This window comes from Parabacteroides acidifaciens, assembly GCF_003363715.1.
GTDB classification, from domain to species: domain Bacteria; phylum Bacteroidota; class Bacteroidia; order Bacteroidales; family Tannerellaceae; genus Parabacteroides; species Parabacteroides acidifaciens.
The window spans coordinates 57,672-173,014 of the sequence record NZ_QREV01000002.1; the positions used below are offsets into that span (position 1 = coordinate 57,672).

91 protein-coding genes and 1 tRNA gene (2 of these 92 cut by a window edge) are annotated in these 115,343 nt (G+C 46.3%); 48 read left to right on the top strand and 44 right to left on the bottom strand.

Translation table 11 applies throughout. The features are described from left to right. The 4 genes from rpoC to DWU89_RS01120 form a co-directional block, all read left to right on the top strand. Window positions 1-1,294, top strand: the 3' end of a protein-coding gene (rpoC, locus tag DWU89_RS01105) for a DNA-directed RNA polymerase subunit beta' (protein ID WP_115497856.1). The gene continues 2,993 nt to the left of window position 1, outside the view; 1,294 of the gene's 4,287 nt are visible here — the last part of the coding sequence; the start codon falls outside the window, past its left edge; its stop codon occupies window positions 1,292-1,294. Window positions 1,295-1,427: 133 nt separating this feature from the next. Continuing rightward, window positions 1,428-2,291 (top strand): endonuclease/exonuclease/phosphatase family protein, encoded by an 864-nt coding sequence (locus DWU89_RS01110; RefSeq protein WP_115497857.1) that lies wholly within the window; start codon window positions 1,428-1,430, stop codon window positions 2,289-2,291. A 7-nt stretch (window positions 2,292-2,298) separates the two neighbouring features. Beyond that, window positions 2,299-3,180, top strand: a complete 882-nt coding sequence (locus DWU89_RS01115; RefSeq protein ID WP_115497858.1) for an AraC family transcriptional regulator — start codon at window positions 2,299-2,301, stop codon at window positions 3,178-3,180. 338 nt (window positions 3,181-3,518) lie between these two features. Then, entirely contained in the window at window positions 3,519-3,827 is a 309-nt protein-coding gene (locus DWU89_RS01120) for a DUF3467 domain-containing protein (protein WP_115497954.1), read from the top strand. 69 nt (window positions 3,828-3,896) lie between these two features. Here DWU89_RS01120 and DWU89_RS20710 read toward each other — a convergent pair whose 3' ends face one another. Continuing rightward, window positions 3,897-4,067 carry a hypothetical protein gene (locus tag DWU89_RS20710; RefSeq protein WP_167451602.1) on the bottom strand — a complete coding sequence of 57 codons (171 nt, stop codon included), beginning with the start codon at window positions 4,065-4,067 and terminating at the stop codon, window positions 3,897-3,899. Between the two features lie 136 nt (window positions 4,068-4,203). On the opposite strand from DWU89_RS20710, the gene DWU89_RS01125 reads away from it, so the two are divergent. Further along, window positions 4,204-4,941, top strand: coding sequence for a lysophospholipid acyltransferase family protein (locus DWU89_RS01125; protein WP_115497859.1), 738 nt, complete (start codon window positions 4,204-4,206; stop codon window positions 4,939-4,941). A 1-nt stretch (window position 4,942) separates the two neighbouring features. Here DWU89_RS01125 and DWU89_RS01130 read toward each other — a convergent pair whose 3' ends face one another. Beyond that, the gene (locus DWU89_RS01130; RefSeq protein WP_115497860.1) at window positions 4,943-6,424 is read right to left on the bottom strand and encodes a capsule assembly Wzi family protein; all 1,482 of its coding nucleotides are present in this window, start codon (window positions 6,422-6,424) and stop codon (window positions 4,943-4,945) included. 6 nt (window positions 6,425-6,430) lie between these two features. Next, window positions 6,431-7,456, bottom strand: coding sequence for an alpha/beta hydrolase (locus DWU89_RS01135; protein ID WP_115497861.1), 1,026 nt, complete (start codon window positions 7,454-7,456; stop codon window positions 6,431-6,433). Between the two features lie 170 nt (window positions 7,457-7,626). Between DWU89_RS01135 and DWU89_RS01140 the strand changes: the two genes are divergently transcribed. The 17 genes from DWU89_RS01140 to DWU89_RS01220 all read left to right on the top strand — a co-directional run bounded on the left by DWU89_RS01140 (window position 7,627) and on the right by DWU89_RS01220 (window position 33,228). Next, window positions 7,627-9,591: a sensor histidine kinase gene (locus tag DWU89_RS01140; RefSeq protein WP_115497862.1), complete on the top strand. Its 1,965-nt coding sequence runs from the start codon at window positions 7,627-7,629 to the stop codon at window positions 9,589-9,591. A 255-nt stretch (window positions 9,592-9,846) separates the two neighbouring features. Next, the gene (locus DWU89_RS01145) at window positions 9,847-10,497 is read left to right on the top strand and encodes an HD domain-containing protein (protein WP_115497863.1); all 651 of its coding nucleotides are present in this window, start codon (window positions 9,847-9,849) and stop codon (window positions 10,495-10,497) included. A gap of 155 nt (window positions 10,498-10,652) precedes the next feature. Further along, complete coding sequence (locus DWU89_RS01150) at window positions 10,653-11,192, top strand: RNA polymerase sigma-70 factor (RefSeq protein WP_115497864.1); 540 nt, start codon at window positions 10,653-10,655, stop codon at window positions 11,190-11,192. 82 nt (window positions 11,193-11,274) lie between these two features. Next, window positions 11,275-12,207, top strand: coding sequence for a FecR family protein (locus tag DWU89_RS01155; protein WP_115497865.1), 933 nt, complete (start codon window positions 11,275-11,277; stop codon window positions 12,205-12,207). A 201-nt stretch (window positions 12,208-12,408) separates the two neighbouring features. After that, window positions 12,409-15,684: a TonB-dependent receptor gene (locus DWU89_RS01160; RefSeq protein ID WP_115497866.1), complete on the top strand. Its 3,276-nt coding sequence runs from the start codon at window positions 12,409-12,411 to the stop codon at window positions 15,682-15,684. Window positions 15,685-15,695: 11 nt separating this feature from the next. Continuing rightward, a complete protein-coding gene (locus tag DWU89_RS01165; protein ID WP_115497867.1) occupies window positions 15,696-17,381 on the top strand; it encodes a RagB/SusD family nutrient uptake outer membrane protein in 1,686 nt (561 codons plus the stop codon). 11 nt (window positions 17,382-17,392) lie between these two features. Continuing rightward, entirely contained in the window at window positions 17,393-19,489 is a 2,097-nt protein-coding gene (locus DWU89_RS01170) for a hypothetical protein (RefSeq protein ID WP_115497868.1), read from the top strand. Between the two features lie 539 nt (window positions 19,490-20,028). After that, on the top strand, window positions 20,029-21,171 hold the full coding sequence (locus DWU89_RS01175; RefSeq protein WP_115497869.1) for a serine hydrolase domain-containing protein: 1,143 nt from the start codon (window positions 20,029-20,031) through the stop codon (window positions 21,169-21,171). Beyond that, a complete protein-coding gene (locus DWU89_RS01180) occupies window positions 21,168-22,433 on the top strand; it encodes a GntP family permease (RefSeq protein ID WP_115497870.1) in 1,266 nt (421 codons plus the stop codon). Before DWU89_RS01175 ends, DWU89_RS01180 begins: the two co-directional genes overlap by 4 nt. A 93-nt stretch (window positions 22,434-22,526) precedes the next feature. Next, complete coding sequence (gene rpsF, locus DWU89_RS01185) at window positions 22,527-22,880, top strand: 30S ribosomal protein S6 (protein WP_115497871.1); 354 nt, start codon at window positions 22,527-22,529, stop codon at window positions 22,878-22,880. Between the two features lie 2 nt (window positions 22,881-22,882). Next, window positions 22,883-23,152: a 30S ribosomal protein S18 gene (gene rpsR / locus DWU89_RS01190; protein ID WP_007654155.1), complete on the top strand. Its 270-nt coding sequence runs from the start codon at window positions 22,883-22,885 to the stop codon at window positions 23,150-23,152. 21 nt (window positions 23,153-23,173) lie between these two features. Then, window positions 23,174-23,617 (top strand): 50S ribosomal protein L9, encoded by a 444-nt coding sequence (gene rplI / locus DWU89_RS01195; RefSeq protein ID WP_115497872.1) that lies wholly within the window; start codon window positions 23,174-23,176, stop codon window positions 23,615-23,617. Window positions 23,618-23,745: 128 nt separating this feature from the next. After that, entirely contained in the window at window positions 23,746-24,948 is a 1,203-nt protein-coding gene (locus DWU89_RS01200) for an N-acetylmuramoyl-L-alanine amidase family protein (protein ID WP_115497873.1), read from the top strand. Window positions 24,949-24,981: 33 nt separating this feature from the next. Then, window positions 24,982-25,866, top strand: a complete 885-nt coding sequence (locus DWU89_RS01205; RefSeq protein ID WP_115497874.1) for an MlaD family protein — start codon at window positions 24,982-24,984, stop codon at window positions 25,864-25,866. Between the two features lie 380 nt (window positions 25,867-26,246). Continuing rightward, window positions 26,247-27,635 carry a chromosomal replication initiator protein DnaA gene (gene dnaA, locus DWU89_RS01210; RefSeq protein WP_115497875.1) on the top strand — a complete coding sequence of 463 codons (1,389 nt, stop codon included), beginning with the start codon at window positions 26,247-26,249 and terminating at the stop codon, window positions 27,633-27,635. 252 nt (window positions 27,636-27,887) lie between these two features. Continuing rightward, window positions 27,888-30,431: an adenosylcobalamin-dependent ribonucleoside-diphosphate reductase gene (locus DWU89_RS01215; protein WP_115497955.1), complete on the top strand. Its 2,544-nt coding sequence runs from the start codon at window positions 27,888-27,890 to the stop codon at window positions 30,429-30,431. A 112-nt stretch (window positions 30,432-30,543) separates the two neighbouring features. Continuing rightward, on the top strand, window positions 30,544-33,228 hold the full coding sequence (locus DWU89_RS01220; protein WP_115497876.1) for a 4-alpha-glucanotransferase: 2,685 nt from the start codon (window positions 30,544-30,546) through the stop codon (window positions 33,226-33,228). A gap of 13 nt (window positions 33,229-33,241) precedes the next feature. On the opposite strand, the gene DWU89_RS01225 is transcribed toward DWU89_RS01220, so the two are convergent. Further along, a complete protein-coding gene (locus DWU89_RS01225) occupies window positions 33,242-33,628 on the bottom strand; it encodes a bactofilin family protein (protein WP_115497956.1) in 387 nt (128 codons plus the stop codon). Window positions 33,629-33,720: 92 nt separating this feature from the next. Between DWU89_RS01225 and folB the strand changes: the two genes are divergently transcribed. From folB to DWU89_RS01245, 4 genes are read left to right on the top strand one after another with little or no spacing between them, the layout of a single operon-like run. Next, window positions 33,721-34,083, top strand: coding sequence for a dihydroneopterin aldolase (gene folB / locus DWU89_RS01230; RefSeq protein WP_115497877.1), 363 nt, complete (start codon window positions 33,721-33,723; stop codon window positions 34,081-34,083). Between the two features lie 59 nt (window positions 34,084-34,142). Then, a complete protein-coding gene (locus DWU89_RS01235) occupies window positions 34,143-35,588 on the top strand; it encodes a monomeric [FeFe] hydrogenase (RefSeq protein ID WP_115497878.1) in 1,446 nt (481 codons plus the stop codon). A gap of 6 nt (window positions 35,589-35,594) precedes the next feature. After that, window positions 35,595-36,839, top strand: a complete 1,245-nt coding sequence (locus DWU89_RS01240; protein WP_115497879.1) for a PNGase F N-terminal domain-containing protein — start codon at window positions 35,595-35,597, stop codon at window positions 36,837-36,839. A 28-nt stretch (window positions 36,840-36,867) separates the two neighbouring features. Next, on the top strand, window positions 36,868-37,512 hold the full coding sequence (locus tag DWU89_RS01245; protein ID WP_115497880.1) for a MarC family protein: 645 nt from the start codon (window positions 36,868-36,870) through the stop codon (window positions 37,510-37,512). 240 nt (window positions 37,513-37,752) lie between these two features. Here the strand turns inward: DWU89_RS01245 and DWU89_RS01250 are convergent, their stop codons facing one another. From DWU89_RS01250 to DWU89_RS20570, 8 genes are all read right to left on the bottom strand, one after another. Beyond that, window positions 37,753-38,817, bottom strand: coding sequence for a glycosyltransferase family 2 protein (locus DWU89_RS01250; RefSeq protein ID WP_115497957.1), 1,065 nt, complete (start codon window positions 38,815-38,817; stop codon window positions 37,753-37,755). A gap of 48 nt (window positions 38,818-38,865) precedes the next feature. Then, window positions 38,866-39,753, bottom strand: a complete 888-nt coding sequence (locus tag DWU89_RS01255) for a lysophospholipid acyltransferase family protein (protein WP_115497881.1) — start codon at window positions 39,751-39,753, stop codon at window positions 38,866-38,868. 6 nt (window positions 39,754-39,759) lie between these two features. Beyond that, window positions 39,760-41,082: a tRNA (N(6)-L-threonylcarbamoyladenosine(37)-C(2))-methylthiotransferase MtaB gene (mtaB, locus tag DWU89_RS01260; protein WP_115497882.1), complete on the bottom strand. Its 1,323-nt coding sequence runs from the start codon at window positions 41,080-41,082 to the stop codon at window positions 39,760-39,762. Window positions 41,083-41,135: 53 nt separating this feature from the next. Continuing rightward, a complete protein-coding gene (locus tag DWU89_RS01265; protein ID WP_115497883.1) occupies window positions 41,136-42,341 on the bottom strand; it encodes an acyloxyacyl hydrolase in 1,206 nt (401 codons plus the stop codon). A 1-nt stretch (window position 42,342) separates the two neighbouring features. Beyond that, on the bottom strand, window positions 42,343-43,668 hold the full coding sequence (locus DWU89_RS01270; RefSeq protein ID WP_115497884.1) for a type II toxin-antitoxin system HipA family toxin: 1,326 nt from the start codon (window positions 43,666-43,668) through the stop codon (window positions 42,343-42,345). Continuing rightward, a complete protein-coding gene (locus DWU89_RS01275; RefSeq protein ID WP_115497958.1) occupies window positions 43,661-43,975 on the bottom strand; it encodes a helix-turn-helix transcriptional regulator in 315 nt (104 codons plus the stop codon). Before DWU89_RS01275 ends, DWU89_RS01270 begins: the two co-directional genes overlap by 8 nt. Before the next feature lie 103 nt (window positions 43,976-44,078). Beyond that, a complete protein-coding gene (locus tag DWU89_RS01280) occupies window positions 44,079-45,158 on the bottom strand; it encodes a 6-bladed beta-propeller (RefSeq protein ID WP_115497885.1) in 1,080 nt (359 codons plus the stop codon). Window positions 45,159-45,209: 51 nt separating this feature from the next. Beyond that, on the bottom strand, window positions 45,210-45,362 hold the full coding sequence (locus DWU89_RS20570; protein ID WP_158543299.1) for a hypothetical protein: 153 nt from the start codon (window positions 45,360-45,362) through the stop codon (window positions 45,210-45,212). A gap of 86 nt (window positions 45,363-45,448) precedes the next feature. Between DWU89_RS20570 and DWU89_RS01285 the strand changes: the two genes are divergently transcribed. From DWU89_RS01285 to DWU89_RS01295, 3 genes are all read left to right on the top strand, one after another. Further along, window positions 45,449-47,113, top strand: a complete 1,665-nt coding sequence (locus tag DWU89_RS01285) for an AMP-binding protein (RefSeq protein ID WP_115497886.1) — start codon at window positions 45,449-45,451, stop codon at window positions 47,111-47,113. A gap of 156 nt (window positions 47,114-47,269) precedes the next feature. Then, complete coding sequence (locus DWU89_RS01290; RefSeq protein ID WP_115497887.1) at window positions 47,270-47,500, top strand: hypothetical protein; 231 nt, start codon at window positions 47,270-47,272, stop codon at window positions 47,498-47,500. Window positions 47,501-47,588: 88 nt separating this feature from the next. Next, the gene (locus tag DWU89_RS01295) at window positions 47,589-49,637 is read left to right on the top strand and encodes an outer membrane beta-barrel family protein (protein ID WP_115497888.1); all 2,049 of its coding nucleotides are present in this window, start codon (window positions 47,589-47,591) and stop codon (window positions 49,635-49,637) included. A 10-nt stretch (window positions 49,638-49,647) separates the two neighbouring features. Here DWU89_RS01295 and DWU89_RS01300 read toward each other — a convergent pair whose 3' ends face one another. The 12 genes from DWU89_RS01300 to DWU89_RS01350 form a co-directional block, all read right to left on the bottom strand. Then, entirely contained in the window at window positions 49,648-50,637 is a 990-nt protein-coding gene (locus tag DWU89_RS01300) for an FAD:protein FMN transferase (protein ID WP_115497889.1), read from the bottom strand. Window positions 50,638-50,801: 164 nt separating this feature from the next. Continuing rightward, window positions 50,802-51,755 (bottom strand): Rossmann-fold NAD(P)-binding domain-containing protein, encoded by a 954-nt coding sequence (locus DWU89_RS01305; protein WP_115497890.1) that lies wholly within the window; start codon window positions 51,753-51,755, stop codon window positions 50,802-50,804. A gap of 87 nt (window positions 51,756-51,842) precedes the next feature. Continuing rightward, the gene (locus DWU89_RS01310) at window positions 51,843-53,414 is read right to left on the bottom strand and encodes an ATP-binding protein (protein WP_115497891.1); all 1,572 of its coding nucleotides are present in this window, start codon (window positions 53,412-53,414) and stop codon (window positions 51,843-51,845) included. Window positions 53,415-53,496: 82 nt separating this feature from the next. Continuing rightward, entirely contained in the window at window positions 53,497-55,065 is a 1,569-nt protein-coding gene (locus DWU89_RS01315; RefSeq protein WP_115497892.1) for an ATP-binding protein, read from the bottom strand. Between the two features lie 73 nt (window positions 55,066-55,138). After that, the gene (locus DWU89_RS01320; protein ID WP_115497893.1) at window positions 55,139-56,704 is read right to left on the bottom strand and encodes an ATP-binding protein; all 1,566 of its coding nucleotides are present in this window, start codon (window positions 56,702-56,704) and stop codon (window positions 55,139-55,141) included. Window positions 56,705-56,735: 31 nt separating this feature from the next. After that, complete coding sequence (locus tag DWU89_RS01325) at window positions 56,736-57,983, bottom strand: glutamate-5-semialdehyde dehydrogenase (protein WP_115497894.1); 1,248 nt, start codon at window positions 57,981-57,983, stop codon at window positions 56,736-56,738. 2 nt (window positions 57,984-57,985) lie between these two features. Next, entirely contained in the window at window positions 57,986-58,402 is a 417-nt protein-coding gene (locus DWU89_RS01330; RefSeq protein WP_115497895.1) for a hypothetical protein, read from the bottom strand. Window positions 58,403-58,420: 18 nt separating this feature from the next. Further along, on the bottom strand, window positions 58,421-59,506 hold the full coding sequence (gene proB, locus DWU89_RS01335; RefSeq protein WP_115497896.1) for a glutamate 5-kinase: 1,086 nt from the start codon (window positions 59,504-59,506) through the stop codon (window positions 58,421-58,423). 39 nt (window positions 59,507-59,545) lie between these two features. Then, a complete protein-coding gene (locus DWU89_RS21170; protein WP_262405880.1) occupies window positions 59,546-59,677 on the bottom strand; it encodes a hypothetical protein in 132 nt (43 codons plus the stop codon). 206 nt (window positions 59,678-59,883) lie between these two features. Then, entirely contained in the window at window positions 59,884-61,539 is a 1,656-nt protein-coding gene (locus DWU89_RS01340; RefSeq protein WP_115497897.1) for an AMP-binding protein, read from the bottom strand. 97 nt (window positions 61,540-61,636) lie between these two features. After that, the gene (locus DWU89_RS01345; protein ID WP_115497898.1) at window positions 61,637-62,191 is read right to left on the bottom strand and encodes a helix-turn-helix domain-containing protein; all 555 of its coding nucleotides are present in this window, start codon (window positions 62,189-62,191) and stop codon (window positions 61,637-61,639) included. A gap of 258 nt (window positions 62,192-62,449) precedes the next feature. Then, window positions 62,450-62,638: a ferredoxin gene (locus tag DWU89_RS01350; RefSeq protein WP_115497899.1), complete on the bottom strand. Its 189-nt coding sequence runs from the start codon at window positions 62,636-62,638 to the stop codon at window positions 62,450-62,452. 194 nt (window positions 62,639-62,832) lie between these two features. On the opposite strand from DWU89_RS01350, the gene pruA reads away from it, so the two are divergent. Further along, window positions 62,833-64,464, top strand: coding sequence for an L-glutamate gamma-semialdehyde dehydrogenase (gene pruA, locus DWU89_RS01355; protein ID WP_115497900.1), 1,632 nt, complete (start codon window positions 62,833-62,835; stop codon window positions 64,462-64,464). A gap of 18 nt (window positions 64,465-64,482) precedes the next feature. Next, entirely contained in the window at window positions 64,483-65,658 is a 1,176-nt protein-coding gene (locus tag DWU89_RS01360) for a proline dehydrogenase family protein (protein ID WP_115497901.1), read from the top strand. 62 nt (window positions 65,659-65,720) lie between these two features. Here DWU89_RS01360 and proC read toward each other — a convergent pair whose 3' ends face one another. Continuing rightward, window positions 65,721-66,527 (bottom strand): pyrroline-5-carboxylate reductase, encoded by an 807-nt coding sequence (proC, locus tag DWU89_RS01365; RefSeq protein WP_115497902.1) that lies wholly within the window; start codon window positions 66,525-66,527, stop codon window positions 65,721-65,723. A 110-nt stretch (window positions 66,528-66,637) separates the two neighbouring features. On the opposite strand from proC, the gene DWU89_RS01370 reads away from it, so the two are divergent. Then, entirely contained in the window at window positions 66,638-67,879 is a 1,242-nt protein-coding gene (locus DWU89_RS01370) for a C1 family peptidase (protein WP_262511134.1), read from the top strand. Between the two features lie 98 nt (window positions 67,880-67,977). Here DWU89_RS01370 and DWU89_RS01375 read toward each other — a convergent pair whose 3' ends face one another. The 3 genes from DWU89_RS01375 to DWU89_RS01385 form a co-directional block, all read right to left on the bottom strand. Beyond that, entirely contained in the window at window positions 67,978-68,547 is a 570-nt protein-coding gene (locus DWU89_RS01375) for a copper resistance protein NlpE (RefSeq protein ID WP_115497904.1), read from the bottom strand. A 109-nt stretch (window positions 68,548-68,656) separates the two neighbouring features. Continuing rightward, on the bottom strand, window positions 68,657-70,501 hold the full coding sequence (locus tag DWU89_RS01380; protein ID WP_115497905.1) for a mechanosensitive ion channel family protein: 1,845 nt from the start codon (window positions 70,499-70,501) through the stop codon (window positions 68,657-68,659). Between the two features lie 31 nt (window positions 70,502-70,532). Then, complete coding sequence (locus DWU89_RS01385; RefSeq protein WP_115497906.1) at window positions 70,533-72,839, bottom strand: S9 family peptidase; 2,307 nt, start codon at window positions 72,837-72,839, stop codon at window positions 70,533-70,535. 239 nt (window positions 72,840-73,078) lie between these two features. Between DWU89_RS01385 and DWU89_RS01390 the strand changes: the two genes are divergently transcribed. The 4 genes from DWU89_RS01390 (at window position 73,079) to DWU89_RS01405 (ending at window position 78,805) form a co-directional block, all read left to right on the top strand. Beyond that, entirely contained in the window at window positions 73,079-75,367 is a 2,289-nt protein-coding gene (locus tag DWU89_RS01390; protein WP_115497907.1) for an alpha-L-rhamnosidase-related protein, read from the top strand. Between the two features lie 129 nt (window positions 75,368-75,496). Continuing rightward, window positions 75,497-76,927: a C10 family peptidase gene (locus DWU89_RS01395; RefSeq protein WP_115497908.1), complete on the top strand. Its 1,431-nt coding sequence runs from the start codon at window positions 75,497-75,499 to the stop codon at window positions 76,925-76,927. Further along, window positions 76,924-78,177 (top strand): serpin family protein, encoded by a 1,254-nt coding sequence (locus DWU89_RS01400; protein ID WP_115497909.1) that lies wholly within the window; start codon window positions 76,924-76,926, stop codon window positions 78,175-78,177. The genes DWU89_RS01395 and DWU89_RS01400 overlap by 4 nt, the downstream gene beginning before the upstream one ends. Window positions 78,178-78,298: 121 nt before the next feature. Beyond that, window positions 78,299-78,805, top strand: coding sequence for an FKBP-type peptidyl-prolyl cis-trans isomerase (locus tag DWU89_RS01405; RefSeq protein ID WP_115497910.1), 507 nt, complete (start codon window positions 78,299-78,301; stop codon window positions 78,803-78,805). Between the two features lie 126 nt (window positions 78,806-78,931). On the opposite strand, the gene DWU89_RS01410 is transcribed toward DWU89_RS01405, so the two are convergent. From DWU89_RS01410 to argR, 5 genes are all read right to left on the bottom strand, one after another. Then, entirely contained in the window at window positions 78,932-80,059 is a 1,128-nt protein-coding gene (locus tag DWU89_RS01410) for an aspartate aminotransferase family protein (protein WP_115497911.1), read from the bottom strand. A 102-nt stretch (window positions 80,060-80,161) separates the two neighbouring features. Then, window positions 80,162-81,130: an N-acetyl-gamma-glutamyl-phosphate reductase gene (gene argC, locus DWU89_RS01415; RefSeq protein ID WP_115497912.1), complete on the bottom strand. Its 969-nt coding sequence runs from the start codon at window positions 81,128-81,130 to the stop codon at window positions 80,162-80,164. Window positions 81,131-81,226: 96 nt separating this feature from the next. Continuing rightward, window positions 81,227-82,417, bottom strand: a complete 1,191-nt coding sequence (locus DWU89_RS01420; RefSeq protein ID WP_115497913.1) for an argininosuccinate synthase — start codon at window positions 82,415-82,417, stop codon at window positions 81,227-81,229. 84 nt (window positions 82,418-82,501) lie between these two features. Beyond that, window positions 82,502-83,083, bottom strand: a complete 582-nt coding sequence (locus DWU89_RS01425) for a GNAT family N-acetyltransferase (RefSeq protein ID WP_115497914.1) — start codon at window positions 83,081-83,083, stop codon at window positions 82,502-82,504. A gap of 76 nt (window positions 83,084-83,159) precedes the next feature. Then, complete coding sequence (gene argR / locus DWU89_RS01430; RefSeq protein WP_115497959.1) at window positions 83,160-83,603, bottom strand: arginine repressor; 444 nt, start codon at window positions 83,601-83,603, stop codon at window positions 83,160-83,162. Window positions 83,604-83,788: 185 nt separating this feature from the next. Between argR and DWU89_RS01435 the strand changes: the two genes are divergently transcribed. Further along, on the top strand, window positions 83,789-84,586 hold the full coding sequence (locus DWU89_RS01435) for a M48 family metallopeptidase (protein WP_115497915.1): 798 nt from the start codon (window positions 83,789-83,791) through the stop codon (window positions 84,584-84,586). 95 nt (window positions 84,587-84,681) lie between these two features. Beyond that, a complete protein-coding gene (locus DWU89_RS01440) occupies window positions 84,682-85,281 on the top strand; it encodes a porin family protein (protein ID WP_158543301.1) in 600 nt (199 codons plus the stop codon). 866 nt (window positions 85,282-86,147) lie between these two features. Here the strand turns inward: DWU89_RS01440 and DWU89_RS01445 are convergent. The 3 genes from DWU89_RS01445 to DWU89_RS01455 all read right to left on the bottom strand — a co-directional run bounded on the left by DWU89_RS01445 (window position 86,148) and on the right by DWU89_RS01455 (window position 95,958). Further along, window positions 86,148-92,150 (bottom strand): InlB B-repeat-containing protein, encoded by a 6,003-nt coding sequence (locus DWU89_RS01445; protein ID WP_115497917.1) that lies wholly within the window; start codon window positions 92,148-92,150, stop codon window positions 86,148-86,150. 189 nt (window positions 92,151-92,339) lie between these two features. Then, complete coding sequence (locus tag DWU89_RS01450) at window positions 92,340-94,049, bottom strand: AraC family transcriptional regulator (RefSeq protein ID WP_158543303.1); 1,710 nt, start codon at window positions 94,047-94,049, stop codon at window positions 92,340-92,342. Window positions 94,050-94,164: 115 nt separating this feature from the next. Further along, a complete protein-coding gene (locus DWU89_RS01455) occupies window positions 94,165-95,958 on the bottom strand; it encodes a MutS-related protein (protein ID WP_115497919.1) in 1,794 nt (597 codons plus the stop codon). Window positions 95,959-96,057: 99 nt separating this feature from the next. On the opposite strand from DWU89_RS01455, the gene DWU89_RS01460 reads away from it, so the two are divergent. From DWU89_RS01460 to map, 3 genes are all read left to right on the top strand, one after another. Then, complete coding sequence (locus DWU89_RS01460) at window positions 96,058-96,918, top strand: phospholipase A (protein ID WP_115497920.1); 861 nt, start codon at window positions 96,058-96,060, stop codon at window positions 96,916-96,918. A gap of 73 nt (window positions 96,919-96,991) precedes the next feature. Next, window positions 96,992-98,002: an AI-2E family transporter gene (locus DWU89_RS01465; protein ID WP_115497921.1), complete on the top strand. Its 1,011-nt coding sequence runs from the start codon at window positions 96,992-96,994 to the stop codon at window positions 98,000-98,002. A 33-nt stretch (window positions 98,003-98,035) separates the two neighbouring features. Next, window positions 98,036-98,896, top strand: a complete 861-nt coding sequence (gene map, locus DWU89_RS01470; protein ID WP_115497922.1) for a type I methionyl aminopeptidase — start codon at window positions 98,036-98,038, stop codon at window positions 98,894-98,896. On the opposite strand, the gene DWU89_RS01475 is transcribed toward map, so the two are convergent. The 3 genes from DWU89_RS01475 to DWU89_RS01485 form a co-directional block, all read right to left on the bottom strand. Continuing rightward, entirely contained in the window at window positions 98,897-99,130 is a 234-nt protein-coding gene (locus DWU89_RS01475) for a hypothetical protein (RefSeq protein WP_158543305.1), read from the bottom strand. 199 nt (window positions 99,131-99,329) lie between these two features. Next, entirely contained in the window at window positions 99,330-99,752 is a 423-nt protein-coding gene (gene mscL / locus DWU89_RS01480) for a large-conductance mechanosensitive channel protein MscL (protein ID WP_115497924.1), read from the bottom strand. 105 nt (window positions 99,753-99,857) lie between these two features. After that, on the bottom strand, window positions 99,858-101,171 hold the full coding sequence (locus tag DWU89_RS01485; RefSeq protein ID WP_115497925.1) for a Gfo/Idh/MocA family protein: 1,314 nt from the start codon (window positions 101,169-101,171) through the stop codon (window positions 99,858-99,860). A 176-nt stretch (window positions 101,172-101,347) separates the two neighbouring features. On the opposite strand from DWU89_RS01485, the gene DWU89_RS01490 reads away from it, so the two are divergent. The 4 genes from DWU89_RS01490 to DWU89_RS01505 all read left to right on the top strand — a co-directional run bounded on the left by DWU89_RS01490 (window position 101,348) and on the right by DWU89_RS01505 (window position 106,543). Next, window positions 101,348-102,469, top strand: a complete 1,122-nt coding sequence (locus DWU89_RS01490) for a PCMD domain-containing protein (protein ID WP_115497926.1) — start codon at window positions 101,348-101,350, stop codon at window positions 102,467-102,469. A 13-nt stretch (window positions 102,470-102,482) separates the two neighbouring features. Then, the gene (locus DWU89_RS01495; protein ID WP_115497960.1) at window positions 102,483-103,274 is read left to right on the top strand and encodes a porin family protein; all 792 of its coding nucleotides are present in this window, start codon (window positions 102,483-102,485) and stop codon (window positions 103,272-103,274) included. Window positions 103,275-103,445: 171 nt separating this feature from the next. Further along, window positions 103,446-104,798, top strand: coding sequence for a Gfo/Idh/MocA family protein (locus tag DWU89_RS01500; RefSeq protein ID WP_115497927.1), 1,353 nt, complete (start codon window positions 103,446-103,448; stop codon window positions 104,796-104,798). A gap of 170 nt (window positions 104,799-104,968) precedes the next feature. Continuing rightward, window positions 104,969-106,543: a sulfatase family protein gene (locus DWU89_RS01505; RefSeq protein ID WP_115497928.1), complete on the top strand. Its 1,575-nt coding sequence runs from the start codon at window positions 104,969-104,971 to the stop codon at window positions 106,541-106,543. A gap of 65 nt (window positions 106,544-106,608) precedes the next feature. Here DWU89_RS01505 and DWU89_RS01510 read toward each other — a convergent pair. Next, window positions 106,609-106,682 (bottom strand) — tRNA-Ala (locus DWU89_RS01510). A gap of 83 nt (window positions 106,683-106,765) precedes the next feature. Between DWU89_RS01510 and DWU89_RS01515 the strand changes: the two genes are divergently transcribed. Both DWU89_RS01515 and ruvC read left to right on the top strand, forming a co-directional pair. Beyond that, window positions 106,766-107,080 carry a DUF4286 family protein gene (locus tag DWU89_RS01515; RefSeq protein WP_115497929.1) on the top strand — a complete coding sequence of 105 codons (315 nt, stop codon included), beginning with the start codon at window positions 106,766-106,768 and terminating at the stop codon, window positions 107,078-107,080. Continuing rightward, on the top strand, window positions 107,077-107,634 hold the full coding sequence (gene ruvC / locus DWU89_RS01520; protein WP_115497930.1) for a crossover junction endodeoxyribonuclease RuvC: 558 nt from the start codon (window positions 107,077-107,079) through the stop codon (window positions 107,632-107,634). The genes DWU89_RS01515 and ruvC overlap by 4 nt, the downstream gene beginning before the upstream one ends. A gap of 6 nt (window positions 107,635-107,640) precedes the next feature. Here the strand turns inward: ruvC and DWU89_RS01525 are convergent, their stop codons facing one another. The 3 genes from DWU89_RS01525 to gdhA all read right to left on the bottom strand — a co-directional run bounded on the left by DWU89_RS01525 (window position 107,641) and on the right by gdhA (window position 111,052). Then, window positions 107,641-108,405 (bottom strand): DUF6599 family protein, encoded by a 765-nt coding sequence (locus tag DWU89_RS01525; protein WP_115497931.1) that lies wholly within the window; start codon window positions 108,403-108,405, stop codon window positions 107,641-107,643. Further along, complete coding sequence (locus tag DWU89_RS01530; RefSeq protein ID WP_115497932.1) at window positions 108,402-109,556, bottom strand: DUF362 domain-containing protein; 1,155 nt, start codon at window positions 109,554-109,556, stop codon at window positions 108,402-108,404. Before DWU89_RS01530 ends, DWU89_RS01525 begins: the two co-directional genes overlap by 4 nt. Window positions 109,557-109,717: 161 nt before the next feature. Beyond that, a complete protein-coding gene (gdhA, locus tag DWU89_RS01535) occupies window positions 109,718-111,052 on the bottom strand; it encodes an NADP-specific glutamate dehydrogenase (protein WP_115497933.1) in 1,335 nt (444 codons plus the stop codon). A gap of 363 nt (window positions 111,053-111,415) precedes the next feature. Between gdhA and DWU89_RS01540 the strand changes: the two genes are divergently transcribed. Then, window positions 111,416-114,382, top strand: coding sequence for a PEP/pyruvate-binding domain-containing protein (locus DWU89_RS01540; RefSeq protein ID WP_115497934.1), 2,967 nt, complete (start codon window positions 111,416-111,418; stop codon window positions 114,380-114,382). Here the strand turns inward: DWU89_RS01540 and DWU89_RS01545 are convergent. Further along, a protein-coding gene (locus DWU89_RS01545; protein WP_115497935.1) for a metallophosphoesterase family protein crosses the window boundary here: on the bottom strand, window positions 114,366-115,343 show its 3' portion. 18 nt of this gene lie beyond the right edge of the window; only the last 978 of its 996 coding nucleotides appear in the window; its start codon lies beyond the right edge, outside the window — the gene reads right to left on this strand; the stop codon is at window positions 114,366-114,368. The two genes, DWU89_RS01540 and DWU89_RS01545, sit on opposite strands and share 17 nt — an antisense overlap.

Below are 115,343 nucleotides of genomic sequence, written 5' to 3' on the forward strand. Positions count from 1 at the left end.
TAATATACCTTATGGTTCCAAATTGTTCTTCAAGAATGGAGATACAATCAAGAAAGGTGATGTTATCATCGAATGGGACCCGTTCAATGCCGTTATCGTATCTGAGGTTTCCGGTAAAATCGAATTTGAAAGTTTGGTCGAAAACGTAACTTACAATGTTGAAAGTGATGAAACAACCGGTTTGAAGGAAAAGATCATTATCGAATCCAAAGATAAGACGAAAGCTCCGGCTGCCCACATTGTGGATGAAAACGGAAATTATCTGAAGAATTACTCATTGCCGTTAGGTGCTCACGTTGTGAAAGACGAGGGCGATATGGTCCGGGCCGGTGAGGTTTTGGTTAAGATCCCGCGTGCTGTAAGTAAAGCAGGTGATATTACCGGTGGTTTGCCTCGTGTAACAGAATTGTTCGAGGCTCGTAACCCGTCTAACCCGGCTGTCGTTTCAGAAATCGATGGTGAGGTTGGCTTTGGTAAGATCAAACGTGGTAACCGTGAAATTACCGTCACTTCTAAACTGGGTGAAGTTAAGAAATACATGGTGCCTCTGTCCAAGCAGCTGCTTGTTCAGGAAAATGACTATATCCGTGCCGGTATGCCGTTGTCTGATGGTGCAACAACTCCGTCTGATATTCTGGCTATCATGGGGCCGACGGCTGTTCAGGAGTATATCGTAAATGAAATCCAGGACGTATATCGTCTGCAGGGTGTGAAGATTAACGATAAACACTTCGAAGTAATCGTCCGCCAGATGATGCGTAAGGTGGAAATCATCGATCCGGGAGATACTCGCTTCTTGGAACAGCAGGTTGTAGACAAGCTGGAAGTAATGGATGAAAACGATCGTATCTGGGGCAAGAAAGTTGTTACGGATCCGGGAGATTCCCAGACATTGCAGGCTGGTCAGATCGTGACGGTTCGTAAGTTGAGAGACGAGAACAGTATGCTGAAACGCCGCGACTTGAAGTTGGTTGAAGTGCGTGATGCGGTTCCGGCTACAGCCAATCAGATTCTCCAGGGTATTACCCGCGCAGCTCTGCAGACAAATAGCTTTATGTCTGCCGCATCTTTCCAGGAAACGACGAAAGTGTTGAACGAAGCTGCTATCAATGGAAAGGTAGACCGCTTGGAAGGTTTGAAAGAAAATGTTATCTGTGGTCATCTTATTCCTGCCGGTACAGGTCAGCGTGATTTCGACAAGCTGGTTGTTGGTGCTAAAGATGAATTCGAACGTATTTTTGCAAATCGTAAGAATGTCGTAGATTTTAATGCTATGGACAGAGACGACGAGTAATATACGAAAGTAAAATAGTAAATAGGGCTATCGGATTTTTATTCGGTAGCCCTATTTTGTTTTCTGGAATTTGTTTAATAAGGTCAGAGTCCTTATATTTGTGTATTGACTTGATAATTAAAATATGCGATATATGAAAAAAGTTCTGCTCTATTTATTTGCTATTCTTTTATCTATGAATGTTGCTTTTGCCAAGCATCCTGATAACGAAATGAATGTAATGTCTTTTAATATTCGTTTGAGCACGAAAGCGGATGGAGATAATTGGTGGGAACACAGGAAAGATCTGGCCGCAAATGTGGTTAAGTTTTACGATGTGGATATGTTTGGTGCTCAGGAAGTGCTGCATAATCAATTAACTGATTTATTGGAGCGTCTGCCTGACTATGGATATGTAGGAGTTGGACGTGAGGATGGCAAAACTAAGGGAGAATATGCTCCTATCTTGTACCGGAAGGATCGTTTTACCGTTGTGAAAAGTGGCAATTTCTGGTTGGCAGAAGATATAAATGCTGTTGGAAAGAAAGGTTGGGATGCTGCTTGTGAGCGCGTGGCAACTTGGGCTGTCTTTAAAGATAAAGAATCCGGGAAAGAGTTTTTCTTTCTGAATACTCATCTGGATCATATGGGAAAGGTGGCTCGTCACGAAGGTGCTTCTCTGGTTCTTGCGCAGGTAAAAAGCTTATCCGGAAATTTACCGGTGGTTGTTACCGGTGATTTTAATGCAGTTCCGGAAGATGATCCGATCAAAGTTCTGACGGACGCTAATGATCCGCGTTGCTTAACGCATACCCGTACAGTGGCTCCGTTACGTTACGGTCCGGAATGGACTTTTCATAATTTCGGACGTATTCCCTTGGAGAAACGTGAGTGGATCGATTATATATTTGTGAAAGGCAATATAAAGGTCCTTCGTCACGGTGTGTTGGCTGAAAGTCTGGGAAATTTGTATCCATCAGACCATTGTCCGGTTATATCAAGAATACTTATTCAGTAAACAGATTATGGATTCCGTAGATGTATTAAGAGAGATTACGCCGCTTTCACCTGAAGATTGTTTTATGGTGATGCAGCGACCTAAGCGTGGTTTTTCTTATCCGCTTCATATACATCCGGAATTTGAACTGAACTATTTGGAGAATGCCGGAGGAGCGATCCGTATAGTAGGAGATTCGGTGGAGGAGATGGAAGATCTTGATTTGCTTTTAGTTGCCGGAGGAACTAAGCATGCTTATTCTAATCACAAATGTTCTTGCACGGATATGCTGGAGATTACGATCCAGTTCCATGCCTCTTTATTCGACAGTTTAATTAATAAGCGTCATTTTAAGACGATAAAAGATATGTTTGATAAGGCATCGTGCGGATTAGTTTTTAGCCGGGAAATGATTTTGCATATTCAGCCGGAATTGAAAAAGCTGTCGAGTGAGGAATCGGATTCTTTTCACAATTTGTTACGTTTGATAGATATACTCAAGACATTATCGCTGGATGAAGAAGCCCGCAAGTTAAATGCTGTCAATACAGTGGAAAATTTCCGGAATATAGATAATGATCGTTTGGATACGATCATGCTATTTTTGCACGAAAATTATCAGCGTCCGGTTTCTTTACCTGAACTTGCTTCGTTAATAAATATGAGTGAAGCATCGCTTACCCGCTTCTTAAAAAAATGGACTGGAAAAACTTTTATTGATAATTTGAATGACATTCGTATATCGGAAGCCGTTTGTCGTCTGATCGATACAAGCGATACAATAGCAGAAATATGTTATAAGTCCGGTTTTAATAACTTATCGAATTTTAATCGGGCTTTTAAGCGACGAAAAGGTAGTACTCCTACCGAATATCGTGAAAAATATGCACGAACTCGTTTTAGGGTTTAAAACATGATTTTAAACTAATTCACAGAATGGAAGTTTTCTATCTGACGAAATAGTATCATATAATGATAAAATAGTATTTGGTGGTTAATTCTGTTGGTCATATCTTTGTAATGTTGAATAAACAACGAATTCACTAAGACGAATGGCCTTAGTTTAAGCGTCTTGATTAGAAAATATTAAACACAATAAGGTATTTTTTTTACATTGGTCTAAAGAATTGAGAATTAAAAACACAACTGAAAAAGGGCTGCCTGTGAAGGTGGCCCTTTTTATTTGCTGGCATTCCGATTTTAATATGTATATTTGTCTTAGAATATTTATAAATGAAAATAGGAGATATGGAAAATAACAAACCGACAAATGAAATTCAGGTAGAGTTGTCAGAAGAGATGGCTCAGGGAACGTATGCAAATCTGGCAATTATATCGCATTCATCGTCAGAGTTTATTTTAGACTTTATCCGGGTCGTACCGGGCGCACCGAAAGCACAGGTGAAAAGTCGTGTGATACTTACTCCGGATAATGCTAAACGCCTGCTGTTTGCCTTGCAGGATAATTTGGCAAAGTTCGAAGAGCAGGTTAGCGGCAAGACTGCAAAGTTTGAAAATTTTGTTCCTCCCATCGGAGGCGTGAAAGGTGAAGCCTGATCTCTTTGGTAGAAAATAAAAAAGACCGCTCAAAAGAGCGGTCTTTTTTATTTGTAAGTGTGTGTGAGATTATCCGAGTCTTTTGTTAATAACGATATGACCGATATAACCCAGGATAATGATTCCTAAACCGGTAAGAAGAATCGTATTTGACATACCTCCACTGATAGCCGGTACTGCTAAAATGATAACACCGATAAGGAGTACGATTACCCCCAGATTTTTCAATAATTCGTTCATGGTGATAGATATTTTATATATTATTTTTTTCTACCGCAAATAAAGCAATAATAACCCGATTGTAAAAATATTTTGAGAGAAAAATAATGAAACCATTGAATTTAGCCTTTATATTTGCATAATAAAGCATTTATATATGGTTAGAATTCTTTACATACTTTATTTGTGGCTGTTTATGGTACCGGTATTTGTCGTGCTCACCATACTTACGGCTGTGACGGTGATTGTGGGTTGTCTGTTGGGAGGGGAACGGATATTTGCCTATTACCCCGGAATGATTTGGTCGTGGCTGACATGCCATCTGGCGCTTTGTCCGGTGAAAGTTAAAGGGCGGGAGAATATAGACCGGAAGAAGTCTTATGTATTTGTATCCAATCACCAGGGGGCGTTCGACATCTTTCTTATATATGGTTTCTTAGGTGTTCCTATCAAATGGGTGATGAAAGCGGGGATTTCCAAAATCCCGTTTGTCGGAGCAGCCTGCCGGGCTGCCGGCTTTATTTTTGTGGACAATTCAACGCGCAAAGCTGCTACGCGTAGTGTACAGGAAGCGGAACGTTGTCTGAGGAACGGAGCATCTGTGATTGTTTTCCCGGAAGGTTCGCGTACCTACGATGGGAAAATGATCCGTTTTAAGAAAGGTGCATACCAAATGGCTGTCGACCAACATTTACCCATTGTTCCGATCACCTTGAACGGGCCTTTTGACGTATTGCCAATCGGCTCTTTGAATATTCACCGGCATAAAATGGAAATGGTTATCCATCCGCCTATTTCAACGGAAGGAATGGAGGCTTCCCATAAAGAGTTGCAACAAATAGCCGATCAAACGCAGGAGATCATCGCTTCTGCTTTATGGGAACAATATAAATAAGTTATTTCCATGATTTAAGTATGCCGCGTTTGCAGACACTCAGGCTGAAACCGGCATTGTCTCCATATAGGGAGCCCGTATCCCCGGCTATCGCTCCGGTGAATTCCCAGCCTTGCAAGCGAGGATGGCGGTACTTGATTTCGACCAGTCCCGAATTGCTACGCTTATTATTCCGGAACGGACCGTAAGGTGTCCCCCAACTATTCATAAGCGTGTATTTGAGGCGGTAGGATACCATCGGTGATAAATCTCCTTCAAAAGCCAGGTGCCAGGAACGGATACGGTTGTTCTTGAAGTCGATATCCCCGTTCGTGTTGTATTCGGGAGCAGTCAGAAGAGGGGAACCCAATCCGCGCCCGAAGTAGGACACTCCTGTTTTATACTCCCCGTTGTTATAGTAATTGTCTCCTCCGCCTCCCGGACCTTTATATTTGTCGTGGTCGAACAGGATGAAATGGAACGGCCCGCTTTGGTTACGGGTGACCAGGTATTCCGTTACAACCTTTTTCAGCCAGGGAAAGTGCGGAAGATCCAGTTGTGTGCCCCACAATCCGTCTGTACCATTCACAAATATCATTCCTGATTTATCTTCGAAATAATGCTGGTAATAAGCAGCCAGTTTCCAGTTAGGCATCGTATATTCCAGTTTGAAATCATATGAACCGTAATGGTTGCCCAAGACATTGATCTGATCAGACAACGTGGCATCGCCGCCACCCTCGCTACCGCAAACGACCCGGATAAAGTCTTTCAGGGAATGAGGCTGCACGCCTATCTTCGGATCACTGGAGGTTCCTCCCCATTGTGCCCAGTGCTGCACACCTACGATACCGGAAAGAGGAAAATCGTTTTTCGTATCCTGAATGCGGACGTAAAGGGATTTATGATGCCAGAGCACATTCTTTATATAAGTTTGCTTCCCATTGGAAAAATCTTCCAGATATCCGGTATCAAAAGACCGGCCTACGGCAAAATCCCCTTTTATCTGCATCCAACCTTTCGTCAGTGGGACAACTGTAAATTCAGGCATGCTCAGGTTTATTTCCGGAATCGGGCGGGCGTTGTTGGAAAGCACCATGTCGCCGGAGCTAAGGGAGTGATCCCAAAGCGAATGGCGGTTCTCCTTACTGCCGATGCTCAAGAGCAGGCTCTTGTATCCTAACTCTGCATAAATCTGTTGAATGAACACATTGTGATAGCGGGGAACCGCAGCAACAAGATCCAGTCCTGCGCTCCAGTGGAAACCTTTTCCCAAATGTTGTTGATGGAACACGCCTGCATTCAGATAACCGTTGTTGGCATCCAAAGGAACAATTCCGTACCGGTTGCTCACCATCCAGAATGGAGTAGTCGAACCACTGCTAACCGAGCCGAACGCTTCGGCTTTATATGAGGTCGCATCTTTCGTTTCCTCCGTTTGTGCAAAAATGTTTGCTGAATATAGAAGGGTGATAGCTATAGTGATTGTTTGTAAGGCTTTCATTCCAAATTAATTTTTTACCGGACAAAGGTAAGGATAAAAACTCAGCCAATCAAACACCGTGCGATATACATGGTCCCGTGATGCCTTTTCGGACAGTATCAAGTCGTGGATGCCGTTTGGGATCGTATCGCGTGTGACATAATTGCCCAGTTTTTGCCCATATTTCTGGATATCGTGTACGTCCAGTACGATATCGGACGAGAGATATTCATTGTTCCATTCCTTTGTTTCCGGAAATGATTTATTTGACGACATCACCAGGACCGGACAATCCAGGTCAATCCCTTTTTGAACAGTTTTTTGTGCTTCCTGTATGGCATTTATCCATCCCGCTTTTTTCGGATGGCCGTTTATCATCTTCCAGTCCGTATTGTATTCCCATTCCCCTTTGAACTGTTTTAGCAGGCTGTGCGCGTATGAAGCGTCGCCATATCCCTGTACAGTCAGGTTCGGAAAGAGCTTGCCGATAAAGGAAACGACCGGGATTACGACTTTTTCCATCATCCAGCCGAAGTTCCAGTCCAGAAAAGGACTGTTCAGTATCAGTCCGTCTACAGGCAGTTCCCCTTTCTTGCTGTTCAGGTAATAAGGAGTTATCAATCCTCCCGTAGAGTGCGCCATCAACAATATTTTGTCGTTGCCCTCTTCCCTGATAATGGCCAGGGCCGTATCGATATCTGCAAAATACTCTTTCAAGCTTTTGCAGAAGAAAGGATCTTGGCCCGGCAAGATCGAGCGGCCGTATTTGCGGAGGTCCATGGCGTAGAAATTGTAGCCATGTGCGTTCACGCTGTCGCCCAGTTGCTTCTGAAAGAAATAATCATTGTAGCCATGTATATAAAGTATAGCCTGTTTGGTGTCCGGCAGTTGCGGCTTCTTGACAAGCGTGCAGACCACTTTCCCCTCATAATCGTCCGGCATTTGGATCGTCCGGCGGAGATAACTGTCGCCCAGTACGTCTGGAACGTATTGGGCATAAAGGGTTGAGAAGAAGAGCAGTGATAAGATAATAAAATATAGTTTCCGTGTCATATCTGTTTGATTTCTTTACTATAACGTCTTTATCCGGGTGTTTGTTGCGCGTAAATGCAACAAAAATACAATCATCCTGACAGATATCTTCGAATATTTGTTGTAACATTTATTTCTAATGATTAAATTGCGTCGCAAAATATAAAGGAGTTGAAACTCCGGACTTCTAAATGAGAAAAACACGAATTCTTATATGTCTTATCCTTACACAACTATTTGTTGTAAGTATATTTGTAGCAAATACGGCAGACAGTTTGCGGCAGCAGTTAATGGGCTTGCCGGATAGCAGCAAATTGATAAAACTAAACGAGTTGCTTTATCAGAATAATCGTAACAACGTGTATAAAATATATGCGGACCTGCTATTGGAAGAGGCCCAGAAACAGAATAACGACTTTTACAAAGGCAATGCTCTGTTATTGCTGATGCGCTATTATTATGCCAGGAACCCGGATAGTATGCGCTTTTACTTAAAACAAGCTGAACCTATATATATCGCAACCAACCGGATAGAAGATTTGTGCCGGGTGAAAGGCTGGAATATTTACACCTTGACAAATGAAGGAACCCATGAACAAGTTCTCGGAGAAGTCGAAAGTATGAAGAAATTGGCTGCCCGTTTTAATTATCCGGAAGGAGTGGATATGGCTAACCAGGCTTTGGCAAACTTTTATTTCAGTATCGGTTTGAAAGCAGAAGGCATCAACTTGTGTAATGAGATTCTGCAGGGCATGGAAGAGCGGGGAGTTTCCCGTATCCGTCGATTCTATCTGTTGCGCTTGTTATTGAACAAAGAGACGAAAGAGGAATACTTGTTTAAACTCGATACTTGTATAAAGAACTGTGAAAAGGAAGGAATTTTCCGGCTGGACGAGGAGCACACGTTAGCTTTTCTGAAACAGAGTTTTCACCTTTACTCCGCACAGTATTATATTAATCAAAAGAATGCTTTGCTTACTTATTCCCATTTGCAAAAATTAGATGAGCTGGAGAATCAGTATAATATGAATACGGAAAAGATCATGGCGCAATTCCTTTGGATGAAATATTATAATCTGATCGGAGATTATGATAAGGCGCTTGCCGTGATCGACCGTTTGGAACAGATCCTTTTGAATAATAAACGTTATAATGACTGGGTTACAGTGGAAGACTTCAGGGCCGATATCTATTATAAGATGGGAAAAGGAATGGAATCGGCTAAAGCTTACAGAGATTCGAAAGTTGTACGCGATTCGATTGTCCATGCCCAATATTATGAAGATTTGGCAAAGTTAAGGACGCAAAGGGAAGTGGATAAACTGGAACTGCAAAGCAAGAAGTTAGAGTTGGAGGCGGAGAAATCGCATGCCAAGGCTTTGGCTTACGGTGGTGGAGTGATCGTCTTGCTCCTGATTTGTGCAGCATTAGGCTTGCTGGCCCATTCCCGTCAACGTTATGGAGCCCGCCTGAAAATTGCAAAAGAAAAAGCAGAGGAAGCTGATAACCTGAAGTCGACCTTTCTGGCTAATATGAACCATGAGATTCGTACGCCGTTAAATGCAATAGTCGGCTTTTCGCAAATAATTGCAGAGGAAGAAGATATAGAGACTCGCCGGGAGTTTGCCCGGATTATCCAGAAAAACAATGATCTGTTGCAGAGGTTGATAGAAGATGTGTTGGACATATCGAAAATAGAGTCGAACACGCTTGCATTTGTCTTGAGTGATCAGGATTTGCCGGTGCTGATGCAGGATATTTACAGTACAATATTGTTGCGAATGCCTGAAAACGTGATGTTGCAGTTGGACGATTGCCCTAACTTTACACTTCATACCGATCGTAGCCGTTTGACGCAAGTGCTCACGAACCTGTTGACAAACGCCATCAAACATACCAAGGAAGGCTCCATCCGTTTTGGCTACCGGGTAACAGCTTCGGAACTCGTCTTTTATGTGACGGATACCGGCGAAGGCATACCGGAAGAGCAGTTGGGCCGTGTCTTCGACCGCTTTGTCAAGTTAACGGAATGGACGACCGGCGTCGGCTTGGGATTGGCCATATCCAAAGCTTTGGTGACAAAACTCGGAGGACGCATGGAAGTCTCATCCAAGCAAGGGCAAGGCTCCACTTTCAGCGTCATATTCCCCGTGTGATAAGTATAGATTAGGCCGTACTATCCGATCCGTTATCTCTTCCATCGTCTATTATTAGTTGTCCGCTTGGCGGTGAACGATCGTCCGCTTGCTGGTGAACGATCGTCCGGCGCCAAGCGAACGATCGTTCGCCGCCAAGCGGACAAGTTACGAATGCTTCGGAAAGGGCTAATAGTATTGCATAAAAAAGATAAGGAAATAGGATGAAACCGCTTATCTTTGCAGACAATTTTGTCGGAACTAAATAGATAGACAATGGAACAACTTGATTTTGTTAAGACAGTGCAGGCTAACCAGCAGTGGCTACGTGCAATGGAAAAGGAGGCTTTTGCCATCCATGATCGTGTTAATCAGCGCTATGGGAAATTCCTTCCCTACGGTTTTCACCTGAAACTGACAGCCTCGTATGTCTCCCGCTACGGGCATCTGGTGGCGGAAACGGAAGCGGATGTGCTTGTCCTCTATGCTTCGGCCTATCTGCACGACACGATAGAAGATGCCCGCATGACCTATAACGATGTCGTGAAGTTTGTCCGCAGTTTCAAGCCGGAAGGAATAACCTTGCCGGACGCAAGCAAGGAGCAACTCGACCGCCAGGTTCCGGAAATTGTCTACGCCCTGACCAATGAGAAAGGCCGCAACCGCGACGAGCGTGCGAATGCAGCCTATTATAAAGGTATATGCGAGACAAAATTCGCTTCGTTCGTCAAGATGTGCGACCGCTTGGCGAACCTCCGCTTCACCGTGATGTTTGTTTTTGCCAATTATATGTTTGATGTTTATAAAAAAGAATATCCTGATTTTATCCGCAAGATAGACGAAGGCGCTGTGACTCCCATCCCGGAAGTAATGAAGCAGGAGGCGGAAGATATGTTGTGGGGCGAGGTTTATGTGTTGGAAGGCTGATGTACAGGAATACATAAGATTTTACAGGGGCAGGTGAAAAATAGTGTCGTGGGATTTGGATAATTCCACAGGTAAAAGCTATTTTTGTGGAGTTAGAACATACTTACTTGGAGAATCGGAGAAACATAATAAATCCCTTTGATATAAATTCGGAGATGAATTTTGGCGTTTTTTACAATACGTACTATCAGCGTTTTGTAAGATACGCTTTTTATTATGTCAATGATTTGCCGACAGCGGAGGATATGACCCACGATGCACTGTTGTATTATTGGGAAAATAAGCACCGGCTGCCGGTCGATACCGATGTGTTGGGATATATTTTGCAGTCCGTAAAGAATAAATGCCTGAACTATCTGAAACATCTTCAGGTTGAGATCGAGTATAGTAAGAACCACACAAAGTTGTATGACTGGGAAATCGTAACCCGTATCCAGACCTTGGAAGATGAGACTTATGGTACGATCTTTTCCAAAGATATCATGAAAATAGTGATGGGCGCTTTAGACGAATTGTCTGATCAGACCCGGAATATATTTGTGCTCAACCGTCTGGAAAATAAGTCCCGAAAAGAGATTGCCGGCATATTGGGCGTCTCCTTGCAAAAAATAGATTATCACATAAATAAGGCGAACAACCATCTTTTGCAAAGGTTGAAAGACTACATTCCGCTTATCTTTTTATTTCTGAACTAAATTTTTGCAAAAAAAGTACTATTACGGTTAGGATTTTCTCCCTTTGAGTTGCTCTACTTTTAGAAACACTAAAAAGAGAGCAATGAATATAGATCAGCATATATTTATCCGTTATTTTCTTGGACAGGCTTCCGAGGAAGAGAAAGAGACTATTCACCAGTGGATCGAGCATGATGAGGCTAACCGGAAACGGTTTATCCGGGAGCGGATTCGCTTCGATGCTTCTATTCTTGTGGATAAGCCTAATACTAATGTCGGAAGATATTTACGCATACAGCCTTGGTTAAGCTGGAGTCTGAAAATAGCGGCATCCGTTCTGTTTCTGCTGGGAAGTTTTTATTTGTATGATAATTATAGAATAGGCCGGTTGTCTGAATCTTATCAATGTGTCAGCGTCCCGGCCGGAAACCGAACCAATATTTTATTGCCGGACGGGACGAACGTCTGGTTGAACGCCAATACCTCGATCCGCTATCCGATGGCTTTTGCCAAAAAGAACCGGGAAATCACATTGGATGGAGAAGCCTATTTTGAGGTGGCGAAAGATAAGAAACCGTTTATTGTAAAAACGGATAAGTATGATGTGGAAGTGCTGGGAACTATATTTAATGTAGAGGCATATAGAGGCAAGTCGCAATTTAGAACGAGTCTTTATGAAGGTAAAGTCAAATTATATAATTCTCGATGTCCGAAAGCCGTCTTTTTATCTCCGGGACAAACAGCCAAGCTTCTCGGGGATTCTTTACTGGTGTCGGCAACAACCGATGTGAATAGTTACCGCTGGAAAGACGGTTTGATCTATATAGAAGATAAATCTTTTAATGCAATTATGGAACTGTTTGAAAAGTTCTATGATGTGCAGATCGTAGTTAACAATAAAGCTGTGAAAGATTTGGGATATCGAGGGAAGCTTCGGATATCTGATGGAGTTGATCATGCCTTGCGCGTTTTGCAAAAAGACTTCCCTTTCAAATATAAGCGGGATGAAGAGAGAAACATCATATATATTAACTGATAAAAACGGGAATGCCTATGGGAAAGGACACATGAGAAACACGTAAAAAAGAGCCGGCAGTTGCGCCAACAACCACCGGCTCTCCAGTACATTATTTAATATACTTATTAATTTAAAATCAATTACAAAGGTATGAAAAATTATTTTTTACCTGAGACTTTTCGAAAAAAAGATTCAGGGAGGAATCAAATACGCAGAGTTATGAAATTGACTACTTGGTCTTTACTATTATGTTCATGTTTCGCTTTTGCTGGTCAGGCAAATTCTCAGAATGCGAAAGTTAGTTTGAATAAAAATCAAGTTCAATTAGAAGATATCCTTAATGAGATAGAAAATCAGACAGATTATTTGTTTGTCTCGAATCGGGATGTCAATTTGAAACAAAAAGTATCTGTATCTGCATCAGATAAGTTAGTCCAGGATGTCTTAAATGAAGTATTAAAAAATACGGGCCTGGCTTTTACAATAGAGGGAGTGAATATTATTCTTACTCGGAAAGAAGAAAACATGTTGGTTACTCAACAGCAAGATAAGAATATATCAGGAAAAGTTGTGGATCAAAAAGGTGAACCTATTATAGGAGTGAATGTTATAGAAAAGGGGACGACTAATGGAGTTATATCTGATTTAGAAGGGAGTTTCTCCCTTAATGTTGCGTCTAACGCAACATTGGTATTTTCTTATATAGGTTATAAATCACAAGAAGTAAAAGTAGATAATCGCCTTTTATATAATGTTGTGCTAAAAGAAGATATCGAGGCTTTGGATGAAGTTGTCGTTGTCGGATATGGCACGGCGTTAAAAAAGGATATTTCGGGTTCTGTTGTTCGTGCAGATTTGGATGCATTGAAAGAATCTCCGAACGTGAGTTTTGCATCTGCTTTGCAAGGAACAGTCCCTGGAATGAACGTAGGAGCTGTGACGCAAGCAGGTACAGATCCTGAAATGACGATTCGTGGACGTACATCTATTTCAGGTGCGAACTCTCCTTTGATAGTATTAGATGGAATTATTTATAGAGGAAATTTAGTGGATTTAAATATGAATGATATCGAATCTATAGATATTCTAAAAGATGCAAGTTCTGCGGCAATTTATGGTTCTCAAGCTAGTAATGGAGTGATGCTTATTACTTCAAAAACTGTAAAGGCAATGAGTAAACCGGTTATTGAGTATAGTGGTTCATTTTCTATTCAACAGTCAGCAAATAAAATAAATTTAAATGATCGGGAAGGTTATTTGCAACAAATTGCAGATGTTAAAATTTCAGAGAGTAGAGTAGGAGAAGATTTGCTTACTCCGAATCCGGATTGGGATGTGACTAAATATTTTCAAGATAATCAGGAAACAGAAGGTTTTCTGAATGGAAGGAATACGGATTGGTGGGACTTGGGTACAAACAATCTCCCGTATATCAACACTCAGAACTTAAGTATAAGAGGGAAGAACGAATTAAGTAGCTATTTTTTTTCAATCGGATATACAGACCAGAAAAATCTGATGAAAGGAGATGAGTATCAGCGATATAATATTCGTATGAATTTAGATACGAAAGTGACGGATTGGTTGAAGATTGGAGCTCAGACGTTCTTCACATTTAGTGATTATTCAGGGACAAATTTGTCTTACGACAAAATAAGACAGTTGCCTCCTTTGAGCCCTGTTACGGATGAGAATGGGGAAAACATAGTTTATGTATATAAGACACAACTAAATCCTTTATTAGACCTTCAGCAAGATAACATTGATAAGAGGTATAATTTGTGGGGGAATTTTTATGTAGATGTTGATATTCCGTTTGTGAAAGGATTGAACTATCGATTGAATTTTTCGCAAAATTTGATAAACAATAAGGATTTTCAATTTAATCCCTGGGGGAGTGATTTAACAGGAAGCGGATCGAAGGTAAACGATAGTCAATATAGCTGGACGATCGATAATATTGTTACGTATAAACGTAGTTTTGATGAGCATGATGTAAACGCGACATTTGTATATGGTGCTGAAAAACGTGTGTATGAATCAACGTCTGCCTCTGGAAGTAATTTTAGTAATGATGTTTTAGGTTTCAATAACTTGGGTGCAGCTGATGCTGCATTGCAAAAAATAGCATCTTCAGCATGGCAAGAGACGAGTTTATATACGATGTTTCGTCTAGGATATACATATAAAGACCGTTATACTTTTACAGGGACAGTCAGAAGAGATGGATTTTCTGGATTTAGTTCTTCAAATAAATTTGCGGTTTTTCCCTCTGCTGCAGTAGCTTGGCGTCTTAGCGAAGAAGAGTTTCTTAAAGATAAGAATGATTGGATTGATGATTTAAAATTGCGTTTTTCTTATGGAGTAAATGGGAACCGGACGCTTTCACGTTACCAAACGATGGCAACAATGAAATTTGTTGACTCTTATTTGTATGGAGATGGAGCCCCTGCTGAGAAAGGTTCTTTTTTAAATACAATGGCAAATAGTGATTTAAAATGGGAAACGACAAAGACCTTTAACATAGGAAGCGATTTCTCATTTTTTGATAATAGAATATTCGGATTTCTGGAATTCTATAAGTCAAAGACGAAAGATTTACTATATGATGTAAATATTCCCTATATGAACAATAACATTAATTCTATTGCAACTAATATAGGAGAATTATCCAATTGGGGTACAGAGTTAAAAATAACAGGAGTTCCGGTTAGTAATGAATATTTTAGCTGGGATGTTACGTTTAACTTTTCATTAAATCGAAACAAAGTGAAAAGTATTTTAGGAATCGATGCAGATGGAGATGGAAAAGAAGATGATCTGATCTCAAGCAAAATCTTTATAGATAAGCCTTATGGGGTTTGTTATGACTTCAACGCTATTGGAATGTGGCAAATTGAAGATTATAATGCTGGTATTATACCTAACGGATTTATGTATGGTACATATAAAATAGAAGATATAGATAAAGATGGTAATATTACCGCTGCTAATGACCGTAAAATATTAGGTTATTCGGATCCTTCTTATCGTTTCAGTATTCAGAATACGTTTAGATATAAAGATTTTGAATTGAAATTTTTACTTAATTCTATTCAAGGAGGTAAAAACTATTATTGGGCAAATTCAGGTTCCGCGATACTCGAACCAGACGGTGCATATCAAAATAACATGTTTAAATTTGATTATTGGACACCTGAGAATCCTGATGCAAAATATAGGCAATTGGGATATTTTTCGCCCTCTGTGGGTTATGCTTTCCATCCTTATACACAGCGGAGTTTTGTTCGATTACAAGACTTAACTTTCTCTTATAGAATACCAAAGAAAGTCTTGAATAAAGTAGGTATAAATAATTTTAAGATTTATCTTAGTGGAAAGAATCTGTTTACCATTACTAAATGGGATGGAATGGATCCAGAAACAGGTGTAGGTGTTCAAGGTGGATACCCGTTGTTAAGAACTTACTCAATTGGCGTTAATTTTGATTTTTAAATGATTTTGATATGAAATATTTATTTGGTTTTATACTGTTTATGATGATTGCTTCATCATGTAATGAAAGTCATTTTCTTAAAGAAAAACCTCTTTCTATTTATACACCTGAAAATTCATTAGTGACATTACAAGATTTTCAAGGTGCAGTTAATACTCTATATAATAAAACTCGTTGGTTATTTCATGAGCAAACAGCTCATGAAAGATATATGTTTTGGTATGGGACAGATTTATGTTTTGGAGCAGCTGATTATTATGCAAACTCCAGATTAAATAATTATGAAGCAACAATGATTCCAACGGAACCGGGAGTCTTAAATTTTTGGAGGTATACTTATGCGATAGTTAACCAATCGAATTTGATTTTGTCTCGTTTAAAGAGTTCCGGATTATCGGATAACGAAACAACGGCTATAAGGGGGGAAGCTTTATTTTTTAGAGCTTTTGGATATCGAATTTTAGCAAATTTGTATGGTGGAGTACCTCTTCTATTGGAAGAGATCACAAGTCCTCGAAGAGATTTTGTTAGGGCTACTCGGATTGAAGTGTATCAACAAGCAAAAACAGATTTAATTGAATCTGTCTCTTTATTAGCTGATATAGACAACGTAAAAGATGGTAAAATTTCAAAGCAAGCAGCCCAACACTTATTGGGAGAAATTCTTATTTCTTTGGAAGAATATGAAGAAGCGATATCTGTCCTTTCTTCTGTGATTAATTACCCAGCTATGGCGCTGATGACAGAACGTTTTGGTACTAAAATTGGTGAACCTGGGGATGTTTGCTCTGATCTGCACAAGACTGGTAATCAAAATAGAAGTACTTCTGGAAATAAGGAAACTTTATGGGCACTTCAATGGGATTATTTGAATTTTGCATCTACAGCAGGCGACGAAAGACCTCGAATGATTTTGCCTTACTATAATGCTATAAATATCACAGTGGAAGATGAAACAGGCAAGAAGGTAACAACACCTGCTTTTCATTTAACTGCAGAAAAAGGAGGTAGAGGGATTGGTTGGGCTCAGCCGACTTATCATATGACTCATGGGGTGTGGACGGATGATACTGATTTAAGAAATTCTTCATATAATATTGTTCGGGACATGAGGATTGATAATGAGAATTCTCCTGCATTTGGAAAATGGTTTGTTGCGGATGGTTTTGTTTCTCAGACTGATACGATTCGAATGTGGTATCCTTTCTTTATGAAAGTGACAGGAGATGTTCCGGAAGAATTGTGGGAAAAGGATAGCAATGGAAATCCTAAACTTACCAAATATGGAGAACATATTGTTATGAGTAATACGACTTCTTCTTATAGAGAAACTTATGTGTTTCGCTTAGCTGAAACTTATTTGTTGAGAGCTGAAGCTTATCTTGCAAAGTCTGATGTAGAGAATGCGACTTCTGATATAAATGTAGTACGTGCTCGGGCACATGCTAAATTAGTAAAATCGTCTGAAATCGATATTGATTATTTATTGGATGAGCGGTTGAGAGAATTGTCATTTGAAGAATTGCGTATGTGTACATTATGTAGAATGGGAAAATTGGCAGATCGCAATAAAAAATATAATCCATTATCTGGTAAAACAATAAAAGATTATCACAATTTATGGCCAATACCATTTTCAGAGATAGAATCGAACGTTTATGCGGTATTAGAACAAAATCCAGGTTATACCAATTAAAAGGGCTGATAATGAAAAAAATAGCAATAATATTCACTTTTGTTATTTCTTGTATTTGTAGTCTGTTAGGAAATAATAAAATAGATAGGATGAGTCTTGTTTTGCGACATAATGTTGTATTGACAAAACCTGAGGCTTTATCTCCTTTATCTGTGGGGAATGGTCATTTTTGTAGTACGGTTGATCTTACTGGAATGCAGACTTTTCCGGAGTTTTATCAACAAGGAATTCCTTTGTCGATTATGTCGGAATGGGGATGGCATAGTTTCCCTAATGTAAATAATTATAAGTTGTTTGATACATTTGATTTTTTGCAAGCATCTGGTAAACGTGTTCCTTATCCGACAAAAAATACTTCTGGATATGAATTCCTGCGTGCTAACCCCCATCAAACGGGGTTAGCTTTGATCGGATTGGAAAAGATAGGAGGGAGTATATCTCTTGATGACTTAGAAGAAACTGTTCAGACGTTGAATTTGTGGGAGGGCTCATTGGATAGCCGATTCAAAATCTCTGGTGAATCAGTTGAAGTAACGACACTTTGCCATCCTTATATAGACAGATTGGCTTATAAACTGAAATCCAATTTATTTTCTTCGAATAAATTAGGGATACGGGTTCGTTTCCCTTTTCCAAGTGCGGTACATAGTAAAGATCCGGCTATCTTAGAAAAAGATGATCTTCATCTGTCGGAGATGGTGAGAGGCGGCGAACAATCTTGGGTGATTAAGCACCAAGTTGATGATCTTGTTTATTATTGCCACATACAAACTTCCGTAAAGGCTACATTAAAGGAGGTTTCCAAGCATGATTTTTTTATAGAAACTTTGGATGAAGATGAGTTTACTTTATTAGTTGATTTCCAGCAAGAGGATCCGGGTGTTGATTCTATGGATGATTTTGCTGCGACATTGAATGTGAATAGAACTGCTTGGTTTAATTTTTGGATGGACGGCGGAGCCGTCGATTTGTCGGGAAGTAAAGACCCTCGATGGAAAGAGCTGGAACGTCGAATTGTTTTATCTCAATATTTGACAGCCATTCAATCTCGTCAAAAATATCCACCTCAGGAGACTGGATTGACATGTAATAGTTGGTATGGAAAATTTCATTTGGAGATGCATTGGTGGCATTCTGTGCATTTTACATTGTGGAATAGATCGACTTACTTAGCGAATACATTGGATTGGTATGAAGATATATTTAATGTAGCAAAATCATATACGACTCAGCAAGGCTATAAGGGAGTTCGTTGGCCTAAAATGATAGGACCGAATGGTGTAGAGTCTCCATCAAAGGTTGGTCCCTTATTGGTTTGGCAACAACCTCATTTGATTTTTTATTGTGAACTGTTATACCGAGAAAATCAGAGTTTGGAGTTTGTGAATAAATATCGTAATCTGATAGAAGCAACAGCTGATTTTATGTTTGATTATGCCAATTGGGATACGGTGAAAAAATGTTATGTGTTAGGTCCTCCAATTATTTCGGCTCGTGAAGGGAATCATTTTACTTATAAAAGCAATATGAATCCAGCTTTTGAACTGGCTTATTGGAGTTGGGGATTAAAGAAAGCAAATGATTGGAGGGAACGGTTGGGTTTAAAACGGAATGCCAATTGGGATCGAATGGCCGAACAAATGTCTCCTTGGCCTATTGTGAATAATATTTATGTAGAAGCAGAGTCTGTGCTAGAGAGGGATGGAGGGCATCCTACACAATTGGCAGCTTATGGTTTCTTGCCTGAAAGCCCGTTTTTGAATAAAGAGGTAATGCGTAATACATTGATTCATGTAATGAACAATTGGGATTGGAAAGACACATGGGGATGGGATTATCCCTTGATTGCGATGACGGCTGTGCGTTTAAATGAACCAGAATTGGCTATAGATGCACTACTTATGGATGTACCCAAAAATACATATTTACCAAATGGGCATAATTATCAGACGTCAGAGCTTCCCCTGTATTTACCTGGTAATGGAGGATTATTATCAGTCGTAGCTATGATGTGCGCAGGATGGGATGGATGTGAAATTGTGAATCCTGGATTTCCTAATAATGGCAAGTGGAGTGTTAAATGGGAAGGTTTAAAGCCTGTATTTTAATTGAAGAATGTACTATGTCTATGGAGTATTTCATAGATATAGTACTATTAGTTGTTTTTCTCTTCATCGCAAATCATTATACATTATTATAGTGACAATAGTAGTGAGTTAGTTTACTTTGAGTTTATTTAGCCAATCCCAATGCTCTATGGTAGAAAGAATCTATTAAATACAATCAAATTGATAAAGTAATATATTTCTAAAAGAGCATATATTCAGTTTCTTTCAAACTTATTCGTGATAGAGATACGATTTGAGAGAAATAGAATTTATATGGAGGAATTGATTCTCGGAACATAAATAGAATATCTTTTACAGCAGAAGTCTTTTTATACTTGTTATTTAAATTAAAATTGTTCATTGTTGGATGAATAATTCTATTTGTTTGAATAATATTTATATCTTTAACCGATTGAATACAAAGTCTGTATAGCGATCTTTTGTAAAACAAAGTGTAGATTTATATAGTGGGTGATTTGTAACTGAAATCGAATGTGTGAATTTAATAATAAGCTTTAAACTGATTAAAATGGCTAAAAATGAAAAGTGTTAATTCTTTATTTCTTTTACTATCAATGATGGTTCTGACTCCTGTGTCGGTTGTTTCCCAGAGTGTCAGTAAAGTATTGCAACCTTATGTTGATTCGGGCGAGTTGCCTGGTTTTGTTACTGTTGTGGCTAAGGCGGACAAAGTTCTTAGCATGGAATGTCTCGGTTATCAGGATATTGCGAAAAACAAGAAGATGGAGCCTAATTCTCTGTTTTGGATTGCCTCTCAGAGCAAACCAATTGCCGGAGCGGCGGTCATGATGCTTGTAGATGAGGGGAAATTAAATCTGGATGAACCAATTACGACTTATCTTCCTGAGTTGAAAGATATGAAGGTCAGTCGTGTGAGCCGGGAGAATTGGCAAGTAACCGAACGAGTTACACAGCCTATAACTTTAAGACAGCTTCTTACGCATACCAGCGGTATGTCCTGGGTTGCCGGAGTACAGGAGCGGACGGGGAAAATAGACGTGCTGCCTTTTAGTCTCAGCCTCTATGTAACGGCGATGACGCCTCTTATAGCTGAACCGGGAGAGAAGTTTTCATATTCCAATCAGAGTATAAATATTGCCGCCACTATTGTTGAACGGATTTCCGGAATGCCGTATGCCGATTTCTTGCAAAAGAGGATATTTGAGCCTTTAGGCATGACTAATACAACCTTTTGGCCGACAGGAAAACAGTTGGAAAAGTTAGTTATTCCTTATAAACAAGGTAAAGACGGGAAATTGGAAGAGACGATTATCGACCAATTGCAATATCCGTTGGACGATAAAAGCAAACGTTTTGCAGAAGCTGCCGGAGGATTATTCTCGACGCCGGTCGATTTAGTGAAATTTTACCAGATGATTGCAAATAAGGGCCTTTTTAACGGGAAAAGATTGCTGACGGAAAATACTGTTGCAGAACTGGGAAAAGACCAGACGGGTAAGAATGTGAAAGAACAACGTGGGTTGGGGTGGGCCGTTTCGGATAATTGGATCGGGCACGCTGGTGCTTATGGTACGGATTCCAGATTTTATTTTAAGGACGGAGTCATTGTCATGCTTTACGTTTTGCAGCAGGATCTTCCCAAATATGGAGAAGCATGCCAGCTTTTTTGGAAAGAAGTGGAGACAAAATATCATTTATGAGTACGTGTGGAGCTCTTATAGGGCTATTACTTTGTATCGTATTGATCATACGAAAGGCGTCGCCCGTTTACAGTATGATAATAGGCGCCCTGGTCGGAGGTTTAATTGGTGGTCTGGGATTGACCACAACCGTTACATCCATGGTTTCCGGTATTCAGGCTCTTGTCCCGGCAATCATACGTATATTGACCGCGGGAGTTTTGTCGGGAATACTGATCCGGACTGGGGCTGCGGCATCAATTTCTCAAACAATTGTCAGGCGTTTGGGAGTGAAACATGTTTTCTTCTCTCTGGCTTTCTCGACAATGTTGTTAACGGCTATCGGGGTGTTTGTGGATGTGGCTGTCATTACGGTTGCTCCTGTGGCCCTGACGATTGCAAACCGTCATTCAATCTCACGTCTGAAATTGCTGTTGGCAATGATTGGCGGTGCTAAATGTGGAAATATTATTTCTCCAAATCCTAATACGCTTATTGCAGCTGAGAATTTTAACGTACCGCTGTCTTCTGTCATGGCTGCCAATGTTGTGCCGGCATTGATAGGTTTTGTTATAACAGTTTGGGTGATTGTACGGCTGTTCCCCGACAAATATTCATCCAAAATAGAAGTGGAAGACTCAGGCTCGAACGAATCGAATGAAGACCTCCCGCCGTTTTGGGCAAGTATGACAGCTCCTGTTGTGACAGTTCTTTTGTTGGCTTTGCGTCCGTTGGTTGATATAACAATAGATCCGTTAATCGCTTTGCCGTTGGGCGGTTTTGCGGGGATGGTCGCGATGAAGCGCTGGAGCGTATTAGGGGACAGTTTGGAATATGGTCTTGGAAAAATGTCCTCGGTTGCGATTTTATTGGTAGGCACCGGGACGATAGCCGGAATTATCAAAGCTTCAGATCTGAACTCGGACTTGCTCGCGTTGCTGGGTAGTTGGCATATCAGCGATTTTATGATTGCCCCAGTCGCTGGCGTTTTGATGTCTGCCGCTACTGCTTCTACAACAGCGGGAGCAACAATCGCTTCTTCCTCTTTTTCAACTGCGATACTGAACTCCGGCTTGTCCGGCGTTTGGGGAGCTGCGATGGTTAATGCAAGTGCGACGGTTTTGGATCATCTGCCACACGGATCGTTTTTCCATGCAACAGGCGGGTGTGTCGAAGTTCCGATCGCTCAACGGTTACGGTTGATTCTTTATGAGACATGGGTTGGTTTGACGCTGACTGTCTCTTCTATTGGTTGTTGTAAGCTGTGGATTTGGCTGATGTGATTAAAAAGACCGGCATTTGTTTGCAGAATAAAAAAAAGTATCTACCTTTGCACCGCAAAAATTATTAGTAATAACAATACAAAACAGCGTTTTATGAACAATTACGAAACCGTTTTCATTTTGACTCCCGTTTTGTCTGACGCACAGATGAAGGAAGCGGTAGAAAAATTCACGAACCTCCTGAAAGAACAGGGTGCAGAAATCGTGAACGAAGAAAATTGGGGTTTGCGCAAATTAGCTTATCCTATCGACAAGAAAACAACAGGCTTCTACCAGTTGGTTGAATTCAAAGCAAATCCTGAAACGATTGCGACTCTGGAAGTTCAGTTCCGTCGTGACGAACGTGTGATTCGCTTCCTGACTTTCCGCCAGGACAAATATGCAGCAGAATATGCCGCTAAGAGAAGAAGTTTGAAATCATCTAAAGAAACAGTAAAGGAGAATTAATTATGGCAGCAACTCAATCAGAAATCAGATATTTGACTCCGCCTTCAGTAGACGTTAAAAAGAAAAAATATTGCCGTTTCAAAAAGAACGGTATCAAGTATATCGATTACAAAGATCCTGAATTCTTGAAGAAATTCCTGAACGAACAGGGTAAGATTCTTCCGCGTCGTATTACTGGTACTTCTTTGAAGTTCCAGCGTCGTATCGCTCAGGCTGTTAAAAGAGCTCGTCACTTGGCGTTGCTTCCTTACGTAACCGATTTAATGAAATAATAAAAAGAGAGGAGACAGAATATGCAAGTTATTTTGAAAGAAGACGTAATCAATTTAGGTTACAAAGACGATATCGTAACAGTTAAAGACGGTTACGGACGTAACTTTCTAATCCCCACGGGTAAGGCAGTTATCGCATCTGAATCTGCAAAGAAAGTATTGGCTGAAAACTTGAGACAGCGTGCTCACAAGTTGGCTAAGATCAAAGAAGATGCTCAGGCTTTGGCTGCAAAGTTGGAAGGCGTAGCGCTGACGATCGGTGCAAAGACAAGTTCAACTGGTACAATTTTCGGTTCTGTAACGAACATCCAGGTTGCTGAAGCTTTGGCAAAAGCTGGTTTCGAAGTAGATCGTAAAATTATCTATATCAAAGAATCTGTTAAGGAAGTAGGTAGTTATAAAGCTATCTTGAAACTTCACAAAGAAGTATCAGTGGAAATTCCTTTTGAAGTAGTTTCAGAGTAATATAGTCACTGAATATAGTAACAAAAAGGGCGATTCATATTGAATTGCCCTTTTTTTATTTCAGATCAGCCAAGTTTTACTCATCAAAAAGCATTACATTTGTCCCAAATTTGCAAGAAATTTAGAAAGTGGCAAAAAGTACTTTTCTATATATCAATTTGGTAATAGCTTTGTTTTTTGTTTTGCCTGTATTGCAGGCTAAGGAAAAAACGTTTACAGTAGTGATCGACGCCGGACATGGGGGAAAAGACCCTGGAGCACGGGGAACGGTCATTAATGAAAAAGCTATTAACTTGGCTGTCGCTTTAAAGCTGGGGAGTTTGATATCAGAAAAGCATAGTGATGTGAAAGTTATCTATACGCGCAAGACAGATGTTTTTATAGAGCTGGACGAACGTGCAAATATTGCTAACCGGAATAAGGCCGATTTGTTTATTTCCATTCATACGAATGCCGTGAAGCGGGGCAGTTCTGTGTCTGGGACGGAAACATATACGTTAGGTTTGGCACGGAGTGATGAAAACTTAGAGGTCGCTATGAGGGAAAACTCTGCTATTCTGTTGGAGGATAATTATTTGCAAAAATATGAAGGCTTCGATCCTAAATCTTCCGAATCGTATATTATTTTCGAATTTATGCAGAATAAACACATGGAGCAAAGTATTAGTCTGGCTTCGGAAGTTCAGAAATGCTTTACTTCAGCAAAGCGTAATAATCGTGGTGTGCGACAGGCAGGTTTTCTTGTGTTGCGTAAAACGAGTATGCCGAGTATTCTTGTAGAATTGGGATATATTTCGAATCCGGCGGAAGAGCGTTTTATGAAGACGAAAGATGGGCAGGATAAGTTGGCTACAGCTATATATAATGCTTTTACGAAATATAAATGGGAATATGATCGTAAGCGTGGGGCATTATCGGGAAATACGAGTGCTGCGCCTGTTCTGCAAGTCGTAGATGATCAAGAAAGTGTTGTTACAGCTCCTCCTGGAAGTGAAGAATATATTCGCCAGAAAAATAAGGCGGAAGAGGTAAAAACTGTTCGTCAATCGAAGTCTGCCACTCCGGAAGCGCAGATGGCTACTCAAGTGAAAAAAGGACAAACTGTCTACAAAATACAAATATTGACCTCTGATAAAAAACTTTCTCCCAATTCTAAATTGTTTAAGGGATATAAGAATGTTGATTACTTTGTCGAGAAAGGTATTTATAAATATACGTATGGCGAGACAACTAATTTTGACTCAATTCGTAAGATGCGCCGTCAGGTGGCAAAAGACTTTAAAGATGCTTTTATTGTCGCCTTTAAGGATGGGAAAAAAGTAAAATATTAGTAGTAATAGGAATTTATATTATATAGAGAAGAAATGAAAAATGTATTCACCAAAGAGGCAAAGATCGGGCTCGTGTCCATAATAAGCCTGGCATTGCTGTATTTAGGAATTAATTATTTGAAAGGGATAAATTTGTTTAAACCAACCAATCATTATGTGGTGGCTTGTACGAATGTGAAAGGAGTGACAATTTCGAGTCCGGTATTTGTAGAAGGTTTCAAGGTGGGATTGGTTCGTGATATTGTCTATGATTATGATGCGACTGATAAGATTTCGATTGATATCAGCCTGGAAGATCATATGAAGATTAATAAAGGTAGTTATATCACAATTGTGAATAGTTTTTTGGGTGGAGGTGAATTGCATATCCATTTGAATAAGTATGTAGATGATTATCTGAAGCCCGGTGCAACCATTGAAGGTCGGATGGAATCGGATATGATGCAGTCTGTGCAGGAAAAGATTTTGCCGCAAGTCGAACTGCTTCTTCCTAAGATCGATTCTATCTTAGGTGGATTGCAGACGTTGGTTAATCATCCCGCGCTTGCCCAATCTTTGGATAATATTGAAAAAACGACAAATAGCTTAGCTGTTTCCTCCCGTCAGCTTAATCAGATGTTGAGTAAAGATGTGCCGGGTATTATGGGGGATTTGAAAGTGATTACCAGCAATTTTGCGGATGTCAGTACAGATTTGAAGAAGTTAGATTTGGCAACGACGGTGAATGCTGTAAATGCGACATTGGATAATGTGGAGCAGATGACACGGAAATTGAACTCAAAGGATAATAGTATGGGGCTTTTGTTGAATGATCGTGCGCTTTATGATAATCTGAATAGTACGGCGGACAATGCTTCCAAGCTCTTGCTCGATTTGAAGCAGAATCCTAAAAGATATGTGCATTTCTCTGTATTTTAATATTGCATAAGAATTCTTGTGTAAACTGTTTATTTAGAATTATTCCAATTAAACAGAAAAATATAAAATACGCTTGACTGACTTGTCTAAGGCTCTTAGATAGAGGTGTGTAACTGAATCGAAAGGCCTTTTTTGATAGCCTTGCCCTCATGTAACAGGATTGTAAAGAATGCCCATTAATAAAGGATTTTTTATAATGGATGCCTGATAAGTTGTAGATAATCAGATTGTTGTGATTAACTGCTTGACTGTAAACAGTATATTAAACAATCAAGAGTTCCAAATAAAAAAGCACTTTTTTTTTCGGAATTAATTTCTAAACTTTGTAGTCGTAAAGTAAAAATTGAAGTTGTAAGTATAGTTGGGAGAATAAAAAAATCATGCAAACGGAATATCAAACTTTGTGGAATAAATGCCTCGCTGTCATTAAGGATATCGTTCCTGAGGCCGCTTTTAACACATGGTTCAAACCTATCATACCATTATCATACGAGGATAATAAATTCACGATTCAGGTACCGAGCCAGTTCTTTTATGAGTATCTGGAAGAAAAGTATGTGAATGTATTGAAAGTAACATTGTATCGTGTGATTGGGCAAGGTACGATCTTGAATTATCGTATCAAGGTGGTTGATAAGGTGAAGGATGATGGCATGATTACTTTACCAACAAGTAATGACGCTCCCCGTACTGCTAAAAAAGGTGCAGAGATCCCTTCTCTGTTTGAATCGAAAGCCCGTCAGGACTGGGATTCGCATTTGAACCCCAAATACAACTTCGATAACTATTTTGAGGGAACAAGTAACCGTCTGGTGCGTTCTTCCAGTGAAGCGATCGCACAGGAGCCGGGAAAGACCTTTAATCCGATGTTTGTGTTCGGAGCATCTGGTGTAGGAAAGACGCATTTATGTCATGCGATCGGTAATCGCATTCAGGAAATCCATCCGGAGAAAAAAGTACTGTATATTTCAGCTCATCTGTTTACTGTTCAGTATACGGAGGCAATCCGGAAGAATACGACGAATGATTTCATGTATTTCTATCAGGGCGTGGATGTGTTGATTCTGGATGATATTCAGGAACTGATCGGAAAGGATAAGACGCAGAATACTTTCTTCCATATTTTTAATCACTTGCATTTGTTGGGCAAGCAGTTAATTCTGACTTCCGATAAGGCTCCTGTGGATTTGCAGGGGATGGAAGAGCGTTTGATTACCCGTTTGAAATGGGGGTTGACTGCTGAACTGGATCGTCCGGACCTGGATTTACGTAAGAAGATTCTGAAAAATAAGATCAGCCACGACGGTGTGGTGATACCGGATGACGTATTCAACTTTATTGCAAGCAATGTTACGGAAAATGTACGTGATGTAGAAGGTATCGTTGCTTCTTTACTGGCTTATTCTACAGCATTTAACCGGATGATAGACCTGCCTCTGACTAAACAAGTCGTGAGTCGCGTCGTAAAGTTGGAAAAGAAGCAAGTGTCTGTTGAATCCATTCAGAATGTAGTATGTAAGTATTATAACCTGGAGTTGGCTGCTATTCAGACAAATTCACGTAAGCGGGAAATTGTACAGGCTCGTCAGGTTACGATGTATCTGGCAAAGAAATATACCGACAGTTCTTTTTCTCATATTGGGAAGATTGTAGGTAAGCGTGATCATGCAACCGTTTTGCATGCCTGTAAAACGGTGAAAGACCAGATTGAAACTAATAAATCTTTCCGCTCTTCCGTAGAGGAGATTGAAGCATTACTCAAGGCTTGATTTTAATAAGATATTTAGGAGAAAGGACGCACCGGGTGGCGTCCTTTTTTTTGTTTTTTAGAAACCTTGTAGTGGAGAGGCTTTTCTTTTTGGAAAACTTTTTGTTTGGAGGTGAGATGTAAGATGTTGATAAATAATGGTGTTTATGTGTGAAGTTGGAAACTTATCAACAAAATGTATTTTATTTATTGAATAATTTGGTCAATCCGTAAACTATGCTTAAACTTGCACATCTTTAAACTTAAAACAATCGTGAATCGTAAAACTTACACCTTCGATGAAGCGTTTAAAGCTTCGCTTGGCTACTTCACGGGCGACGAATTGGCCGCCAAAGTATGGGTAAATAAGTATGCCTTGAAAGACGCGTTCGGGAATATCTACGAAGAATCTCCCGCTGACATGCACCATCGTCTGGCAAGTGAAATTGCTCGCGTGGAAAAAAAGTATCCTAATCCGTTGTCGGAAGAGGAACTTTTTAGTCTGTTTGATCATTTCCGTTACATCGTGCCGCAAGGAAGCCCGATGACGGGAATTGGCAATGACTTCCAAATTGCCTCACTCTCTAACTGCTTTGTAATTGGATTGGACGGAGAAGCCGATTCCTATGGAGCTATTATCCGGATTGATGAAGAGCAGGTGCAGCTAATGAAGCGTCGCGGCGGTGTAGGTCATGATCTATCGCATGTCCGTCCAAAGGGATCTCCTGTGAAAAATTCGGCATTAACCTCGACAGGCCTTGTGCCTTTTATGGAACGCTATTCCAACTCGACTCGCGAAGTGGCCCAGGATGGCCGTCGTGGTGCTTTAATGCTTAGTGTTTCTATCAAGCATCCGGATTCGGAATCGTTTATCGATGCCAAGATGACGGAAGGCAAGGTTACGGGAGCCAATGTGTCTGTAAAGATTGATGATGAATTTATGCAGGCAGTTGTCAATGGGACACCCTACAAACAGCAGTATCCGATTAATTCGTCTGAACCGACAACCGTAAAAGAGATCGATGCGGCTGCACTTTGGAAAAAGATTATCCATAATGCCTGGAAATCGGCAGAACCGGGTGTGCTTTTCTGGGATACGATTCTGAGAGAGTCCGTTCCCGATTCGTATGCAGACCTCGGTTTCCGCACTGTGTCGACAAACCCTTGCGGGGAAATTCCTTTGTGCCCGTACGATAGTTGCCGTCTATTGGCAATCAACTTATACTCGTATGTGGTGAATCCCTTCACAAAAGATGCTTATTTTGATTTCGATCTGTTCCGCAAGCATGTTGCACTGGCACAGCGTATCATGGACGATATTATCGATCTGGAGTCGGAAAAGATTGAAAAGATTCTGGAGAAGATCGATGCCGACCCGGAATCACTGGAAGTGAAGCAGAGCGAACGTCATCTATGGGAAAAAATTCAGAGAAAAACATTGCAAGGACGTCGTACGGGTGTTGGCATCACAGCTGAAGGCGATATGATTGCCGCTCTGGGATTGCGTTATGGTACGGAAGAGGCTACAGATTTTGCAGAAGAGGTTCAGAAAACTTTGGCGCTGGCAGCTTATCGTTCTTCTGTGGAAATGGCGAAAGAGCGTGGTGCATTTGAAATCTACGATGCCAAACGGGAAGAAAATAATCCGTTTATTAACCGTCTGCGCGAAGCTGATCAGGAACTCTATGATGAAATGGTCAAGTATGGCCGCCGCAATATCGCCTGTCTGACGATTGCCCCAACCGGAACAACCAGTCTGATGACACAGACAACCTCCGGTATCGAACCTGTATTCCTGCCGGTTTACCGCCGTCGCCGTAAGGTCAATCCGAATGATGCGGAAGCCCGTGTCGACTTTGTAGATGAAACGGGTGATGCATTTGAGGAATATATCGTGTTCCATCATAAATTCGTAACTTGGATGTTGGCTAACGGTTATTCCGCTTCCAAGAAATATTCACAGGAAGAGGTGGAAGATCTGGTTGCCAAGTCGCCTTACTATAAAGCAACTTCAAACGATGTAGACTGGCTGCAAAAAGTACGTATGCAAGGCCGTATCCAGAAATGGGTAGACCATTCCATCAGTGTCACGATCAACCTGCCGTCTGATGTGACGGAAGAACTGGTTGACACATTGTATGTGGAAGCCTGGAAATGTGGCTGTAAAGGTTGTACGGTTTATCGTGACGGCTCCCGTTCCGGCGTACTGTTGTCTACTGATAACAGCAAGAAAAAGAAAGACGACTGTAATTGTATGGAACCGCCTATCATCGTGTCGACCCGTCCACGTGAATTGGAAGCTGATGTGGTGAAATTCCAGAATAACCGTGAAAAGTGGATCGCATTTGTCGGTTTGCTGAATGGTCGTCCCTACGAAATTTTTACAGGTCTTGCCGATGATGACGAAGGTATCATGTTGCCGAAGAATGTCTCCAAAGGCAGCATCATTAAGAGCTATGACGAAGATGGCAAGAAGCATTATGACTTCCAGTTCAAAAACAAACGTGGTTATAAGATGACAATCGAAGGTTTGGACGGTAAGTTCGACCCTGAATTCTGGAACTACGCAAAACTGATTTCCGGTGTATTGCGTTATGGCATGCCTATCGACCAGGTAATTAAACTGGTTCAGGGTATGGAGTTGAATAACGAATCCATCAATACCTGGAAGAACGGTGTAGAAAGGGCCTTGAAGAAATACCTGCCTAACGGTATGGAAGCAAAAGGACAGAAATGCCCGAACTGTGGACAAGAAACACTTGTCTATCAGGAAGGTTGCCTGATCTGTACCAATTGCGGTGCTTCGAGGTGCGGGTAATAAATTAAGTTGTGAATTATGAATTATGAGTTGTGGGATACAATTTACAATCCACAATTCATAATTCATAATTCTTTTTGTATCTTCGCGTCTGGAACTAAATTTAGTACACATGAAAGTCACCTTTAATATCAACTTCCATACCGTTTGGGGACAGAAGTTATGTGTTGTGGGGTCGATCCCGGAGTTAGGTTCATGGGAACCGGCTTTGGCAAAAGAAATGAGTTATAAGGGGGAAGGAAACTGGCAGCTGGAGCTGGAGGTTACGACTCCGGTCAAAGATATAGAATACCGGTATTTCCTGAGTTTGAGCGATAAGCAGATATTCGAGGAATGGGAAAAGAACCATCAGGTATTCTTTATCGGTTCGGCCGACCAATATACGCTATACGACTACTGGCAGGTCCGTCCCGCTAATCTCGCCTTTTATTCATCGGCTTTTACGAAAAGTTTATTTGCCCATCCGTGTAATACGCACGAACGGGTTGTGAAGAGTGGAAAGCGGCTGACCATTAAGATATCTGTGCCACGTGTCGAAAAAGACCAGCGTGTGGCTATCACAGGGAATCAGGAATGCCTGGGCAACTGGCATCCGGACAAGGCTTTAATATTGAGTTGCGATACTTTCCCTGTTTGGCATATAGACCTGGATGCGAATGAGATTACCTATCCGTTGGAATATAAATTCCTGATCTGCGACGATCATCAGCAACCCCTGTATTGGGAAGAAGATGAGAACCGTATTCTGAACCTGCCTCCACAGCAGGTTGGGGAGACTGCTATTATCTCCGGTCTTTATTTCCGTGATAACTTGCCTTTGTGGCGATGTGCCGGTTCAGTCATACCGGTGTTCTCTTTGCGCTCGGAACAGAGTTTCGGGGTAGGGGATCTGGGAGACCTGCATTTGCTGGTAGACTGGGTGAAAAAAACGCATCAGCGTATTATCCAGGTGCTTCCGATGAACGATACGACAATGTCGCATACCTGTATGGATTCGTATCCTTATAGTGCAATATCCATTTATGCCCTTCATCCGATGTATATTAGCCTGCCCCATTTGGGAAAACTGGCAGACCAGGAGAAAGCCGCTTTCTTTGCCCGGAAACAGGCGGAACTGAATGCGTTGGAGACTGTCGATTATGAACAGGCTGTTAAGTATAAGATAGAATATTGCCGGGAATTCTTTAAACAAGAGGGACAGGCTGTTATGTCCACTCCGGAATATAAGGAGTTCTTTGCACAAAGTTCATCCTGGCTGATGCCTTATGCTGCATACAGTTATCTGCGTGACAAGTATTGCACTTCCGACTTCACGCAATGGAAAGAAAATTCCGTATATGATAAGAGCAGTATCCGCGAGCTTTGTTCTGAAACAAACAAGGCCTATCCGGAAATCTCTTTCCTTTATTTTCTGCAATATATCTTGCATACCCAGTTTAAAGCTGTTTCCGATTATGCCCGTAAGAACGGGATTGTGCTGAAAGGCGATTTGCCTATCGGTGTGAGCCGTACAAGCGTTGAGGCATGGATGGAGCCGAAGTATTTCAATATGAACGGACAGGCCGGTGCTCCTCCCGATGACTTTTCCGTGAACGGTCAGAACTGGATGTTTCCGACCTATAATTGGGATACGATGGAGAAAGATAATTTCTCCTGGTGGAAGAAACGTTTCCATAAACTGGAAGACTATTTCGATTGTTTCCGTATCGATCATATCCTTGGCTTTTTCCGTATCTGGGAAGTGCCGTTGGATTATGTACAGGGGCTTTGCGGACATTTCAATCCGGCTTTGCCTCTTACTCCGAGCGAGATAGAGCAGTATGGCCTGAACTTTAATGAAGCTCGTCTGACGACACCTCATATCAACCGGGAATTCTTGCCCGAGCTGTTTGGTGACTTGGCAGAAGAAGTCATCGGCTCTTTTCTGGCGCAGTCGTCATCGCATCATTTTGTCCTAAAACCTTTCTGCGATACGCAACGTAAAGTCGATGCGTTGTTTGCCGGAAAGACAGATGAAGCATCCCAGCGTATCAAGAATGGCTTGTTTGCTATTGCCAATGAAGTGCTGTTCCTGCGTGACCCGCGTGAACCGGATAAGTTCCATCCGCGTATTTCTGCCAGCCAGTCTTTTCTGTATCGCGAGTTAAGTGCTGCCGATCAATATGCGTTTGATCAGTTATATTGGAATTTCTTTTATCATCGTCATAACGACTTTTGGAAGGCTCAGGCCTTTAACCGGTTGACACCGTTGGTCGGATGTACGGATATGCTGGTCTGCGGGGAGGATCTGGGGATGATTCCCGAATCCGTACCTGATGTAATGAACAAGTTGCAGATATTCAGTCTTGAAATAGAACGAATGCCAAAGACGCCACAAAGGGAGTTCTCGGATATGTTCAACCTACCTTATCATTCGGTCTGTACAACCTCCACGCACGATATGTCACCGCTTCGCAGTTGGTGGAAGGAAGATCGCGCGAAGATACAGCGTTATTATAATAATGTATTGGGACGTGCCGGAGACGCTCCGGAAGAATGTACAGCGGATATCGCGACACAGATTGTAGCTTCTCATTTGGAATCCCGTTCGATGTTAACCATTATCCCCTTGCAGGATTGGTTTGCAATGGATGACTCCGTTAAGCGGAAAGATTATGAAGCGGAGCGTATCAATGTGCCTTCCGTGCCTAACCATTATTGGCGTTACAGGATGCATATCCCGTTAGAAAGACTGATACAGGCGGATAGTCTGAATAATAAGATAATAGAACTAATTCAAAAGTCGGGCCGCAAATAAGCCCGACTTTTCTTTATTGTTTGAGTTTGGCAGCCTCTTTCGTAGTTCCTTCCCCCGACATCTTACAAACGCCGTTGAAGCGGGCATTGGGTTCGATTTCCAGGGTTTGGGTGAATATATCTCCTTTAATGACGGCGGTTGCTTTCAAGACAAGTTTGGCACTAACATGGACGGAACCATCCACTTCCCCTAATATTTCAGCATTTGCGGAAACAATATTTCCGGTAACACTCCCTTTCGGACCGATTACGATTTTACCACTACAATTGATATCTCCTTCGACTTTTCCATCCAGGCGGAAGTCTGTTTCCGTTATGATATTGCCTTTTACGGTAGTGCCGGCAGCAAGGGTATTATGTAAGCCGCCGTTTGTGTTTTCTTCTTTTTGCTTTATTCCCATCATATATGTAGTTAGTTGCTTTTCGCAAATATAAGATTATTTTTTTGCAGAAAGGTTTACTTTATTTACATTTACAGATAAAATAACGAATTATGACAACAAGGATAGAGCTTGAAGCAATGAAATTCTACGCTTATCATGGTGTGATGCCCCAGGAAAGGAAGGTTGGTAATAACTTTGTCGTGAACCTGATTCTTACGGCTCCGCTGGATAAAGCCGTTATGAGTGACGAGCTGGAAGACACGATTAATTATGCCGCTGTCTATGCGGTGGTCAAGGAGCAGATGGAAAAGCCGTCCAAGTTGATCGAACATGCGGCAGGTCGCATTTTGCAAGCTCTGAAAGGACATTTTCCACAGTTGACAGCTATCGAATTGAAGCTTGCCAAACTGAATCCGCCTTTCGGTGGCGATGTTTATAGTGCATCGATTATTCTTAGTGAGACATACTGTTAGGCTATTTTAATAAATATATCTATCTTTGTGTCCTAAAGCACAAATAATACATTCATCTTATGGCATTTACCAACAACGTAATGATAGTCCGCCACGGATTGTTGGCGAAGTTAGTTAAACTTTGGAAGGAAAACCGTCTGCTTGAAGAGATAGACCGCCTACCGATAGAGTTAAGTCCCCGTAAATCGAAAGTCATCGGCCGTTGCTGTGTACACAAGGAGCGGGCAGTCTGGAAATATAAGACACTGCCACTGCTCGGATTTGATATGCAGGATGAAATAGACGAGCTGACCCCCTTATCTGAGTATGCAAAACAAGCATTGTTCCGTTCGGAAAATAAGAAAGAAAACCTGATGTGTGTGGTTGACGAAGCCTGCTCATCCTGTGTACAGGTGAACTATGAGATAACAAACCTTTGCCGTGGTTGTGTCGCGCGCAGTTGTTATATGAACTGTCCGAAAGATGCAATCCGTTTCAGGAAGAACGGACAGGCGCAGATTGACCACGACACTTGTATCAGTTGCGGCAAATGCCATCAGAACTGTCCCTATCATGCGATTGTTTATATCCCGATTCCTTGCGAAGAGGTTTGTCCGGTCAAAGCGATCAGCAAGGATGAGTACGGGGTGGAACATATAGATGAATCCAAATGTATCTATTGCGGTAAATGTGTAAACGCTTGTCCTTTCGGAGCCATCTTCGAAATATCCCAGGTATTCGATATCCTGCAACGTCTGCGCAATAAAGAGCCGATGGTGGCTATCGTAGCCCCTTCTATCTTGGCACAGTTTTCTGCCCCGGTAGAGAAAGTGTACGGTGCGATCAAGTCACTGGGCTTCCTCGAAGTGGTGGAAGTGGCTCAGGGAGCGATGGAAACGACTCGCCGCGAAGCCGAGGAACTGAAAGAAAAACTGGAAGAAGGCCAACCTTTTATGACAACCAGTTGTTGTCCATCCTATATTCAACTGGCCGAGAAGCATATCCCGGACCTGAAAAAGTATATTTCGTCAACCGGTTCACCGATGTATTACACAGCCCGGATCGTGAAGGAGAAATATCCTGATGCCAAGATCGTCTTTGTCGGCCCGTGCGTGGCGAAGCGCAAAGAGGTGAAGATGGACCCATGTGTGGACTTTACTCTTACCTTCGAGGAAATCGGTTCTGTGTTGACAGGCCTGGACATCAAGATAGAAGAGGCACAGCCCTTTTCCGTCTTGTTCAATGCCGTACGTGAAGCACATGGATTTGCACAGACCGGCGGTGTAATCAACGCCGTAAAGGTATATCTGAAGGAAGACCAGGTGGCTAATCTGAATACAATACAAGTAGCCAACCTGACCAAGAAGAACGTCGCTCTGCTGCGTGCTTACGCCAAGACAGGCAAGGCTCCGGGACAGTTCATCGAAGTGATGGCCTGCGAAGGAGGATGTGTGACAGGCCCGTGCGTTCATGGTGACAGGGCTTCCGGACAGAAGCAGTTGCTCAAGGAGCTTACTAAATACTAAACGCAAATGATAAGAAAGATTGTTTTGTTCTTTTCGCTGGCCGGGATGTTATCGCTGACGGCATGTGGCCCTCGGGAAATACCGGCGAAAGGAGATTTTACCGTACATGTATTTAACGATACACCTGTACGCTTTGCCCCGGATGTCTATCCGGGAGCCTATAATGCACCGGGACCGGACAGTGTCTATCGTCTGGTGAACGGACGTATTATTCTGAAGAAAATAACATTGCCCGACTTCCGGCGCAATGTGTCAGTCAAATTGCGGGTGACGATCGCATCCAACGGTGACCGTTGGGATAAGTCCGGTTCCTGTTTTGTGTTACCGAAAGCATCGGGAATCAATTTGTTGAATATTGCCAAAGGCGAAAAGCAATTCCCGGAAGTGGACAGTACGAAGTTGGAACACATGATAGGAATCGTGCCGGGTGAAGATTATAAACCGACTGTCGAACTGATGCGCTTCATGACGCCATTCGGAGTGGGGCATTTCAGCGCACCCGATGACAGCCTCACGCATAACCGCAAGCCGGTCTATATTGACCATTGGGCCGACAATGTGAGCTGGGAACAGGATATAACCGATCTTTATCCCTTACTTGAAGGAGGTGCATATGTCGGTATCTTTATCGATACCTGGACGGCGGAAGGATATGTCGCCAGCATGACGATCGACGTGGATGAATCCCACCTGGCATATGACCCGCTTGTCCGCCGTCATGTAGAGCCGTTGATGAATACGGTTTATTATGAAGGGCAGACCTATCCTGATATCTTTGCCCGCCGGGATGTATCGATGGATTTTGATATACCCGAAGGTGCCCGTAATGTCCGGTTGAAATATATTGTAACGGGGCATGGCGGCCATTCCGGAGGAGATGAGTTTGTGGAGAAACGGAATATCGTCTCTATCGACGGAAAAGAAGTGCTGAACTTCGTCCCCTGGCGTTCGGACTGTGCCTCTTTTCGCCGCTTTAATCCGGCAACGGGAGTCTGGCTGAAAGAGCGTCTGGCATCGTATATCGATAAAGACGGTTATTCGGAGAAGAAGGTGGAAGAGCCGTTGGCTTCATCCGACCTGTCCCGTTCGAATTGGTGTCCGGGGTCGGATGTGGTGCCTGAAGAAGTGGCTCTGATGGATATCCGGCCGGGTAAACATACCTTTACGGTAAGCATTCCCGAAGCAGCCGGGATAGACGGAAACAAGCTGAATCATTGGCTGGTATCTGCTTATCTGGTTTGGGATGAATAAATAATTGACACATTAAATCATTTATACTATGGATTCACTATTGCCTTTCTTTCTATTATGTTTCACCTCGTTCTTTACCCTGACGAATCCGTTAGGGACGATGCCTGTCTTCCTGACGATGACAAACGGCATGAGTGAAGAACAGCGCCGTGCCATTGTCCGCCGTGCGACTATCGTGTCGTTTCTGACTTTGATGGTTTTCACCTTCTCCGGACAGTTTCTCTTCAAGTTCTTCGGTATCTCGACAAACGGGTTCCGCATAGCAGGAGGAATTATCATCTTTACGATTGGTTTCGATATGCTTCAGGCACGTTATGCAAAGGCGAAGCTGAAGGAAGAAGAGGTGAAGACGTATGTGAATGACATCTCTATTACGCCTCTTGCGATCCCGATGTTGTGCGGTCCCGGTGCGATTGCCAACGCCTTGATGTTGATGGATGATGCCGTGACGCTGGCAAAGAAATGTATTTTGATCGGAACGATCGGGCTGATCTATTTTATCACTTATCTGATCCTCCGTGCTTCCACCCGCCTGAACCGCTATATGGGCGAGACGGGCAATAATGTGATGATGCGCCTGATGGGTTTGATCCTGATGGTGATCGCCGTAGAATGCTTTGTCAGTGGTTTCAAACCGATCATGATCGATATTTTACAGCAAGCAAACCTGTAAAATGGTATTGCAGTGCTTCATGGGGTTATAGTGCCGTAAAGGAAGGAACCATCCGGCAGATAGAATGAACGATGCGGGATGTGCGCTCCTTCCATACCTACCCGCTATTCATGTCACGGCCGTGAAACAAAAGAAATCCAACTGTAACATAGAAGGAAGACAGTTGTGACATAAAAGGAATACAGCCGTAACATGCAATAGCAGACCGGTGTTTATCCGTTATTGATTCTTCTATCCCTTTTATAAGTCCGTAAACTTCTTTTTCCCCTGTAAATAGAACGCCGCAATCAGGCTTCCTTTTCGCAGTTCCGGGATGTCGGCGAGCTTCGTCTTTGCCAGATTTTCCCGGCGGACCGGTTCGTAAGACGGTTTTAATTCATAAAAGGCTTTCCGGGCTTCATACACGGCACGGGCGTTCGGAAGATGTCCGGAGAGCAGGAACTTGGTTGCCGCGATGTAGTCCAGCCAGAAGCGGGTGCGCATCACGTGTTTCAAGTCTTTTTCCGGTAGGTTCTTGTATAACATCAGTAGGTTGTTGCGGAAGTTGAGGAAGGTCTTGCGCGGGCTTTCCACATTCAGCGTAGCCCCTCCCACATGATAGACGACCGATGCGGGCGTGCAGACCAGGCGGTAGCCCCGCGAACGCAGTCGCCAGCACATATCGATCTCCTCCTGATGCGCAAAGAAACCGGCATCCAAGCCGCCCGCCTCTTTATAAACGGCAGTACGGACAAACAGGCAGGCTCCCGTAGCCCAAAGCAGATCGGCGGGAGTATCGTATTGTCCCAAATCTTTTTCAACGACGTGCAACACGCGGCCTCGGCAATATGGATAACCATACCGGTCCATGAAACCTCCGGCAGCTCCGGCATATTCAAAATAATCTTTGTTGCGTTCGGCGCGTATTTTAGGTTGCGCACAAGCGATATCGGGGTCGGCATCCATCGCTGCCACAGGTGCGTCCAGCCAGCCCGGAGTGACTTCCACATCGCTGTTCAGCAATACCGTATATTCATGTCCGATCTGTTTCAACGCCTGGTTGTAGCCCTCGGCAAAGCCGTAGTTCTTATCCAGCAGGATGACGCCTACCGTCGGGAACTTCGCCTTTAACATCTCGATAGAATCATCCGTAGAGCCATTGTCAGCCACGATCACATCCGCCCATTCCCCTGGCGTATAAGCTACGACAGAAGGCAAAAACTTCTCCATCAGCTCCCGCCCGTTCCAGTTCAGGATGACAACGGCAACACGCTTTTTTAATTGACAATTGACAATTGACAATTGATAATTATTGTTTGTCTCTATAGTGTGTGTCATATGAATATTACTTCTTTAATTGTCAATTGTCAATTATCAATTGTCCATTCTCTTGTATTTCCATCTCTTATGCGTCCAAAGCCAGCCTGCCGGATTACGCAGGATGCATTGTTCCATCAGGCGGGCATATTGTTCGGTGATCCAGTTTTCGGGAGTCTCTTTGGGAGTCTCGGTCACCAGTTTCATGTCTACGGTGTAATAGCCGCGTTTGACTTGCTTGGTGTCAAGGAAGATGACGGGCAGGTCGAGTTTGCGTGCCAAGCGTTCGGGACCTGTCAGGATGGAGGATTCCTGGTTGAGGAAGGTTGTCCAGTAATGCAGGTTGTTCCGGCTCGGTGTCTGGTCGGCAATGAAGATCACGACACTGCGTATCTTATCTCTCTTCAGCTGAATCACGTCGCGTACGGAGTCTTGTTTTTTGATCCCGTATGAACCGAACTGGGTACGCAGCTTGATGAACAACCGGTCGAATGCCTTGTTGTTGAGCGGACGGTATATCTGGTAGATACGCGAGTCCTTGAAGCGGGAGGTGGAACCGGAGAACCATTCCCAATTGCCGTAATGTCCCATCAGCAGGATAAAACAGGTGTGCCCTTTCTCCATCAGTCGGTCTACCAATTCGGGATTCTTCAGGAAAGCCCGGCGTTGCAGCTCTTCGAGGGAGATATGCGCCAGTTTGAGCGTCTCGACGACATAATCGGCGAAATGGTGGTAGAAAGCCTTTTCCAACCGGCGAAGCTCTGCATCCGATTTCTCGGGGAAAGAGGCTTTCATGTTCCGGCGGACGACTCTTACCCGGTATCGCCCGATCTTGTAGATCACGACATAGAGAATGTCCGATAATATATACAACGCCCACATCGGCAGGATAGCGTGAACCTTTACCCAACTATAGATAAGCGCATATTGTATTTTACTCCACATAATATATTATTCTATTATCTTTACAACTAAAGCCGTTCCGTCCTCATTCCAGCCTTCCAATATCACCCGGCGCGTTTCGTTGACCAGGGAATTGTCGTAAGGGATCTCCGCCTTGATATAGTTCTCGGTGAAACCGTGCATCATGCCGCCTTTACGGGTCTGTTCGAACAGGACGTTTGCCTCCCGGCCGATATGAGCCTCATAGAAAGCATGGAGTTTGCGGTCGGATATGTCTAACAGTTGTTGGCTGCGGGCATGCTTGGTCTTCGGATCGACAACGTGGTCGATCTTGAGCGCCTGCGTCCCCGGACGTTCCGAATAGCTGAACACATGCAGCTGGCTGATGTCGAGGCTGTCGATAAAGGCGCGGGCTTCCTCGAAACAGGCATCCGTCTCGCCGCGTGTCCCGACAATCACATCCACACCGATAAAGGCATGCGGCATCACTTCCTTGATCTTTTCTATCTTATGCCGGAACAGCTCCGTATCGTAACGGCGGCGCATCAACTTCAACACCTCGTCGCTCCCGCTTTGCAGGGGAATATGGAAATGAGGCGCGAAACGCTTGCTGCCAGCCACGAAGTCGATCGCTTCGTCGGTGATCAGGTTCGGTTCGATGGAGGAGATGCGGTAGCGCACGATGCCTTCCACCTCGTCGAGCGCACGGATCAGGTCGATAAACGTCTCGCCCGTGCTCTTCCCGAAATCACCGATGTTGACACCCGTCAGCACAATCTCTTTTCCTCCTTTGGCTGCCACCTCTTCCGCCTGTTTCACCATGCTGTCGATCGTCCCGTTGCGGCTTCGTCCGCGTGCGAACGGGATGGTACAGTAGGAGCAGAAATAGTCGCATCCGTCCTGCACCTTCAGGAAATGGCGCGTACGGTCGTCCGCCGAGCAGGAAGGCGAGAAGGTGCGTATATCTTTTGTCTGGGAAGCAATGACGGCGCCTCCCTCTTCTTTCTTTTTCAGGTCGTCCAGATACATCAGTATGTCTAACTTCTGTTCGGCTCCCAACACGAGGTCGACCCCTTCGATGTGCGAAACCTCTTCCGGCTTCAGCTGGGCGTAACAGCCGGTCACCACGACGAAGGCTCCCGGATGCTGTTTGCCGATACGCCGGATCGCCTGGCGGCATTTCTTGTCTGCCAGCTCCGTCACAGAGCAGGTGTTGACAACGCAGATATCCGCTTTCTCACCCGCGCGTGCTTTGCGTACCCCTTGTTCGGCAAGTACTTTTCCTATGGTCGATGTTTCGGCGAAGTTGAGCTTGCATCCTAACGTATAGTATGCGGCAATCTTATTCTCAAAAACAGTCTTGTCAATCATTGTCTTTTAATTATCGCGCAAATTTAGCGAAAATGTTTGGACATAGTATATTCTTATCGTTTATTGTGGAACCGGTAGCCGATCCCTAACATCAGGTTGTTGGGATCTTTGAACTTGCTCAACTGGTATCCCACATGCAGGAACAGGTCGCGGGTGATGGATGTCTTCAGCGCCATGATCTGGTACATGCCTTGTGTATCGGAGCATTTGTGGTACACGTTGTAGCCTATGCCTAAATTGATTGTGAAGATCGGCATGACCAGTTCCCCACGTGCGGATAACCCGATTGCCAGTTGTTCCTTAAACGGCGGGCGGTAAAACTGATGTTCTGACTGGCCGCTATAGCCGGCCTCGTATTCCTTGATGTTGGCGCTTTCGTCATATTGCACGTCGAGCGATGCCCCGGCGCGGAAGTATTTGTGGAAGTTGTACATGGGATTGAAATTGAACCCGAATACGCCGAACGAACCGGGTGCCAGGTAAGAATCATCGGGTTTGATGACCCCTTTCCGCTTCGATGCGCCGTATAAGACGATGTCATAGCTGATGTGCGGCGTGGTACGCAGTGCGGCCGGTCTGTCGGGCATTGCCGTTCCGTCATTTTCTCCGAACGTGTGCACCAATCCGATCCTGCCCCCGACGGTATTGACGCCTGCATTGGGATACTGGGTGTTACCGTTGGAGAAATGGGTCAGGTCGACGCCCGCTGTCAGCCGCCATCCTGCCGCTAATCGCCAATTCAGCAAGAGGCCTAAATTGATATAGGCATTGATCTTCGATCCTACTACATAATTGTAGGAATTGGTTATTGGATCGTACTTCTCCCACCCGAAGGAGGCGCCGAAGTTCCATTCGTAATCCAGCGACAGCCGGGGAGCGAGCCGGGCTATGCGTGAGCCCTGGAAAGCATATACCGACACCGGAGTCCCGATTTCAGCCTTGTCAAAGAATGAGTGATACGAAACGCCGATCCCCTGATACGTGTACGGATATAATTTCCCTGTCTTCGATTCCGGATGAAACCGGAACGAGTATTTCAGGTGTGCCGACACGGATTTGCGCAAGGGTTCCCACGTCGCGTTCTTGCCTGAAAAAAACTCATTGGTGGGAATAAGATAGACGGGACGGAAATCAACGCCGATCTCATGAATGAGCGGATGGCGGGACAGGGAATCGGTTGTCCCTGCTCCCTGTGCACATATGCGGGTGCATCCTAATACACATAGTCCTGTTATGATGAATAATACTTTCAGATTCATGCTACAATTTGTTTATCGTTCCGCCAAGATGATAACATAGAAGGTTGTCGTTGATAATTTGACTGTGCCTTTCTTTTACGCCTCCTTCTTTTGCGTAATCTTTCCAATGGGAGACTGTTTCCCTGATTTGTTCGATGATATATTTACCGTTTCTTATCCCCATATTCCCGGCAACGGCAACAAGGTCTTCGTAAGTGAAGTTGTCTTGTTTACCATTGAGTGAGAGCTGATGTCGGTTGGTCCATTTGCCGCCTGGCGTGTATGAGTAGCATAAATCGTAAGCCGGCGCCAAGCTCCAGCTACCGTCTTTATCCATCAGGAAGGAATAGTTTTTCGTATGATCGTCGTGGTTGCGCGACATGACGTTGAATACCATTCTCCGGTACAACTGTTCCTGTTGCGGATAACTCAGTCTCATCGCACGCATGACTCTGAACGCTTCTTCGTATGAGTGCCGTTGGTCGCGGTCATAATGAGCAATACCGGCTAATGTCTGTACGTGTATCTTCTCGCCAGTTTCGGTACGGTCGAACCGTTTGGTCATAAAGTGATGTGAATCTCCTTCCGGTAGAAGCCTGCATTCCATCATCTCGATGCCGCAATCCTTGGCCATCAGATAATAGGCATATTCTATATTTCCTATGCCTTGCGGGTTATCTGTTATTTCCGAATGTTCGGAGTATGTGCCGCCATCAAACTTCAGCAGCCAATAGCCGAAACCTTCCGGTGCCTGTACCTGGCCGGAACGAACTTCTCCGGTAGCGTCATTGTAAGCGATGATGGCTTTAGGTTTTGCACCGCCGGCAGAGGTTCCGACCTTGAGCATATCCAAAATCTTTTTATCAGACTGGTTGAGCCGGGTACGGAAGTTCTCGCGATCTGTAAAAACAGCCTTGGCAAGATTGGTCAGTTCCTGCACGTGGATGATCGATGACTCGCCGAAACCTTCGATCTCCTGACTCGGTTCGAACTCGAGTGCTCCCATTGCTCTTTTACCTACATAACATAAACGGTCTAACGGAGTGATTTCTTCGCCTGACAATCCCCGGCTTGCAAACCATTCGTCGATGATTTGATTACCGAAGGCATCCGGCAGGGAATCGGCGAACAGGCCAGGCAGGCCTTTGAAACAATTATTCCGGTTGCTTAAGAACTGGTAAGGCTCGCCGCTATACCTGTCTAAAGGCATTACTATCGGAGAAATATCCAATCCGGAACGGAGGAACTTTCTTTCATAATCGAAGACGGCTGCTCCGGCCTCTTTCTCCCAGTAAAGGGAACCGACGCTTTTTCCCCACAGTGTTACGTCTACTATCAATTCATTCATTGTCGTTTGATTTTAGCCGGCGTACACGCGAGCGTTTCTTGCCTTGTATTTTCTTTAATTGCAGTGGGCTTATTTTGGCCTCGGGAACAAGGTTCTCCAGATTCTCCAACAGACCTAATTCCCTTAGTACGCTTATCAGTATAAGCGTACTGACAGACTTCCCTTTCTCTATATTAGCAACCGTAAGCGGTGTTACGCCGGAAGCCAAGGCAAGTTCTGCTTGTGTTTTATCCTGCCTGATCCTTGTCTCTCTGATACGGCTTCCAATCTTAAGCAGTATCGCGGGATTGCTCATCTCTGTCCACATATTCATTCTTTTCTGCGAAGGTAATGAATAATATATATAAAAACAAGGATTAAACGCTTCTGTTCCCTGTAAACTATATAAATGTATAGCTTATGACATCCTCTTATCGTTCCGCCAAGATGATAACCGGATTCTCATCATTCTCCTGCGCCTCATAGCCGATCAGGTAGCGGCTGTCTTCCGAAACGAAGCGGGGAACGAACGTATTTTCTTCCTTGAACTCGAACGAATGTTCGGGATATGGCAGTTTGACGCTTTCCGTTATCCTGTCTTTCTCGTCGTAGCAGACCAGATAAGACTTGCCGTTCAGGTTGGCTGTCAGATATAAAAGCCCGTTGCTGTTGCCGACAACGCTGATGTGGGCCGCCTTCTTTTCCTGGAACAGGCTGTTGCGCGGGTCTTGCAGCTGGTAACGGCCGCCTTCCGGCATTTTGTATTGTCCGGCGTCCACCACCCAGCGGGGCACAAGCGTATTCTCTTTAGTGATGCGGTAAATCGTATCGTTGAACATCTCTTTCACGTAATCGCCGGACGGAGTGGAAAAGGCTTTGCATTCACTATAGAACACCATCTTGATCTCTCCCGGCTCGAAGCTCCGGGCGTAAGGTATCGAATCCAGCACGGTCGAGTCGCGGAACAGGTACATGCGCGTCGGCTCCTTTCCGGATATGTTCTGGACATATCCGATGTTCCGTCCGTCGGGTAGCGGAAGGACTTCCTGGATGTGGATATTGGCGGGAACACTTGTTGTCCGTTTCCATTTGCCGTCCCAGCCGTACGTCTTGATCCATTTGCAATAGTCTTCGATGTGGATACCCTCTTCGTCGACACTCAGATTGCCGGCGGCAAGAAACTCTTCCGGCCCTTCGCCTTTGTTCCCGATCATCCGGATGAATTTCCCTTCCGGGTTGAAAAGGTATATCTTCTCATTATTATAGATTACTAATTTGTCCTGGAAGTAAACCAATTGCGGGATGTAGGCATTTAGCAGCACGGAATCGGTCGTTTCCAGCGGGATGAAGCGGACGTCTTTCGCCCATTCGTCCAACTTTATCCCGGTCGGTTCCCGGTCTAAAACAGTAGCCAGGTTAATCGTTTGGCAGGCGTTGCCGTCTGCTTCCTTCTTAGGCGAAATCTGGCAACCCGCCAGTGCTCCGCATAGAAGTATGATCCATTTATTCATATACTCGTTATTTGATAGCCGAAAGATAAGTATAAATTATGATTTTCTACCTTATCCGTTAACTCTTTCTCTGCTATTCATTAGTTGTCCGCCGCCCGGTGAACGATCGTCCGCTTGGCGGTGAACGATCGTCCGGCGGCAAGCGAACGATCGTTCGCCACCAAGCGGACAACTAATAAGCCGTATGGAAAGAGCTAAGAGCATAAGGTGAAAGGGTTAAACTATACGTATCTGTTGCTTATTTGTTAGTTAGTCTGTACTTTTGTCCCAATTATAACATTGTGCGCGGTATGATACAAGAGAACTTTATCAAGATATACGAGAACAGTTTCAAGAACAACTGGGAACTGCCCGCCTTGACGGATTACAGTAAGGGAACGACCTTTTCTTTTGCGGACGTAGCGGAGGAGATTGCCCGCATCCACATCCTGTTTGAAGAATGCCAGATACGGCGGGGCGATAAGATTGCTCTGATCGGGAAAGACAGTGCGCGCTGGTGCATTGTCTATATGGCCGCTGTTACCTACGGTGCGATTATCGTGCCGATCCTGCAGGACTTCAGCCCGAACGACGTGCATCATATCATCAACCACTCCGAGTCGGTTTTCCTTTTTGTCAGCGACCGCATCTGGGATTCGTTGGAAGAAGACATGATCGGGGATGTGCGTGGCGTGTTCTCGCTGTCCGATTTCCGTTGCCTGCATCAGCGTGACGGCGAAAGCATTCAGAAACTACTGAAAGGGATGGAGGCGAAGATGGCGGAGAAATATCCGAACGGGTTCGGGAAGGACGATATCAAATACGCAGAACTCGATAATGACAAGGTTGTCTTGCTGAACTATACTTCCGGCACGACCGGTTTTAGCAAAGGCGTTATGCTGACAGGAAACAACCTGGCGGGAAACGTGATGTACGGCATCCAGCTCGGCGTCTTGTACAGAGGGGAACGCGAGGTCTGCTTCCTTCCGCTGGCGCATGCCTACAGCTGTGCTTTCAACTTCCTCGTGCCGATGGCTGTCGGGGCGCATGTCTATATGTTGGGCAAGGTGCCTTCTCCCAAAATCCTGGTGAAAGCGTTCGAGGAGGTGAAGCCGAACCTGATCCTGACTGTCCCGCTTATCCTGGAAAAGATTTATAAGAAGATGATCCTGCCGCAGCTCGGCAAGACGACGATGAAGTTGGCGTTGAATATCCCGCTGCTGGATTCCCGTATCTATGCACAGATACGGAAGAAGCTGGTGGACGCTTTCGGCGGACGCTTCCGCGAAGTGATCGTTGGCGGCGCGGCGATGAACGACGAGGTGACGGAGTTTCTGTATAAGATCAAATTCCCGTTCACGATCGGTTACGGCATGACGGAGTGCGGACCGCTGATCAGTTACGACCATAACGATGAATATGTGCCCGGTTCCTGCGGACAGGTGCTGAAAGGAATCATGGAAGTGCGCATCGACTCGGACGACCCATATAATAAGGTAGGGGAAATCCAGGTTCGCGGCGAGAACGTGATGAAAGGTTACTATAAGAACGAAGAAGCGACCTCACAAGCCTTTACCGAAGACGGCTGGCTGCACACGGGCGACTTAGGAACGATCGACCATGACAACCGCATCTATATCCGTGGCCGCAGCAAGACGATGATTCTCGGGGCAAGCGGACAAAACATTTATCCGGAGATAATCGAATCGAAGTTGAATAACCTGCCGTTTGTGATGGAAAGTATTGTAATCGAGAAGAACGGCAAGCTGATAGGGCTGGTTTATCCGGATTATGATACGGTGGACGGGACAGGCGTTTCGCACGAGGACCTTCCGCTTATCATGGAACAGAACCGGATCGAACTTAACAAACTTTTAGCACCTTTCGAAGCCGTTTCCGCCTTGCAACTCTATCCGACGGAATTTGAAAAGACGCCGAAGAAGAGTATCAAGCGTTACCTGTATAGCAACTATTGATTTGTTTATCCGATCTGTCTATCAGCTTGTTGGCGAATGTGTGAAAAATAATTTGAAAAAAAACGTACTATGTTGTACAACATATTTGATTAATACATACATTTGCATCGTTTTAAGACAAGAAGATATTATAGACCGTTTAAATTAAAAAACAAAATGAAAAAGTTAGTTGCATTTGCTGCTGTTATCGCAGCTGTATCATTCACATCTTGTGGCAACAAATCAGCAGAAAATACTGAAGTTGCAGAAACTGAAACAGAAGCTACAGTAGAAGAAGTTGTTGCACCTGCTGCTGAAGAAGCAACAGAAGAAGTAACAGTTGCTGAAGGCGATTCAACAGTTGTTGAAGCTCCGGCTGCTGAAACTGAAGCTGCTCCTGCTGAATAATCCATTCGGTAATCAGTTGATGAGGACAGTCTGTATGCGCATAACATACAGACTTTTTTTGTTTTATGAACCTTTGAAATAGACGAGTATGAAACGAACGTTATTGATTCTTCCGGTTCTTGCATGGCTGAGTCTGCCTGCATTCTCCCAAGAGCCTGTCGATAAGACAGTCTCTTTGCAGAGTATTGAAATCCAAGGAAAACGCTTCGGCGGGTTGACCGGCGGCGATGTGAAACGCCTGCAGGTGGATTATAACCTGAGCGGTGTGACCGGTACGACAGCGGATGTGTTCCGCCAGTTGCCGTCGGTTGTGACGGATATCGAGGGTGGAATTACATTCCGTGGTTCCAGCCATCCCGGCCTGTTGATCAACGGCGTTCCGTACGGGCTGATGGAGGAATACAGCGGGGATATGCTGATCCAGCTTCCGGCGCTCTTCTTCAACCGGGTGTCGATGACGGCGACTCCTTCTATCGAGCTTGTGCCCGATGGAGATGCGGGAGTTCTGAACCTGTCGTCGACAGCCTATACCGATAAGGATTCTCCACTTATCGTGACATTAGGCGCAGGATTCCAGGAACGATATAATGCCGGGGCGATCCTGAACCTGCATCCCGGCAAGTTCCATATCGTCGGGAAATATAACTATCGCCGCGAGTACCGGAAACGTTCGTTTAGCAAATCGACGACGAACAAGGCGGGGACAACAGTGATGAACAATAACGCATCGGCCCGTCCGGATGTGCATCTGGCTGACCTGAGTGTCGGATATGACCTGACGGCCAACGATCTAATCACCGTATATGGTCTGTATAGCCTGATGGATTACAGCCGTTACGGGAAGATCCATAATAATAAATTGGTAGACGGCAACCTGCAACCGGTCATGTTCCGCCACCGCTATAACGACCAGCGTCAGGAAGCTTATGCGGCCGAGGCGCGTTGGAGCCACACGTTCCGCAATCCGGAGAACCGCCTGGATGTGACATTCAACTATAACAACTTCACCTACGACGAAGACAACGCATATAAGAATGAGAAACCGGAGACGGGAGCTATCATTGCCGAAGATAATTATTTCGTCAATCAGGATAAGAACAATTACTATCTGTCTGCGATCTATCGTACGGCTTTCGCCAACGACCTGAATCTGCATGTCGGATATATCGGTCGTTTCAAAGACGAGACTTATCTGGCGGAAGGGAATAAACTGGCGAATGGGAATTGGGAACCCGATATGCAGAAGCTGAATGATTTCGGTTTCAAGCGCCGGACCAATCTGCTTCTGGCTTCTTTGGATAAAAGCTGGGATGCTTTCTATGCGGAAGTGGGCGTACAGGCCGAGATGAACTGGCAGAATACAGACGATGCCACACGTACTCATTTTTATCCGCGTGTGAAGTTAGCGTATGAGACCGATAAGACCGGCGAGTTCGCGTTGAGCTATACACAGCGCGCCATCCGTCCGTATGGCGTAGACCTGAACCCGTTTGTCGACAGGAGCGACGCCACTTATATAAAGAAGGGAAACCCAGATTTGAAGGATGAGTTCATCCATTCTTTCGAGTTGTCTTATTTGTATTCAAATAACCATTTCCGCCTGTCGCCGAGCCTTTACTACCGCAACAAAAGGAACCGGATCATGGATATCGCAACCTCGTCCGACAACGAAACGATTTGGCAAAAGGAGAATATCGGCCATAGCCAGACCTTGGGGTTTGAACTGTCCGGAACCTGGCAACCGATCCGTATTTTGTCGATCGGCCTGTCCGGCGATATCTTCCGCGACGAGATCGACGGCCGCACGATCGGTTATGATGAAAAGAAATCGCTGGTTTGCGGTGATATCAAAGGCAATATCAACATCGCTATCACCCCGACTACGGAATTGCAGCTCGACGGCTTTTACATCTCCGACCAGCTCACTCCGCAGGGAAAGATTAAACACCGTTCCAGCGTGAACGCCGGCATCTCCCAGTATTTCATGTACCGCAAACTGCGTGCCAACCTGAGCATCAACAATATCTTCAACGGCCTCAAAGAGACAACGATTGTCGACACCCCGGATTTGCAGATCACACAGGTCCGCAATCGCGATGCACAGGTGACCTGGTTGACGCTGACGTATAATCTGTAACGAATACGGCTTATTTTAGCAGATACCGGTCGAAGCCTGCCGAGCAGTCGGTCTGGTAGTTGCCGTCTTCATCCATATAGATGAACATATATTCGATATCCGGTAGCTGCTCCTTTATCCGGCGGGCTTCATCACGTCCCATCGCCATGAAAGCGGTAGCATAGGCATCGGCATACATGCAGTCGGGGGCAACGACGGTGACGCTTCCGACAGGTTGGGCAGCGGGATAGCCGGTAAGCGGATTGATCGTGTGGGCATATTTCTTGCCGTCCTTGATGTAGAAGTTCCGGTAATCGCCGGAGGTGGCAAGGCCGAGGCGCCCGCAAAGTTGCACGATTACTTCTGTTTCCTGGTTGACTCCCATCGGATCGTCAACCGGTTTGGCGATGCCGAGATGCCAGCATTGGCCTTTCGCATTAACGCCTTTGGTGACAAACTCGCCTCCGATGTCGATCATGTAGTTCCGGATGCCTTTGCTTTCCAGCAGGCGGGCGATCACTTCACAGCTACAACCGTCGCCCATCGACGAACAGTTTAGTAATAGGCGCGGATCGTCCTTTATTATATGTCTTCCTTCCAAACGGACTTTTTGGTAGCCGACAAAAGAGCGGATGCTGTCTATCATCTGCGGCGTAACACTGTCCATCTTGCTGAATCCGAAACCCCAGAGGTTAATGAGCGGGGCACAGGTAATGTCGTACATCCCGTCTGTCCTGGATGATACTTCTCTCGCCTTGCGGAAGACTTCGGCGAAAAGGGTGTCTACTTCCACTTCCTTATTCCGGTTGACCTGTGAGATGATGGAGAGCGAGTCGAAAGGGTTGAGGGAATGGTAATATCGTTTCAGTTCGGCGTGTATCTCGCCATCGAGCGATTCTGTATATTGGTAGAGGATGCGATAAGGTGTATGTAACTGCCCGTTTGTTTCGATGTATTGCGGTTGCGTTGTGCAACTGCCTAAAAGCAGGAGAGAGAGGAAGATGAGTAAGTTTGTTTTCATAGGATTATTATAATAAATGTTGGCAAGGAATGTGTTAAACTCCCTTGTCCCCGCGCTTTGACGCGGGGCCGCAAGAGAATAAGCCTAATCAATAAATTATTATACGGCCAGTTCTAATGCGATCCCGCGTCAAGCGCGGGAACAAGGAACTCTTCATTCCTCTATTACAACTCCATCAATATCTTCTTCAACACCGTCTGTGCCGAAATCTCGCGGTTGGCAGCTTCGGGAATGACGATGCTTTGCGGGCTTTCGATTACGTCGTCCGTTACGATCATATTGCGGCGGACGGGGAGGCAATGCATGAAGTAGGCGTTGTTGGTCAGTGCCATCTTTTCGGTGTCGACTGTCCAGCTGCGGTCCATGTTGAGGACTTTGCCGTAGTTGGGATCGGCATAGGCTGCCCAGTTCTTGGCATAGATAAAGTCAGCCCCTTCGAATGCTTTCTTCTGGTCATATTCCACGCGGGCGTTGCCGACGAAGCGCGGGTCCAGTTCGTAGCCTTCCGGATGCGTAATCACAAATTCGTAATCCGTTGCATTCATCCATTCGGCGAAGCTGTTAGGAACGGCTTGCGGAAGCGATTTAGGATGTGGTGCCCAAGTCATTACGACCTTCGGACGGGCTGTCTTCTTATACTCTTCAATGGTAATCAGGTCGGCGAAGCTCTGCAACGGGTGGCGGGTAGCTGCTTCCATGCTGAACACCGGCCGGCCGGAGTATTGGATGAACTGGTTCAGAATCTTTTCGTTGTAGTCGTCTTCCTTACTCTCGAAGCGGGCAAAGGAACGTACGCCTATCACGTCGCAATAGCAACCCATGACCGGAACGGCCTCTAAGAGATGTTCGGGTTTGTCGCCGTCCATGATGACGCCCCGCTCTGTTTCCAGTTTCCAGGCACCCTGGTTCACGTCGAGCACCATCGTGTTCATGCCTAAGTTCATGGCCGCCTTCTGGGTGGAGAGGCGGGTACGGAGGCTGGAGTTGAAGAATATCATTAATAACGTCTTGTTCTTGCCCAGCTCGGTGAACTGGTAGCGGTCTTTCTTAATCTCGAACGCTTCGGCGAGCGCCTGCTTGAGGTCGCCCAAATCCTGTACACAAGTGAAGTTTCTCATATTATACTATTTAATGTAGTGAGGCACAAATGTAGGCATTTCCGGGGAGAATGCAAAGCCCTGGATATTGGTCGGGATATGTCTGAGTCAGCCCTTAATCACCCATTCTCCAAGATTCCGCTCTTCCCGGCTGAAGGATACTCCTACTTTCACTAACTTCCTGGCGTCGGCGGTGTAAGGAATAAGATATCCTTTGTCGTCGATCTGGCGGATGGCTTCATCGGTGGAGCCGTTCAGTTTGAACTCGAATACGTAGATGTAATCGTCCGTCCAGACCACTGCATCGGCACGTCCTTTGGCACTGCGCACTTCCGCTTCGACGAACTGCCCCATTAGTTTGAAGACTAAATAGAAGATGACCTGATAGTGCCGCTCCGTCTTGTCGTTCAGCTCATACGGAATGTCGGCGAAGAAGGCGCGCAGGCGGGTGAGGAAAGCCTCTGTCTCTCCTTTTTCAAGCTCCCTGACAAACTTGCCGATATAGAAGCTTGTATCTTGTGCAGCAACCGGCGTATAGAAAGGAGCCGCGAAGTTGAGGAAGCCATATTTCACCTCTTCGTTCGGGAAGCCGAGGGTGTACTGGTTAAACCGCTCATCATACTCTTTTATTGTCAGATAGCCGCTCTGGTAGATCATCGGGATGGGGTTGTGTATGTTGGCCCGGTCATCGGAGAGGCTGGCGGCAGATACTTCGACACCTTCCATCTCACGGAGGTCATAGTCCGTCTTCTTAAGCATTTCGACCAGGAAAGTCGGTGTGCCGCTGGCAAACCAGTAGTTCCCGAAGCGGCTTTTGCTCAGGGCGCTCAGTACACTGAAAGGGTTGTACATCGGGTGAAACTCTTCATCAGGAGTGAAACGGTAGCCATCGTATTGTCGGGTCAGCTCGGCAAACATCTTGTCGAAAGACAGTTTATTCTTGGTCGCCATAGCTTCCAGCTCCGGGCGGAAGGTCGCCTCGATTTCCGTACGGGTCATACCGCAAAGTGCATCATACTCGATATCGAAGCTGATGTCGTTCAGCTGGTTCAGATTGCTGAAGATACCCATCTGCGCAAACTTCGTCACACCGGTGATGAAGACGAATTGCAGGTAAAGGTCGGCACTTTTTAGTACGGTATAGAAGGCGGTCAGCGTCTCGCGGAAGTCTTTCTGCAATACTTCGTCGTGCATGGAACGGAGCATCGGTTTGTCATACTCATCCACCAGGACGACGACGCGGCGGCCGGTCTTTTCGTATGCTTTCCGTATTACGGTCATGAAGCGGCCGGAGTGGGTAATACCTTCGCCCCCGGTTTCGTAAAGTTCCTCCCATCCTTTGAGCTGTCGTTCGAGGATACTTTCCAGCGCCTTGCGACTGTCGTATTTTTCGGCATTGAGGTCAAGGTGGAGCACTGGATATTCCTTCCAGTCCTTTTCCAATTGTTCGATAGCCAATCCTTTGAATAACTCTTTCTTCCCTTGGAAGTAGGCTTCGAGAGTCGAAAGCAGCAAGCTCTTGCCGAAGCGGCGGGGACGGCTCAGGAAGTAGGGGAGACGACTGTTCGCCAGCTTATAAACGAGAGCGGTTTTATCGACATAGAGGAAACCTTCCGAGCGAAGTTTCTCGAAGCTTTGTATTCCGATAGGGAGCAGACGGCTGTTGCTTGTTGTATCCATACGACTGATGCAATTTATTTATATGATACGAAGATACGATTTCTTTAGAAGCTGGACAATCTTTGTCCGGATTAATAGGAGGTTAGCCCTTAATCACCCATTCTCCAAGATTCCGCTCTTCCCGGCTGAAGGAGACTCCTACTTTTACCAACTTCCTGCCGTCAGCGGTGTAAGGGATAAGATATCCTTTGTCGTCGATCTGACGGATGGCTTCATCGACGGTGCCATCTAACTTGAACTCGAATACGTAGATGTAGTCGGCTGTTTTGACGACGGCGTCGGCGCGTCCTTTGGCACTGCGCACTTCCGCTTCCGCAAACTGCCCGAGCAATTTGAATACAAGATAGAATACCACCTGATAATGACGTTCCGTCTTGTTGTTGAGCTCGTAAGGAATATCGGCAAAGAAAGCGCGCAGGCGGGTGAGGAAGGCTTCTGGATCACCTTTCCGCAACTCTTGTACAAACTTGCCTATGTAGAAGTTACCCTCCTCGCTGTCGATCGGCGTATAGAAAGGCAGTACGAAGTTGAGAAAGCCGTAGCGTACCTCTTCATTCGGGAAACCGAGGGTATATGTCTTAAACTCTTTATCATAACTCTTAATAGTGAGATACCCGCTCTGATAAATCATCGGGACGGGCTCTTTGCTGTTTGCCCGGTAGCTGATCAGTGCTGCCGAGGGCACTTCGATGCCATCGAGCTCACGCAGGTCATAGTCAGTCTCCTTCAACATATTCACCAGGAAGGTGGGGGTGCCGCTGGAGAACCAGTAGTCTCCAAAACGTTGCTTGGAGAAGGCGCTTAACACACTGAACGGATTGAATATTCCCGGCTTGTTTACGTCCTCCGTGAAATGGTAGCCGTCGTATAGGTCCGTTAGCTTTTGCTTGACTTCTTCGTAGGATAGTCCGGTTTGTGCTGCCAGCTCTTTTAGCTCAGTGGCAAAGGTCGCTTCTATCTCGATACTGGTCATGCCGCATAAGTCAGCATAAGCATAGTCCATACTGATGTCGTTCAGTTGGTTGAGCTCGCTGAACACACTCATCTGCGCAAACTTCGTTACACCTGTGATGAAGACGAGACGCAGGTAACGGTCGGCACTTTTCAGTACCGTATAAAACGCAGTCAGTGTGTTACGGAATTGGCGTTGTAACTCCTCGCTGTGAAAAGAACGGAGCAAAGGCTTGTCGTATTCGTCGATGAGGACAACTACCGGATGCCCTGTTTTCAGGTAAGCCTGTTCAATGATATAAGCAAAACGTTCCTCTGGCGCCCTGTCTTTCTTTTCATCGCCATATAGGGCTTCCCACTTCTCTAAATGCTGGTTGAGCATGGCAATAAGGTCCTCTTGGGTCTCGTAGTTGCGGGCATTGAGGTCGAGGTGCATCACGGGGTGTACTTCCCAATCCGTTTCTAACTTGTCGATAGCCAATCCCTCAAACAGTTCGCGTTTCCCTTCGAAATAAGCTTCCAGGGTAGAAAGCAGCAAACTCTTCCCGAAACGGCGGGGGCGGCTCAGGAAACAGGGATTGCCGGCCGTAGCCAACTGGTAGACCAGATCCGTCTTGTCTACATATATATATTGTCCGCGGCGGAGCTTCTCGAAGCTCTGTATGCCGATGGGGTATTTCCTGATTGCTGATGTTGCCATAGTCGTTCTTGTTTACTGTAAACAAAGGTAATTAATTTTTTCGTTTGCCCATCCCCGGTCGGTCGGGAGCAAGTTAGCCCTTAATCACCCATTCTCCAAGATTCCGCTCTTCCCGGCTGAAGGAGACTCCTACTTTCACCAACTTCCTGCCGTCAGCGGTGTAAGGAATAAGATATCCTTTGTCGTCGATCTGACGGATAGCTTCATCGACGGTGCCATCTAACTTGAACTCGAATACGTAGATGTAGTCGGCTGTTTTGACGACTGCGTCGGCGCGTCCTTTGGCACTGCGCACTTCCGCTTCCGCAAACTGCCCGAGCAATTTGAATACAAGATAGAATACCACCTGATAATGACGTTCCGTCTTGTTGTTGAGCTCGTAAGGAATATCGGCAAAGAAAGCGCGCAGGCGGGTGAGGAAGGCTTCGGGGTCGCCTTTCTCCAACTCTTGTATAAACTTGCCTATGTAGAAGTTACCCTCCTCGCTGTCGATCGGCGTATAGAAAGGCAGCACAAAGTTGAGAAAGCCGTAGCGTACCTCTTCATTCGGGAAGCCGAGAGTATATGTCTTGAAACGTTCGTCATAACTTTTTATCGTCAGGTATCCGCTCTGATAAATCATCGGGACGGGCTCCTTGCTGCTTGCCCGGTAGTTGATCAATGCAGCGGAGGGCACTTCGATGCCGTCGAGTTCACGCAAGTCGTAGTCTGTGTCCTTCAGCATGTTTACCAGAAACGTAGGGGTGCCGCTGACGAACCAGTAATCTTTGAATACCTTATACGACATCACACTCAGCAGGCTGAACGGGTTGTATATCCCTTCGGTAGCATATTCGCTGAACCGGTAGCCGTCATAAAGGCGGGTCAGCTTATTCATGACCTCTTCCGTTGTCAGGTTATTGAGCCTGCCTAACTCCTCTATGTCGGGAGCGAAACTGTCTTCGATTTCACTGCGCGTCATACCGCAAAGGGTGGCATATTGAGGCAGCTGGCTGATGTCGGTCAGTTGGTTGAGCTCGCTGAACACACTCATCTGTGCGAACTTCGTTACACCGGTGATGAAGACGAACCGTAGCCACGGGTCGGCGCTTTTCAGCACGGTATAGAAAGCAGTCAGACGATTGCGGAACTGTTGCTGTAACTCCTCGTTGTGAAAAGAGCGGAGCAAGGGCTTGTCGTATTCGTCGATAAGGACTACCACGCCGCGACCGGTCTGCACGGAGGCTTCGCGGATCACATCCATGAAACGGATGGAGATACTCCGGTTGGGCTGGGTGATCCCGTATGTTTGTTCCCATCGGGAAAGCTGGCTTTCAAGCATATTGTCCAGCTCCTCTACACTGTCGTAACGTTCGGCGTTGAGATCGAGATGGAATACCGGGTGAACCGCCCATTCCGTCTCAAGCTGTTCGACAGCCAGTCCGGTGAACAACTCTTTCTTCCCTAAGAAGTAGGCTTCGAACGTAGAAAGCAGCAAACTCTTCCCGAAACGGCGGGGACGGCTCAGGAAACAGGGATTGCCGGCCGTAGCCAACTGATAGACCAGATTCGTCTTGTCTACATATATATATTGTCCGCGGCGGAGCTTCTCGAAGCTCTGTATGCCGATGGGGTATTTCCTGATTGCTGATGTTGCCATAGTCGTTCCTCTTTTGTGCAAACAAAGATAATTAATCTTTTCTCGTCTGTCCCTCCCCTTCGATAATATATTTATAAGTCGTCAGTTCCGGCAGCGCCATCGGCCCGCGGGCATGTAGCTTCTGCGTGCTAATGCCTATCTCGGCACCGAAGCCGAACTGTGCGCCGTCGGTGAAGGCTGTCGATACGTTGGCGTAGACGCAGGCGGCGTCGACCATTTGCTGGAAGCGGCGGACGGCTTCGGCAGACTCGCTGACGATGCTTTCGCTGTGTTTCGAACTGTAGCGGGCGATGTGTGCCAATGCTTCATCGAGAGAGGCGACGGTGCGGACCGACATCTTGTAGTCTAAGAACTCGGTGCCGAAGCTCTCTGCCGTAGCCGGTTGGAGCAAGGCGGCAGGATAATGTCCGTCAAGGGCGGCGAAGGCCGGTTCGTCGGCATAGATCGTGACATTGCTGTCTGCTAACTTGCCACATATATAAGGAAGGTCCGCCAGCCGGTCGCTGTGTACGATCAGGCAGTCCAGTGCGTTGCAGACACTGACGCGGCGCGTCTTGGCGTTGTTCACGATCTCGCGGCCTTTCTCCTTGTCGCCCTCCTTGTCGAAATAGGTATGGCAGATTCCGGCGCCGGTCTCGATTACCGGGACGCGGGCATGGTCGCGGACAAAGTTGATCAGCGAACTGCTTCCGCGCGGGATGATGAGGTCCACCAGGCCGACCGCGTTCAACAGCTCCGTCGTCGCCTCGCGGTCGGGCGGGAGAAGGGTGCAGATGGCCGCGTCGATACCCTGCGAAGCCAACACATCGTGGATGATCGCAACCAAAGCGCGGTTCGAGCAATCCGCATCCGAGCCCCCTTTCAGTACGCAGGCATTCCCGCTCTTGAAGCAGAGGGAAAATACGTCGAAGGTGACGTTCGGGCGGGCTTCGTATATCACGCCGATCACACCGAAGGGAACGGTCACTTTCCGTATCACCATACCGTTCGGCCGCACCGTTTCGCTCAACAGCCTGCCGAGTGGCGACGGGAGGGAAGCCACGTTCTTCATATCTCCGGCGATGCCCGCCAGACGCTTTTCCGTCAACTTCAGACGGTCGTATTTCGGATTCGCCGGGTCCATGCGCCGGAGGTCTTCCGCGTTGGCGGCGAGCACTTCGGCCTGGCGTGACATCAACGCGTCCGCCGTATCGAGAAGGACACGATTGATAGTCGCGTCGTCCAGCATGACAAGCCGGCGCGAGGCGGCAAGCGTTTGTTGCAATAGTTCGTTTATCATGATTACTTCTCGTAACTTTGTATATACTTAGGATGCACGGCGTCTTTCCCTAACACCAGGCAAAGCCCGATCACGAAGCTGACGCCCCAGTTGATAAGCTGGCCGCTGCCTAACGGATGGCCGAACAGGAGGAAGCCGTTGATAAGCCCGCCGACCAGAAACAGCCCGAGGCTTATCCAGCAGAAGGCATAGTTGGAGACGAGGCGGCGTATCGTCAGGCAGATGGCGGAGATGATAAGCAGGCAGCACACCGCAATCAGGCTGTAGGCCGCAATCTTCAGTTCGACAGGCGTTGCCGTGACAGGCAGCCCTAAATCCAGTTTATCCCCTTGTGTCAGGAGGGTGATGCCTCCAACGCCTCTGAGCAGTCCTACGATAATCATCAGGAAGGATGCGAATGATAACCAATACTTTTTCATACTCTCTCTTCTTTATTATTAATCCAGATACAAATAATCGTAATGTATCAACGGTTTCTTATCCCGGCTACCGATCAGTGCGCGTGCCTCCGTACTGTCGTAACCGGCACAGCCGACGCCTAACTGGACGCCCGCTTCGTTGATGATCTTCACGATGTCGTCTTTCTCGAAATCGCCCGCAATCCGCGTCACGCCGACCAACAGGATGCTGGTTGCCTTCGGTGCCCGCAACGCCTCTTCCGCACCCCGGTTGATGTGTATCTCGCCTTTGGCAAAGCCTTCGGAGTGGGCAATCCACTTCTTTACGCTGCTGACAGGCTTGTCCGAAGGGATGAAGCGCGTGCAGACGGTCTGGCTGCCTTTGGCGAGCAGGTCCACGAGGATGTTGTCTTTCTTGCCGTTGGCGATGATGACCGTGATGCCTTCGTCCGCCACCTTCTGCGCAATGCTGCATTTCGTCAGCATACCGCCGCGGCCGAACGAGGACTTGCTGGCTTGCACGTATTCCGACAAATCTTCCTTGCCCCCGTTTATCTCGCGGATGACGGTTGCCGTCGGGTCGGACGGATTGCCATTGTATATCCCGTCGATGTTGCTCAGGATGATGAGGGCGTCCATGCCCATCATGGTGGCGATCAGCCCGGATAGCTCGTCGTTGTCCGTGAACATCAGTTCTGTAACCGATATCGTGTCGTTTTCGTTCACGATGGGGATGACTTTATTTTCGAGCATCACCTCCATGCAATGCTTCTGGTTGAGGTAGTGCGTGCGGCTGCCGAAGTTCTCCTTTGTGGTGAGCACCTGGCCACAAGTCATGCCGTGTTCGCGGAACAGTTCGTAATAGCGGTTGATCAGTTTCGCCTGTCCGACTGCGGAATAAAGCTGCCGGGCGGAGACGGAGTCCAGCTTCTTGCCGGCTTTTATCTCGCTGCGTCCCGAGGCGACTGCCCCGGAAGAGATGAGGACGACCTCGACTCCTTCGCGATGCAGGTCGGCCACCTGGTCCACCAAAGCGGACATCCGGGTAATATCCAGCGTGCCGTCTTTGCGGGTGAGCACGTTGCTGCCGATCTTTACTGCTATTCTTGTAAACAGATATGCCATATTTATGATTTTCTTATTCTGCAAATATAAAAAATCCTTTCAGAATGTCAGTAAAGAAAGCCGGAAATAAACGCATTGTCCTCCGCCGTCCTCTTTCCCACCGGCTGCCGGGGTATTTTTGCCGGACTCCCGGATCTTTACCTGTCCGCAGGCACCTGATTTTCTTTTCATTCCACATAATCCTTGTCCGACGGAGGTCAAACAGTTGTTCGACCCGGGTCAGACAGCTGTCCCACACTCGTCGAACAGCTGTTCGACCCGGTTCGGACAAGGATTGTGTGGGATGCGGCAGAAAAAAACTCCGTACAAAATGTATTTTTGCACGGAGTTAATCCAAAAGTTCTGCGGAGGTGACGGTGGCCACCTGCCGGGTGTTTTTATTTTGTATCCTTGTCGCGTATCTCCACACGGCGTATCTTGCCGCTGATGGTCTTGGGCAATTCGTCCACGAACTCTACGACACGCGGATATTTGTACGGGGCTGTCACTCTCTTGACATGGTCCTGCAACTCTTTGATCAGCTCTTCGCCGGCTTTGTCTTTATACTCCTTCGACAAGACGATGGTTGCTTTTACCACCTGCCCGCGAATCTCGTCGGGAACGCCGGTGATGGCACATTCCACTACGGCCGGATGCGTCATCAGGGCGCTTTCCACTTCAAACGGGCCGATACGGTAGCCGGAGCTCTTGATCACATCGTCGGCGCGGCCCACAAACCAGAGGTAGCCGTCTTCATCGCGCCAAGCCACGTCGCCCGTGTAGTACAGTCCGTCGTGCCAGGCTTCGTGCGTGAGTTCGGCATCGCGGTAATATTCCTTGAAAAGGCCGATCGGCTTGCCGCCTGTCGTATGGATCACGATCTGTCCCTGCTCGCCGTCTTCCGCACGGGTTCCGTCCGGACGCAGCAGGTCGACATCGTACTGCGGATTGGGAACGCCCATCGAACCGGGTTTCGGCTCCATCCAGGGGAATGTGGCGACGGTCAGTGTCGTTTCGGTCTGTCCGAAACCTTCCATCAGTTTGATGCCTGTCAGTTTATAGAATGTGTCGAACACGGCGGGGTTCAATGCCTCGCCTGCGATCGTACAGTATTTGAGTGACGACAGGTCGTATTTCGTCAGGTCTTCGCGTATCAGGAAACGGAAGATCGTGGGAGGTGCGCAGAGCGAGGTGATATGGTAATCCTGTATGATCTGCAACATATTGGCAGGCGTGAACTTCTCGTGGTCGTAGACGAACACGGTTGCTCCGGCGATCCATTGTCCGTAGAGCTTTCCCCATACGGCTTTGCCCCAGCCCGTGTCGGCAATGGTCAGGTGCAAGCTGTCCTCGTTCAGATTGTGCCAGAAGCTGCCGGTCACGATGTGTCCGAGCGGATAGGTAAAGTCGTGCGCCACCATTTTCGGGTTTCCGGTCGTGCCGGAGGTGAAGTACATCAGCGAGATGTCGTCGGTGCTGTTCGGGTGTTCCGGGCGGACAAAAGGAGCGGCGTCCTGGATGCCTTTGTGGAAATCTTCGAACCCTTCCGGGATATCGGGGCCGATCGAAACAAGTGTTTTCACCGAAGGGGAGTCGGGCATCGCGTCTATGATATGTTTCGTGATCACCTCTTCGCCGGCGCAGACGATCATCTTGATATCGGCGGCATTGGCGCGATATACGATGTCTTTCTTTGTCAGCAGGTGGGTTGCCGGAATGACTACGGCTCCTAATTTGTGCAAGGCAATGATCGAGAACCAGAATTCGTAGCGACGCTTCAGTATCAGCATCACCATGTCGCCGTGCCCGATCCCCAATGACTGGAAATAGGAGGCTGTCTGGTCCGTATATTTTTTCAGTTCAGCAAAGGTGAAGTCGATGTGCTCACCCTGGTCGTTTGTCCAGCATAATGCTTTTTTGTCGGGTTCTTCTTCCGCCCATGCATCTACTACGTCATATCCGAAGTTGAAGTTCTCCGGGACTTTTATCTTGAAATTCTTTATAAAATCTTCCTGCGACTCAAAGGTCGTCTTGTCTATGAATCTTTCTAACATGACTAAATTAATTGACAATTGATAATTGACAATTGACAATGATTGGCAACTGGCAATGGTTCCTTTAATTGTCCATTGTCAATTGTCCATTGTCAATTTATAAGATGATGGCCAGGAAACTGACCTTTTCTCCGTCGAGCGCCTTCATCCCGTGTGGCAGTTCGGAGTTGAAATAGATACTGTCGCCCTCTTCGAGTATCAGTTCCTTGTTATTGATTTGTAAAAGCAAGCGGCCTTTGAGTACCATGTTGTATTCTTGTCCGGGATGCGAATTGAGGTAGATCGGTGCGTCTTCCGCTGTCGGATGGACGGTCACCATGAACGGATCTGCCTTGCGACCGACGAAACCGGCGGCAAGCGACTGGTATTTGTATGCTTTGGTGCGCTCTACGGCAACGCCTTTCCCTCTGCGGGTGATAAAATAACTGCTCATCTTTGGTTCGTCGCCAAACATCAGGGTTGTCAGTTCCACACCGTAGGCCTGTGAAATCTGGTGCAGCACGCTAACGGAAATATCGACTGTGCCGCTTTCTAACTCCATATATTGCTCCGGAGTCAGGTTACAGACTTTGGCTATTTCCTCGGGAGTAATCTCTAAAGCATCCCTGAGGCCGGCCAGACGTTCTGCAATTTGTTTTATCTGTTCGTTCATATCGTTGATTATTATGTTTATGATGCTCCAAAGATAGGAATAAAAAGCAAAATGTATAAGAAAAGAGGAATATAATGTGATTTGGATATTCTAAGGGGTATGCCAAAAGTAAGTTCTAACGCTTTAGCGTGTCATTGCGGGCTTGACCCGCAACCTTATACTAAATTGATTTGTAATGATTAGTATGAGATGGCGGGTCAAGCCCGCCAGGACACAGATGCTATAAATGGGACTTTTGACACACCCGCTTATATCCGTTTAGTCGTATTTGATCACGCTAACCGGACAGCTTTCGGCCGCTTCTTTGATGCCTTCTTCGTAGTCGTTGAAGTTCACTCCTTCGTTCACGTGCGAACGGTCGGTTACCTGGAACACTTCGGGGCAGATACCTTCGCAAGTGCCGCAAGCGATGCAGTCTTCTTCTATCCAAACACTCTTTATTGCCATAATTCTTATATTTTAGATGATTAATATACTAAGATAACATCTGCATGAGGTGAATAGTTGATAGGGAGCGGCTATCTTGTGACACTTTGTTTTAAATTAAATTTAACGCTTCGCTCTCTTCTATTAAAAAATTATTCATTATGTTTACGCCGCTGAAATAATCAGCTATTGAACACTTAAATAACAAGAATACTATGGACAATGCAATTTTTAGCTTTCCTAAACCTATTAATGAGCCGGTAAAAGCTTACGCCCCCGGTTCCAGTGAAAAATCTTCCTTGAAAAAAACGCTAACACAGCTGTCTTCAGAAGAATGGGATATCCCTTTGGTAATCGGAGGTAAAGAAATCCGTACCGGCAATACCGGTAAAGTCGTGATGCCGCATGACCATCATCATGTATTGGCTACCTATCACAAGGCCGGCGAAAAAGAGGTGCAAATGGCTATCGATGCTGCAATGAAAGCGCACAAGGATTGGTCTGAACTTCCCTGGGTGGAAAGGGCTTCCGTTATGTTGCGCGTGGCTGAATTGTTGTCGACCAAGTATCGTTATTTGTTGAATGCATCCGTGATGTTGGGGCAGAGTAAGAACCCGTTCCAGGCAGAAATCGACGCTCCTTGCGAGTTGATCGACTTCCTGCGTTTCAGCACCTTCTATGCCAGCCAGGTCTATGCCGACCAGCCTTATTCGGAAACCGGCATCCTGAACCGGATGGAATACCGTGCTTTGGAAGGCTTTGTGTTTTCGCTCACGCCGTTCAACTTCACATCTATTGCTTCCAACCTGAACATGGCTCCGGCTATGATGGGTAATGTGGCTGTCTGGAAACCGTCTACGACCGCTATCCATTCCAACTACCTCCTGATGAAAGTATTCCAGGAAGCAGGTTTGCCCGACGGCGTTGTCAACTTTATACCGGGACAGGGAAGTGTGATTGGCAAGGTGGTGACAGCCAGCCGCGACTTGGGTGGTTTCCACTTCACAGGTTCTACTTCTACCTTTAATACATTGTGGCGCCAGATTGGTGAAAACTTAGGTAACTACAAATCTTATCCGAAGATCGTCGGTGAGACAGGCGGTAAGAACTTTATCTTTGTTCATCCTTCTGCTCCGGCTTTGGATGTGGCAACAGCCATCGTGCGTGGTGCATTCGAATATCAGGGACAGAAATGTTCGGCCGGTTCACGTGCCTATATCCCGGCTTCACTCTGGAAAGAGGTGAAAGATTATGTGGGCGATATGCTGAAAGAAATCAAGATGGGGGATGTCCAGGACTTCACGAACTTTATCAATGCTGTAATCGACGAGGCTTCGTTCGACAACATCATGAGCTATATCAACTATGCAAAACAATCTCCGGATGCAGAGATCGTATTCGGCGGCAACGGCGACAAGTCCGTCGGTTACTTTGTCGAGCCGACTGTTATCCAGACTACAGACCCGATGTTCAAGAGCATGGTGGAAGAAATCTTCGGCCCGGTCATCACGATTTATGTGTACGACGATGCCAAATATGAAGAAACGCTCGAACTCTGCGACCGCACTTCCCCGTACGGCCTGACAGGTTCTATCTTTGCACGCGACCGCTATGCGATCGACATGGCATTTAATAAATTGCGTTATGCAGCAGGAAACTTCTATATCAACGACAAACCGACAGGTGCCGTTATTGCCCAGCAACCGTTTGGCGGTTCGCGCGCGTCCGGTACGAACGATAAGGCCGGTGGCCCGTTGAACCTGATCCGTTGGACAAATGCCCGCTGCATCAAAGAAGCGCTGGTTCCGCCGACAAGCTACGGTTATCCGTTCCTGGGAGAAAAATAACAGACTAAATATAATACCATGTTAGACTTTGATAACACTGAAATCGCTTTCTCTGCCAAATCGCAGTCTGAGCTGAAAAATGCTTATTTGCTGTTCAATACAATCAAGTACCCTTGGTTAGTTAAATGCGCCAGCGTAGCGAGTAACATTGCTTTGAACATTCATTTTCCTTTGGCATGGGCCGTAAAGCCGACCTTGTACAAACAATTTGTAGGTGGCGAGACCTTGCAGGATTGCACGAAAGCGATCGACCACCTGCGGAAGTTCAACGTCCGTTCGACGCTCGACTTCTCTGCCGAAGGTGAGCAGACGCCCGAAGGCATACAGGCCACTTTTGAAGAGACGATCCGTTCGATCGATTTTGCAAAAGGCAATGATAACCTGGCGTATGCCGTGTTCAAACCTTCCACGATCGTAACGGACGAACTGCTTGCCAAAGCATCCGAAAAACGGGAAGAGCTGACGATTGAAGAGGTAAAGGCATTCCGTGAATTCAAGGAACGCTTTATGGCTTTCTGCCAGCGCGCTTACGAGAATGATGTCCGCCTGATTGTCGATGCGGAAGACTATTGTTTCCAGGATGCGTTGGACGAACTGACCGACGAAGCCATGCGCAAGTTCAATAAGAAACGTGCTATTGTATTTGCCACCTTACAGATGTACCGCCATGACCGTATGCCGTATCTGCGCCGTATCCTGGACGATGCGAAAGAGAAAGGCTATATCGCCGGCGTTAAGTTTGTGCGGGGTGCTTATATGGAAGCCGAACGTGCCCGGGCAGCCGCTTTGGGTTATCCCGACCCGATTTGCAAGGACAAGAAGGCGACGGATGATAATTATAACGAAGCTGTCCGCTTCACAATGGATCACCTCGAACATTTCGAGATGTTTATGGGGACCCATAATGAAGAGAGCAACTATATGCTGGCCAAGCTGATTGACGAAAAGGGCTTGAAACGGGATGATCCGCGCATCTTCTTTGCACAGTTATTGGGGATGAGCGATAATATCTCATTCAACCTGGCCCATGAAGGATATCGTGTTACCAAGTATGTGCCGTATGCAAAAGTGCGGGACGTATTGCCCTACTTGATCCGCCGTGCTGAGGAAAATACTTCCGTAGCCGGGCAGACCAGCCGCGAGCTCCGTATGCTGAAGTTAGAACTGGATCGCCGGAAAGCGGCAAAGAAATAAGTGAGGCTAAAAGTCTTTCGATACAATTTTTAGGCACGGATTCTGTAAGATCTGTGCCTAAATTATTTGCTCGCCTTCAATCCCCGTATAACCGAGGAGGTGAAGCCGGAAAGTTCCATTTCGTTCAAACCTTTAATCGTGATACCGCCCGGTGTCGTGACCTTGTCGATTTCCATTTCCGGGTTGCTTTTGTTTTCTAACAACAGGTCGACTGCGCCTTTCACGGTATGGACTACGATTTCCTGCGCTTGCTTCGGGTAGAAACCCAATTCGACACCGCCTTCGATTGCGGCACGGATATAGCGCAGGGCAAAGGCGATACCGCTGGAAGCCAGGGCTGTTCCGGCTGACATCAGGCGTTCTTCCACCAGCATCGCATTTCCCAATTCATTAAAGATATCGATGATCAGGTCTGTCTGTTCTTTGGAGGCATTACGGGCAGCGACGAATGTCATGCTGCTGAGTACTTCGATGGCTGTATTCGGCATGATACGGAAAATCGTCGGAGTGGCCAGGCAATCGTCGAAACCTGTGTTTTTAGTCAGATAGGTGTTCAACAGGTCGAACGTGATACCGGCGGCGACAGAAACGATTATCTGTTTGTCGTAATTGAGCACGCCTTTGATCTGGTCGACAATCTCTTCGACGCGCCACGGCTTAACGGCGATAACGATAATGTCGGCTTCTTTTACCGCTTCCACATTGTCCAGCGACAGGACAAAGTCGGGATCAGCCTTTTTCATTTTCTCCAAAGTAGCCTCCGACTGTGCTGTACAAGTGATGTCGGATGCTTTGAACCTGTTTCCTTTTGCCAGTCCCCGTGCAATAGCGCCCCCAATGTTTCCGGCGCCGATAATCGTTATTTTCATGTCTTTTTAATTACTAATTATTAAGGGTTACAAAGATATGAATTTAATTGTCAATAGTTCATTGTCCGTTGTCAATTAAAATAGTATCTTTGCCCATCAGAATTAATCTTATAACAAAATATAAACAGATTTACATGAAAAAGACAATTTTTGCAGTTGGTATGCTGTTCGCCATGACGATGTCTGCAACCATTCATGCACAGGATTCGGAGAAGAAAGACAATGAAGAAGGCTTTGTGTTTACGACGGTAAAGGAAAACCCGATAACCTCGGTTAAAAATCAGAATCGTGCCGGAACCTGCTGGTGTTATTCAACGATGGCATTCCTGGAATCGGAATTGCTTCGTATGGGAAAGGGGGAATATGATCTATCCGAAATGTATATAGTTTACAATACTTATCTGGATCGTGCAGATGCAGCCGTGCGTACTCATGGAGATGTATCTTTCTCACAGGGAGGTTCTTTCTATGATGTCATGTATGGCATGAAAACATTCGGACTGGTTCCGGAAGCAGAGATGCGTCCGGGCGTGATGTATGGCGATACATTGAGCAATCATACCGAACTTTCCGCTCTTACGGATGCAATGGTGGCAGCTGTTGCCAAAGGCAGACTGCGTAAATTGCAGTCGGACGACAATAACGCTATGTTGTGGAAAAAGGCGGTTGCTGCCGTTCATGAAATATATTTGGGCAAAGCTCCCGAAAAGTTCACTTATAAAGGAAAGGAATATACTCCGAAGTCATTCTATGAATCTACAGGTCTGAATCCTTCTGACTATGTGTCTTTGACGTCTTATACGCATCGTCCGTTCTATACGGAGTTCCCGATCGAAGTCCAGGATAACTGGCGTCATGGTATGTCTTACAATTTGCCAATCGACGAACTGATGGAAGTATTTGACAATGCCGTTAATACCGGTTATACGATTGCTTGGGGAGCTGATGTGAGCGAAGCCGGCTTTACTCGCGATGGTGTAGCTGTTATGCCTGATGGTGAAAAGATCCAGGAACTGAGTGGCTCTGACATGGCTCATTGGTTGAAAATGAAACCGGAAGAAAAGAAACTGAATACGAAGCCCCAACCACAGAAATGGTGCACGCAGGCAGAACGTCAGTTGGCTTATGATAACTACGAAACGACAGACGACCATGGTATGCAGATCTATGGTATTGCGAAAGATCAGGAAGGTAATGACTACTATATGGTGAAGAACTCTTGGGGTACGGATAACAAATATAAAGGAACCTGGTATGCTTCCAAGGCTTTTGTCCGTTACAAAACCATGAACATCGTTGTTCACAAAGATGCACTTCCTAAAGCTATCAAGGCTAAATTAGGTATTAAATAAACAGAGACGGAATCCATATAAAAAAACAGAGGCTATCCCATAGGAACGGGAGAAGCCTCTGTTTTTTTATATAAAGATGTGTAGCGAAGATGTTTTATCTATTGTACGAGTGTCAGCGTATAATTGAGATCGGAAGCAGCCTTCTGCAAATCCTGGTTCAACATTGTCAGGCTGTCGCCTTCTGCCTGGAAATAGAAGACCATGCTACCGTCGCTTGGGATCAGTTCATATACAATTGCGCTTGCATCGGCCGGAGTGCCTTTCTTCACTTTGCGCTTGCCGGTGGAAGTAAACGTCTGGTCTTTGTTGTTCTCCGCTTCCAGATAAGTGGCATCCAGTTCGTAAACACCATCATCGCTATCCTGCTGATAATACAGAGTCAGATCATAAACAATACCGGGACCATCGGCAGCCGGAACCGTGCCTTTATATTTTTTCTGTACGACTGCACCCTTTTTCGGATCCGTTTTCAGGGAGTCACGCATATTGATCGGTTTTGCAGGCTTAGCCTTTACAACCGGTAATTCCGGAAGGGAAGGAGCGTCAGGAGCTGCTTCGGCTACGGCAAGACTTTCTTCTTCTACTAATACGGGAGCGTCTTTTGCTGCTTTCCCGCTACATGCAGCCAAAAATGCCAGTGCTGCTACTGCGATAAAATACTTTTTCATTATTCTGCTTTTATTTGATGATTTAGTGACTTTTGGAATTATAACAAAAGACCCCCTGCATTTTGTTTTTGCAGAGAGTCTTTTTAACTATTTCGGGGAAAAGCTCCTTTTATTTATTTTTCAGATAGTCTTCCGGGATTGTCGTGGCACTTCCGTCGCGGCTGGCAAAGTAGTGTGGTGACATGATTTCGACACCGGCTTCGTTGAAGGTGTCCTGGATATTCTGGTGCAGATCGGAGGTGATCTGTGCCAGTCGGTCGGCATCTCTGATGTAAGCGTTGATCTGATAACAAGGATAATAGTCCTGTAGTTCAGTCTCCAACACGAATGGTTTCGGATGAGCCAGAACGCCAGGGGTGGAACGGGCTGCATTTATCAACAATTGGTGGACCTGTCGCCAGGGTGCGTCATAACCAATCGTCACTGTCGTGTGGATGATAAGTCCGAACTGGCGTGCCGAAGCGCTGTAGTTGACGGTGTGGGACGACATGATAAAGGCATTCGGTATCGTCACCACTTCATTCTTGGGCGTACGCAAGCGGGTGACGAAAGGTGTCTTTTCGATTACGTTACCGGTTGTCTCGTTCAGCTTGATACGGTCACCCAGCTTGAAGGGGCGCATATAGGTGATGACAAGTCCGGCAATGATATTCCCGATCACCGTACTGGAACCGAGTGAGATAATCAAACCTACAAATACCGATATCCCCTGGAACACACCGGATTTGGATCCCGGCAGATAAGGATAGACCATTGCGATCATAAAGGCGTAGAGCAAAAAGCGGATGATATTAAACGTCGGTTGCGCCCAGTCCGGGTAGAAGCCGGTGATCTTCAGCTTTTCGTTCTCGATCTCGTTGGCGATGTATTGCATTCCCTTTATGATATACTTGATACAGTACCAGATTACCAGAATGATGAACAGGTTCGGGATGTACTCTATGATCGATTTGAAAACCATTTTGACCGGTTCCATGATATAGATGAATATCCTGAGTGCCAGTTTCTCTGTTTGCGGGAAGATGGCGAACAGCATCGGGACACTGAACATCAACTGTATCAGCAGGACGATATACCGGCATATATTGCTGAAGAATATCAGAATACGCCCTTGCCGGTGTGTATTCAGAAACTCGTAATCGCGGATGACGATCGATTTCAGCCGTTGTTGCTTGAGCCGTATGATCTGCCGGCGCAGCTTCCGGAAAAGGTAGTTTGTCACGCGGAACAGCAGATATTGGATGGCCAGGACCAACACGAAAAGTGCTGCCCGCTTGGCAACCTGCAACAGGCTGTTTTCCTCTTTCAGCTCCTTGATTTTTTCGGCAATGACGGGCACATATTGCTGTGCCAACTCCTGGCGTGTCGTGTTCTGCCAAAGCGCATCCTGGTCGGTAATGCTGGCGATCACTTTGTCGCCATACATGATGTCGACGTAATACTCGCTGTCGAACGTATAGACCGAATCTTTGTGCAGCTTGCGGTCTTTCCCGATCTTCAGGATGATGTCGTTGACGCTCGCTGCACGGTCGAGGGCTGAATGTCCGCCCCGCTTGGCATACAAGGTGAAAAGCGTGTCGCCATCCACCAAGACCGGTACGCCGGGCGTGAGGGCACGGAGCGAGTCTATACTGCGACGTTGCTCTACGCGTTTCAGTGAATCGGTTGCCAGATTTCGGTTGTGTGCGTCATCTAATTCTGTGCGCAGAACAATCTCGTTCAGCCTCATTTCCTGTAGCTGTAATGTCATCTCCTGGATACGGATCGAATCCAGGCGGTGACGCTCTTCGACAGTCAGCGTGTCAGCCGAGACTGTCGGAAGAGAATCGGGGTGAGGCTCGTTGATGGCTGTCTGGATCAGCTTTTCAGCCTTTTCGATCAACTGTGCCTGGGCCGGAGAATAGAAAGCAAATATCCCGATAAAGATCAGGAAATATTCCGCTAATTGTTTCATGTCGAACTATTACTGTATATCTGCTTGTTTGTTATTTGCCGCCGGCCGGCAGGTGGTCGAGCCAGTATTTAGCCATTGTCATGCGCAGGTGGAGCGTCGTTCCCGGACGTTCGTATATGCCGTGGCTACGCATCGGGTAGCTGACCTGGCTGAACATCTTGCCGTGTTTCACCAACTCGTTCACCAGCATTTCGCAGTTCTGGTAATGAACGTTGTCATCACCTGTGCCGTGTATCAGCAGCAGATTGCCCTTCAGACCGGATGCGTATGTGATCGGCGAACCTTTGCGGTAGCCGTCCGGGTTGTTCTGCGGCGTATTCATATAACGTTCCTGGTAGATCGTATCGTAGGTGCGCTGGTCGGCGACGAAAGCGATGGCGATACCCGTGTGGAATACCTCCGGATAACGGAACATGGAGTTCAGCGTCTGGCTTCCTCCGCCGCTCCATCCGGTGATGCCGATGCGGGCGGTGTCGATAAACGGATAACGGCGTGCCATATCCTGGATGCCGCGTGCCTGGTCTTCAGAAGCAAACGTACCGACTTCGCCATAGATACACTTGCGCCATTCGCGTCCGCGCGGTGTATTGGCTCCGCGGTTGTCGATGCTGACCACGATGTATCCGAGGTTGGCGATATACTGGTTCCACAGGTCGCCGCCTCCCCATACATCCTGTACCGTTGAGCTTGCCGGTTCGCCATAGACTTCTATGATAACGGGATATTTCTTTGTCGCATCGAAATTGACAGGCTTGATCATCCAGGCATCCAGCGTGAGGTCGCCCGATGTCACTTTGACAAACTCTTTCGGATTCAGGCCGAGGGCTGCATATTGTTCGCGTGCCTTGGCGTTGTCCTCAATGACCCGTACGGACTGGTGTTTGGGGAAAGAAACCATATCGATCACCGAAGGGGTAGCCGCATTGCTATAGGTGTGGACGGCCCATTTACCGGTGGGTGACATATTATAGCGGTGCTGTCCCGGTTGGTCCGCCGGGCTGAGGCGTTTCACATCGCCTTTGCCGAACAGGTTAGCGCTGTACAGATAACGCTGCGTGAAGTTATCCGGAGAAGCAATGAAGTAGACTAACCCTTTTTGAAGGTCTGTCCCGACCGGCGAGATGTAATCGAAATCGCCTTTCGTAATGGGCAGAATCTCTTTCCCGTCGCGGCTGATGCGGTAGAGATGGCGCCAGCCGTCGCGTTCGCTTTCCCATGTGAACCAGGTGTTGTCTTTCAACCACTGGATATTGTCGTTCGTGTCTAACCAGGCGGCATCCGTGTCGGTAAATATATTTTCAGGCGTGGCACTGCCGATGCGGGCAATCCAGACCTTATTCGTATTCTGCGGGCGGTTCAACTGCTGGATAAACAGTTCGTTGCTTCCGGGGATAAATTCCATACGCGGGATATAGTTATTACGCGGGTCGCCCGGAATCTCCACCCAGGTAGTCGCTCCGCCGGCCACCGGCAGATAGCCCACTTTGACAGCCGAGTTCGTGCATCCTGCCTTCGGGTAAGGGAAATGCAGGATGGTCGGATAGATGGAATCTACATTGTTGATGATGTCGAACACGCCCGTCCCTTTCGTATCGCTCTGCCAATAGGCGATGTACTGTCCGTCCGGACTCCAGCGGAAACCGTCGCGGCAGGCGAACTCTTCTTCATACACCCAGTCGAATGTCCCGTTCACGATCGTATCGCTTCCGTCGTGTGTCAACTTTGTGACCTGGCCGGAGGCGATGTCTTCCACATATAGATTGTTGCGTGATACATAGGCCACACGCGTTCCGTCGGGAGAGAACTTGGCGAACATCATGGACGATTCGGGCAGCCCTTTACCCAACCTGCGGAGTGAACCGTCTTTCAAACTCAGCACCCAGTAGTCGCCTCGTGTGTCGTAGCGCCATACCCGCTGGGTATTGGTATATATCAGAACCTTCTCATTGTCGGCACTCCAGGAGATGCTGCGGATGGCGATCGGTTTTCCTGTCTCTTTATTGATAAACATGGACGAGGGGATGATGACTTCGCGCCGGTTGTCTTTGGCTCGGTAGGCAACGATGTCCATGCCGCCTGTCTCGGTGTTCGGTTCCATCCGGCTGTAGCGTTCGCCGTCTTTCATCCAGTTCATGGCGCCGATTCCTCTGGTCTGCACCAACCGTCCGGCTACGACATCTTCGAGATGCAGCTTGCCTTGCGTTTTGGCTGTTTCGCTTTTGGCAAACGGATCATTGTCCGTCTCCGTCCGGTTTTCCCAAGGCATGATTTGTGCCATACAGACATTTCCGGCAAACAGTATGCAGGCTACCGGAAGAATGAGTTTGTTTAGTTTCATGTATATTAGTTTTAATAGTTTGCTGCCTGCAAAGAACGGAATGTTTTACGAGATGGACAAAAGAAAGAATTTAAATGTTTATGTAACAGAAAAAAATTAACTTGGCGCATTGGGAATATAATGCTTTTGTGCAACATGCTCTTCTTTCCCATATTTAAAAAGAAAAATGTCAGATATAAGAATAGACAATTCTTTCACTCATTTTACCTTTGTCCTCAAATCACAAAAAGAAGAATACCATGAGTAAATTATTGAACCGATTCACCCTGTTTGCCTCTTGCGCCCTTTCTGCGTTTTGCCTGCAGGCTGCTGACAGGAAGCCTTCCGGGCTAATGACTGATCTGATTGAACATACTGAACGGACCTGGCAGAACGGCTATGCGTCGAACCTGCCGGTCTGGAAACTCGATGTTGCGATAGAACCCCTGCAATATGCCGCCATACGTTCGGCGCATCCCGCCTTTTCATGGATCGTGCCCGGTGAAACCGAGGGGACGTGCCAGACGGCCTACCGGTTGATCGTGGCTGATAACCCGGCTGATGCCGCCGCCGGAAAAGGCAATGTATGGGATAGCGGGGAGGTCGGAAGTGACCGTTCGGTGGCTGTCCGTTATGCCGGTGAGGCATTGAAACCCGGCACTGCCTACTTCTGGCGGGTGAAGACAACAACGAATACCGAAGGCGAAAGCGACTGGTCTGAGGTGAAAGCATTCCGCACAGCCGACCGCCTGTCCGAATATGAAACGACTTACTATCCGCAGGTGAAAACAATGGAATATCCGGCCGGTGTGAAGGAACTTGGTTCCGGTACGCGACTGATCGACTTCGGTAAGGATGCTTTCGGACAATTAGTGCTGACGCTAACGTCGGACGGGAGATGCGATTCGGTGATCGTACACCTGGGAGAGTGCCTGGAAAACGGACGTATCCTGCGCGATCCGGGAAAGTCAACGATCCGTTACCATCGCTATCCGTTGGCTTTGATGAAGGGGACCAATACGTACCGGATCAAGATCGATAAAGACAGACGGAATACCGGTTCGGCAGCTGTGCTGATGCCGGAGTATGTCGGCGAGGTAATGCCTTTCCGCTATTGTGAGATTGAAGGATATGAGGGCGCTTTACCGTCTGCTGCTGTTGTCCGCGAAACGGTGCACTATCCTTTTGACGAGACGGCTTCCTCTTTCCGTTGTTCCAATGATACGCTGAACCAGATTTGGGACCTGTGTAAATATTCAGTCCGTGCAACCTCTTTTACAGGTATTTATGTGGATGGGGATCGCGAACGAATCCCGTATGAGGCGGATGCCCTGATCAACCAGCTTTGCCATTATGGCGTGGATCGCGAATATGCGATAGCACGGCGTTCGCATGAATACTTGTTGCAATATCCTACCTGGCCTACCGAGTGGATATTGCAGGCTGTGTCGATTGCCTGGTATGATTATCTGTACACGGGCGACAGCCGTTCGTTGGAGGCAAGCTATGATATCTTGAAAGCCCGTACCTTGTTGCAGCTTCGTGAGAAAAACGGTTTGATCAGTACGACAACCGGCTTGCAGACGGATGCTTTTCTGAAATCCATTCGTTTTAAAGATAAGATACGGGATATCGTCGATTGGCCTCATACCGGTATCCTCGGTTTAGGAAAACAGGAGGGGGGAGAATCCGACGGATTTGTCTTTACCGACTATAACGCCGTAACGAATGCCTGGCATTATGAAGCCCTGAAGCTGATGGGGCGTATTGCCGGCGTGCTCGACAAGACGGAGGACGCTGCTTTCTTTACTTCCGAATCGGAGGCTTTCAGGAAGTTATACACCCGTTCTTTCTTCAACGCCCGTAAAGGGTATTTCATCGATGGGCTGGCTGCCGATACCGAACATGCGTCCCTGCATGGCAATATGTTTCCGCTGACGTTCGACCTGGTTCCGGCAGGGAAGAAAGAAGGGGTTGCCCGCTTTCTCCAAACCCGTGGTATGGCTTGCAGCGTCTATGGCTCGCAATTCCTGATGGATGCCCTCTATGAAGCGAATGATGCCGAATATGCCTTGCATATGCTGACGAAAACGGACGACCGGAGCTGGTATAATATGATCCGTGTCGGCTCGACCATCTCGCTCGAAGCCTGGGATAACAAATATAAACCGAACCAGGACTGGAACCATGTCTGGGGTGCTGCCCCGGCTAATATCATCCCGCGCCGTCTGATGGGTGTCGAACCGCTGACGCCGGGTTTCGGTACGATCCGTATCAAACCGCAACTTGCCTCTTTGGACTGGGCTGAAGCTACGGTCCCGACGATCCGGGGTGGCGTTCGGATGTCTGTTGAAAACAAGGCTGACTCCTATACGCTGAAAGTGACGATCCCGGCCAATATGTCCGCTGAAGTTTATCTGCCGCTTCCCTCCGGTAAGTATGCTGTAACGAAAAACGGGACTCCTGTAAAGGTTTCCCGCGTAAAAGGCGAACCGTTCCTGTATGCCGGAAAGATCGGTTCAGGGAGCTATAGCTTTGTCGTGGATTGATTTTGTTCGCTTGGCATGGGGTTGATGCAATGGGATAAATCATTTATCTATGTTTTTGTGTCATTTATTGGCATTTTTGAAAGAGTTTTATAATTATATTTAAGCATTGAATTTTAATGTTTACCAAGTATGAAAAGGCTCTTTGATTTAAAATTTATGGGACACTTGTTGGCTACCACATTGTTGGTATTCGTATTTGGTTGTACCCAAAGTGATTTGGAACGGAATTCGATTGTTCCGGTTACAAATGTGAATGATGGTGCTATTCTTGCATCGACTCTCTCTCATGCCATCCCTATGGATTCAATAGAATCAATAGCGAAATTATTACCTAATACATTTAATAAGGAACAAACAAAAAGTAGTGAAAAAGTAATTAAAGAAATTTTGCCGTTGAGCCATTTTGTCTATGAAGCACCTCGGACGAAAAGTACAGAGGAATATGCCGATTATATTTATGTTGTAAATTATGAAGACAATCAGGGCTTTTCTATCATTTCTCAAGATACGCGCATCCCGACTGTATTGGGATATTCGGATAATGGGAATATTACGCCGGGAGAAATACATGACGGGCTGGCTTATGTGTTAAACTCAATCCCGAATTATGTAAATCAGAAGATGGAAGAATACCAACAGATGCTCGATAGCCTTAATCAGCATCTGGATGTAGCCTCGTTGCTTGTCCGGACAAAGGCTTTCGGCGATTGCCAGTATGATTCTTTGGCTACAGTAGTGGATGGCACAGGTTATGACATAGACAATTCGGCCAATAACCGGATTATCGATGTTTACAATATCACCGAAGGCGATTGGATTCTTGAGGGACAGAACGGACCGTTATATAATGGTGTCCGTTGGCATCAAGGATATCCTTACAATGTTAATATTCCTTCTAGGCCTGGATGTTCCAATGCTTTGGTCGGATGTGTGGCGATAGCAGTTGCTCATATTTTGGCTTATAATCAATATCCGGGTAGTTTTACGGCGAAAGGAGTTTCTTATTCTGTTAATTACGGTACATTATCATCTACCTACGCTCCTTTTTTGAGAGGGGTTGCCGATGCCGTTGATATGGATTATGGATGTGGAAATCCAATTGATGATGGAAGCGGTTCTCTCATTAGCAATGCTAAAGCTGCACTCGAAAATATATTTCATTATAAAACCGGCGGTGCTGTCTCTTATAATTGGAATGATGTATATTCTGATTTGGCTAATAATAGACTTGTGTATACACAAGGACGAACAGTTAATGATGAGGGGCATGCATGGATTATTGACGGATATTATAGAAGGAGTAAATTAACGCATCAGATAGGTGTTGTGTATAGCAATTCTTTGAATTGTGTAGTAGGTTACAGATGTATAGGTGAAACTACTCCGGTTCAGAATTTAGTTCATTGTAATTGGGGGTGGTATTCCCGTATTGGAGACGGGTACTTTGAAAGCGGTATATTTACACCTTCACATCCTGTTATTGGTGAAGGGTATCCTGATCCTTCTGAAGATTATAATTTTGGTCAATCACAAATGATCATCAAAAACGTACGTCCATGAAAACAAATTTAATTCCTTTTATTTTACTTATCGCTCTGTTTGCGGGGTGTTCGGATAATGAAGATTCACCGAATATCCCGAAAGAACGGGTCGATATCGAGTTGACGGCTGAAGAACGACAAGTCAACGATCAGGTTCAGGATTTTGCTTTTGATTTCATCCGTGCATTTGCACAGGAAAGAGAAAAAAAGGAACCGGAGATCAAGAATTATGCAATATCCCCGTTAAGCCTTTCTTTTGTATTGGGTATGGTGCTGAACGGGGCGGATGGTGAGACATACAAGCAAATGCAAGAAGTTTTGGGTTTCGGAGGAATGGACAATGAAAGTATCAACCGGTATATGCAAACCATGCGAATCGCTTTGCCGGATTTGGACAACACGACTACATTCCTCAACGCAAACAGTATCTGGATGGCGAAAGGCTGGAACTTCCTGCCGGATTTCAAACAGATGAACCAGACCTATTACGATGCCTTGCTAAAAGCGGATGAAGATTTCGACCAAAAAAGTGCGGATGCAATCAACGGGTGGTGTAAAGAGAAAACGAAAGGGATGATACCGGAATTTGTAGAAGTGGACGAAATTAGCAGCTTGAAAGTCTTGCTTCTGAATGCCCTCTACTTTAAAGGCAAATGGAAATATCCTTTTGAACCGTCTGAAACCCAGATGCAAGTTTTCGTACGGAAGGATGGATCGCCGATCAGAGTGCCGATGATGAAGATGCATAAAGTTTTGGCATGTGTTTCTACAGACGATGCCATTATCGTCTCGCTCCCTTACGGGAATGGGGCATTTAATATGCAGCTCTTGCTGCCTGCCGACCGGACGGTCCCCATCGAAGAACTGTTAGGAAATTTGACCTCGGAGCAATGGAATGAATGGAAAGCACAGGAAATGGGTTATTCGGTTACGTTTGCATTACCCAAATTCGATATCGATTATGAAGATGGAAAGTTGCATAATGTTCTGAAGGTGTTGGGAATTGGAGATGCCTTTACATCAAAAGCTGATTTTTCAAAAATGTGCAATGCAGGTCTATATATTTCTTGGGTTAAGCAGCGTTCGGTGATTCATGTCGATGAGAACGGGACGGAAGCCTCTGTAGTAACGGGGGTAGGAGGGGCTACAGATGATATGCCTCCTGCTTTGCAAGTCGATTTCAACCGTCCTTTTGCATTCTTCATAACAGAAGTCAGCACGAACACGATTATTTTTGTCGGGAAAGTGGGGGATCCGATTGTGAAATAATGGGAAATAATGTTTGGGAACGGGAGCTATAGCTTTGTTGTAAACTGATCTTTCCCATTTGCGCCGTATTGCTCTGAATGTTATCTTTGTGCCTTCAAAACAATAAAAGACTGAAGAACAAATGAAGAGAACTATTTATGCGGCAGCCTGTTTGATGATGGTATTGCTGATTGGGTTTACAGCCTGTGGAGATGATGACAACAACTTTTCTGCCGAGCAGATCGCCTATTTCGAAAAGAACCGCGATTATATCCGCGAGAAGAAAGCCCTTAAGGGTGAGGACGGGGAATTGCTTTATAAACAGGTGGTTTTAGGTGGCGATACCGCATTGTATCGTGTGTTGAGCAAGGAAGGAACGGAGATGGAGAAGCCGACGAGACAGACTACTATCACAGTGACATTGAAAGGCGATTTTATTAATAATACTAACTTTCAGCCGGAAATGTCGATGCCGCTTACTCCGGTAGGGGTAGTTCCCGGTTTGGGTGCTATCTTGTTAGAAAACACAGTCGGTGAACGGGTTGAAGCTATTATACCGGCTTATTTAGGATATGGATATTATGACAACAGGGGAATCCCTGCCGGTTCAACCCTGATCTTCACTTATACAGTTGAGAAATTCAATTGATAAGAGTTAGATTGTAATAATGATATAGCAAAAGCTCCACCTTCCGGAACTTCCGGGGTGGAGCTTTTTTAATAAAGACACAATTAAATATTGTAGGGGCGGTTCGTGAATCGCCCTCTTTTATTTTCAGGCATTCAGCACCTTGCGGAAACGAACCAGGAACTCTTTCGCCTCGTCTATCGTCAGACAAAGAGGAGGGAGCAGACGGATCGTATTTGTTCCGGCAACACCCGTGAAGACCTTCTCTTCGAACAGCAGTTTGCTGCGCACTTCCTTGATCGACTCTTCAAACTCGATACCGATCATCAGGCCTCGTCCGCGAATTTCCTTGATACCTGGAAGTTTGTGCAGTTCTTCCAGCAGGTATGCACCCACTTTGGCCGCATTGTCGATCAGCTTCTCATCTTCCATAATATCCAGTACGGCGATGGCTGCCGCACATGCCAGATGGTTACCTCCGAATGTCGTTCCCAACATACCATATACAGGCTTGAACATCGGGCTGATCAGTAATCCGCTCATCGGAAAACCGTTGCCGATACCTTTGGCAACCGTGATCAGATCCGGCTTGATCCCTGCATACTGGTGGGCAAAGAACTTTCCGCTACGTCCGTAACCGGATTGGATTTCATCCAGGATCAGGCAGGCTTCATATTTCGTACACAAGGCACGCAGTTCCTGCATGAAGGAATCTGTTGGCAGTTGGATACCGCCTACACCCTGGATCCCTTCGATGATAACCGAGGATACATCGCCTTTTTTCAGTTCTGCTTCTACGGCTGCTGCATCGTTCAGGGGCACGTAGGTTACAGCCAGGTCTTCATTTACCGGTGCGATGATCTTCGGGTTATCGGTCACGCGTACGGCTGCCGATGTGCGTCCGTGAAACGCGTGTTTGAAGGCGATCACCCGCTTCTTGCCGTTATGGAAAGAAGCTAACTTCAGGGCATTTTCGTTTGCTTCGGCTCCCGAGTTAATCAGGAACAGCGAGTAGTCGTCGTAGCCGCAGGCTTTACCTAACTTGTCTGCTAACTTCTGCTGAAGGCTGTTGATGACAGAGTTGGAATAGAATCCTAACTTGCCGACTTGTTCGGAGATAGCCTTCACATAAGTGGGATGGCTATGGCCGACGGAGATCACGGCATGTCCGCCATACAGGTCGAGGTACTCGTTTCCCTCCGTGTCCCATACATGGCATCCTTTGCCTTTCTGTATCTCGATATTAAATAATGGATATACGTCGAATAAATGCATAATGAATAATGTGTTTAATTTGCCAATGTGCCAATTTGCCAATGAAGAAGACACCTGTATTTCTTAATTGGCATATTGGCAAATTGGCACATTGATTAATTATTAAAACGCCGAAGGCTTAAGGTGCAGGCCGACCGTTTCTTCGAGGCCGAACAACAGGTTCATATTGTGGACGGCTTGGCCGCTGGCGCCTTTCAGCAGGTTGTCGATCATCGAGATGATCAGCAACTTGTCTTCATGTTTCTGCAAATGGATCAAGCACTTGTTGGTGTTGACCACCTGTTTCAGATCCGGATTCTTGTCTGTGATGAAGGTGAACGAATGATCATCGTAATACTCTTCGTAAATACGCGTGATCTCATCTAACCCGATCTTACAGTCCAGATAAGTTGTCGCGAAGATGCCTCGCGAGAAGTTTCCTCTTACCGGGATAAAGTTGATCGAGCTGCTGAAACTGTTCTGCAACTGGCGCAGACTTTGTCCGATCTCGGCAAGGTGCTGATGCGTGAATGGTTTGTAGATCGAGATATTGTCGTTTCGCCAGCTGAAGTGGGAAGTAGACGACGGCTTTACGCCGGCTCCCGTCGAACCCGTGATTGCGTTTACATGCAATTCGGAGTTCAGCATCAGGTGCTTGGCTAATGGTAAAACGCCTAACTGGATACAGGTGGCAAAACATCCCGGGTTTGCAATATGTTTAGCGCCGCAGATGCGGCGTCGGTTCAGCTCGGGCAGGCCGTACACGAAATCGTGTTCGGGGCTTTCGATACGGTAGTCCATGCTAAGATCGATGATCTTCACATTTTCGGGTACGGTATGGCTTTCCATGAACTTCTTCGTATCGCCGTGGGCGGTACAGAAGAACAGCAGGTCGATCTGGTCCAACGGCAGTTCACCGGTAAACACCAGGTCGGTTTCTCCATATAGTCCGCTGTGCACATCCGTTATCTTGTTACCTGCATTGCTCGTACTGTTCACAAATGTAATCTCGGCGTCCGGATGATTCAGCAGCAGGCGAATCAGTTCGCCTGCCGTGTATCCCGCACCACCTATAATTCCTATCTTGATCATAAATAATGTGTATAATTTGCCAATATGCCAATGTGCCAATTAAGAATGCGAATGTATCCATTAATTGGCACATTGGCATATTGGCACATTGATTAATTATATTTTATGGTTATTATAATAAACACGCAGCGGAGTGGAAGTTACCTTGATGAATCCTTTTGCATCTTCGGCAGTCCAGCCCTTTTGCATTTCGCCGTATTCGCCGAACTTGGTCTTTACCAGGTCGTCTTTCGAGTCGACACCGACGGTCGAGAAGGAGAGCGGGCGAAGTTCCAGGATGGCTGTTCCGTTTACGTTACGCTGCGATTCCTGCAACATGGCTTCGATGTCGCGCATAACCGGTTCGAGGTACTGGCTTTCGTGGAGGAACATTCCGTACCAGTTGGCAACCTGGTCTTTCCAGTACTGCTGCCATTTGCTCAGCGTATATTTTTCGAGGAAACGGTGTGCGCCGATGATCAGCATGGGAGCGGCAGCTTCAAATCCGACACGTCCCTTGATACCGATGATGGTGTCTCCCACGTGCATGTCGCGGCCGATGCCGTATGCAGCTCCGATCTCTTCCACCTTCTGGATGGCAGCGATCTTGTCTTCGAAAACTTCACCGTTCACGGCATAAATCTCACCATTCTTAAACTCGATGCGAAGTTCTTCGCTACCGGTTTTTTCGACTTGTTTCAGGTAAGCGCTTTCGGGTAAACCCTGTGTCGAGTCGAGGATTTCGCCGCCACAGATGGATGTTCCCCACAAGCCTACGTTATAAGAATACTTCAACTTGGTGAAATCCGCTTCGAAACCATGTTCTTTCAGGTAGTTGATTTCGTAGTCGCGCGTCAGGGCCATGTCGCGTGTCAGCGTGATGATCTCTACGTTCGGAGCCAGTACCAGGAACGTCATGTCGAAACGGATCTGGTCGTTTCCTGCGCCGGTAGAACCGTGGGCGATAGCATCCGCACCAATCTCATTTGCATAGCGGGCGATTGCCAATGCCTGGAAGATACGTTCCGAGCTGACGGAGATCGGATACGTGCCGTTACGCAGTACGTTTCCGAAGATCATATATTTCAGGCTCTTTTCATAATATTCTTTTGTAACATCGATAGTCACATATTTGGTTGCGCCCAACTTGTAGGCGTTTTCTTCATTCTGCTTCAGTTGTTCTTCGCTGAAACCGCCTGTGTTGGCACAAGCTGCATACACTTCATAACCCTTTTCTTTAGCCAGATACATAACAGTAAAAGATGTATCCAATCCTCCGCTGAATGCGACTACTACTTTCTTCTTCATTATTCTATATATTAATGTTATTATTCCTGTTTATCGAGCCCTCTTTCAATTGGCACATTGGCACATTGAACAATTAGCCCATTATTATAAATTCCTCTCTCTCGCTTCCCTTTCCGCCCGGTGAGGATCGTCCGGATCGAAGAGCATACCTGTACAGATGCAATATCGCCGGTTGGTCCTTTCGAGGACATCGTGGTTGACACATCCTTCGCAACCTCTCCAGAATGATTCGTCGTCCGTCAAGTCGGCAAAGGTAACCGGAACGTATCCTAACTCCGTGTTCATTTTCATCACTGCGGCGCCGGATGTCAGACTGAAAACCTTCGCGTGGGGCCACCGCATACGTGCCAGTTGGAAGGTCATTTCCTTAATCCTCTTGGCAATGCCCAAGCCCCGGAAGTCCGGGTGTACAATCAGACCGGAAGTGGTCACGTATTGTTTGTTACCCCATGATTCGATATAACTGAAACCAGCAAATTTGTTACCTTCGAGCGCGATGACGGCTTTTCCTTCCTTCATCTTCTGTGCAACATATTCGTGCGTACGCTTGGCGATACCGGTTCCGCGCACTTTGGCAGCGGCCTCGATCGTTTCGAGGATTATGTCGACATATTCCTCGTGGCAAGCTTCAGCAATCATCACATCAATTTTTCTTTGTTGTTCCATTTTATGTTTGTTCTTTTATCTTCTTGTTGTGGAGACACGCGGCCGTAGTAGAGACACACGGCCGTGTGTCTCTACGTTATATGAAATGCGATAAGGCGTTAACTATTTTATCCCGGCTGATCCCTTCGCGAGGAATGATCAGGATGGTGTCGTCGCCGGCGATTGTCCCCAATATTTCGTGAGGCGCATGCGTGTCGATGTCGGAGGCGATCCCCATTGCATATCCCGGACGGGTCTTGACTACTGCTAAGTTTCCCGAAAACTCGATGTTGGGATGATGCTGCGTTTGCTCTTTCGCGGGTTGCATAAGCGCTGAATAATCAGGCAGGCGATATACATAATTCCCGTTTCCGTCGTGTACCTTGACAACTTTCAGCTGCTTGATGTCGCGCGACAGTGTTGCTTGGGTAACCTGGAATCCGCTATTCTCCAATTGTTTAAGCAGCTCCTCCTGATTACCTATTTTCTCTGTCTGTATAATGCGGCAGATGGCATCCAATCGTTCTTTTTTTGTACTCATACTTGTATATTTATGCAACAAGACTGCAAATATAAACAGTATGATTGAATAAATATGCAAATATCCGCTCTTTTTTTGCATAAATCTTTATATTCTTTATTCGTTGGGTAAAAAGCTCTTGTGAATTGTTTATTAATAAAAGAGAAATCATATTTTTGCAAACACTTAGAAACAAAAGATAAGAGATGAAAAAGATTACAGGTTTATTTGTCGCAATGCTGTTATTGTTAAGTAGTTGCGGTAGTGTTCCACTGACCGGAAGAAAGCAGGTGTTGCTTGTTTCGGATCAGGAAGTGTTGTCGTCCAGTCTGACCCAATATTCCGATTATATGAAGTCGGCTGCCAAATCGTCCTCCAAAGACGGGGCGGCTATGGTGACGCGTGTCGGCAAGAAGATTGCCGCCGCTACCGAACAATATCTGAAAAATAATGGGTTGGAGAGTGAAATCAAGAATTTCTCCTGGGAGTTTAACTTGGTGAAAGACCCGCAGGTGAACGCTTTTTGTATGCCCGGTGGTAAAATTGTCGTCTATGAAGGGCTGATGCAGTTGGTTTCGTCGGACGACGAACTGGCTGTCGTAATCGGTCATGAAGTGGCGCATGCCGTTGCCAAACATAGCAACGAACGCATGAGCCAGCAGTTGATGGCACAATACGGCGCCCAGATATTGGGGCAGGCGTTGAGCAATAAATCGGCCGCTGTCCAGCAGGTAGGAAATACAGTCTATGGCTTAGGTGCACAATACGGCGTTATGCTGCCTTTCTCCCGCAAGCACGAATCGGAAGCCGATTACATGGGATTAGTCTTTATGGCAATGGCCGGTTATAACCCGGAAGTCGCCGTCACTTTCTGGCAGAAGATGTCCGCCGGAAGTTCCGGCTCCACCCCCGAATTTATGAGCACGCACCCCAGCGATGCCACGCGTATCAACGAGATCAAGCAGCATTTACCGGAGATTGAGAAGTATAGGACGAAGAAGTAATCTTATTTAAAAAAAGAAATTTTGTGTCGATAATATATTTGTTCATCGCTTCGTTATTAAAGGGTATGAATGATTAAAATAGAAAGTGTATGAACATGAAAAAAGTATTATTGTTTGCCTTGGTTCTTATGTTGGCTGCTCCTATGTCTGCGCAGTGGTCTGTTGGAGGGAAAATAGGTTTGAATACATCTTCCGTAAACTATCCGGATGATATCGAGAATCCTTCGCATTGCTTTGGTATAAACGGAGGTTTTCTCACGCAGTATCGGTTTAACCGTTTTTTCAGCCTGCAAGCCGAGTTGTTGTACATGAAACAGGGCTATAAGGAGAAGGATCTTATTTGGATTAACATGGGGGATGATCCGATGGATATGGATATCGCCCTTCATTATTTGGAAATTCCTTTTTTAGCCAAATTTACGCATAAGACGGGTCTTAATCTTCAGCTCGGACCACAGATCGGTTTTCTACTTAAAAGAAGGTTGCGGGTCGGTGAAGTGGTACAGCAGCAGAAGCTGATGGGCGAAAAGCAACCATTCGATTTCAGCCTTGCTTTTGGGGCCGGATATGAATTCAAAAACGGATTTCTTTTTGATTTCAGGTATTTGCTGGGGCTGACAAGCGCTTACAAAAATGTGGAGGGATTTCAAAACAGGACTTTTTATTTTTCATTGGGTTATAAATTTGATTTGTAAACGTGCTGAAAAATGATATTGTAAGTTGTCATTTTATCATTGACTTATTGTATAAAACGCATTTTTTTAGATTCAAAAGGCATCCGAAATTAAACAAATGTTAATCCGCTTTTTTGACCTCAAAAAGGGACTTTTCTCTCTTTTTTGAGTGTTTTCCGCCATTGCGACCGTCCTCTTTGCCATTACGACCGTGCTAATGTGTAGTGCACTCGGCACCTCGCGAAGATTAGGACGGTCGTAATGGCGATTATGACCGTCCTAATTGGAAAGAGGACCGTTTTCAGGGCAAAAAAGCACCTGAATTTCCTTGAGATATTTGGGACGCCGTCCGTTTTGTTTTCAAATATTCGATTCTCCGGGAGTTAAGCTTTATCACTTTGTCGGCGTTTCCGGTTTTTGCCAATCAAATTGCACGCTTTTCGAAACGGATTGCGCACCTCGTTTTTTCTATTGTCAGAAAGGGGAGCTTAAACCGTGAAAAGAGTCAATCTAAAAAGGATCAGATTTTCGGACGAAATAGAAAAACGTCCGAAATGAGGGTTATTGTAAATTTCTTAATTTACAGAAGGTCTAAATCTAAGAAATAATGAGCCTGTAAAATGCTGACTTGGTTGTTGTTTTTGGCTTGATCCAAAAGTAACCAGAAGATCAAGGCTTAACCGTTCGGGCTACTTCGGGCTATAGCGAACCGATTATGTTTACACCCACAATGGCCGTGGGGGATATGTCAAAAGTCCCTTGTCCCCGCGCTTGACGCGGGGCCGCAAAAGAACAGGCCTTATCAATCAGTTGTTTATACGGTCGGTTTTAATGCGATCCCGCGTCAAGCGCGGGAACAAGGCTGTTTTGACACATCCTCGTCTTGATTATTTGAGGACTTTGAGGTGCTCTTCATTGTGAACAAGAATATACATGTTGTCTTGCAAAAGCGGGATCAGCTGTTCGGTGGTAGTCACCTTTGCCTGGTAGAGCCGTTGGCCTGTGGCGGAATAGACGGTTAATACTTTTCCCAGTGTCAGGCCGCTGACAAGGATTCCGTTTGACATGGCTACGGCGCGTATGGATGTCTGCTCCACCTTTTCGTTTCCGGTAGGAGTGGATGGCCCGGAAGGCGAATCGCTCGTCCATTTGCCATAGAGTGTCATGTCTTGGGGCACTATGTTCTTGAAATCCCATATTTCGGTAAACGACGCGTCTGTGTACCAACCGTCGAAGGTGTATCCGCTGCGTACCGGCTCTGCGGGCTCTGCGACAGGTGTCAAACAGGTGGTGGACTGGGTGAAAGGCGGGAGGCCGTCGATCGTGAAAGTCACATTCACCTCCTGCGGCGCGCCGTCGGGCAGCTCGTCCAGCATGACGCCGAGAATGTTGCTTGTGCCGTCGGCGTCCGGGAAGTTGATACGGAAGTAGCCTATGCCTTGTTCGCTCTGGAGATTCGCTTTTTTCAGGTCAACCTGTACGCTTCCGCCCTCATTGGGCCATGAAACGGCAGTGCTGTTTATGTTTGTCCAGTTCGTTTGATCGGTGGAGTATTGCACTGTTCTTTCTGGCGAATCGGAGCGCAGTTTTTGTTGTTCTTCCCAAGGCTTTTCGGGTTCGCTGAATTGGAGCGTCAAATAATCTTCAGCCTTCGAGATTATTGCATCCGGAACAACCGGCTCTTCGTATGATCTTACATGAAGGATGGCAACATCTCCTAAGAGTTTCTTATAATGGACCATCAAGGTTACATCTCCGGCACCTTCACCATAGGGTAAAATTCCTTTGCTAAAGGAGGCGAGAGCGGTACTGTCGGTTTCCTTCTTGAGTGAGGCCATCTTGTGTTTGTCATAATTGATGTCCCATGTGATGGCATTGGGATCGGTGATCTCCGTCTGCTCGTCTTTCTGGTCGATGATCCGTGCAAGAAGTTTAACATCCGCTTTTCCGTCTTTATTTAACCTGAAAGTCGTATAACCGCCCGGTGTGAGGAGTTTGACCGATTTGGTTTGATCTTTGCCGGATGTGAAGTCTGAGCTTACAAGATACTTCCCGATTGTTATATTGCCTGCCTTGTCGATCGCTTTGAAATTGAGCACAAGGGAGTCTGTAACATCCAGGGAGAAGCCTTTGGCTGTGAGCTGCGGGGTGATGTCATGTCCGTTGAGGAAGAGGTCTGCCCCGGCTTCAGTCGTTCCCGAGAGGATGAACCGGACATTGTCTTTCGACGTGCCGTCGCGTTCGAGGCTCGTAAGCATCAGAATCGGCGGAACGTTGTCTATTTTTATGCGGAACTCATAGAGGGTCGTGTCGCTATTGTTATTATAGAACAGGGCCTGCGCATAGTATGTCGTGTCTTTATCGAGCGGCGTCATCTCTACAGTGAACTCGGTTCCTGATGAGGTCGGTGTTATCTTATCATAAGTTACTCCATCTACCGAATGCCTGAATTCCATGTTGGCTGAACCGGAGTTGATGCTGCTTTGACAATTTAGTATTAACTTATCGCTGCTCTGCGCATAGATGACAGTACCGGCAATGGATGCGGGAGTTGCATCCAGCAGTAATCCGTTCGTTATTACCGGTACCTGCTCTTTATTCTCCTTCTCCAGGTAAAACTTTGTCGGGAGTGCATATAAAGTGAAAAACTCGGGATCGGGTATCATCAGCGAATCATTGACCGAACCGGCTTTTCCGAATATGTTTGTAATGGAGTCGAGTTGGTGGAAAGGCTTCACGGTGACTGCATACTTTTTGTTGGTTTCCAGCACTGCGGATGAGTTGTTGTCATTGTTAGATTCGGGTCTGCCGGCACGAACACGGAGTTCACTGGCATCCTTGTTTGCTGTAAAGGTAGAACTCTTCCCGGCTTCATCCGTGAAGGTCACGATGTAGCCGTCTGTCTTTTCATTGGAACTGCTTTGCCAGGTTATTTGTGCTATTCCACTGCCGGCTGCTTTTCCTGTTACGGCGGTCGCTTCTCCCGGATTATTCGGATTGGTATAGGAGTATTGTTCCTTGCTGAAGGCTTTGCTGACCGGTTCGTATAGGTCGTAAGTTTCGTTGCTTCCTTCAATCTTTGCCTGATCTACAAATTTTTCGAGCGTGACTTGCACATAGTATTTGCCGTTCACGGTCTTGAAGGCTTCGCTTTGGGGATTTATAGTATAGTCACTTATGCTGCCCTGTATCTGAATTGTATCGATCGGTTGTAAGTTCGTCTGATTAACCGTGTCTTCTACCAATGCATACAGCAGGCGGTAGTTAGAGTCACTATCGATATTGTCGGCTGAAAGGTTGACTGTTGTTTGATTAGTCAGCTTGACATCGTGAATCTTTTCCGTCTCCTGTGCGACAAATATCTGCATTTCAATCTTTCCGTTACCGTCGAGTTCAGTACCATCGGCATTCATTGCTTCCACCTTCCAGTCTCCTGCAAAGTTCATATTATCTTCTGCGCTTTTATTTAACGGGAGGCTTACCTCGTAATAGTCAAGTGCCTTTCCGTCTGCATCGAGCGCCTGGTGCCATTGCAGGTCGTTGGCTGCGAAATCCTGGCTGTATAATGCGTCATTTTCATCTTTCATCGGCGTCGTAACCTTCAGTCCTGTCTGATTGCTTTTCGAGCGTACGCGCAGGATAATACGGTTCTCATCTACACTAAGCGGTTCGGTTGCCGAAGCTTTATAACCATCCCCGAAAGCGCGCAGGAAGGAACTCTGTTTGCGCTTCTGCACCGGGATGATATTGGATGTAAAGGTGATCGGACGGTTATTGCCTGTATCCGTGCTTCTCAACCGGGAGGGTTGCGGCAAGATATATTCGTAGCCGTAGATCGGCATACCGGCCTCTACGTCTTTCCCGGAACGCAAACCGGCGCCTGCTGTCAGGGCTTGGGGCGTTGAGTATTTATATTGTATCCATGCGTAGGCATCGATGCTACCACTAAGGAATGCGAAATCGATATACGCTTTGATGCTGGCATCAGCCCGGATATAATCTTTGTTACCGCTTATTCCGGCTTCAGCCTCGAGGCCTGCAAACGGCAGGTCTATGGGGATGGCCAGCTTGATTTTGCCCCAATAATCCACATCCATTACATCATAAAGAATTTCGCTGACTTCCGTAAGTGACACGTTGCCCGGATTCTCTATCTTATTCATTATATAGTCCTTGCCTTTACGGCTTTTCGCGAGGTCGACACGGAGGCGTGCGCCGGCATCTCCCGTCAGGACTCCGATTCCACCTACGTCCAACTTGCCCTTGCCGGATACCTCGAACCAGGGGATTGTCTTTTTGTTATAGGTTGTACCTCCCCACGAACACATCCCTTCCATGTCTGTCAGGAGAGGAATGAATATATCCAGACTGGCATCCGTCATCCCGACATGGGTTGCATTCAGTATACCAGTCCCGGCCACATTGATAGGCCCCTTACCGAGTCCTAAAGTCCCCCTCAACTCCATGGTGGGCGGGTTGGTCAGGTAGTTTCTGGAACTGGTGTTGTCAAGGTTTTTGACATCGATTAAGAGCTTCAGGTCGCAGACACCTATCGGGCCTTCATACCCGACCTTGAAACTGGTGGGCAACCACAAATCGAAAGGCAAATCGCTGGTATGTCCTTGCTGGTTGTATCGGTCGTCTACCGGCTTGCATTCTAATCCTCCTTTTGCCTCGAAGAGCCGATAGAGATTGAAGGAGCCGTCGATATTGAAATACCGGTTTTTGCTCAGGGGGAGCATGTCGAAATTCACATCGGCTTGCGCCTTGAATCCGATCTGTTCGAACAGGTGCAGGCCGAGTGTCCCGTTCAGCAGGGAACCGCGTGCCCCCATGAAACCGTATTCACCGAATAAGGATTCTTCCACATTCAGCTCTGCATCCAGGATGTTGGAAGGCAGGAAACAGTCGGCTTTGGCTTTCCCGTTCAGCGAGAAGCCGTCGAGGTAGAGCCTGGGCGTTCCGGTGTCGGATATTGTGACGTCGCCAATACCCACTCCCTGGTTCGCGACGCCTCCTTGTATCAGGATAGGCGTCCTTTTGTCGTCTGCATCTGCATACGTGTTTCTGTAATTGATATTGCTGTCCATTTCGATGCGAATCTGATTCTTTTCGCCTGAACTGGAGCTGAATACTTTCTGTCCGTAAGCATATAAGTTCGTGATCACTGTCCCGTTGCTATTACTGAGTGTTATGAACTTGACGGTTTCGGCTTTTTGATCCCAGGTCAGCGTAGCGAGCGGAGAAGGCGTGCTTGAATTAACCTTGTCGTTCTTCAGCTGCATGACACCGTTGATCAACGCATTTTCGTTGATGTTATATATGATTTTGTCATCCGTACTGTTTTTATCTTTCTCCATAAAACCGGTTATTTTCATCAGCGTCTTGCTTGAACCGTGGAGAGGCGGTTCGTAACGGCTTACAGACAAATACTTGCCATCCTCCTGCACGACCACCAGTTGCGTGACGATTTTGTCCGGATCTATAGTCTCCACATTCTTCTCTACAGTAAAATTATGTTTGAATGTTTCGCCGTTTTTTCCGATGCAGTGTAGCTGGTATTTTCCTAACGGTTGATCCTCTAATAAGGTGGAAAGGTCGAAACAATAGCCTAAGTCACCGGGTGTGGAAAGTGTGGTTATTTCTGTTCCTATCTTTTCATACTCATCGTTATAAAGTTCAACTTTCGAGAACTTCTCGGTATTACTTAATAGGAGATAGATCTTTTGGTCTCCAGAGGCAGGCAGTGCCTCTGGAAATGCTCCGTAGAACCGGAGCATATCTTCTGCTCCCGGTAGCGTATATTCTTCAGTTTTACTGCAACTGGCCGGTAGCTTTTCCCAAACCTGGCTTACCGACGAGGTTAAGTTGGCCGTTGGTGTCTGGAGGGCAAGTGTCAGGCCGCGGTTAGTTTCGCTGAATGAAGGATAAAACATATTGACCGGCCAGTCCAATGAGAGCGAGTCGTTTGGTAAAACTCTGAATGAGGTGCTTTTTCCTGCATAAGGCGGCTCTGATCCCAAAGTAAAATCTCCGCCTATTGACCAAATCTCATCGCTCGATACGGGATATCCATTATATTGATCTTGATATGATTGTTGATTTTTGCCGCTGAAGAAATAGGTTAAAACCGGTTGGAAAGCTGTTACGTATATGGGATAAGCGGCCTGGTTGATATAGGTTATATGAACGGTGTTCGATTCTGTTTTGTTGTCGACTCCGTACATTAGCTCGCCACCATTGTCTGGCTTGAGTATGGTTTTATACTCAAACCTGGATTTTACCTTCAGGGCATTTGACTGATAGGGCATTTCTTCTATAACAAAGTAATGACCGTTTAAGTCACTGGCCATTGCTAATGATTGGTAATTTGCTTTGTTGTCGCTTTGCCCGTATTTATCCACATCTATCGTTGAAATAGACTCCTTGACCAAATGAAAAGAAATAAACGCCCCTTTATATTTTTTGAGATCTTTCCAGGGGCGTTTCTTGTCGAGAAAGCTGTTGAGATCATCTTTGCTTTCAAATTGGGCACACAGGAAGGTGATTTTATTCAGGTCATCATAAGACTTCTTCAAGGAAAGGATACAGTTTCCCTTTTCTGGTTCGTCCGTCGTCTTGAGGAAGAGGGATTCTCCATACTTGGAAGTCCCGCTCTTCGCCCGTAATTTAACAGGAATCCAGCCTCCGGGAGAGTGACCATTTACGTCTGTGTAAAGCAGCGTGCCTCTGTTTGCCTTTTTAAAGAACACATAAATTTCGCTACCGTGTGTCGGATCTTGTGCGGAGATTTTGTTTACACCGCTACACAGCAGGGCTGCCAGAATAAAAAGGTATATCAGCCATCGGTTGTGTGGACGGAGAGATAAAATAGTAACTTCTTTCTTCATATTAATCTACTTTTAATTGATTAGACCTCGGATGTCGTCTGTAAAAGTAGATGAGGAGAGGGAGAAGGATATGTCACTTTGTCCTGCGGTTGGTCCAAATTGTCCTGCGGAAGAGTAATTTTACGAATAAAGGAAAAGGCTGTCTCACGAATGAAACAGCCTTCCTGGTTAAAACTATCTAAAACCGTGTTAAACCTCTAACGTCCCCGCCATCTTCCGGTACTCCGCCGGACTGATGTCGTACTGCTTTCGGAACAGGCGGTAGAAGGTATGGGCCGTGTTGAAACCGCAATCCAGGGCGACGGCCTCGACTGTCAGTTCCGGATGTTTATCCAGCATTCGGCGGGCTTCTTCCAATTGCATCTCGCGGATATACTCCATCGGCTTTTTCCCCGTAACCGCTTTGACGGCTTCGGTGAGGGCATTCTTGTTGGTCGATAAGGCGGAGAGAAGACTCTCCCGGTTTATATCTATTTTCGTGAAGTTTTGGTCGCGAAGCAGATATTCGTGCAAGCGTGCGACCAGTTCCCGTTGCTGCTGGTTGCCGGGAAGCAGAGGAACCGTTTTATCATTTATTTCTTCTGTTTCTACCAAGGTAGGAGGCTGTGATAATGACAACGCTTCGTAATGGCGCCTCATCTGTTCCAGTTCCTCCGCCAGGCGGTCCTGCGCTTTGATCTGCCTGTACAGCCCCCGGTTCTTTTTGGTGATCATCCGGTTGTAATAAACGGTGCCTCCCAGAAGAAGGAATAGCAGGATACAGCCGCCGAGGGCAAAGAGGAAGTAGTTGCGGTTCCGCTTCTTCTCGGCCTTAAACTTGTCCACTTCATATTGTGTACGGAGTTCGTCTACTTGGGCGGCAATCTTTGTTTTTTGGATGGAGTCGTTGTGAAAGTACAACTCCCGCCATGCTTCCGACGATATGTCGTGCAGGCCGCCGGTCCAGGCCAGTTCGGCTCTTTCCCGCAGGTAGCCTTCGAGGGTGACGGCGCTGTTTTCGACGTAAACCCGGGTGGAGTCCAGGGCTTTTATAGCGTTGGGGTAATCTTTCTGTAGTTGGTATAGTTGGCTCCATGCCGAATAGGTGAGGTATTTCGACAGGACCGCATCTCCCAGCTGGGGGCTCATCTGTTCGCATTTGCGGATGTATTCCTCCGCCTTTCCGTAATCTCCCATGTGCATGTGTACATAGGCGGCGTTTATGTTATAGTTGAACCATGCGCCGACATTATCCTTGAAGTTTGCTTCGAGGACTTCGCGCCATTCGTTCAGCCATTTTTCAGCCTCTTCCGTATGTCCTCCGATGGCGAGTATCAGGCTTAATGTGCGGTAGCCTTCCAGTATCTGGACGGATGTCTTTTCTTTCTTGAGCCTTTGTACCGATTCCCGCAGGAAATCGATGCATTCTTCCGTCCGTTCCTGGTAATAGTAAATTGTCCCGATGATATGCGCCATTGCGCCTATGCCGTAGTTCAGATCTTTCTTTTTGAAGAACTCGTATTGCTCTTGCGCCACATTCAGCGCTTCGTCCATTTTTCCGACTAACAACAGGTTCTGCAAGTAGGTCACGTTGACCGATGCATATTTATCCCATAATTCATGTTCGCGCCAGAACGCAAGGTCTTCATCCCATGTCGGGGTCTTCGTGTCCTTCAAGCGATTCGCATTCGTATAGGCTGCCATACGAACCATCCGGGCGTTGCTCTCCTGTTCGATGTCTTTCTGGGAATGTGCATACTCTACCCATTCATTGAAATTGGTCATGCGTGTGTCGAAGTCGTCCAGTTGGATGTAGGCGCTGTCTAATTGCTGGTAAATACGGTAACGTTCTTTCCCTTGTTGCGAATGCAGAAGGTTCTTCAACGAGTCCGCTTGCAGGTTGGCATCTTGTGCTGTCATGCATGTATTGGCAAACAAAAACATGCAGAGGAGGCACAACAGTTGATGTTTTACTTGTTTGATGCGATTTGTAGTAATCTGATGATCTGGCATAATTGTCGTTATTTTGTTTTTGTTAGACTGTGATTCCCATCTTCTTCATCAGAAAACAAGCATTCATATTTTGTGCGATACCTTCGCGGAGCTGATAGGAGAAGGTCAGTTCTTCATTTGTGATGTCAGCCTCGAAACGATAATTTTTGATCTGGTTTGGAAATTCTTTTTCCAGTTCCCCTAAAGCCAGGTCATGCGTGGCGATGATGCCGCAAGCCTGGTTTGCGACCAACTGTTTCATCAAGGCTAACGAGCCTTTCTGCTTGTCGATCGAATTGGTTCCTTTCAGGATTTCATCCAGGATGATGAAAAGCTTTTCGCCCTGTTGCAGGCGGTCGATTATCATCTTCAACCGTTTCAGTTCGGCAAAGAAATAAGATTCGTTGCTTACGAGCGAGTCCGAGGTGCGCAGGCTGGTTACCATCTGGGCCGGATATACGGTAAGCGAACCGGCACAGACCGGAGCGCCAATGCAGCTCAGCAGGTAGTTGACTCCGACCGTGCGCAGGTATGTACTTTTTCCCGCCATATTCGCCCCTGTGATGATCAGGAACCAGGGACTTTTCTCGATGTCGATGTCATTCTTTACGCAGACATCCCGGCGCAGGAGCGGATGTCCGAGCGCTTTCCCTTCCATCTTGAAGTATGTGTCGGCTATTTCCGGATAGATATATCCCGGGTGATTGAAGGCAAAACCGCCTAACGAGCAGTAAGCGTCGAACAGCCCTAACGCCTCGAACCAGCGTTCCGTGTCGTGCCCGTGTGCCAGTTTCCACTTTTCTAATTTCATAGCCATACGGGTATCACGCAGGGTGAGGATATTCAGAATGACGCCGATCGCACTGAAACGTTGGTTGAGTGCGCCGATATGTTTGGAAAGTTTTTTGATGACTGATGAGGCTGTCTGTCCGTCATTGACAAACTGTTTGTAGATATCTGTCAATTCGGAAGACCGGAAGTTTTCTTTTTCGATGCTCTTGATCAGGTCGGAATAGGTATGGAGGATTTGCTCGGTCTTGTCCAACGAATTATGTAGCTTTGTGATCTGTACGGCATTCAGATAAGAGATGACAAACGAGGCTCCGAAAAGTATTCCGGCGGCAGAGGCGGGGAGCAGGTTTAACACACAGCCGGCAATCACGACTACCCAGATCGCCGGGATCAGCCAGACCAATACCTTCCAAAGGATACTGTTGATAAAACTTGGGGCCTCGTTGCTGAGTAGGGAAACCAACCGTTGGTCGTTTTTGTTTCCCGGTTGCAGGATGCCTGTCACATAGAAATGTTGGCGCAGCTGCGTGTATGCCTCTAACTCGCGTATGGCGTCCTGTCGTTTTAAGATCATCGCTTTGTCGGTCAGCGGGTGGATAAACCAGTCGGCCAGCTTCTCTTTTCCGATATAAGTCACCGTGCGGTTAATGGACTGAAAGAGGGAATGGTCTCCGAACAAATCCAGGTCGAGGCTGAACGAATGCTCGGCCGAACTTTTTTCCGGTGCCCCGTCGAAAGCGCTGAAATCGTAGTCCAACCCGTTCAGCTCGTTCCGGCAAAGCTGTGCCAGCGCTTCCGCATAACATTTCCGGGCAAACAACCGGGTGTGCCATACCATCAAAGCAATGAAGGGGATCATGAACACCACCACGATACCTGCCAGCACCTTCCAGTCTTCCGACTTGAAAAGCCAGATCATCGCGATCAGTCCGGCTACCAACAACAGCCGGATGCTTCCGAGCAAGTGTATTTTTCTTTTCAGGTTTTCAGCTCTGCGCGTATAAGCCGTGACAGTCTCTTTATAATAGTTGTATATCTTTTCCATAGACGCAAAGATAGAAAAAATGAACTAACCGTTCTGCAATTGGTTCTATTTAAAAGATTCGCCTATATTTGCGTATATCTTTATTGATAAGTAAACTTGATGCATTTTATGAAAAAAATCGTTATGCTCCTGCTTCTGTCCGTGATGGTATGCCGGGTGTCGGCACAGGAGAAAAAAGGAGAGACCATCGGAGAAAAGATCGTGGCGAATGCATATAATGCAGATAGTGTCCGCGCCGTTTTAGACAAAATGCCGTACTTCACTTTGTTCAAAGACAACTATTTTGTCGGAGGTACAACGATCGGCCACAAACCGACTGCTGCCAATTCGGATGTGAAATTCCAGCTGAGCATCGCCCAGCGGTTGACAAAAAGTAAGCTGCCGTTCGATACGTATCTGTTTATCCAATATACCCAGAAAGCCTTTTGGAACGTCTTTCAGGAATCGTTGCCGATGAAAGACCTGAATTTTAATCCCGGTATCGGCTTAGGGCATCTGATTGTCTCCCATAATAAATATATAGGAAAAGGATACCTGATGCTTGAACACGAGTCGAACGGGAAAGACAGCACCGCTTCCCGCAGCTGGAATAAAGTGACCTTTGCCGTTGCCATAACGCTTTCCCGAAACTGGGAGGCGCAGTTCAAGACTTGGATACCGATCGTAGACGGCAAATACAACAAAGACTTGCTGAAGTATAACGGAATCTTTCAGGTGGCAGCCAATTACCGGACCAATAACCGCCGTTTCAATTGTGGCGTGATCCTGACCAAACGTAAGACCTGGACGAGTTTCAATTCCCAGGTAGAGCTGAGTTATAAATTCAACAATAACGAGAACCAATATTTCTTCCTGCAATATTATAACGGGTTCGGGGAAAACCTGCTGGAATATAATAAGTTCAAGAGTATGTTGAGAATCGGCTTTGTAATCAAGCCGACTGACTTCAGTCTTTATTAAGGAGATGATAAACAACCTTGCTCCCATATTGTTATTTATATAGGTGTAAGGTATAATAAATCGAAATAACAAAATGAGCTTAAAAGAACAGTATTGGAGAGTCTCCCTGATTGCAATTATTATTGTATTGGGTGTTATTCTCTTTGTCGAGTTTATTCCTTTTCTGGGTGGAATATTAGGGGCTTCCACCATTTATATACTGGTGAGGAGACAAATGTTATATCTGACGGAAAAGAAGCACTGGAACCGGAGTTTCGTCGCTTTCCTTCTCTTATTGGAGGCAGTTCTTTGTTTCCTGATTCCTTTATCACTGGCCGTCTGGCTGTTTGTGAGCAAACTGCAAAACTTTAACCTGGACCCGACCCAACTGGTCAAGTCGATCGAACATGTCGCAAGCCTGATCGAACAGCGTACCGGGTATGATGTGCTCGACACCTCTAACCTGATGTCGGCCGTTTCCATCTTGCCGAAGATCGGACAAACGGTGATGGGAAGTATCAGTGGGTTTGCCATCAATGTGGCGGTCCTGGTGCTTATTCTCTATTTTATGTTGATCGGCGGGGCCAAGATGGAGAAATATGTGTATAGTATCCTGCCTTTCAGCGACGAAAACAAGAAGAATGTCTTGAGCGAAATCAATATGATTGTAACGTCCAATGCGATCGGTATCCCGTTGTTGGCCATAATCCAGGGCGTGATCGCTTTGATCGGCTATTGGATATTTAATGTGCCGAGCCCTTTCCTATTCGGCTTTCTGACTTGCTTTGCTACGATCATTCCGGTTGTCGGGACGGCGTTGGTCTGGTTTCCGCTTGCTCTTTATATGGCGTTGACGGGCGATTGGGTGAATGCGCTTGGGCTGACGGCTTATGCGCTGATCGTCGTTACGAATGTGGATAATCTGATCCGTTTTGTCTTGCAGAAAAAGATGGCGGATACACATCCGTTGATTACTATATTCGGGGTGATAATTGGCTTGTCTCTCTTCGGGTTTATGGGGATTATCTTCGGTCCGCTTCTGATCTCTATCTTTATTCTTTGTTTCAATATATTCAAGGAAAAGTATCTGGAAAATGCCGGATAACCGTTACCTTTGTGTGTATAAAAGAATAAAGCTATGTATAGCAGAAGAGTTAAAAACAATTGGCATATCATTAAAGGGCAGCCTCTTACCGAGTTAGACAAAAAAGTACTTTACTTTCAGAATAAAGGCCATCTGGTTCCCTCCCGTAAGTTAATCAAGACAGCAGAGCAGATAGAAGGAATCCGCCGGAGCAGCGTAGTGAATACCGGTGTTCTCGACCTGGTGGCAAAAGAGATTAAAGCCGGGATGTCTACGGCCGAGATCGACAAGTTGGTATATGATTATACCGTTTCCCATGGGGCTATTCCTGCGCCTCTCAACTTTGAAGGATTTCCGAAAAGTGTTTGTACTTCAGTCAATGAGGTGGTTTGCCATGGGATTCCCAGTGAAGATGAAATATTGGAGGAGGGAGATATAATTAATGTGGATGTCTCTACAATCCTGGACGGATATTATTCGGATGCTTCCCGTATGTTTGTCATCGGTAAAACTACACCTGAAAAAGAAAAGTTGGTGCGGGTCGCAAAAGAATGCCTTGAAGTGGGGATGCAGGCGGCGAAACCTTTCGGTTTTGTCGGTGATATAGGAAACGCAGTTCAGCGTCATGCCGAGAAGAACGGTTTCTCTGTCGTTCGCGATTTGTGCGGGCATGGTGTCGGACTCGAGTTTCACGAAGAACCGGAAGTCTGCCATTTCGGCCGGAAAGGAACCGGAATGTTATTGGTTCCCGGCATGGTGTTTACCATCGAACCGATGATCAATATGGGCACGTGGCAGGTCTTTATCGACGAAGAAGACGGCTGGACAGTCGTGACGGAAGACGAATTGCCTTCCGCGCAGTGGGAGCACACGTTTCTGATGACGGAAACGGGGCTGGAAATATTATCGGATTAGTCAATTACTCGTCGAGGTGTTCTCGCTGTGTCTGTGAGCTGGCGGAAGGATATAGTCCCATTCTGCCACCTTGCCGTTTGACAGGCGGAGACGATAGATGCCGTTTTGCAAATCTACATATCCGATTACTTCTTGATAACCGTCTGCCGTTTGCTTGGCTTCCATCACTTTGTATGTGTCTCCCATTATAGAGATAACTTCTTTTTTGGTCATGCCGATTCTGACTTTTTGCATATTATCATCGGCTTTCCATTCATTTTTCATCCTGGTGGTATAACAAGATGTGAATATGCATATAGGAATAAAGAGAAGTAGTAGTTTCTTGATCATGTCAGTCTATGTTTGAATTTCGTTTTTCGATATCTGCAAATATAGACAATTAGGAATGGTTTAAAACAAAAAGGATGTCGTTTTTCGACATCCTTTATATTTGTTATTGATTCTTTTTCAATAAATCCCGGATTTCTGTCAACAACTGTACGTCGGCTGGTGGAGGAGCCGGAGCTGCCGGTGCTTCTTCTTTCTTCCGGTTCAGGGCATTGATTCCTTTTACCAACATAAAGATTGCAAATGCAATAATGATGAAGTCGAAAGTGACCTGCAGGAAGTTTCCGTAATTAATGGAAACAGCCGGTGATACAACCTTATCGCCTTCCATTACTGCTTGTTTCAATACGATTTTCAGATCGGTGAAATTCACGCCTCCAATTAGCAAACCGACGGCGGGCATAATAAGATCACCTACAATCGATGATACGATCTTGCCGAAAGCGCCGCCAATAATGATACCCACAGCCATGTCGATCACATTTCCGCGCATGGCAAACTGTTTGAACTCTTGTAATATATTCCCCATAGCTTTTACCTTTTTGTATTATAACTACAAAAGTAAACATTTAGTTATGGATTATCAAAACTATTTTTTGGTTTACTTCCACATTAGCCGTTATCAGTCAGAAAATCAGATTTTCGGTAGTTCCCAAGGAGCCCGGTACTCTTTACATAAGTACTTGTCGGCTTCTGCATCGTGGAAGCTCTTGCCGTCCCAGGTCAGCTTTTTGCCGGTACGGTAGGCGATGTTCCCTAACTGCGAGAACTTAGCGATATGGGCGCCGATCTCGATACTGGCATTACAGTTACGGTTGCGCGACTTGATGCATTCCAGATGGTTCTTGACATGCAGGTTCAATCCGCCTTCGCCGTACGATTTCTTCAACGGAACAGCTTCCATGCGGGCTTTGCCGTTTACCTTTTCGGGGATTACTTCCCAGCCGCCGCGATCTACGACCAGTGTCCCGTTCTCTCCGACAAATCCCAGGCCGTGATTACGTCCGTAAGCTCCGTCATCGATGCCGATTGCATGATCCCACATAACGGTGAAGTCGTCAAAAGTATAGATCGTCTGTAATAAGTCAGGTGTTTCGCAAGCATCGTCCGGGTAGCCGAATTTGCCGCCCGAAGCCATGATAGAGTTCGGAGCCGTTACATTCATCCCGTACAAAGCATAGTCAAGCAGGTGCACGCCCCAGTCCGTCATCAGACCGCCTGCATAATCCCAGAACCAGCGGAACGTAAAGTGGAAACGGTTGCCGTTGAAAGGACGTTTAGGTGCCGGGCCTAACCACATATCGTAGTCTACTCCGGCCGGGACAGCTTCGTCCGGCTTAACCGGGATGGAAGGACACCAGCCCTGATAAGAGAATACACGTACGGTACGGATCTTTCCCAACTGTCCGCCATGTACGAAAGCCATGGCATCTTGCCAATGCGGGTCGCTGCGTTGCCATTGGCCGACTTGTACGACGCGATTGTATTTTTCGGCGGCACGGATCATGATGTTACATTCTTCGATGCTGTTGCCCAACGGCTTTTCGCAATAGACGTCTTTGCCCGCCTGGCAAGCTGATACCATTTGCAGGCAGTGCCAATGGTCGGGAGTACCGACGATCACGACATCGATATCTTTGTTATCAATCAGTTTGCGCCAATCTTTGTAGAGGTTTTTTACTTTTTTCCCGGTAATCTTTTCGGTCTCGGCAGCCCGCTTATTCAGTACGCTTTCGTCTATGTCCGACAGTGCGATACATTCTACTTCCGGATTGCGGAGGAATGCTTTCAAATCTTCAAATCCCATCCCGTTACAGCCGATCAGGCCGACATGAATTTTGTCGTTCGCTCCAACATTTCCAGGGGTTGCATTAATAAAGAAAGGACTCATTGTCATTCCGGCGCCTAATAAAGTGGCTTGCCGAATGAAGTCTCTGCGTGTTGTCATGGTCTTATGAATTAGATTATATTAATAAGTTATTGAGCCAAATGTATGAATAAAAGGTGAGTAGTACAATAAAAACTGTGATAAAAACATAAATGCAATGGCATTTTAGGAAAAGGAACGTATTTTTGTGGCTGGTTTGCATTAACAGAGGCTAATAATTTCAATAACACAAACAAATGAAGAGAAGAACGCATTTAATTACTTGTCTTTTGATGGGGCTTGTTTTGGTTTCGTGTATACGGGACGAAGCCCCGAATGCCGAAGCTGATATATTAACTTGTATAGTTCCTGCCGATATACTGAAAAGGGATCCGGTCATCGAGAATAATAAAGTGACGCTGATGGTAAGGGCTGATATCGATCTGAAGCATCAGGCTCCGGAGTTTACCTTGACTCCCGGCGCAACGATTTCTCCGACTAGCGGTACGGAACGCGATTTTACGACTCCGCAATATTATACGGTGACATCGGAAGATGGAAACTGGAAGAAAAAGTATCAGGTATCATATCAGATTGCAGGTATCAGTACCGAATATCATTTTGAGGAAGTGCGTAAAGTCGAGACTGATAGGTATGTATATGATGTTTTCTACGATACGAATAAGACGACAGGTGATGTGATAGACTGGGCGAGCGGTAATTCCGGTTTTGCCATAACAGGTGTCGGGACGGAAGATCCTGCAAGCTTCCCCACTTCCTCGTTGGAAGACGGAAAGGAAGGTAAAGGCGTGCGGTTGGAAACAAAATCAACCGGTGATTTTGGTACAAGGTTTGGTATGCCGATTGCTGCCGGTAACCTTTTTATGGGGACTTTTGATATGCTGAGTGCTTTAACAAATGCCTTGAAAGCAACCCGTCTCGGCATGCCGTTCGAGCATGTTCCGACTTACCTGAAAGGATATTATAAGTATAAAGCAGGGGAAACATTTGAAGAAAAAGGCAAGCCCGTACCAGACAAGAAGGATACTTGGGATGTCTACGCTATCTTCTACGAAGTAACCGATAAAGTCCGTTATCTTGACGGAACCATTGTCGAGGACAATTATACGCACCCGAACCTGGTGTCTGTCGCTTTGTTGGACGATAAAGACCGGAAAGAAACGGACGAGTGGACGGAGTTTTATATTCCTTTTGTGATGAAATCCGGAAAGACAATCGATCGTGAGAAGCTGAAAGCCGGTGGCTATAACGTCTCCATCGTCTTCTCTTCCAGTAGAGAAGGCAATTATTTCCGGGGTGCCCCCGGAAGCACTTTGCTGATTGATGAAGTGGAATTGATTTATGCTGCCGACAATTAAAATGAAGAACAAAATGAAGAAGAATATCATATCTATCTATATATGTGTGCTGACCTTGTCGTTGGCGGCACTTCCTGCTTTCGGGCAGATGGACCGGAATCAGGGAATTATCAAATCGGCCCTGCTTGGCCTGGAGTATGAAATAAAAGCCGGGTTTAATATCGGCGGTACGGCGCCACTGCCATTGCCGGTTGAAATCCGTGAGATAACAGGCTATAATCCGACTCTCGCCGTGGCGATAGAAGGAAATGTGACCAAATGGTTCGATGCCGAAAGGCAATGGGGCATGCGGATTGGTATCCGCCTCGATAATAAAGGAATGAATACCGATGCACGGGTTAAGAATTACGGAATGGAGATTATCGGTGATGGAGGCGAGATTGTAAAGGGGAACTGGACGGGATATGTAAAGACAAAGGTGAAGAATTCTTACCTCTCTTTCCCTGTTTTGGCGACTCACCAGTTCAATCCTCGTTTCAGCATGAGCCTCGGCCCGTATTTTGCTTATATGCTGGAAGGGGATTTCTCGGGAAATGTCTATGACGGTTATCTGCGTGAGGGAGATCCGACAGGGAGCAAGGTCGTTTTTGAAGACGGCAAGAGCGCGTCGTACGATTTCTCGAAAAACCTCCGCCGTTTCCAGTGGGGAGCGCAGTTGGGGGCTGAATGGCGTGCTTTCAAGCACTTGAACGTCTGTGCAGACCTGACTTGGGGGCTGAACGATATCTTCCGGAAAGATTTCGAAACGATTACGTTTGCCATGTATCCGATTTACCTGAATGTAGGCTTTGGATACGCCTTTTAAGGCACATATTTTATACTCATTGTTGTGGCTTTCCTGATTCATCATTATGAAATGGGAGAGCCATAATTATATTATTAAAAGACATCTTTTTCGTAACAGTTCATTATTCCGATTTTAATTAATATATTTGCCTTTGATTTAATTTTTTAGTCCAATATATTTTGAATTACCATGAAAGAAAACACTAAGAAAGGGGTAACCCGTCGAGAGTTCCTCGGCCTTTCCGCTCTTGGATTGGCAAGTTTGACTATCCTGCCCAGTTGGGCTGTTAATGGTGTACGTATCGCACCGAGTGATCGTGTCGTTTTAGGATTTGTCGGATTAGGGCAGCAAGGTTTGTCCGACTTCCGGAGTTTCTCTACTTGTCCGGGTGTACAGGTGGCGGCATGTTGTGATGTAGACTCGTTGAAGCGGGAACGTTTCAAACGTCGTGCCGAAGCTTGGCAGAAATCGCTGAATGTGGCTCCCCGTTGCGATATGTATGAGTTCTATGAAGACTTGTTGGATCGTAAGGATATCGATGTTATCGAAGTTGCGACTCCCGACCATTGGCATGCCTTGGTTGCTATCCATGCCTGCCAGAGCGGCAAGGATGTCTATTGCCAGAAACCGTTGGCCTATACGATTACGGAAGGTTTGGCCGTGGCCCGTGCCGTACGCGATAATAACCGCGTGTTCCAGATCGGTAGCCAGCAGCGTTCGAGCAAGGAATTTCAGGATGCGATCGCATTGGTCCGCGCCGGCAAGATCGGCCATATCGAAAAGATATATGCCCGTGTCGGTGAGCCTCCCAAACCACTGGACCTGCCGGAAATGGATGTTCCCGGTAATCTGAACTTCAACCAGTGGATGGGACCGTTGAACGATCCGAAGATACATTATCATCCCGATCTTTGTCCTCCTATCACGCTCGAACCCGAACAGAATGAACAGCTGTGGGGCGCATGGCGCTGGTATCAGGAAACCGGAAACGGATATACGGCAGACTGGGGTGCGCATATGTTCGACATTGCACAGGCGGCTATCGGTATGGATGGTTCCGGTCCGGTAGAGTTTATTCCGGCCGGATATAAAGGAACGAAATATGCAACCATGAAATATGCGAACGGCATCGTGATGACCGAACAGCCTTATCGTGAAGACAATCCGAATGCACAGGGAATACAGTTTGTCGGCGACAAGGGCTGGTTGAAAGTGGCTCGTGGCTATATCGAATGCTCGGATCCTTCTTTGTTGCCGAAGAAAGAACAGAAAGTCGGTAAAGGCGAATATGAAGTAAGTTCTCCGCATATGCAGAACTTTATCGATTGCGTTCGTTCACGCGAGAACCCGATTGCTCCGGTTGAGGTCGGTTGCAGTACGAATACGCTTTGCTGCTTGCAGAATATCGCCCGCGAATTGGGCCGTCCGGTTCATTGGAATCCGGCAACCCTGAGCTTTGAAGGTGATAAGGAAGCGCAGGCGCACCGCTTATACTGGTACGAATATCGGAATCCGTATAAATTGCCGTATTGCCATAAATAAGGAAAATAGAAAGTATTTACCGGACGCAGATGACGCAGACGAGCGCTGTCTGCGTCCGGTTTATTTGTTTACAGATGCACCCTCTTTTTTATATTTTTCCACCTGCGATAGTGATAATTCCGCCAGCTCTGTTTAAATTTGCAAAATCCAGACAAAAAACATAATGTATCATGAAAACTAATCAACTATTTCTTTTGACGGGATTGGCAGCAGTTGCTCTTCCTGCCTGTGTCCAAAAAGACAAAAAGGAGGTGCCGGAGAAACCTATGAACATTCTCTACATCATGTGTGATGATCATTCTTATCAGACAATCAGCGCCTACGACCATCGTTTTATTGAAACGCCGAATATAGACCGGATTGCGAACGAGGGTGTACGGTTTACGAACAGTTTTGTCGCCAACTCGTTGAGCGGTCCCAGCCGTGCCTGCCTGTTGACAGGTAAACACAGCCATAAAAACGGTTTTACCGATAATACGAAACGTTTTGACGGCAGCCAGCAAACCTTTCCGAAACTCTTGCAGCAGGCCGGTTACCAGACTGCCATCGTCGGAAAATGGCATCTTACATCCGATCCGACAGGGTTCGACTATTGGAACATCCTGACCGGACAAGGTGATTATTATAATCCCTATTTTATTGACAACGGGGAGAAGAAACAGATAGAAGGCTATGCAACGAACATTACGACCGACCTGGCTTTGGATTGGTTGGATACCAAACGTGACAAAGACAAACCGTTCTGCCTCCTGCTGCATCACAAAGCTCCCCACCGTACCTGGATGCCGGATACTTGCGATCTGGACTTGTATGACGATATTGTCTATCCGATTCCGGAAACGTTCTATGACAAATACGAAGGCCGTATCGCCGCTTCCGAACAGGAAATGAATATTATCAAAGATATGGACCTTGTCTATGACCTGAAAATGGCGGATAAGGAAAACGAGATCCATACGACAACCGGATTGGAAGCTAACGGCCGTGCGCTGTATAACCGGATGACTCCGGCACAGAAAGCAGCCTGGGACAAACATTACGACCCGATCATAAAGAAGTTCAAAGAGCAGAAACTCACAGGCAAAGCATTGGCCGAATGGAAATACCAGCAGTATATGCATGATTACCTGCGTGTGATCCATTCCGTAGACCGTAATGTGGGCCGCGTATTGGACTATATGGAGAAAAACGGTTTGTTGGAGAACACGATTATCGTTTATACCTCCGACCAGGGTTTCTATATGGGCGAACACGGTTGGTTCGACAAGCGTTTCATGTATGAAGAGTCTTTCCGTACCCCGATGCTGGTACGTTTCCCGGGTGGAGTGAAAGGTGATATTCCGGAAATGGTTCAAAACATCGACCATGCCGCCACTTTCCTGCAACTGGCTGGTGCTCCCGTTCCCGAAGACATCCAGGGCGATTCTTATCTGCCGTTATTGAAAGGGGAAAAACCGAAAGACTGGCGTACTTCCCTGTATTATCATTATTATGAATATCCGGCGGAACATGCCGTGAAACGCCATTACGGTGTCCGTACCGACCGCTATAAACTAATGCATTTCTATAATGACATCGACGTGTGGGAACTGTACGATCTGCAAAACGATCCCCAGGAAATGCACAACATCTATAACGAGCCCGGTAACGAATCCCTGATCGACAGCCTCAAAACAGAACTCCATAAATTGCAAAAACAATATGACGACCCGATCGAGTCGGAGTTGGCAAATGCAAAGAAGTAAGATGGATAGAAATAAAAAAGGCATTCAGAAATGAATGCCTTTTTTATTGAATAGTAGTGAATTTGTGGAGCATATCGGACTCGAACCGATCACCTTCAGACTGCCAGTCTGACGCTCTAGCCAGATGAGCTAATGCCCCGTAGCGTTTATTTTCGAGTGCAAATATAGGGCTTTTCCTGATATTAGCACTATCTTTGTCTTAGAATTTTTATCAAAAATAAGATGATAGTCTACAATACAACGTTCCATATAGAAAAAGATATTCAGGAGGAAGGCCTGGATTATCTGAAGAAACAGTATATGCCGAAAGCGATAGCAAGTGGCTTTCTGCAACATCCGTGCCTGCGGCGGGTGATGCATACGGAGGCGGAAGAGGGAGTGAGCTTCTCTGTGCAGTTTCATGTGAAGAATGTCGATACGCTGAATTTCTGGTTGCAGAATGAGGGAGGCCGTCTTCATAAGGAATTGGTTGCCCGTTTTGGCCATAAGATAGCCGGTTTTAGTACTTTACTGGAAGAGATAGACTGGGAGAAATGACAAAAGACCGTATTATATTAGGGATCGACCCGGGAACGATTGTGATGGGATACGGAGTCCTGAAGATTGAAGGTAATAAGCCTAAGCTGGAAGCAATGGGGGTCTTGCAATTGAATAAATATGAGGACCATTACTTGCGATTGCGTAAGATTTTCGAACGCGTATTGGGACTTATCGACCAGTATCATCCGGACGAACTGGCTATCGAAGCCCCGTTCTTCGGCAAAAACGTACAGAGTATGTTGAAGTTAGGACGTGCCCAAGGAGTTGCGATGGCGGCCGCCCTTGAACGGGATATCCCGATCTTCGAGTATGCCCCTTTGAAGATTAAGATGTCCATTACCGGAAACGGAAATGCGGCAAAGGAACAGGTTGCCGGAATGCTACAGCGTTTCCTGCATATCCCGGAAGAATCCATGTTGCCGCAGCTGGATGCAACAGACGGCCTGGCGGCAGCCGTGTGCCACTATTTTCAGACCAATAATCCCGTGCAGGAGAAGAAGTACACGGGATGGAAAGACTTTATCGCCAAGAACCCGGGCAAAGTGCGCTAAGACCGGTCAGAAGCCGAAACCTCCGTGGTCGTCCTGCTCCGTTTCTTTTTCATGACCTTTGATCAACAGGTAGGTATCGCCGGATTGAAGAATGTCCGATGCTTCGACTTTATTTTTTAACTTCCCGACCTCTTTCCCGTCTGTCACTTCTATGAGTGCCCGATAACCTTTGGCAGGCTTGTCGGCGATGTACCAGATGCCCGAATAAGAGATGTCTTTCACCAAATTGGCGAGAGACATACTTACACCGGATATGGAGATCGGACCGCGCAGCAGTTTCAACTTTCCGGAGTAGGGAGTCGACAGGCCAAGTGCTTCCGGTATCCGGGGATTCTCTTTACTATCCAAAGGTACGTACAGGCGGATCAGCTCGTCGACCTTGCTTTTTGCATCTTCGGAACCCGAAGGAAACACGACGGACACGTATTTGTTCCCGGCTACCGCTTGCAGTTGATAGGGAGCTAAGCAGTCGATGCAGCCCAATGTGTCCGCCCGGCTGCATTTGAAGATATGCAGCGAATAAATTCCGAAAGCATCTTCAGCTGTCGGCATATCGTAAATGTCGATTGTATATTCGTTTCCTTCATAGACGACATCCCGTGTGACCAGTTTGCTAACCCCGTATTCGAGGAACTGGTCTGCGCCCCCGTTCATAAAACCATACAGGCCTGTGCCGGTAAATACCCGTTCGCGTTTGACCTCAGGAGCTTGCCCGAAGAGCGTAACCTGGACAAACAGGGTGAACAGGAGTCCTATCAGATATTTGTTCATGCTTGCAGATTTATTTCCTTGAGTTCTATTTTGTCTTTATCTGCAACGCCCAGTTTCAGTTCCTGCGCTGTCTCCATGAAAGCGCGCGAGCCTGCCTTTTCGCCGTCCTGTATGCCTTCCTCGATTCGTTTGGCGAGGACGATGTCGTAGCAGATACGGTCTGTTGCAACCGGATCGGTTCCTACGACAAGCGTATTGTAGTGGCAGATAAACTGAGGGTTGGCTGACGGACCTCCGTCGAAACATCCGGTCAAGCCGTCGGCAATGTTCAGCACGACCTTATCGCGCAAGGGTGGGAAAGCACACGCACAGGCACAGGTGTCGTGCCACATCGGTCCGTGGAGCCTCGCCGTGTTCGTAATCGAACCGAAAGCAAGGTTCTTCATGCAAACCGTGATTGTGGAACCCGCGTTCTTGATGACCGGGACATTGATGATTTTGGTGACCATCTCCGTACATATCTTAGTGAAGTAAGAATGCTTTCCTCCGTTTATCATATAAGGCATCGTGTAGGCGTCATATTCGCCTTCGAGGTCTACGAAAAACGACTGCGATTTGTCGATCCGGCTTTCCCCGTAAAACTTACCGTCCTTGTCGATATAGCTGCCGTCTGCGTCCTGATATTCCGTGCCGATAATCTTGATGCCGGGATAATTTTCTTCCGTGAAGCCGGATTCTTTCAGGTCTTCTTCGCGTCTGTCCCAGATGATTAGATTCTTTCGGGGAATGCCCGCTTCTTCCAATTGTTTGATGATAGATCGGGTAACGGCATGCGAGGTGGAAAGGAGTTTTCCGGCGATCGGGTTTACCTTCAGACCGATGATATCCTGCGGGCCGACCATTTCGAGCCATGCTTTGCGCAGGTCTGCCTGACCGGTCAGGTTCAGCATAGAGGTTTTCAACATCTCATAGGCAACCGTTTCCGAAGGCTGTCCGTCTACGATGCAACCCGGATGGCTGGTCTTGACTACCTTACCCGGATATTTGCCCGGCATGGAATGGGCTGTCCGGGGGATGGCGGTTGCTTCGTTTATATTTGTTGCCGGTTTTTGTTTCTCCTGATCCTGCAGGGGAACCGCTTTGGCAATAGGGGAAAGGGCGGCTGTCATACCTCCCAGCGCGATGGAACGGAAAAAGTTTCTTCTTTGCATGGCTTTATTCAATTAAAGTTAATGTTCGTAGTGTTATCCCGGATAGCACCCGTGACAAATGTACGGATTAATGACGGGAAAACAAAAAAGGATGCATGTAATATACACGCATCCTTCCTTTCATAGACACATTCTCTACGTATATTGAATACACATTGATTTTATACAATACCTTGCGCCATCATAGCTTTGGCTACCTTCATGAAGCCGGCGATATTGGCACCTTTCACATAGTTGATGTATTTGCCGTCCTTGCCGTGTTCTACGCACTGTTCGTGGATGGCGCTCATGATCTGATGCAACTTGGCGTCTACTTCTGCAGCCGTCCAAGAGATATGCATGGCATTCTGTGTCATTTCCAGGCCGGAAGTTGCAACACCGCCGGCATTGACAGCCTTACCCGGAGCGAAGAGCTGTTTGTGTTCGATAAAGAGGTCGACAGCTTCAGCCGTACATCCCATGTTGGATACTTCGGCAACACACAGAGTCTTGTTTTCGATCAGCTTGCGTGCATCGTCTGCATCCAGTTCGTTTTGGGTTGCACACGGAAGAGCGATATCCACCTTCTGTTCCCAAGGTTTCTTGTTAGGATAGAACGTTGCACCGGGGAATTCGTCAGCATAAGGAGCTACGATGTCGTTGCCTGAATTACGCAATTCCAGCATATATTCGATCTTTTCGCCCGAAATACCGTCCGGGTCGTAAATATAACCGTCCGGTCCGGAGATTGTAACGACCTTGCCGCCCAGTTCGGTTGCTTTCGTTGCTGCACCCCATGCTACGTTACCGAAACCGGAGATGGCAATCGTTTTGCCTTTTATATCAATACCGTGAGTTTCCAGCATCTGGTGAACGAAGTAAAGGGCACCGAAACCGGTTGCTTCGGGACGGAGGTTAGAACCGCCGAACTCCATTCCTTTACCTGTGAATGTTCCGGTGTTTTCACGAGCCAGTTTCTTATACATGCCGTACATATAACCTACTTCACGTCCGCCTACGCCGATATCGCCTGCCGGAACGTCGCGATCCGGACCCAGGTTACGCCACAGTTCAAGGATGAATGCCTGGCAGAAACGCATGATTTCAGCGTCACTCTTACCACGGGGAGCGAAGTCGGAACCGCCTTTGCCACCACCCATCGGCAATGTTGTCAATGCATTCTTAAAAGTTTGTTCAAAGCCTAAGAACTTAAGGATGGACAGGTTTACCGAAGGATGGAAACGGATACCTCCCTTGTACGGGCCGATCGCATTGTTGAATTGTACGCGATATCCCAGGTTTACTTGTATTTCCCCCTTGTCGTCTACCCAGGGTACACGGAAAGTGAAAATACGTTCCGGCTCAACCAACCGTTCGATGATTTTAGCTTTCTCGAATTCGGGATGCTGGTTGTACACTTCTTCAATTGAAAGAAGAACTTCTTTTACTGCTTGCAAATACTCCTTTTCGCCCGGATGTTTTGCTTCCAATGCTGATAAGATGACTTCTGTCTTCATAGTATATAATTTCTTTTTTAGATAACATTCTGTTTGCAAATGTAGGCAATAACCTGGGTTGGCAAAGTATTTTGCTTACTTTTTGATAGTTGTTTTCTATGTTATTGAACAATGTTTTTCAAGCGTTGTTCCGGTACTTCTCCGGAAGCGGACTGATAGAAAGGTGTCATTTTGTAATAACGAGTTTATTATGCCAACACGGTGGCATAGCCGTGCCATCGGCATGGCATAGTTGTGCCATCAGTATGGCACAACCGTGCCAACGTGGTGGCAAAGGCAAGAGGTTGGCTCAAATTCAGGAGCAAACTACCTGTGAATTGTTTTTTTCCTTACATTTGGGGAGTTAATTCTATAAAAATCATCATGAGCGGAATACCGGACTTTAAAAACCTTGTGTTCAAAGACACATCGTTCGCCAATCTAATGAATAAGCGTATATATAATGTATTGCTTATAGCTACTAAATATGATGCCTTCATGCTGGAAGACGACGGGCGTGTAGACGAGCAGATCTTCAACGAATATACCTCTCTCAGCCTTCGTTATCCGCCCCGGTTTACGCAAGTGACTACAGAGGAGGAGGCACTTGCCGAATTGAAAGACCGTAACTTCGAACTGATCATTTGTATGCCGAATATGGATAACCGCGACATTTTTGCAGCGGCAACGGAAATCAAGATCCATTATCCCAATATACCGATCGTAGTCCTGACGCCTTTCTCGAAAGAGGTGTCCAAACGGATTGCGAATGAGGACTTGAGTGCGATCGACTATGTGTTCAGCTGGTTGGGAAATGCAGAGTTGCTGCTTGCCATCATCAAGCTGATCGAGGACAAGATGAATGCGCCGGATGATACGGCAAGTGTCGGTGTGCAGATTATCCTGCTGGTGGAAGATTCCATCCGCTTCTATTCTTCCGCTTTGCCGCATCTGTATAAGTTCGTATTGGAACAGAGCCAGATGTTTGCCAAGGAGGCGTTGAACGATCATCAACGTACGCTCCGTATGCGCGGGCGTCCTAAAATCAAGCTGGCGCGTACTTATGAGGAGGCTGTCCGCATCTTTAACCAGTATCGCGACAATATGCTGGGGATCATTTCCGACATGAGTTTCATGCACGATGGCGTGAAAGACCCGTATGCCGGCTATAAGTTCGGACAGTATGTGAGGAAGACCGGTTTGATCATCCCTTTCGTGCTCGAATCGTCCGAGGCAACTAATAAAGTATATGCAAAGGAGTTAGGAGCTTCTTTTATCGATAAAAACTCCAAAAGCTATCCGCAGGACCTCAGGAAGAAGATCATGCAGCGGTTTGGTTTCGGCGACTTTGTCATCCTGAACCCGCAGACGAAGGAAGAGATCATGCGTATTAAGGACTTGAAGGACTTGCAGAAGAAAGTGTTCCAGATTCCCGATGATTCGCTTGTCTATCACCTGAGCCGCAATCATTTCTCCCGTTTCTTCTATTCCCGCGCCATGTTTCCGCCGGCAGAGGTCTTGAAACGTGTGGACGTGAGCGATTATAAGGATATGGATGAGGCACGGCAGTTGATTTTCGATCTTATCGTGCAATACCGGCGGATGAAAAACTCCGGTGTCGTGGCTGTCTACCAGAAAGAACGTTTCGACGAATACAGTAATTTCGCCCGCATAGGAGACGGGTCGCTCGGAGGAAAGGGGAGAGGCTTGGCGTTTATCGGTGCCATGGTGAAGCGTTATCCTGATCTGGAGCACGAACATTTTGCCGTAACCATTCCAAAGACAGTCGTGATCTGTACCGATATCTTTGACGAGTTCATGGATACGAATGAGCTATATCCGGTTGCTTTGGGTGATGCGGATGACGAGACGATCTTGAAATACTTCCTGCGGGCCAGTTTACCGGCCCGCCTGATCGAAGATTTGATGGCTTTCTTTGATGTCGTCAAAAGCCCGATTGCAGTCCGTTCGTCCAGCCTTTTGGAGGATTCCCACTATCAGCCGTTTGCTGGTATTTATTCTACCTATATGATACCTAAACTGGAGGATAAATATGATATGCTCCGGACGTTGAGCGATGCGATCAAGGCGGTTTATGCTTCTGTTTTTTATCGTGACAGCAAAGCTTATATGACAGCAACATCGAATCTTATCGACCAGGAGAAGATGGCGATTGTTTTGCAAGAAGTCGTAGGTAACCGCTATAATGACCGTTTCTATCCGACAATTTCGGGTGTGGCGCGTTCGCTGAATTTCTACCCGATAGGTAATGAAAAGGCGGAAGACGGGATTGCCAATATCGCTTTAGGTCTTGGTAAATACATTGTGGACGGAGGGCAGACCTTACGCTTTTCTCCTCGCCATCCGCATAATATATTGCAAATGAGTACGATGGATTTTGCTCTTCGCGAAACGCAAACCCGCTATTATGCGCTTGACTTGAAGAACTTGACGGAGCAATTCTCCGTAGACGATTCCTTCAACCTGCTCCGCTTGAATCTGAAAGATGCGGATGCGGACGGTTCTCTGAAATTCATTGTATCTACTTATGATCCTTATGATCAGATAATCCGTGACGGTTATTATCCCGGTGGCCGTAAGATATTGTCTTTTGTGAACATTCTCCAGCACGACGTTTTCCCGTTGGCAGAGACGCTTGACCAGATTTTGCATGCCGGGCAGGACGAAATGGGACGTCCGATCGAAATAGAGTTTGCCGTGAACATTGATCCGGAGAATCCGGAACGGGCTACTTTCTATCTGCTGCAGGTGCGTCCGATCGTGGATAATAAGGAGGTGATGGAAGAAGATTTGACGCAGGTTGAACAGGCTGATACGATACTGTCGTCTACCAGTGTGCTGGGACATGGCATCGTGACAGATGTGCAGGATATTATATATGTAAAGACCGGCGCTTTCAGCTCTTCCAATAACCAGTTGATTGCTTCCGAAATAGAGAAGATGAACCGTCAGTTTACCGAAGGGGAAAAGAATTATGTCCTGGTTGGTCCCGGTCGTTGGGGAAGCAGTGATTCCTGGTTAGGGATTCCGGTGAAATGGCCGCATATCAGTAATGCCCGCGTCATAGTGGAATGCGGACTGGAAAACTATCGCGTCGATCCGAGCCAGGGCACACACTTCTTCCAGAATCTGACTTCATTCGGCGTCGGCTACTTTACTATTAACCCGTTTAAAGGAGATGGCTGGTTCGATGAAGAATATCTGAATTCCCTGCCAGCCGTAGAAGAAACCGAATATCTCCGTCACGTCCACCTCGATGCACCGATCGTCATCAAGATGGACGGGAAGAAGAGTTTGGGAGTCGTGCTAAAACCTAATCTTTCTTCTTGATAAAGTCCGAAGGATAGTTTACGGTGTTGATGATTTCGCCACCTTTCAGGCGTATCCAGGTTTTGAAGTTCTTTTCACCTTCGGTCATTTTGATTACGCGGGCGCCGTTGGTCAGGTTGTTATACACAGTGTCTCCACCTGTATAACGACCGTAGGCCAACAGGATGCCTTTCCAGTAAACGGCGTAGTCGTCATCATGATCATGGCCGACAAATACGCCTAAGATGTCTCCCATTTCTTTCATGGATGTGAACATGCCGGAGTTGAGTTGGGGCGCACAGGCTTTTTCCTTACGTGTTCCTACTAAAATAGCTGTTTCGTCTGCCGCCGCCTGGTTGTATTCCGGCAGGGCGATGTGGAAGAACGCTAATGAGGGTAGGGGATTGCCGCCGTTCTGTTTCGTATATTTGGCACTGTTCTCACGGTACCATTGTATCTGGTCGAACTTGATATAGTCGTATCCGCCTATACCCTTGATTTGTGAGTAAGAATGTGAATCCAGACAGTAAAGGATTGCTGCATCCTTCTTCCCGTCGGACGATTTCAGCGGAAGGATGAAGTTCGTAGCTCCTACGACTCCGGCTACGGAATCGGTCAGGTTGTAGGGGATTGTCTGAATGATATCGAACAACTGGGTACGGGTAAGTCCCTGTTCGTTATCATGATTGCCGAATGTGACTCCGAAAGGAATTTTGCGGTCTGCGGCTAAGTTCAGGATCGTGCGCATCCCTTCTTCTGCCGGCTGCCCATAGATGACATCTCCGGTAAAAAGAACGAGATCCGGTTTCTCGGCGTCCAGTACCTCATTGATACGTTCGATGGATATTGCCGATTTGGGATTTCCATGAATGTAATGTACATCCGTAAATTGTACGATTTTAAATTTGCCGTCTTTGTTGAACTGCAAAGTCGGCTTCTGCGCATAGCCTGATTGCAGACAACCGAACACAAGCGCAAGGGT

What these genes read in the sequence shown, in the direction of transcription:
- DWU89_RS01110 (WP_115497857.1), top strand. Translation starts at nt 1,428, where the DNA reads ATGAAAAAAGTTCTGCTCTATTTATTTGCTATTCTTTTATCTATGAAT.
- DWU89_RS01115 (WP_115497858.1), top strand. Translation starts at nt 2,299, where the DNA reads ATGGATTCCGTAGATGTATTAAGAGAGATTACGCCGCTTTCACCTGAA.
- DWU89_RS01120 (WP_115497954.1), top strand. Translation starts at nt 3,519, where the DNA reads ATGGAAAATAACAAACCGACAAATGAAATTCAGGTAGAGTTGTCAGAA.
- DWU89_RS20710 (WP_167451602.1), bottom strand. Translation starts at nt 4,067, where the DNA reads ATGAACGAATTATTGAAAAATCTGGGGGTAATCGTACTCCTTATCGGT.
- DWU89_RS01125 (WP_115497859.1), top strand. Translation starts at nt 4,204, where the DNA reads ATGGTTAGAATTCTTTACATACTTTATTTGTGGCTGTTTATGGTACCG.
- DWU89_RS01130 (WP_115497860.1), bottom strand. Translation starts at nt 6,424, where the DNA reads ATGAAAGCCTTACAAACAATCACTATAGCTATCACCCTTCTATATTCA.
- DWU89_RS01135 (WP_115497861.1), bottom strand. Translation starts at nt 7,456, where the DNA reads ATGACACGGAAACTATATTTTATTATCTTATCACTGCTCTTCTTCTCA.
- DWU89_RS01140 (WP_115497862.1), top strand. Translation starts at nt 7,627, where the DNA reads ATGAGAAAAACACGAATTCTTATATGTCTTATCCTTACACAACTATTT.
- DWU89_RS01145 (WP_115497863.1), top strand. Translation starts at nt 9,847, where the DNA reads ATGGAACAACTTGATTTTGTTAAGACAGTGCAGGCTAACCAGCAGTGG.
- DWU89_RS01150 (WP_115497864.1), top strand. Translation starts at nt 10,653, where the DNA reads ATGAATTTTGGCGTTTTTTACAATACGTACTATCAGCGTTTTGTAAGA.
- DWU89_RS01155 (WP_115497865.1), top strand. Translation starts at nt 11,275, where the DNA reads ATGAATATAGATCAGCATATATTTATCCGTTATTTTCTTGGACAGGCT.
- DWU89_RS01160 (WP_115497866.1), top strand. Translation starts at nt 12,409, where the DNA reads ATGAAATTGACTACTTGGTCTTTACTATTATGTTCATGTTTCGCTTTT.
- DWU89_RS01165 (WP_115497867.1), top strand. Translation starts at nt 15,696, where the DNA reads ATGAAATATTTATTTGGTTTTATACTGTTTATGATGATTGCTTCATCA.
- DWU89_RS01170 (WP_115497868.1), top strand. Translation starts at nt 17,393, where the DNA reads ATGAAAAAAATAGCAATAATATTCACTTTTGTTATTTCTTGTATTTGT.
- DWU89_RS01175 (WP_115497869.1), top strand. Translation starts at nt 20,029, where the DNA reads ATGAAAAGTGTTAATTCTTTATTTCTTTTACTATCAATGATGGTTCTG.
- DWU89_RS01180 (WP_115497870.1), top strand. Translation starts at nt 21,168, where the DNA reads ATGAGTACGTGTGGAGCTCTTATAGGGCTATTACTTTGTATCGTATTG.
- rpsF (WP_115497871.1), top strand. Translation starts at nt 22,527, where the DNA reads ATGAACAATTACGAAACCGTTTTCATTTTGACTCCCGTTTTGTCTGAC.
- rpsR (WP_007654155.1), top strand. Translation starts at nt 22,883, where the DNA reads ATGGCAGCAACTCAATCAGAAATCAGATATTTGACTCCGCCTTCAGTA.
- rplI (WP_115497872.1), top strand. Translation starts at nt 23,174, where the DNA reads ATGCAAGTTATTTTGAAAGAAGACGTAATCAATTTAGGTTACAAAGAC.
- DWU89_RS01205 (WP_115497874.1), top strand. Translation starts at nt 24,982, where the DNA reads ATGAAAAATGTATTCACCAAAGAGGCAAAGATCGGGCTCGTGTCCATA.
- dnaA (WP_115497875.1), top strand. Translation starts at nt 26,247, where the DNA reads ATGCAAACGGAATATCAAACTTTGTGGAATAAATGCCTCGCTGTCATT.
- DWU89_RS01220 (WP_115497876.1), top strand. Translation starts at nt 30,544, where the DNA reads ATGAAAGTCACCTTTAATATCAACTTCCATACCGTTTGGGGACAGAAG.
- DWU89_RS01225 (WP_115497956.1), bottom strand. Translation starts at nt 33,628, where the DNA reads ATGGGAATAAAGCAAAAAGAAGAAAACACAAACGGCGGCTTACATAAT.
- folB (WP_115497877.1), top strand. Translation starts at nt 33,721, where the DNA reads ATGACAACAAGGATAGAGCTTGAAGCAATGAAATTCTACGCTTATCAT.
- DWU89_RS01235 (WP_115497878.1), top strand. Translation starts at nt 34,143, where the DNA reads ATGGCATTTACCAACAACGTAATGATAGTCCGCCACGGATTGTTGGCG.
- DWU89_RS01240 (WP_115497879.1), top strand. Translation starts at nt 35,595, where the DNA reads ATGATAAGAAAGATTGTTTTGTTCTTTTCGCTGGCCGGGATGTTATCG.
- DWU89_RS01245 (WP_115497880.1), top strand. Translation starts at nt 36,868, where the DNA reads ATGGATTCACTATTGCCTTTCTTTCTATTATGTTTCACCTCGTTCTTT.
- DWU89_RS01255 (WP_115497881.1), bottom strand. Translation starts at nt 39,753, where the DNA reads ATGTGGAGTAAAATACAATATGCGCTTATCTATAGTTGGGTAAAGGTT.
- mtaB (WP_115497882.1), bottom strand. Translation starts at nt 41,082, where the DNA reads ATGATTGACAAGACTGTTTTTGAGAATAAGATTGCCGCATACTATACG.
- DWU89_RS01265 (WP_115497883.1), bottom strand. Translation starts at nt 42,341, where the DNA reads ATGAATCTGAAAGTATTATTCATCATAACAGGACTATGTGTATTAGGA.
- DWU89_RS01270 (WP_115497884.1), bottom strand. Translation starts at nt 43,668, where the DNA reads ATGAATGAATTGATAGTAGACGTAACACTGTGGGGAAAAAGCGTCGGT.
- DWU89_RS01275 (WP_115497958.1), bottom strand. Translation starts at nt 43,975, where the DNA reads ATGTGGACAGAGATGAGCAATCCCGCGATACTGCTTAAGATTGGAAGC.
- DWU89_RS01280 (WP_115497885.1), bottom strand. Translation starts at nt 45,158, where the DNA reads ATGAATAAATGGATCATACTTCTATGCGGAGCACTGGCGGGTTGCCAG.
- DWU89_RS20570 (WP_158543299.1), bottom strand. Translation starts at nt 45,362, where the DNA reads ATGCTCTTAGCTCTTTCCATACGGCTTATTAGTTGTCCGCTTGGTGGC.
- DWU89_RS01285 (WP_115497886.1), top strand. Translation starts at nt 45,449, where the DNA reads ATGATACAAGAGAACTTTATCAAGATATACGAGAACAGTTTCAAGAAC.
- DWU89_RS01290 (WP_115497887.1), top strand. Translation starts at nt 47,270, where the DNA reads ATGAAAAAGTTAGTTGCATTTGCTGCTGTTATCGCAGCTGTATCATTC.
- DWU89_RS01295 (WP_115497888.1), top strand. Translation starts at nt 47,589, where the DNA reads ATGAAACGAACGTTATTGATTCTTCCGGTTCTTGCATGGCTGAGTCTG.
- DWU89_RS01300 (WP_115497889.1), bottom strand. Translation starts at nt 50,637, where the DNA reads ATGAAAACAAACTTACTCATCTTCCTCTCTCTCCTGCTTTTAGGCAGT.
- DWU89_RS01305 (WP_115497890.1), bottom strand. Translation starts at nt 51,755, where the DNA reads ATGAGAAACTTCACTTGTGTACAGGATTTGGGCGACCTCAAGCAGGCG.
- DWU89_RS01310 (WP_115497891.1), bottom strand. Translation starts at nt 53,414, where the DNA reads ATGGATACAACAAGCAACAGCCGTCTGCTCCCTATCGGAATACAAAGC.
- DWU89_RS01315 (WP_115497892.1), bottom strand. Translation starts at nt 55,065, where the DNA reads ATGGCAACATCAGCAATCAGGAAATACCCCATCGGCATACAGAGCTTC.
- DWU89_RS01320 (WP_115497893.1), bottom strand. Translation starts at nt 56,704, where the DNA reads ATGGCAACATCAGCAATCAGGAAATACCCCATCGGCATACAGAGCTTC.
- DWU89_RS01325 (WP_115497894.1), bottom strand. Translation starts at nt 57,983, where the DNA reads ATGATAAACGAACTATTGCAACAAACGCTTGCCGCCTCGCGCCGGCTT.
- DWU89_RS01330 (WP_115497895.1), bottom strand. Translation starts at nt 58,402, where the DNA reads ATGAAAAAGTATTGGTTATCATTCGCATCCTTCCTGATGATTATCGTA.
- proB (WP_115497896.1), bottom strand. Translation starts at nt 59,506, where the DNA reads ATGGCATATCTGTTTACAAGAATAGCAGTAAAGATCGGCAGCAACGTG.
- DWU89_RS21170 (WP_262405880.1), bottom strand. Translation starts at nt 59,677, where the DNA reads ATGAAAAGAAAATCAGGTGCCTGCGGACAGGTAAAGATCCGGGAGTCC.
- DWU89_RS01340 (WP_115497897.1), bottom strand. Translation starts at nt 61,539, where the DNA reads ATGTTAGAAAGATTCATAGACAAGACGACCTTTGAGTCGCAGGAAGAT.
- DWU89_RS01345 (WP_115497898.1), bottom strand. Translation starts at nt 62,191, where the DNA reads ATGAACGAACAGATAAAACAAATTGCAGAACGTCTGGCCGGCCTCAGG.
- DWU89_RS01350 (WP_115497899.1), bottom strand. Translation starts at nt 62,638, where the DNA reads ATGGCAATAAAGAGTGTTTGGATAGAAGAAGACTGCATCGCTTGCGGC.
- pruA (WP_115497900.1), top strand. Translation starts at nt 62,833, where the DNA reads ATGGACAATGCAATTTTTAGCTTTCCTAAACCTATTAATGAGCCGGTA.
- DWU89_RS01360 (WP_115497901.1), top strand. Translation starts at nt 64,483, where the DNA reads ATGTTAGACTTTGATAACACTGAAATCGCTTTCTCTGCCAAATCGCAG.
- proC (WP_115497902.1), bottom strand. Translation starts at nt 66,527, where the DNA reads ATGAAAATAACGATTATCGGCGCCGGAAACATTGGGGGCGCTATTGCA.
- DWU89_RS01375 (WP_115497904.1), bottom strand. Translation starts at nt 68,547, where the DNA reads ATGAAAAAGTATTTTATCGCAGTAGCAGCACTGGCATTTTTGGCTGCA.
- DWU89_RS01380 (WP_115497905.1), bottom strand. Translation starts at nt 70,501, where the DNA reads ATGAAACAATTAGCGGAATATTTCCTGATCTTTATCGGGATATTTGCT.
- DWU89_RS01385 (WP_115497906.1), bottom strand. Translation starts at nt 72,839, where the DNA reads ATGAAACTAAACAAACTCATTCTTCCGGTAGCCTGCATACTGTTTGCC.
- DWU89_RS01390 (WP_115497907.1), top strand. Translation starts at nt 73,079, where the DNA reads ATGAGTAAATTATTGAACCGATTCACCCTGTTTGCCTCTTGCGCCCTT.
- DWU89_RS01395 (WP_115497908.1), top strand. Translation starts at nt 75,497, where the DNA reads ATGAAAAGGCTCTTTGATTTAAAATTTATGGGACACTTGTTGGCTACC.
- DWU89_RS01400 (WP_115497909.1), top strand. Translation starts at nt 76,924, where the DNA reads ATGAAAACAAATTTAATTCCTTTTATTTTACTTATCGCTCTGTTTGCG.
- DWU89_RS01405 (WP_115497910.1), top strand. Translation starts at nt 78,299, where the DNA reads ATGAAGAGAACTATTTATGCGGCAGCCTGTTTGATGATGGTATTGCTG.
- DWU89_RS01410 (WP_115497911.1), bottom strand. Translation starts at nt 80,059, where the DNA reads ATGCATTTATTCGACGTATATCCATTATTTAATATCGAGATACAGAAA.
- argC (WP_115497912.1), bottom strand. Translation starts at nt 81,130, where the DNA reads ATGATCAAGATAGGAATTATAGGTGGTGCGGGATACACGGCAGGCGAA.
- DWU89_RS01420 (WP_115497913.1), bottom strand. Translation starts at nt 82,417, where the DNA reads ATGAAGAAGAAAGTAGTAGTCGCATTCAGCGGAGGATTGGATACATCT.
- DWU89_RS01425 (WP_115497914.1), bottom strand. Translation starts at nt 83,083, where the DNA reads ATGGAACAACAAAGAAAAATTGATGTGATGATTGCTGAAGCTTGCCAC.
- argR (WP_115497959.1), bottom strand. Translation starts at nt 83,603, where the DNA reads ATGAGTACAAAAAAAGAACGATTGGATGCCATCTGCCGCATTATACAG.
- DWU89_RS01435 (WP_115497915.1), top strand. Translation starts at nt 83,789, where the DNA reads ATGAAAAAGATTACAGGTTTATTTGTCGCAATGCTGTTATTGTTAAGT.
- DWU89_RS01440 (WP_158543301.1), top strand. Translation starts at nt 84,682, where the DNA reads ATGAAAAAAGTATTATTGTTTGCCTTGGTTCTTATGTTGGCTGCTCCT.
- DWU89_RS01445 (WP_115497917.1), bottom strand. Translation starts at nt 92,150, where the DNA reads ATGAAGAAAGAAGTTACTATTTTATCTCTCCGTCCACACAACCGATGG.
- DWU89_RS01450 (WP_158543303.1), bottom strand. Translation starts at nt 94,049, where the DNA reads ATGACAGCACAAGATGCCAACCTGCAAGCGGACTCGTTGAAGAACCTT.
- DWU89_RS01455 (WP_115497919.1), bottom strand. Translation starts at nt 95,958, where the DNA reads ATGGAAAAGATATACAACTATTATAAAGAGACTGTCACGGCTTATACG.
- DWU89_RS01460 (WP_115497920.1), top strand. Translation starts at nt 96,058, where the DNA reads ATGCATTTTATGAAAAAAATCGTTATGCTCCTGCTTCTGTCCGTGATG.
- DWU89_RS01465 (WP_115497921.1), top strand. Translation starts at nt 96,992, where the DNA reads ATGAGCTTAAAAGAACAGTATTGGAGAGTCTCCCTGATTGCAATTATT.
- map (WP_115497922.1), top strand. Translation starts at nt 98,036, where the DNA reads ATGTATAGCAGAAGAGTTAAAAACAATTGGCATATCATTAAAGGGCAG.
- DWU89_RS01475 (WP_158543305.1), bottom strand. Translation starts at nt 99,130, where the DNA reads ATGCAAAAAGTCAGAATCGGCATGACCAAAAAAGAAGTTATCTCTATA.
- mscL (WP_115497924.1), bottom strand. Translation starts at nt 99,752, where the DNA reads ATGGGGAATATATTACAAGAGTTCAAACAGTTTGCCATGCGCGGAAAT.
- DWU89_RS01485 (WP_115497925.1), bottom strand. Translation starts at nt 101,171, where the DNA reads ATGACAACACGCAGAGACTTCATTCGGCAAGCCACTTTATTAGGCGCC.
- DWU89_RS01490 (WP_115497926.1), top strand. Translation starts at nt 101,348, where the DNA reads ATGAAGAGAAGAACGCATTTAATTACTTGTCTTTTGATGGGGCTTGTT.
- DWU89_RS01495 (WP_115497960.1), top strand. Translation starts at nt 102,483, where the DNA reads ATGAAGAAGAATATCATATCTATCTATATATGTGTGCTGACCTTGTCG.
- DWU89_RS01500 (WP_115497927.1), top strand. Translation starts at nt 103,446, where the DNA reads ATGAAAGAAAACACTAAGAAAGGGGTAACCCGTCGAGAGTTCCTCGGC.
- DWU89_RS01505 (WP_115497928.1), top strand. Translation starts at nt 104,969, where the DNA reads ATGAAAACTAATCAACTATTTCTTTTGACGGGATTGGCAGCAGTTGCT.
- DWU89_RS01515 (WP_115497929.1), top strand. Translation starts at nt 106,766, where the DNA reads ATGATAGTCTACAATACAACGTTCCATATAGAAAAAGATATTCAGGAG.
- ruvC (WP_115497930.1), top strand. Translation starts at nt 107,077, where the DNA reads ATGACAAAAGACCGTATTATATTAGGGATCGACCCGGGAACGATTGTG.
- DWU89_RS01525 (WP_115497931.1), bottom strand. Translation starts at nt 108,405, where the DNA reads ATGAACAAATATCTGATAGGACTCCTGTTCACCCTGTTTGTCCAGGTT.
- DWU89_RS01530 (WP_115497932.1), bottom strand. Translation starts at nt 109,556, where the DNA reads ATGCAAAGAAGAAACTTTTTCCGTTCCATCGCGCTGGGAGGTATGACA.
- gdhA (WP_115497933.1), bottom strand. Translation starts at nt 111,052, where the DNA reads ATGAAGACAGAAGTCATCTTATCAGCATTGGAAGCAAAACATCCGGGC.
- DWU89_RS01540 (WP_115497934.1), top strand. Translation starts at nt 111,416, where the DNA reads ATGAGCGGAATACCGGACTTTAAAAACCTTGTGTTCAAAGACACATCG.